At 72.2% G+C, this 113,086-nt stretch carries 101 protein-coding genes; 43 read left to right on the forward strand and 58 right to left on the reverse strand.

The genetic code is table 11. From position 1 onward, the window contains the following. A partial coding sequence (locus MB828_RS38655; protein ID WP_301652242.1) for a sigma-70 family RNA polymerase sigma factor occupies positions 1-503 on the reverse strand: 503 nt, incomplete at its 3' end. A gap of 236 nt (positions 504-739) precedes the next feature. Further along, a complete protein-coding gene (locus MB828_RS38660) occupies positions 740-1,162 on the reverse strand; it encodes an ATP-binding protein (RefSeq protein WP_301652243.1) in 423 nt (140 codons plus the stop codon). A 397-nt stretch (positions 1,163-1,559) separates the two neighbouring features. Between MB828_RS38660 and MB828_RS38665 the strand changes: the two genes are divergently transcribed. Then, entirely contained in the window at positions 1,560-2,009 is a 450-nt protein-coding gene (locus tag MB828_RS38665; protein ID WP_133028993.1) for a cyclic nucleotide-binding domain-containing protein, read from the forward strand. A gap of 4 nt (positions 2,010-2,013) precedes the next feature. Here MB828_RS38665 and MB828_RS38670 read toward each other — a convergent pair whose 3' ends face one another. Both MB828_RS38670 and MB828_RS38675 read right to left on the reverse strand, forming a co-directional pair. Further along, positions 2,014-3,327: an MFS transporter gene (locus MB828_RS38670; protein WP_301652244.1), complete on the reverse strand. Its 1,314-nt coding sequence runs from the start codon at positions 3,325-3,327 to the stop codon at positions 2,014-2,016. Positions 3,328-3,464: 137 nt separating this feature from the next. After that, positions 3,465-4,082 (reverse strand): LysE/ArgO family amino acid transporter, encoded by a 618-nt coding sequence (locus MB828_RS38675; RefSeq protein WP_046727477.1) that lies wholly within the window; start codon positions 4,080-4,082, stop codon positions 3,465-3,467. An 85-nt stretch (positions 4,083-4,167) separates the two neighbouring features. On the opposite strand from MB828_RS38675, the gene MB828_RS38680 reads away from it, so the two are divergent. After that, entirely contained in the window at positions 4,168-5,061 is an 894-nt protein-coding gene (locus MB828_RS38680) for a LysR family transcriptional regulator ArgP (protein WP_301652245.1), read from the forward strand. 52 nt (positions 5,062-5,113) lie between these two features. On the opposite strand, the gene MB828_RS38685 is transcribed toward MB828_RS38680, so the two are convergent. Next, complete coding sequence (locus tag MB828_RS38685) at positions 5,114-5,806, reverse strand: TetR/AcrR family transcriptional regulator (RefSeq protein ID WP_301652246.1); 693 nt, start codon at positions 5,804-5,806, stop codon at positions 5,114-5,116. A 122-nt stretch (positions 5,807-5,928) separates the two neighbouring features. On the opposite strand from MB828_RS38685, the gene MB828_RS38690 reads away from it, so the two are divergent. Both MB828_RS38690 and MB828_RS38695 read left to right on the forward strand, forming a co-directional pair. Further along, positions 5,929-7,143, forward strand: a complete 1,215-nt coding sequence (locus tag MB828_RS38690; protein ID WP_301652247.1) for a saccharopine dehydrogenase family protein — start codon at positions 5,929-5,931, stop codon at positions 7,141-7,143. Between the two features lie 112 nt (positions 7,144-7,255). After that, positions 7,256-7,510, forward strand: coding sequence for a WhiB family transcriptional regulator (locus MB828_RS38695; RefSeq protein WP_133028987.1), 255 nt, complete (start codon positions 7,256-7,258; stop codon positions 7,508-7,510). Here the strand turns inward: MB828_RS38695 and MB828_RS38700 are convergent. The 4 genes from MB828_RS38700 to MB828_RS38715 form a co-directional block, all read right to left on the reverse strand. Next, entirely contained in the window at positions 7,503-9,362 is a 1,860-nt protein-coding gene (locus tag MB828_RS38700) for a sensor histidine kinase (RefSeq protein ID WP_301652248.1), read from the reverse strand. The two genes, MB828_RS38695 and MB828_RS38700, sit on opposite strands and share 8 nt — an antisense overlap. Continuing rightward, a complete protein-coding gene (locus tag MB828_RS38705) occupies positions 9,359-10,057 on the reverse strand; it encodes a response regulator transcription factor (protein ID WP_133028985.1) in 699 nt (232 codons plus the stop codon). The genes MB828_RS38700 and MB828_RS38705 overlap by 4 nt, the downstream gene beginning before the upstream one ends. Positions 10,058-10,076: 19 nt before the next feature. Then, on the reverse strand, positions 10,077-10,814 hold the full coding sequence (locus tag MB828_RS38710; protein WP_301652249.1) for a L,D-transpeptidase family protein: 738 nt from the start codon (positions 10,812-10,814) through the stop codon (positions 10,077-10,079). Between the two features lie 152 nt (positions 10,815-10,966). Then, on the reverse strand, positions 10,967-12,370 hold the full coding sequence (locus tag MB828_RS38715; RefSeq protein ID WP_301652250.1) for a M1 family metallopeptidase: 1,404 nt from the start codon (positions 12,368-12,370) through the stop codon (positions 10,967-10,969). Between the two features lie 167 nt (positions 12,371-12,537). On the opposite strand from MB828_RS38715, the gene MB828_RS38720 reads away from it, so the two are divergent. Continuing rightward, positions 12,538-12,885 (forward strand): DUF488 domain-containing protein, encoded by a 348-nt coding sequence (locus MB828_RS38720; protein ID WP_301652251.1) that lies wholly within the window; start codon positions 12,538-12,540, stop codon positions 12,883-12,885. A 93-nt stretch (positions 12,886-12,978) separates the two neighbouring features. Here MB828_RS38720 and MB828_RS38725 read toward each other — a convergent pair whose 3' ends face one another. Together MB828_RS38725 and MB828_RS38730 are read right to left on the reverse strand one after the other, a co-directional pair. Next, positions 12,979-14,652: an FAD-binding dehydrogenase gene (locus MB828_RS38725; RefSeq protein ID WP_133029012.1), complete on the reverse strand. Its 1,674-nt coding sequence runs from the start codon at positions 14,650-14,652 to the stop codon at positions 12,979-12,981. 17 nt (positions 14,653-14,669) lie between these two features. Further along, entirely contained in the window at positions 14,670-15,305 is a 636-nt protein-coding gene (locus MB828_RS38730; protein WP_301652252.1) for a TetR/AcrR family transcriptional regulator, read from the reverse strand. A 129-nt stretch (positions 15,306-15,434) separates the two neighbouring features. On the opposite strand from MB828_RS38730, the gene MB828_RS38735 reads away from it, so the two are divergent. The 3 genes from MB828_RS38735 (at position 15,435) to MB828_RS38745 (ending at position 18,171) form a co-directional block, all read left to right on the forward strand. Beyond that, positions 15,435-16,061: an alpha-ketoglutarate-dependent dioxygenase AlkB gene (locus MB828_RS38735; RefSeq protein WP_133028981.1), complete on the forward strand. Its 627-nt coding sequence runs from the start codon at positions 15,435-15,437 to the stop codon at positions 16,059-16,061. 111 nt (positions 16,062-16,172) lie between these two features. Next, the gene (locus tag MB828_RS38740) at positions 16,173-16,925 is read left to right on the forward strand and encodes an MBL fold metallo-hydrolase (RefSeq protein ID WP_301652253.1); all 753 of its coding nucleotides are present in this window, start codon (positions 16,173-16,175) and stop codon (positions 16,923-16,925) included. Positions 16,926-16,935: 10 nt separating this feature from the next. After that, on the forward strand, positions 16,936-18,171 hold the full coding sequence (locus tag MB828_RS38745) for a DUF4032 domain-containing protein (RefSeq protein ID WP_133028979.1): 1,236 nt from the start codon (positions 16,936-16,938) through the stop codon (positions 18,169-18,171). 44 nt (positions 18,172-18,215) lie between these two features. Here the strand turns inward: MB828_RS38745 and MB828_RS38750 are convergent, their stop codons facing one another. Then, positions 18,216-19,085: a universal stress protein gene (locus MB828_RS38750; RefSeq protein ID WP_301652254.1), complete on the reverse strand. Its 870-nt coding sequence runs from the start codon at positions 19,083-19,085 to the stop codon at positions 18,216-18,218. A gap of 190 nt (positions 19,086-19,275) precedes the next feature. Between MB828_RS38750 and MB828_RS38755 the strand changes: the two genes are divergently transcribed. The 3 genes from MB828_RS38755 to MB828_RS38765 are packed head-to-tail and all read left to right on the forward strand — an operon-like array spanning position 19,276 to position 22,762. Beyond that, positions 19,276-20,952: an FAD-dependent oxidoreductase gene (locus MB828_RS38755; protein ID WP_133028977.1), complete on the forward strand. Its 1,677-nt coding sequence runs from the start codon at positions 19,276-19,278 to the stop codon at positions 20,950-20,952. Further along, a complete protein-coding gene (locus MB828_RS38760; protein WP_301652255.1) occupies positions 20,949-22,412 on the forward strand; it encodes an ATP-binding protein in 1,464 nt (487 codons plus the stop codon). The genes MB828_RS38755 and MB828_RS38760 overlap by 4 nt, the downstream gene beginning before the upstream one ends. Further along, entirely contained in the window at positions 22,409-22,762 is a 354-nt protein-coding gene (locus tag MB828_RS38765) for a UBP-type zinc finger domain-containing protein (RefSeq protein WP_301652256.1), read from the forward strand. Before MB828_RS38760 ends, MB828_RS38765 begins: the two co-directional genes overlap by 4 nt. 90 nt (positions 22,763-22,852) lie before the next feature. On the opposite strand, the gene MB828_RS38770 is transcribed toward MB828_RS38765, so the two are convergent. From MB828_RS38770 to MB828_RS38790, 5 genes are all read right to left on the reverse strand, one after another. After that, a complete protein-coding gene (locus tag MB828_RS38770) occupies positions 22,853-24,082 on the reverse strand; it encodes an SGNH/GDSL hydrolase family protein (protein ID WP_301652257.1) in 1,230 nt (409 codons plus the stop codon). Further along, positions 24,079-26,424 carry a glycosyl hydrolase family 95 catalytic domain-containing protein gene (locus tag MB828_RS38775; RefSeq protein ID WP_301652258.1) on the reverse strand — a complete coding sequence of 782 codons (2,346 nt, stop codon included), beginning with the start codon at positions 26,422-26,424 and terminating at the stop codon, positions 24,079-24,081. Before MB828_RS38775 ends, MB828_RS38770 begins: the two co-directional genes overlap by 4 nt. 110 nt (positions 26,425-26,534) lie before the next feature. Further along, on the reverse strand, positions 26,535-28,355 hold the full coding sequence (locus MB828_RS38780) for an alpha-galactosidase D (protein WP_301652259.1): 1,821 nt from the start codon (positions 28,353-28,355) through the stop codon (positions 26,535-26,537). Positions 28,356-28,391: 36 nt separating this feature from the next. Beyond that, positions 28,392-29,570 carry an ROK family transcriptional regulator gene (locus MB828_RS38785; RefSeq protein WP_301652260.1) on the reverse strand — a complete coding sequence of 393 codons (1,179 nt, stop codon included), beginning with the start codon at positions 29,568-29,570 and terminating at the stop codon, positions 28,392-28,394. A gap of 203 nt (positions 29,571-29,773) precedes the next feature. Beyond that, the gene (locus MB828_RS38790) at positions 29,774-31,549 is read right to left on the reverse strand and encodes a M4 family metallopeptidase (protein ID WP_301652261.1); all 1,776 of its coding nucleotides are present in this window, start codon (positions 31,547-31,549) and stop codon (positions 29,774-29,776) included. Between the two features lie 309 nt (positions 31,550-31,858). Between MB828_RS38790 and MB828_RS38795 the strand changes: the two genes are divergently transcribed. The 10 genes from MB828_RS38795 (at position 31,859) to MB828_RS38840 (ending at position 42,970) form a co-directional block, all read left to right on the forward strand. After that, the gene (locus tag MB828_RS38795; protein ID WP_301652262.1) at positions 31,859-33,085 is read left to right on the forward strand and encodes a serine hydrolase domain-containing protein; all 1,227 of its coding nucleotides are present in this window, start codon (positions 31,859-31,861) and stop codon (positions 33,083-33,085) included. A gap of 113 nt (positions 33,086-33,198) precedes the next feature. Beyond that, positions 33,199-34,548 (forward strand): CAP domain-containing protein, encoded by a 1,350-nt coding sequence (locus MB828_RS38800; protein ID WP_301652263.1) that lies wholly within the window; start codon positions 33,199-33,201, stop codon positions 34,546-34,548. A 56-nt stretch (positions 34,549-34,604) separates the two neighbouring features. Continuing rightward, on the forward strand, positions 34,605-35,282 hold the full coding sequence (locus tag MB828_RS38805; RefSeq protein ID WP_301652264.1) for an AIM24 family protein: 678 nt from the start codon (positions 34,605-34,607) through the stop codon (positions 35,280-35,282). A 190-nt stretch (positions 35,283-35,472) separates the two neighbouring features. Then, positions 35,473-36,513 (forward strand): tetratricopeptide repeat protein, encoded by a 1,041-nt coding sequence (locus tag MB828_RS38810; RefSeq protein WP_301652265.1) that lies wholly within the window; start codon positions 35,473-35,475, stop codon positions 36,511-36,513. After that, positions 36,510-37,502 (forward strand): polyprenyl synthetase family protein, encoded by a 993-nt coding sequence (locus MB828_RS38815; RefSeq protein WP_301652266.1) that lies wholly within the window; start codon positions 36,510-36,512, stop codon positions 37,500-37,502. The genes MB828_RS38810 and MB828_RS38815 overlap by 4 nt, the downstream gene beginning before the upstream one ends. Positions 37,503-37,585: 83 nt before the next feature. Further along, positions 37,586-38,545: a threonine/serine dehydratase gene (locus MB828_RS38820; RefSeq protein WP_301652267.1), complete on the forward strand. Its 960-nt coding sequence runs from the start codon at positions 37,586-37,588 to the stop codon at positions 38,543-38,545. Positions 38,546-38,744: 199 nt separating this feature from the next. Further along, the gene (locus MB828_RS38825) at positions 38,745-40,367 is read left to right on the forward strand and encodes a serine/threonine protein kinase (RefSeq protein WP_301652268.1); all 1,623 of its coding nucleotides are present in this window, start codon (positions 38,745-38,747) and stop codon (positions 40,365-40,367) included. 336 nt (positions 40,368-40,703) lie between these two features. Continuing rightward, positions 40,704-41,744 (forward strand): hypothetical protein, encoded by a 1,041-nt coding sequence (locus MB828_RS38830; protein WP_301652269.1) that lies wholly within the window; start codon positions 40,704-40,706, stop codon positions 41,742-41,744. Positions 41,745-41,808: 64 nt separating this feature from the next. Beyond that, entirely contained in the window at positions 41,809-42,234 is a 426-nt protein-coding gene (locus MB828_RS38835; RefSeq protein WP_133028961.1) for an SsgA family sporulation/cell division regulator, read from the forward strand. A gap of 67 nt (positions 42,235-42,301) precedes the next feature. Next, complete coding sequence (locus tag MB828_RS38840) at positions 42,302-42,970, forward strand: DUF2238 domain-containing protein (protein WP_301652270.1); 669 nt, start codon at positions 42,302-42,304, stop codon at positions 42,968-42,970. On the opposite strand, the gene MB828_RS38845 is transcribed toward MB828_RS38840, so the two are convergent. Together MB828_RS38845 and MB828_RS38850 are read right to left on the reverse strand one after the other, a co-directional pair. Next, positions 42,955-43,440: a DUF6328 family protein gene (locus MB828_RS38845; protein ID WP_133028960.1), complete on the reverse strand. Its 486-nt coding sequence runs from the start codon at positions 43,438-43,440 to the stop codon at positions 42,955-42,957. The two genes, MB828_RS38840 and MB828_RS38845, sit on opposite strands and share 16 nt — an antisense overlap. An 88-nt stretch (positions 43,441-43,528) precedes the next feature. After that, positions 43,529-44,512: an aldo/keto reductase gene (locus tag MB828_RS38850; RefSeq protein ID WP_133028959.1), complete on the reverse strand. Its 984-nt coding sequence runs from the start codon at positions 44,510-44,512 to the stop codon at positions 43,529-43,531. 139 nt (positions 44,513-44,651) lie between these two features. Between MB828_RS38850 and MB828_RS38855 the strand changes: the two genes are divergently transcribed. After that, positions 44,652-46,376: a cholesterol oxidase substrate-binding domain-containing protein gene (locus tag MB828_RS38855; protein ID WP_301652271.1), complete on the forward strand. Its 1,725-nt coding sequence runs from the start codon at positions 44,652-44,654 to the stop codon at positions 46,374-46,376. Here MB828_RS38855 and MB828_RS38860 read toward each other — a convergent pair. The 3 genes from MB828_RS38860 to MB828_RS38870 all read right to left on the reverse strand — a co-directional run bounded on the left by MB828_RS38860 (position 46,373) and on the right by MB828_RS38870 (position 49,822). Then, positions 46,373-46,960, reverse strand: a complete 588-nt coding sequence (locus MB828_RS38860; RefSeq protein WP_301652272.1) for a TetR family transcriptional regulator — start codon at positions 46,958-46,960, stop codon at positions 46,373-46,375. The two genes, MB828_RS38855 and MB828_RS38860, sit on opposite strands and share 4 nt — an antisense overlap. Beyond that, positions 46,957-48,525, reverse strand: coding sequence for an MFS transporter (locus MB828_RS38865; protein ID WP_301652273.1), 1,569 nt, complete (start codon positions 48,523-48,525; stop codon positions 46,957-46,959). The genes MB828_RS38860 and MB828_RS38865 overlap by 4 nt, the downstream gene beginning before the upstream one ends. Positions 48,526-48,625: 100 nt before the next feature. Then, a complete protein-coding gene (locus MB828_RS38870) occupies positions 48,626-49,822 on the reverse strand; it encodes an FAD-dependent monooxygenase (protein ID WP_301652337.1) in 1,197 nt (398 codons plus the stop codon). A 344-nt stretch (positions 49,823-50,166) separates the two neighbouring features. Between MB828_RS38870 and melC1 the strand changes: the two genes are divergently transcribed. Both melC1 and melC2 read left to right on the forward strand, forming a co-directional pair. Continuing rightward, positions 50,167-50,556: an apotyrosinase chaperone MelC1 gene (gene melC1, locus MB828_RS38875; protein WP_301652274.1), complete on the forward strand. Its 390-nt coding sequence runs from the start codon at positions 50,167-50,169 to the stop codon at positions 50,554-50,556. A 35-nt stretch (positions 50,557-50,591) separates the two neighbouring features. Continuing rightward, a complete protein-coding gene (gene melC2 / locus MB828_RS38880; RefSeq protein ID WP_301652275.1) occupies positions 50,592-51,422 on the forward strand; it encodes a tyrosinase MelC2 in 831 nt (276 codons plus the stop codon). Here the strand turns inward: melC2 and MB828_RS38885 are convergent, their stop codons facing one another. Both MB828_RS38885 and MB828_RS38890 read right to left on the reverse strand, forming a co-directional pair. Then, positions 51,423-52,124 carry a ribonuclease H family protein gene (locus tag MB828_RS38885; RefSeq protein ID WP_301652276.1) on the reverse strand — a complete coding sequence of 234 codons (702 nt, stop codon included), beginning with the start codon at positions 52,122-52,124 and terminating at the stop codon, positions 51,423-51,425. A gap of 47 nt (positions 52,125-52,171) precedes the next feature. Further along, entirely contained in the window at positions 52,172-52,966 is a 795-nt protein-coding gene (locus MB828_RS38890) for a VOC family protein (RefSeq protein WP_301652277.1), read from the reverse strand. Between the two features lie 145 nt (positions 52,967-53,111). On the opposite strand from MB828_RS38890, the gene MB828_RS38895 reads away from it, so the two are divergent. The 4 genes from MB828_RS38895 (at position 53,112) to MB828_RS38910 (ending at position 57,794) form a co-directional block, all read left to right on the forward strand. Continuing rightward, positions 53,112-54,119, forward strand: a complete 1,008-nt coding sequence (locus MB828_RS38895) for a zinc-binding alcohol dehydrogenase family protein (protein ID WP_301652338.1) — start codon at positions 53,112-53,114, stop codon at positions 54,117-54,119. Positions 54,120-54,347: 228 nt separating this feature from the next. Next, positions 54,348-55,790 carry a family 2B encapsulin nanocompartment shell protein gene (locus MB828_RS38900; protein WP_301652278.1) on the forward strand — a complete coding sequence of 481 codons (1,443 nt, stop codon included), beginning with the start codon at positions 54,348-54,350 and terminating at the stop codon, positions 55,788-55,790. Positions 55,791-55,807: 17 nt separating this feature from the next. After that, on the forward strand, positions 55,808-56,860 hold the full coding sequence (locus MB828_RS38905; protein WP_133028950.1) for a family 2 encapsulin nanocompartment cargo protein terpene cyclase: 1,053 nt from the start codon (positions 55,808-55,810) through the stop codon (positions 56,858-56,860). 49 nt (positions 56,861-56,909) lie between these two features. Then, positions 56,910-57,794 (forward strand): geranyl diphosphate 2-C-methyltransferase, encoded by an 885-nt coding sequence (locus tag MB828_RS38910; RefSeq protein ID WP_301652279.1) that lies wholly within the window; start codon positions 56,910-56,912, stop codon positions 57,792-57,794. 55 nt (positions 57,795-57,849) lie between these two features. On the opposite strand, the gene MB828_RS38915 is transcribed toward MB828_RS38910, so the two are convergent. Then, positions 57,850-58,332: a VOC family protein gene (locus MB828_RS38915; RefSeq protein WP_133028948.1), complete on the reverse strand. Its 483-nt coding sequence runs from the start codon at positions 58,330-58,332 to the stop codon at positions 57,850-57,852. 66 nt (positions 58,333-58,398) lie between these two features. Beyond that, positions 58,399-58,746, reverse strand: coding sequence for a helix-turn-helix domain-containing protein (locus MB828_RS38920; protein WP_301652280.1), 348 nt, complete (start codon positions 58,744-58,746; stop codon positions 58,399-58,401). A gap of 56 nt (positions 58,747-58,802) precedes the next feature. On the opposite strand from MB828_RS38920, the gene MB828_RS38925 reads away from it, so the two are divergent. Both MB828_RS38925 and MB828_RS38930 read left to right on the forward strand, forming a co-directional pair. Beyond that, on the forward strand, positions 58,803-59,615 hold the full coding sequence (locus MB828_RS38925; RefSeq protein ID WP_301652281.1) for a class I SAM-dependent methyltransferase: 813 nt from the start codon (positions 58,803-58,805) through the stop codon (positions 59,613-59,615). 205 nt (positions 59,616-59,820) lie between these two features. Then, on the forward strand, positions 59,821-60,708 hold the full coding sequence (locus MB828_RS38930) for an RNA polymerase sigma factor SigF (RefSeq protein WP_301652339.1): 888 nt from the start codon (positions 59,821-59,823) through the stop codon (positions 60,706-60,708). Between the two features lie 123 nt (positions 60,709-60,831). Here MB828_RS38930 and MB828_RS38935 read toward each other — a convergent pair whose 3' ends face one another. Together MB828_RS38935 and MB828_RS38940 are read right to left on the reverse strand one after the other, a co-directional pair. After that, positions 60,832-61,284, reverse strand: a complete 453-nt coding sequence (locus MB828_RS38935; RefSeq protein WP_301652282.1) for an ATP-binding protein — start codon at positions 61,282-61,284, stop codon at positions 60,832-60,834. Positions 61,285-61,403: 119 nt separating this feature from the next. Then, complete coding sequence (locus tag MB828_RS38940; RefSeq protein ID WP_301652283.1) at positions 61,404-62,729, reverse strand: DUF6777 domain-containing protein; 1,326 nt, start codon at positions 62,727-62,729, stop codon at positions 61,404-61,406. Between the two features lie 294 nt (positions 62,730-63,023). Here MB828_RS38940 and MB828_RS38945 point away from each other — a divergent pair, with 294 nt between their 5' ends. Continuing rightward, the gene (locus tag MB828_RS38945) at positions 63,024-64,211 is read left to right on the forward strand and encodes a streptophobe family protein (RefSeq protein ID WP_430381495.1); all 1,188 of its coding nucleotides are present in this window, start codon (positions 63,024-63,026) and stop codon (positions 64,209-64,211) included. Between the two features lie 16 nt (positions 64,212-64,227). Here MB828_RS38945 and MB828_RS38950 read toward each other — a convergent pair whose 3' ends face one another. From MB828_RS38950 to mgrA, 4 genes are all read right to left on the reverse strand, one after another. Beyond that, on the reverse strand, positions 64,228-64,776 hold the full coding sequence (locus tag MB828_RS38950) for a hypothetical protein (protein WP_301652285.1): 549 nt from the start codon (positions 64,774-64,776) through the stop codon (positions 64,228-64,230). Between the two features lie 80 nt (positions 64,777-64,856). Then, positions 64,857-67,196 carry an FHA domain-containing protein gene (locus MB828_RS38955; protein ID WP_301652286.1) on the reverse strand — a complete coding sequence of 780 codons (2,340 nt, stop codon included), beginning with the start codon at positions 67,194-67,196 and terminating at the stop codon, positions 64,857-64,859. 68 nt (positions 67,197-67,264) lie between these two features. Further along, a complete protein-coding gene (locus tag MB828_RS38960) occupies positions 67,265-67,675 on the reverse strand; it encodes a hypothetical protein (RefSeq protein ID WP_133029005.1) in 411 nt (136 codons plus the stop codon). A 319-nt stretch (positions 67,676-67,994) separates the two neighbouring features. Continuing rightward, on the reverse strand, positions 67,995-68,987 hold the full coding sequence (gene mgrA, locus MB828_RS38965; RefSeq protein WP_301652287.1) for an L-glyceraldehyde 3-phosphate reductase: 993 nt from the start codon (positions 68,985-68,987) through the stop codon (positions 67,995-67,997). 110 nt (positions 68,988-69,097) lie between these two features. On the opposite strand from mgrA, the gene MB828_RS38970 reads away from it, so the two are divergent. Together MB828_RS38970 and MB828_RS38975 are read left to right on the forward strand one after the other, a co-directional pair. Then, the gene (locus tag MB828_RS38970) at positions 69,098-70,012 is read left to right on the forward strand and encodes a LysR substrate-binding domain-containing protein (RefSeq protein ID WP_301652288.1); all 915 of its coding nucleotides are present in this window, start codon (positions 69,098-69,100) and stop codon (positions 70,010-70,012) included. A 63-nt stretch (positions 70,013-70,075) separates the two neighbouring features. Continuing rightward, positions 70,076-70,591, forward strand: a complete 516-nt coding sequence (locus tag MB828_RS38975; RefSeq protein ID WP_301652289.1) for a mycothiol transferase — start codon at positions 70,076-70,078, stop codon at positions 70,589-70,591. Here MB828_RS38975 and MB828_RS38980 read toward each other — a convergent pair. From MB828_RS38980 to MB828_RS39015, 8 genes are all read right to left on the reverse strand, one after another. Next, positions 70,573-71,652, reverse strand: coding sequence for an adenosine deaminase (locus tag MB828_RS38980; RefSeq protein ID WP_301652290.1), 1,080 nt, complete (start codon positions 71,650-71,652; stop codon positions 70,573-70,575). The genes MB828_RS38975 and MB828_RS38980 overlap by 19 nt on opposite strands. A 38-nt stretch (positions 71,653-71,690) precedes the next feature. Next, complete coding sequence (locus MB828_RS38985; protein WP_301652291.1) at positions 71,691-72,083, reverse strand: VOC family protein; 393 nt, start codon at positions 72,081-72,083, stop codon at positions 71,691-71,693. A gap of 168 nt (positions 72,084-72,251) precedes the next feature. Next, entirely contained in the window at positions 72,252-73,178 is a 927-nt protein-coding gene (locus MB828_RS38990) for a M56 family metallopeptidase (RefSeq protein ID WP_301652340.1), read from the reverse strand. Beyond that, entirely contained in the window at positions 73,178-73,558 is a 381-nt protein-coding gene (locus MB828_RS38995) for a BlaI/MecI/CopY family transcriptional regulator (RefSeq protein ID WP_133028937.1), read from the reverse strand. The genes MB828_RS38990 and MB828_RS38995 overlap by 1 nt, the downstream gene beginning before the upstream one ends. 267 nt (positions 73,559-73,825) lie before the next feature. Next, entirely contained in the window at positions 73,826-74,536 is a 711-nt protein-coding gene (locus MB828_RS39000) for a chitinase (RefSeq protein WP_133028936.1), read from the reverse strand. A gap of 281 nt (positions 74,537-74,817) precedes the next feature. Continuing rightward, entirely contained in the window at positions 74,818-76,227 is a 1,410-nt protein-coding gene (locus MB828_RS39005) for an aldehyde dehydrogenase family protein (RefSeq protein ID WP_343236234.1), read from the reverse strand. 58 nt (positions 76,228-76,285) lie between these two features. Further along, positions 76,286-77,479, reverse strand: a complete 1,194-nt coding sequence (locus MB828_RS39010) for an RNA polymerase sigma factor (RefSeq protein WP_301652292.1) — start codon at positions 77,477-77,479, stop codon at positions 76,286-76,288. Beyond that, on the reverse strand, positions 77,479-77,829 hold the full coding sequence (locus MB828_RS39015) for a YciI family protein (RefSeq protein ID WP_301652293.1): 351 nt from the start codon (positions 77,827-77,829) through the stop codon (positions 77,479-77,481). Before MB828_RS39015 ends, MB828_RS39010 begins: the two co-directional genes overlap by 1 nt. 131 nt (positions 77,830-77,960) lie before the next feature. On the opposite strand from MB828_RS39015, the gene MB828_RS39020 reads away from it, so the two are divergent. From MB828_RS39020 to MB828_RS39030, 3 genes are all read left to right on the forward strand, one after another. Then, a complete protein-coding gene (locus tag MB828_RS39020) occupies positions 77,961-78,557 on the forward strand; it encodes an HD domain-containing protein (protein WP_301652294.1) in 597 nt (198 codons plus the stop codon). A gap of 23 nt (positions 78,558-78,580) precedes the next feature. Continuing rightward, positions 78,581-78,991, forward strand: coding sequence for a DUF6193 family natural product biosynthesis protein (locus tag MB828_RS39025; protein WP_301652342.1), 411 nt, complete (start codon positions 78,581-78,583; stop codon positions 78,989-78,991). A gap of 117 nt (positions 78,992-79,108) precedes the next feature. Further along, positions 79,109-80,149 carry an acyl-CoA dehydrogenase family protein gene (locus tag MB828_RS39030; RefSeq protein WP_301652295.1) on the forward strand — a complete coding sequence of 347 codons (1,041 nt, stop codon included), beginning with the start codon at positions 79,109-79,111 and terminating at the stop codon, positions 80,147-80,149. Between the two features lie 125 nt (positions 80,150-80,274). On the opposite strand, the gene MB828_RS39035 is transcribed toward MB828_RS39030, so the two are convergent. The 6 genes from MB828_RS39035 to betA all read right to left on the reverse strand — a co-directional run bounded on the left by MB828_RS39035 (position 80,275) and on the right by betA (position 90,312). Beyond that, on the reverse strand, positions 80,275-82,713 hold the full coding sequence (locus MB828_RS39035) for a GcvT family protein (RefSeq protein ID WP_301652296.1): 2,439 nt from the start codon (positions 82,711-82,713) through the stop codon (positions 80,275-80,277). Between the two features lie 221 nt (positions 82,714-82,934). Continuing rightward, positions 82,935-83,900 (reverse strand): ABC transporter substrate-binding protein, encoded by a 966-nt coding sequence (locus MB828_RS39040; protein WP_301652297.1) that lies wholly within the window; start codon positions 83,898-83,900, stop codon positions 82,935-82,937. Positions 83,901-83,913: 13 nt separating this feature from the next. Beyond that, positions 83,914-85,890 carry an ABC transporter permease gene (locus tag MB828_RS39045; RefSeq protein ID WP_301652298.1) on the reverse strand — a complete coding sequence of 659 codons (1,977 nt, stop codon included), beginning with the start codon at positions 85,888-85,890 and terminating at the stop codon, positions 83,914-83,916. Beyond that, the gene (locus tag MB828_RS39050; protein WP_133028926.1) at positions 85,890-86,993 is read right to left on the reverse strand and encodes a quaternary amine ABC transporter ATP-binding protein; all 1,104 of its coding nucleotides are present in this window, start codon (positions 86,991-86,993) and stop codon (positions 85,890-85,892) included. Before MB828_RS39050 ends, MB828_RS39045 begins: the two co-directional genes overlap by 1 nt. Positions 86,994-87,014: 21 nt before the next feature. Beyond that, entirely contained in the window at positions 87,015-88,484 is a 1,470-nt protein-coding gene (locus MB828_RS39055; RefSeq protein ID WP_301652299.1) for an aldehyde dehydrogenase family protein, read from the reverse strand. Positions 88,485-88,641: 157 nt separating this feature from the next. After that, positions 88,642-90,312: a choline dehydrogenase gene (gene betA, locus MB828_RS39060; RefSeq protein WP_301652300.1), complete on the reverse strand. Its 1,671-nt coding sequence runs from the start codon at positions 90,310-90,312 to the stop codon at positions 88,642-88,644. 150 nt (positions 90,313-90,462) lie between these two features. On the opposite strand from betA, the gene MB828_RS39065 reads away from it, so the two are divergent. Then, positions 90,463-91,260: an IclR family transcriptional regulator gene (locus MB828_RS39065; protein WP_301652301.1), complete on the forward strand. Its 798-nt coding sequence runs from the start codon at positions 90,463-90,465 to the stop codon at positions 91,258-91,260. 59 nt (positions 91,261-91,319) lie between these two features. Here the strand turns inward: MB828_RS39065 and MB828_RS39070 are convergent, their stop codons facing one another. The 5 genes from MB828_RS39070 to MB828_RS39090 all read right to left on the reverse strand — a co-directional run bounded on the left by MB828_RS39070 (position 91,320) and on the right by MB828_RS39090 (position 95,720). After that, complete coding sequence (locus MB828_RS39070; RefSeq protein ID WP_301652302.1) at positions 91,320-92,453, reverse strand: aromatic ring-hydroxylating oxygenase subunit alpha; 1,134 nt, start codon at positions 92,451-92,453, stop codon at positions 91,320-91,322. Between the two features lie 52 nt (positions 92,454-92,505). After that, positions 92,506-93,669, reverse strand: coding sequence for an NAD(P)/FAD-dependent oxidoreductase (locus MB828_RS39075; protein ID WP_301652303.1), 1,164 nt, complete (start codon positions 93,667-93,669; stop codon positions 92,506-92,508). Continuing rightward, complete coding sequence (locus MB828_RS39080) at positions 93,666-94,028, reverse strand: bifunctional 3-phenylpropionate/cinnamic acid dioxygenase ferredoxin subunit (RefSeq protein WP_133028920.1); 363 nt, start codon at positions 94,026-94,028, stop codon at positions 93,666-93,668. The genes MB828_RS39075 and MB828_RS39080 overlap by 4 nt, the downstream gene beginning before the upstream one ends. Positions 94,029-94,335: 307 nt before the next feature. Beyond that, a complete protein-coding gene (locus MB828_RS39085; RefSeq protein WP_301652304.1) occupies positions 94,336-95,424 on the reverse strand; it encodes an S-(hydroxymethyl)mycothiol dehydrogenase in 1,089 nt (362 codons plus the stop codon). A 128-nt stretch (positions 95,425-95,552) separates the two neighbouring features. Beyond that, entirely contained in the window at positions 95,553-95,720 is a 168-nt protein-coding gene (locus MB828_RS39090) for a hypothetical protein (protein ID WP_301652305.1), read from the reverse strand. A gap of 216 nt (positions 95,721-95,936) precedes the next feature. On the opposite strand from MB828_RS39090, the gene MB828_RS39095 reads away from it, so the two are divergent. After that, on the forward strand, positions 95,937-96,377 hold the full coding sequence (locus tag MB828_RS39095; RefSeq protein ID WP_133028918.1) for an SPW repeat protein: 441 nt from the start codon (positions 95,937-95,939) through the stop codon (positions 96,375-96,377). Positions 96,378-96,452: 75 nt separating this feature from the next. Here MB828_RS39095 and MB828_RS39100 read toward each other — a convergent pair whose 3' ends face one another. Then, positions 96,453-97,934, reverse strand: coding sequence for an APC family permease (locus MB828_RS39100; RefSeq protein WP_301652306.1), 1,482 nt, complete (start codon positions 97,932-97,934; stop codon positions 96,453-96,455). Positions 97,935-98,052: 118 nt separating this feature from the next. Between MB828_RS39100 and MB828_RS39105 the strand changes: the two genes are divergently transcribed. Beyond that, positions 98,053-99,237, forward strand: a complete 1,185-nt coding sequence (locus MB828_RS39105; protein ID WP_301652307.1) for an ROK family protein — start codon at positions 98,053-98,055, stop codon at positions 99,235-99,237. 112 nt (positions 99,238-99,349) lie between these two features. Continuing rightward, positions 99,350-102,121, forward strand: coding sequence for a glycoside hydrolase family 2 protein (locus MB828_RS39110; protein WP_301652308.1), 2,772 nt, complete (start codon positions 99,350-99,352; stop codon positions 102,119-102,121). On the opposite strand, the gene MB828_RS39115 is transcribed toward MB828_RS39110, so the two are convergent. After that, positions 102,108-103,538 carry a hydrolase gene (locus tag MB828_RS39115; RefSeq protein ID WP_301652309.1) on the reverse strand — a complete coding sequence of 477 codons (1,431 nt, stop codon included), beginning with the start codon at positions 103,536-103,538 and terminating at the stop codon, positions 102,108-102,110. The two genes, MB828_RS39110 and MB828_RS39115, sit on opposite strands and share 14 nt — an antisense overlap. Before the next feature lie 217 nt (positions 103,539-103,755). On the opposite strand from MB828_RS39115, the gene MB828_RS39120 reads away from it, so the two are divergent. Beyond that, a complete protein-coding gene (locus MB828_RS39120; RefSeq protein ID WP_133025177.1) occupies positions 103,756-104,019 on the forward strand; it encodes a GlsB/YeaQ/YmgE family stress response membrane protein in 264 nt (87 codons plus the stop codon). A 134-nt stretch (positions 104,020-104,153) separates the two neighbouring features. Here the strand turns inward: MB828_RS39120 and MB828_RS39125 are convergent, their stop codons facing one another. The 3 genes from MB828_RS39125 to MB828_RS39135 form a co-directional block, all read right to left on the reverse strand. Further along, on the reverse strand, positions 104,154-104,927 hold the full coding sequence (locus MB828_RS39125) for a GNAT family N-acetyltransferase (RefSeq protein WP_301652310.1): 774 nt from the start codon (positions 104,925-104,927) through the stop codon (positions 104,154-104,156). A 50-nt stretch (positions 104,928-104,977) separates the two neighbouring features. After that, entirely contained in the window at positions 104,978-105,832 is an 855-nt protein-coding gene (locus tag MB828_RS39130; protein ID WP_301652311.1) for a GNAT family N-acetyltransferase, read from the reverse strand. A 331-nt stretch (positions 105,833-106,163) separates the two neighbouring features. Next, positions 106,164-106,853 carry a chaplin gene (locus MB828_RS39135; RefSeq protein WP_301652312.1) on the reverse strand — a complete coding sequence of 230 codons (690 nt, stop codon included), beginning with the start codon at positions 106,851-106,853 and terminating at the stop codon, positions 106,164-106,166. A gap of 278 nt (positions 106,854-107,131) precedes the next feature. Here MB828_RS39135 and MB828_RS39140 point away from each other — a divergent pair, with 278 nt between their 5' ends. Then, on the forward strand, positions 107,132-108,766 hold the full coding sequence (locus MB828_RS39140) for an alpha/beta hydrolase (RefSeq protein WP_301652313.1): 1,635 nt from the start codon (positions 107,132-107,134) through the stop codon (positions 108,764-108,766). A gap of 74 nt (positions 108,767-108,840) precedes the next feature. Here MB828_RS39140 and asnB read toward each other — a convergent pair whose 3' ends face one another. Together asnB and MB828_RS39150 are read right to left on the reverse strand one after the other, a co-directional pair. Next, positions 108,841-110,679 (reverse strand): asparagine synthase (glutamine-hydrolyzing), encoded by a 1,839-nt coding sequence (gene asnB / locus MB828_RS39145; RefSeq protein WP_301652314.1) that lies wholly within the window; start codon positions 110,677-110,679, stop codon positions 108,841-108,843. 334 nt (positions 110,680-111,013) lie between these two features. Next, complete coding sequence (locus tag MB828_RS39150; RefSeq protein ID WP_301652315.1) at positions 111,014-111,793, reverse strand: alpha/beta fold hydrolase; 780 nt, start codon at positions 111,791-111,793, stop codon at positions 111,014-111,016. 187 nt (positions 111,794-111,980) lie between these two features. Between MB828_RS39150 and MB828_RS39155 the strand changes: the two genes are divergently transcribed. Beyond that, positions 111,981-113,075 carry a chemotaxis protein gene (locus tag MB828_RS39155; protein WP_301652316.1) on the forward strand — a complete coding sequence of 365 codons (1,095 nt, stop codon included), beginning with the start codon at positions 111,981-111,983 and terminating at the stop codon, positions 113,073-113,075. Positions 113,076-113,086: the final 11 nt, after the last annotated feature.

Genomic DNA, 113,086 nt, shown 5'->3' on the forward strand with positions numbered 1-113,086 from the left:
TCGGTCAGGCCGGTGTGGGCGGCCAGGTCGGCGACGCTGGGTTCGGGGGCGCCGGGGTTCTCGGTCAGGACGCGGCGGGCCACCCGGACGCGGTTGCGCAGTTCCTGGACGCGGCGGGGCACCCGCAGGGCCCACATGCGGTCCCGGAAGTGGCGCTTGACCTCGCCGGTGATGGTGGGCACGGCGTAGCTCTCGAAGGCGCCGCGGGAGGGGTCGTAGCGGTCGACGGCCTTGACCAGGCCGAGGGCGGCGACCTGGCGCAGGTCCTCGACGGCTTCGCCGCGGTCGCGGAAGCGGCCGGCGATGCGGTGGGCCATGGGCAGCCAGGCGGCGACCAGTTCGTCGCGCAGGGCGTCCCGCTCGGGCCCGTCCTCCAGGGCGGCGAGACGGGCGAACAGGGCCGCGGTGTCAGGGGCGTCATCGTGCGTTCGCCGGGACGTGCCCGGAGCGGTGCGGTCGGTGGCGGGCGTGCCGGGACGGCTGTTCGACAAGTCGGTGAGCATGCGGAAACGCTCCTGAACTGTGGATTTCAGGGCATCACCGGAACGTGGTTCCGGGATTCGACCCGAACTGGGGTGTCAGGGTCGCCGCGGGAGCACCGTCCGGACCGCTTGTCGGGCCCGGGGGCTGTGAAGCCACTGCTCCCACCGGCGCGCGCCTCCGGTCCGAAGCACGACTCTCCGCCTGCCCCGTCGCACCCGGCACAAACACCACCGGGAGAAAGTTCATGTCCGTGCGGTCATGCGAGCGGCACGACCGCGGTGATCCGCTTGCCCCCGCAGGGCAGTCCGGCGACCTCCACGTCACGTGCCAGGCGGCACACGATGGGCCAGCCCCGGCCGCCCGCCCGCCAGCGGTGCCGGTCGTCCACGGGCCGCTCGGCCACCGGTACCTCGTCGCTGCGGTCGCTGATCGACACCCGCACCGCGCATCCCTCGACGTCGACGTCGAAACCGGTGATGCCGCCGCCGTGCAGGATCGCGTTGGTGGCCAGCTCGGAGGTGACGAGCAACGCGTCGTCGAGACCCGCGGCGGCGTACGCCGTGGCCCGCCTCGCGACCGCGCCCCGCACGGCGCTGCGGGCGTCGGCCGGCTGGAGGGGCGGTGGCCCGTGTGTCTCGGGTGCTGCCACCGCCGTGTCGGTCAGGTACTGTTCGCGCATCCTTTCGCTCCCTGGGTGGTGGACCGTCAGGTCTGCTGGGCCCGGTCCGTACGGGCCTCTTACTCTCGGCTCACCGGTCGTGGCGCGGCCAAACCCTTCCGATACCGCCAAGGGCTCCCCAAAGTGAAACGGGTCACGTAGCCTGTTCCCGAGTACACGGAACCGCCCCGGATGGTTTACCGTTCACTCATAAGTGGTCGTGGAGTCGACATCGGGTCCTCCGCGCACCACCAGTGACGGCCCTGGCTGGCCTCCCCCGTCCAGCCAGGGCTTTTTTCATGCCCGGGCGCCGTCCGGACGGCGATCGCCCCGTCCTTCGAGGTGCCCGGCGCGGCGGCAGCGGCTGAAATGGGCGTAGGGAAAGCCCCCGTACCCTCGCCGGCGAGGAGCCCCGCCCATGACCAAAGCCATCAAACTGCTGACCGCCCTCCCCCAGGCGCAGCGCGAACGCCTCATGGAACTGGCGCACGAGGTCTCCTTCGCGGAGGACAGCAGGATCTTCGAGGCCGGCGGCACCGCGGACCGCTTCTGGGTGATCCGGTCCGGAGCGGTCAACCTGGACCAGGAGGTGACGCCCCGCAAGCGGGTCACCGTCGCCAGCCTGGGCGCCGGCGACCTGCTCGGCTGGTCGTGGCTGTTCCCCCCGTACACCTGGGACTTCGGCGCGGTGGCGTTCAGCCGGGTGCGGGCCTACGAGTACGACGCGGCGGCCGTGCTCGCGCTGTGCGTGGAGGACCCGTTGCTGGGTCTGTCGCTGGTGCGGACCGTCGCCGAGATCCTGGCCAGCCGGCTGGAGATCACCCGGGGCAAGCTCCTCGACGCCTACGTCGGCCGACGGCCGGTGTAGGCGGTCAGACCCGGTAGCGGCGCAGTGCGGGGACGGCGGCGGCCAGGGCCAGCATCACGACCACCACCAGCAGTCCGCCGCCCGCGACGGCCGCGCGCGGCCCGAAGACCGAGCCGGCGGTGCCGTGCAGCACGTCGGCCAGCCGCGGTCCACCGGCGACCACCACCGTGAACACGCCCTGCATGCGGCCGCGCATCTCGTCGGTCGCGGCGGACAGCAGGATCGCGCCCCGGAAGACCATCGAGACCATGTCGGCGACCCCGGCCGCGGCCAGGAAGGCGACGGCGACCCAGAGGTTCGCGCTCAGCCCGAACCCGGCGACGGCCGCGCCCCAGCCCACGACCGCTCCGATCACCATCAGGCCGTGCCGGCGCGCCCGCGAGAACGTGCCCGAGAAGAGGCCGCCGAGGACCGCGCCGACGGGGATCGCCGCGAACAGCAGACCGAGCGCGAGGCCTTCGCCGTACGAGCCGTAGGTCTGGGCCGCCAGCTGCGGGAACAGGGCGCGGGGCATGCCGAGGACCATCGCGATGATGTCCGCCAGGAACGACAGCAGCAGCACCTTGTGCATGGAGATGTAGCGGAACCCCTCCGCGATCTCGCGCACCCCGGCCCGCCGGGTCGCCCGGCCGGCGAGCGGCGGCAGCGCGGGCAGCCGGTAGACCGCCCACACCGTCACGCACAGCGCCAGCGCGTCGATCAGGTACAGCTCGGGCAGCCCGATGACGGGGATGAGGGCACCGGCGAGCAGCGGCCCCACCACCTGCCCGGTCTGCATGACCGTGGAGCCCAGGGCGTTCGCGGCGGGCAACTGGGCCTCGGGCACCAGCCGGGCTATGGAAGCCGTACGGGCGGGCGCGTTCAGCCCCCAGAAGGCCTGCTGCACCGCGAGCAGCACCATCAGCGCGGCCACCGACTCCATGCCGGTGGCGGCCTGGAGCCAGAACAGCAGCGAGGTGACGCCGATCCCGATGTTGGTGATCAGCAGCAGCTTGCGGCGGTCCATGCTGTCGGCCACCGCGCCGCCCCAGAGCGCGAACACGATCAGCGGCAGCAGCCCGGCGAGGCTCGCGGCGCCGACCCAGGCCGAGGAGCCGGTGATGTCGAAGATCTGCTTGGGCACGGCCACCGCGGTGAGCTGGCTGCCGACCGAGGTGACGATGGTCGACGACCACAGCCTGCGGTAGGCCGGGATGCGCAGCGGGCGGGTGTCCATCGCCCAGCGGCGCCAGCCGCGCCGGGGCGGAGGTGCCGCGGACCCGGCGGAATCGTCGGAAGGATCGGTGCCGGATCGGGTGCTGCTCTCGCTGGTGTCCACGGACGTCCTGGTCTTCTTGAATGCTCGCTACATCTTTCGATTCGGGGTTCACTATCGCAGCAACTTCCGCAGCCGCCGAACCGGTTGTCTCAGGATGCGGCTCCGCGAGGATCCGGGCAGCTCAGGATCCGGGCAGCTCAGGCTCCGGTCACGAGCATCAGGCCGAGGCCGATCATGGTCAGCGCCACCAGTCCGTCCAGCACCCGCCAGGCGGCCGGTCTTCCGAGGTACCGGCCGAGCAGCCGGGCGCCGAACCCGAGGGCGGTGAACCAGCAGAGGCTGGCCAGGGCGGCGCCGAGACCGAAGGTCCAGCGCAGGTCGCCCCGGTCGGCGGCGAGGGAGCCCAGCAGGAACACGGTGTCCAGGTAGACGTGCGGGTTCAGCCAGGTCAGGGCCAGGCAGGTGAGGACCGCCCGGCGCCGGGAACCGGCCGCCTCGCCCTCGGTGCGCAGTCCGGCGGTGCCGGGGCGCAGGACCCGGCGGGCGGCCAGGGCGCCGTAGCAGAGCAGGAAGGCACCGCCGATCAGCCCGACCGCCCGCACCGCGCCGGGCCACGCCACCACGACCGCGCCCACCCCGCCCACGCCGAGGGAGATGAGGACGGCGTCGGAGAGGGCGCAGATGCCGACGACGGCGAGGACCGCGTCCCGGCGGACGCCCTGGCGCAGGACGAAGGCGTTCTGGGCGCCGATCGCGACGATCAGTGAGAGGCCGCTGCCGAAGCCCGCGGCAGCGGCGGCGAGAGAGCTGGACATGCCCTCGACGCTACGGAAGCGATCACCTTACGTACAGCTAAGGATTTTTACGTACCCTTAGAGAATCTGATGACGGGAGGGGACGATGGAGCCGAGGGAGCTTCCCCTCGACCAGGTACGGACCCTGCTGGCGGTGGTCGACGAGGGCACGTTCGACGCGGCGGCCGCGGCCCTGCATGTGACGCCGTCCGCGGTCAGCCAGCGGGTGAAGGCGCTGGAGCAGCGCACCGGCCGGGTGCTGCTCCAGCGCACCAAGCCGGTGCGGCCCACGGAGTCGGGCGAGGTGCTGGTCCGGTTCGCCCGGCAGGTGGCGCGGCTGGAACGGGACGCGCGCGGTGAGCTGGGCATGAGCGGCGCCGGGGAGCCGACCCGGGTGTCGGTCGCGGTCAACGCGGACTCGCTGGCGACCTGGTTCCTGGGGGCGCTCACCGGTCTGCCGGAGGTCTTCGTGGAACTGCGGCGGGAGGACGAGGACCACACGGCGGCGCTGCTGCGGGAGGGGCTGGTGATGGCGGCGGTGACCTCGGCGCCGGATCCGGTGCCGGGGTGCTCGGTGCGGGCGCTCGGGCGGATGCGGTACCTGCCGGTGGCGGCGCCGGGGTTCGCGGCGGCGCACGTGACCGGGCCGCTGGTGGCGGCGCTCGCCCGGGCGCCGGTGATGGTGTTCGACCGGGTGGACGACTTCCAGGACGGGTTCGTGCGGCGGCTGGGGGGAGCGGGTGCGAGTGCGCTGCGGCACTACGTGCCGACGTCCGAGGGGTTCGTGGACGCGGTGACGGCCGGGCTGGGGTGGGGGATGGTGCCGGAGGCGCAGGCGGAGCCGCGGTTGCGGGACGGGAGGCTGGTGCGGCTCGGGGGGCGGGAGTCGTGGGTGGACGTGCCCCTGTACTGGCAGCAGTGGAAGCTGGATTCGCCTGCGTTGGTGGCGGTCGCGGAGGCGGTGGCGCGTACGGCGGGGGGTGCGTTGCGCCTGCCGTAGGGGGCCGCTTGTCGTCGGGCGGGTGCGGGTGCGTGGGTACAGCCGGACCCCTCTACAAGGACCGTTCTGCGCTGTCCAGGAGCATGTCCAGCGCTGTCGGGTAGGCGCTGGTCACCATGCGTTTCGCCAGTAGTGGGGCTGCTTCCGCGATGCGGGGGTGGGTGGTGGGGGGCAGGGCGGCGTAGGTCTCGCTCCACTTGGCCTCGTCCGCCCGCTGGGAGTCCTTCGGCAGGGCCAGGGACGCCGCGTCCAGGGCCGCGAAGGCCAGGGTCTGGTCGATGAAGGCGTGGTAGACGCGGACGGTCTCGGCGAGCGGGAAGCCCGCCGTGCGCAGGACGTCCAGGATCGCCTCGTCGGCCGCCAGTTCCTGGGGCCGGCCGGTCACCCGGTTCGCCGTCAGCAGGGCCGCCTGCGGATGGGACACGTACTGCGCGTGGATGCGCAGGCCGATCGCGCGCAGGTCCGCGCGCCACGCACCGGTCGGCGCCCAGCCGGCCAGCGCCCGGCCGATGAGGGCGTCGCCGATCGCCAGGGTCAGGTCGTCCATGCCCCGGAAGTAGCGGTACAGCGTGCTGGGGTCGCAGTCGAGGGCGAGCCCCAGCCGGCGGGCGGTGAGACCCGTGCTGCCGTGCTCGCGCAGCAGCCGCAGGGCGGTGTCGACGATCAGCCGCTCCGACAGCACGGTGCCGCCGCGCGTCGGGCGGCGCCGGCGCCTCCGGTCCTCGGGGACGACCTGTTTGGGCATGACGTGCTCCCCTGCCGTTCTTATGCCAACGCCATTGACCTTATGCGAAGGACCGGCGTTTGATTCCGGCCAAGGCGCCCCCGTACCCGACCTCGCACTCTGTCCGAGAAGGAGACTTCGCCATGCGTGTACTGCTCGTGGGAGCCGGTGGTGTGGGCACCGCCGTCACCCGGATCGCGGCCCGCCGTCCGTTCTTCGACGCGATGGTGGTCGCGGACCACGACCCGGCCCGCGCCGAGGCGGCCGTCGCGGCGGTCGGCGACGACCGGTTCCGGGCCGAGCGCGTCGACGCAGGCGACGAGTCGGCCGTGGCCGCGCTGCTGGCCCGGCACGGCTGCGACGTGCTGCTCAACGCCACCGACCCGCGCTTCGTCATGCCCCTGTTCCGGGCCGCCCGCGCGGCCGGCGCGAACTATCTCGACATGGCGATGTCGCTGTCCCGGCCGCATGCCGAACGGCCGTACCAGGAGTGCGGGGTGAAGCTCGGCGACGAGCAGTTCGCGGCGGACGGGGAGTGGCGGGAGGCGGGTGCGCTGGCACTGGTCGGCATGGGCGTGGAGCCGGGCCTCTCGGACGTGTTCGCGCGGTACGCGGCCGACGAACTCTTCGACGAGATCGAGGAGATCGGCATCCGCGACGGCGCGAACCTGACGGTGGACGGCTACGGCTTCGCGCCCTCCTTCAACATCTGGACCACGATCGAGGAGTGCCTCAACCCGCCCGTGGTGTACGAGAAGGAACGCGGCTGGTTCACGACCGCCCCCTTCAGCGAGCCGGAGGTGTTCGACTTCCCGGACGGGATCGGGCCGGTCGAGTGCGTCAACGTCGAGCACGAGGAAGTGCTGCTCGTGCCCCGCTGGGTGGACGCGCGGCGGGTCACCTTCAAGTACGGGCTCGGCGGTGAGTTCATCGAGACGCTGAAGACCCTGCACCTGCTGGGTCTGGACAGCACCGTCCCGGTGACCGTGCCCGGCCCCGGCGGGCCGGTGGCGGTCTCGCCCCGGGACGTGGTCGCCGCCGCGCTGCCCGACCCGGCGACCCTGGGCGAGCGCATGCGCGGCAAGACCTGTGCGGGCACCTGGGTGCGCGGCACCAGCGACGGACGGCCGCGCGAGGTGTATCTCCACCACGTCGTCGACAACCAGTGGTCCATGGCGGAGTACGGTTGTCAGGCCGTGGTCTGGCAGACGGCCCTCAACCCGGTCGTCGCCCTCGAACTCCTGGCAACCGGTGCGTGGTCGGGCTCGGGCGTCCTCGGTCCGGAGGCGTTCCCGGCCCGCCCGTTCCTCGACCTGCTGACCGAGTACGGCTCGCCCTGGGGCCTGCGGGAGCAGTGACGTCCGCGAATCTCAGGCGACTTGTCCGTTTCAGCAGTGCCCGCTCCGGTGACCCGGAGTGGAGCAATCCGCACAGGAAACGGCAGAGTCGATTGGATCGCAGGTGACATCGATGGACAACTGGCGAGACCACGCCGAGTGCCGCGACGAGGATCCCGACCTCTTCTTCCCGATCGGCACCACCGGGCCCTCGCTGCACCAGACACGGCGGGCGAAGGCGGTCTGCGAGCGCTGCCCGGTTCAGGAGCAGTGTCTGCGCTGGGCCATGGACACGGGGCAGGCCGTCGGCATCTGGGGTGGTACGACCGAGGCGGAGCGCCGGCTGCTGACCCGGCGCAGGAAGGCCGCCGCACGCCGGATCAGCTGAGGTCGGCCGGCGTCGCCGCGCCCGGCAGCCGCAGCGTGAACCGGGCTCCCTTGCCCGGCTCGCTCTCCGCCTCGGCGGTGCCGTCGTGGGCGGCGACCAGGTGCCGGACGATCGGCAGTCCGAGGCCGCTGCCCCCGGTGCGGCGGCTGCGGGACTTCTCCGCGCGCCAGAACCGTTCGAAGACGTGCGGCAGGTCCGCCGCCGCGATGCCCGGCCCGGTGTCGGTGACGGTGAGGACGACGTCCTCGCCGTCGTGACGGGCGGTCAGCGTGACGGTCCCCTCGGCGGGGGTGTGCCGGATCGCGTTGGAGACCAGGTTGCCGAGCGCCTGCCGCATCCGCACCGGGTCGGCGTCGAGCCAGGCGGTGCCGTCGGCGTCGGTCAGCAGGACGACCCCGCCCGCGTCGGCGGCGACCCGGTGGGCGGCGGCGACCTGCTCGATCAGGTCGGCGGCGCGGACCGGTTCGCGGTGCACCCGCAGGGTGCCGGCGTCGGCGGCGGCCAGGTCCTGGAGGTCGTCGATGATCCGCTGGAGGACCAGGGCCTCCTCGTGCAGGGAACCCAGCAGCGCCGGGTCGGGGTCGACGACACCGTCCCGGGTGACCTCCAGCCAGCCGCGGATGTTGGTGAGCGGGCTGCGCAGTTCGTGGGCGATGTCGCTGACCATGGCCCGGCGCTGCGCCTCCAGCCGTTCCCGGCGTTCGGTCAGGTCGTTGAACGCCTCCGCGAGCAGCCCGGTCTCGTCGCGGGTGCGTACCGGTGCCCGGGCGTGCAGTTCGGGCGGCTGCTGGGCGGCGAGGGTCAGCGCGCGCAGCGGCCGTACCAGGCGGGTGGCGACCACGGCGGTGACGGCGACCGTGACGGCGAGTACCAGTCCGGCCGCGCCGACGATCCTGGCCTTGTTGGCCGGGGACATGTCGAAGCGGGGAGCGGTCTGGTCGCCGATACCGAGGAACAGTTCCGCGGCGGGGGCGACATAGGGTTCGAGCTGGGTGCGGCGGGCGCCCAGGACGCAGTTCTTCGCCGTCTGGTCCGTTCCCTGTCCGGCCCCCTTCCTGGTGACGAGGTATCCGCCGGCGACCGGGTTCCGTCCCGTCGTGTCGTAGGTGAGGGACAGCGAGCCGCCGAGATCCATGTCCTTGGCCCGGAGGCAGGGGCGGGCCAGGTCCGTGAGGGCGGCGAGGGCCTTGGTCTCGGTGGCGGTCGGGGCGCCGAGCGCGTCGCTCAGCAGCCCGGTCGACTCGCTGTAGACGTTGCCGCACCCGAACTTGAACTCCAGGGGCGCGTCCCGCGCGTCGTCGAGGACGACGTGCGGCCGGCCGCTCGGGGTGTGCTGGACGGTGGTCGCGACGCCCACCCGGTCGAAGCACGCCTGCTCCTTCTCGGCGACCGCGTCCAGCTTCTCGCGCTCCGGCGCCGTGAGCCGGAAGGGGCCCACCGCGCGTGGGTCGATGCCGCTGAGCTGGGCGCCGAACTCGGTGTAGGTGTCGGTGTGCAGGGGGTCGACGGCGGCGGCCGGCCGGGGCGGCAGCGGGGTGTCGTGCGGGGCGGAGTCGGCGATCAGGGTGCGGTCGGTGGTGGTCAGCGCGATGCGGCGGCCGGTCCTGGCGGCGAGTGTCCGCACGGTGGGGCCGACCCCGGCCCAGTCGGGGTGGTCCGAGGCGTAGCCGCTGAGCTGGGCGAGGATCTTGTTGTCGGCGGCGAGGTCCTGGCCCTGCTCCTCCTCCAGCGCGCTGGTGGTGGTCGTCACGGCGAGCCAGGCGGTGGCGGCCACGGAGCAGACGGCGATCAGCACCGAGGCGAACAGCAGCCGGACCAGCAGCCGTTTGCGCCACGGTATCCGCGGCGTCACGGCCGGCCGCCGCTCAGTTTGTAGCCGACGCCGAACACGGTCACCAGCCGTACCGGCCGGCGCGGGTCGGCCTCGATCTTCCGGCGCAGGTTCATCACATGGACGTCGACGGCGCGTTCGGTGGAGGACCGGTCGAAGCCCCGGGTGCACTGGAGCAACTGCCGCCGGGTGAACACCCGGTCGGGTTCCCCGGCCATGGCGAGCAGGATCTGGAACTCGGCGGGGGTCACCTCCACCGGCTCGCCGTCGCAGCGTACCTCGTGCCGTACCGGGTCGACGCTGATCCCGGCGGCGGTCACGGCGGGCTCCTCCCGGACGGTGGCGGTCCGCCCGCTGCGCCGCAGGATCGTCCGGATCCGGGCCATCAGCTCGCGTGGACTGTACGGCTTGGTCATGTAGTCGTCGGCGCCCAGCTCCAGGCCGAGCAGCACGTCGTCCTCGTCGGACCGGGCCGTGAGCATCAGCACCGGGATCTCGGGGTCCCCGCCGCGCAGCACCCGGCACACGCCGAAGCCGTCGATCACCGGGAGCATCAGGTCGAGGACGACCAGGTCGGGGCCGAGCCGCCGGGCCGCGTCCAGCGCCGCGGCCCCGTCGTGGACCACGGTCGCGGTGTGGCCGTCGGCCAGCAGGGACCGCCGGATCAGCTCGGCCTGCATCTCGTCGTCCTCGGCGACCAGCACATGTGCGCACACGGGTTCGGATCCTAGGTGCTTATCGCGCCAGCCAGTCGGCGTACCCCATCACGATCACCGGATGCCGGTGCGGGTCGAGGGCGCGCAGCAGTTCCCTCATGTGTGCCTTGGCGACACTGACGCAGGCGTGCGTGGGGCCGCCGTGGTCGACGTGCAGCCAGACGCCACCTCCGCGCGCGGCACCCATCGGCCGGGTCCAGTCGAGCGGCGAGGTGCCCGCCTCGCGGTTGTAGTTGATGGCGACGACGTAGTCGAAGGATCCCTCCAGCGGCTCGCCCTCGAAGCCGGTCCCCGGCGAGTAGAAGCCGTTCGAGTGGTGGTACGGCAGCCTGCTCCCGGGGTCGGGCAGCAGGCCGCCGGCGTCGGTCAGGCCGTACACCCCGACGGGCGAGCGCAGGTCCCCGGCCATGTGGTGCTCGCTCCAGCCGTCCTTGCCGTTGTGCGCCGGCCAACTGGCGCCGCGCTGCCAGGTGCTGTCGTCGCGTTCGTAGAGGGTGACGGAGGACACCGGCGAGTCCTTGCCCCGCCCGGAGGCGACGACGACCTGTTCCGCCCGCTCCGGTATCGCGGCCCGCGTCTTCGGTCCGAGCCCCGGTATGCCCTGGTCCTGCGGGCTGCTCCGGGGGGTGGGGGAAGCCGCCGCCGGCGCCGCCCGGCCGTCGTCCGACCGGCTCTGCGCGGCCTCGGCGCCTCCCCCGCAACCGGACAGCAGAAGGGGGGAGGCGAGGAGGGCGACAGCAGTTCTGCGTTGGATCATGAGATCGACTCTGGCCGAGAAATGTAAGGAACTGGTCAGCTTCAAAACCCCGTTTACTGGAGCGTCCCTTCGGGGGGCGCTGGGGGTCCCCCCGGCCGAAGGCTGGGGGGAACTGCGCGACAAGCCCTCACCGGCCCGCACCCGAACCGCCGCTACGGCTTGCCCTTCTTGTACAACCACGTCTGGAACAAAGACCCGAGGTCGACCCCCGACTGCCCCTCGGCCAGCTTCACAAACTCCGCGGTCGTCCCGTGCCCGTACCGGTGTTGCCCCGCCCACGCCCGCAGGATCCGGAAGAACACCGCGTCCCCCACGGCCTTGCGCAGCTCGTGCAGCGTCATCGCACCGCGCGCGTACACCGGTTCACCGAAGATGTTCTTCCCGCTCCCCGGATCCCCCGGCGGGTACTCCCACAACGCGTCGCCCGCCGGCTTGGCGTACAGCTCGTCGAAGGTCTTCTGCGCGCTGTCTCCCCCGTGCTGCTCGCTGTAGAGCCACTCGGCATACGTGGCGAAGCCCTCGTTGAGCCAGATGTCCTTCCAGGCGGTGAGCGAGACGGAGTCGCCGAACCACTGGTGGGCGTTCTCGTGCACGAGGGTGCCGAGGTCCGGCGCGGAGTCGTAGATCGGCCGTCCCTGCGTCTCCAGCGCGTATCCGACGCTCGGCGCGTGGTCGACGATCGACCCGGCGGAGCGGAACGGGTACGGCCCGAACAGCTTGCTCTCCCACTCCAGGACCGACGGCAGCTTCTTCAGCACGGCCGCCGAGCCGCTCGCCTCGCGCGGGTCGACCGCGTTGTACACCCTGATCCCGTCCCGGGTGGTGTACTGCTCGACCTTGAACTTGCCGACCGTGGCGGTGGCGAGGTACGCGGCCATCGGCTCGCTCTGCCGCCACCGGAAGGTGGTGCGCCCACCGGACGTGTGCTGTCCGAGCAGGACGCCGTTGGCGACGGCGGTGCGGCCCTTGGGGACGGTGATCGTGAAGTCGTACGACGACTTGTCCTTGGGGTGGCTGTTCGCCGGGAACCAGGTCATCGCGCCCTGCGGCTCGCCCGCGACGAACGCGCCGTCGTCGGTGCGGATCCAGCCGTCGGCCGAACCGTCGGGGTCGGTGACCTGCTTGGGGATGCCGTTGTAGCTGACGGCGACCCGGAACTCCCGGCCCTTCGCCAGCGCCCGCGCCGGTGTGACGACGAGTTCCTGTCCGCTGCGGCCGAAGTGGGCCGTGCGCCCGTCGACCGTCACGCGGGTGACGGTCAGTCCCTTGAGGTCGAGGTCGAAGCGGGTGAGCCGCTGGGTGGCCCGGGCGGTCAGCACGGCCCTGCCGTCGAGGTGGTGGGAGGAGGTGTCGTAGCGGAGTGTCAGGTCGTAGTGACCCACGTGGTAACCGCCGTTGCCGCTGAGCGGGAAGTAGGGGTCGCCCGCTCCCGAGGCGCCGAGCGTGCTCGCCGAGGCCGGTCCGGCGGCGGCGAGCAGGGCCGCCACGGCGACCGGGACGGTGGCGAGGACGGCCTCGCGGCGGAGGACTGCGGTACGTCTGCGTGCATCCTGCACATGCGCTCCTCTGTAGGGGGTGGCCGATGATCAATGGCCCACCCTAGGCGCGGCGGTGTCCGCGCTTCCCCCTCATTCAGGTCAAGTCGTGCCGCGTCGAAGGCCGGTGGGACGGGGTTCGCCGCGTACGCTCGCGGGACCGTCACCGAGCCGAGAGGTGCCCGATCGTGAGCGTGCGTGTCCGCAGGGTCTACGAATCGCCCGAACCGGAGGACGGGTTGCGGGTCCTGGTGGACCGGCTGTGGCCGCGCGGGGTGTCCAAGGAGGACGCGCACGTGGACGAGTGGCCGAAGGGGCTGACGCCGTCCACCGAACTGCGCCACTGGTTCCACGAGGGCGGTTCGTACGAGGAGTTCACCCGCCGTTACGAGGCGGAGCTGGACGCTCCCGAGGCCGCCGGGCTCCTGGACGGCCTGCGGAAGACCGCCCGGCGGCGGAAGGTCACGCTGCTCACCGCGTCGAAGACACCGGAGGAGAGCCACGCCACCGTGCTGGCGCGGCTCCTCTCCGAATGATCGACGCCGGCTACTGATCAGGCCGTCGGCTGCTGATCAGGCCGCCGGCTACGGATCGGGCTGCCTGCTACTGACCGGGCTGCCCGCTACTGATCAGGCCGTCTGCTGGGCCGCCGCGCGTCCCGCCGCCCGCCCCGAGAACAGGCAGCCGCCGAGGAAGGTGCCTTCCAGCGCGTTGTAGCCGTGCACACCGCCGCCGCCGAACCCGGCCACCTCGCCGGCCGCGTACAGACCGCCGATCGGCTCGCCGTCCGCGCCGAGGGCACGGGAGTCCAGGTCGGTCTGGATGCCTCCGAGCGTCTTGCGGGTGAGCACGTGCAGCTTGACGCCGATCAGCGGGCCCGCGGCCGGGTCGAGGATGCGGTGCGGGGTGGCGACCCGGCCCAGCCGGTCGCCGATGTAGCGGCGGGCGTTGTGGATTCCCTGGACCTGCGAGTCCTTGCTGTAGGAGTTGTGGATCTGGAGGTCGCGGGCGACGATCTGGCGGCGCACCGCGGCCGCGTCGAGCAGCGCCTTGTCGGTGAGCCCGTTCATCTTCTCGACCAGCTGGTCGAGGGAGCCGGCGGTCACGAAGTCCGCGCCGTGGTCGAGGAAGGCCTGGACCGGGCCGGGCGCGCCCTTGCCGAGCAGCCGGTCGCGGAGCACGGCCTTGCGGTCCTTGGCGGTGATGTCGGGGTTCTGCTCGGAGCCGGAGAGCGCGAACTCCTTCTCGACGATCTTCCGGGTGAGGACGAACCAGGAGTGGTCGTACCCGGCGATGTCCTCGGTGGTGCGCAGGTACTTGAGGGTGCTGAGGGTGTCGTAGCCGGGCAGGCAGGGGTCGGGCAGCCGGCGGCCGAGGGCGTCGAGCCAGATCGAGGACGGGCCGGGCAGGATGCGGATGCCGTGGCCGGGCCAGACGGGGTTCCAGTTCTGGATGCCCTCGGTGTAGTGCCACATGCGGTCGCGGTTGACCAGGCGGACCCCGGCCCCGGCGCTGATGTCGAGCATCCGGCCGTCCACGTAGGCGGGCACGCCGGTGACCATCTCGGCCGGGGGTGTGCCGAGCCGTTCGGGCCAGTAGCGGCGCACGATGTCGTGGTTGGCGCCGATGCCCCCGGTGGTGACGACGACGGCCTGGGCGGTGAGTTCGAAGTCACCGGCGCGGTCGCGGTTGGAGGCGGCTCCGCGCGGTGCGTCGTCGGCGGCGAGGACCGTGCCGCGCACGCCGCGTGCCTCGCCGTCCTCGATGACGAGTTCGTCCACCTGGTGGCGGTGGTAGAAGGTGAGCAGTCCGTCACGGGCGGCCTGCTTGGCGTACCGGACGAAGGGTTCGACCACGCCGGTGCCGGTGCCCCAGGCGACGTGGAAGCGGGGTACGGAGTTGCCGTGCCCGTCGGCGCGCAGGTCGCCGCGTTCCGCCCAGCCGACGGTCGGCAGCAGGCTGATGCCGTGGCTCTGCAGCCAGGGCCGCTTCTCCCCGGCCGCGAACTCGACGTAGGCACGGGCCCAGCGCACCGCCCAGGAGTCCTCGTCGTCCTCGCGGTCGAACTGCGCGCTGCCCCGCCAGTCGCTCCAGGCCAGGTCGAGGCTGTCCTTGATGCCGAGGCGGCGCTGCTCGGGCGAGTCGACGAGGAAGAGCCCGCCGAAGGACCAGAAGGCCTGGCCGCCGAGGTTGGCGGCGTTCTCCTGGTCGACGAGGGCGACGCGCCTGCCCCTGCTGGTGAGTTCGTGCGCCGCGACCAGGCCGGCGAGGCCCGCTCCGACGACGATGACGTCCGCGTCCATGGCGTCCGTTGCCTTTCTCATTGAGGGGCCGGCCCGGTGGATCCGGTCGGGGCGCCGCCGTCGGTCAGCAGCGCGGTGAGCAGTTGCCCCAGCCAGGCGCGGGCCCCGGCCACGTCCCTGTCGAGGAGCAGTTGGGTGGTGACGCCGTCGTAGGCGGCGACCACGGCGTGGGCGGCGGCGTCCGCGTCGCCCAGCACCGCGGGGAGCGGGGCCCGGGAGAGCCGGTCGGCGATGGCGCGGCGCAGCCGGGCGCGGTGGTCGAGAAGGGCCTCGGCGACGGCCGCGTCCCGGGCCGCGTGCACCAGGAAGTCGGTCTTCACCAGCAGCCAGTCGACGTCGAGGAGCAGTACCTCGGTCACCCGGTCGACGGAGGCGGGCACGTCCAGGCCCGGTCCGTCGAGGGCGAGGGCGTCCGCGACCTGCTGGGCGATGAGGTCGGCGCGGTCCCGGTAGAGGGCGAAGAACAGTTCGTCGAGGGTGGCGAAGTTGGAGTAGAAGGCGCCCCGGCTGAACCCGGCGGCCTCGCAGACCTCCTCGATGGAGACCCGTCCGAATCCCTTGGCGGCGAACACGGTGAACGCGGCGTCGAGCAGCCGGGCCCGGGTCCGTACCCGCCGCCTGGTCACCCGCTGGGGCGCGCCGTCCACCGCCATGTCCCGACCCCCGTTCGATACACGAATGTATCGGATACACGAATGTATCGAAAGAGGCTCGCGCGCCGGCCCCTGCGACCCGGGCCGAGAAATCAGAACAGATTTTCGATTAAGGAGTACGCTGGCTGTATGGCCACGCACCTCCAGGGCTCCCTGTTCGACCAGACCGACGAGCTACGGCTCGGCCCCCTCGACGACGTCCGCCGGACCGAGCTGGGCTCCGGCGCCTGGATCGACGTGCTGCCCGGCTGGCTGAGCGGCGCCGACGAGCTGTTCGAACGGCTCGCCGCGGAGGTCCCCTGGCACGCCGAGCGCCGGAAGATGTACGACAACGTGGTGGACGTACCGCGGCTGCTCGCCTTCTACGGCGAGGGCGACCCGCTCCCCCACCCGGTCCTCGCCGAGGCCCGCGACGCGCTCAGCCGGCACTACGCCGACGAGCTGGGCGAACCGTTCACCACGGCCGGGCTCTGCCACTACCGCGACGGCCGGGACAGCGTCGCCTGGCACGGCGACCGGATCGGGCGGGGCGCGCGGGCGGACACCATGGTCGCGATCCTCTCCGTCGGCGCCCCCAGGGACCTGCTGCTGCGGCCGCTGCGCGGCGGCCCCTCGGTGCGGCGCCCGCTGGGTCACGGCGACCTGATCGTGATGGGCGGCTCCTGCCAGCGGACCTGGGAGCACTGCGTACCGAAGACGGCACGGGCCGCCGGGCCGCGGATCAGCGTGCAGTTCCGGCCGCACGGGGTGCGCTGAGACCGCCCGCACGGGGTGCGCTGAGACCGCTCCCCGCCAACCGCCGGACAGCGGCATGTGGTTGGCTGTCCTCCGTTTCGATCTGCACGTACGGGCGAGACCGGAGAGATCATGCGGGCTGAGGTACACGAAGTCGCCGGGGGCACCTACCTGGTGCACGGCAGCCACACCAACTGGGTGATCCTCAAGGACGGGGACGCCGTCACACTGGTGGACACCGGCTACCCCGGGGACCGGGAGGGGCTGCTCGGCTCCCTCGCGGAGGTGGGCGGTTCACCGGAGGCGGTGACAGCCGTACTGATCACCCACGCGCACAACGACCACCTCGGCTCGGCCGAGTACCTGCGCGACACCCACGGCGTGCCGGTCTACCTGCACGAGGCCGAAGTGCCGCACGCCCGGCGGGACTACCTCCAGCAGGTCGCCGTCGGTGACGTGCTGCGGAACGCCTGGCGCCCGGGTGTGGTGCCCTGGCTGGCACACGTGCTGCGGGTCGGCGGCACCGAGCAGCACCCGGTCACCGCGCCCGAGGCGTTCCCGGCCGCCGCGGGCGCCCCGCTCGACCTGCCGGGCCGGCCGGTCCCGGTGCACACCCCCGGCCACACCGACGGGCACACCGTCTTCCACCTGCCCGAGGCCGGGATCGTGATCTCCGGGGACGCGCTGGTCAGCGGCCACCGCACCTCGCGCGTCCAGGGCCCGCAACTGCTGCCCGACATGTTCCACCACGAGCGCGCCCGCGCGGTGGCCTCCCTCGACGTCATCGGCGCGCTCGACGCCGACGCGCTGCTGCCCGGCCACGGTCCGCTGCACCGGGGGTCCGTGAAGGCGGCCGCCCAGCAGGCCCGCGACCGCGCCGTCTAAGGTTTCGGCCATGGCCTTGCAGATCAGCGCCACCAATCCGGAGCACCCCGCGCTCCTGCTGGAACTCCCCTGGGACGTCCCGCTGGAGGAGTGGCCCGAGGAGTACCTCGTGCCGCTCCCCCGCGGCATCTCCCGGCACGTGGTGCGCTACGCCCGCGCGGGCGACGAGGTCATCGCGGTGAAGGAGCTGGCGGAGCGCCCGGCGCTGCGCGAGTACGAGCTGCTGCGCGACCTGGACCGGCTCACGATCCCCGCGGTCGACCCGCTCGCGGTGATCACGGGCCGCACCGACCCGGCGGGCGAGCCGCTGGAGTCGGTGCTGGTCACCCGGCACCTGGGCGGCTCGATGCCGTACCGCTCGATGTTCGAGACGACCATGCGCCCGGCCACCATGCACCGCCTCATGGACGCCCTCGCCGTGCTGCTGGTCCGCCTGCACCTGGCCGGGTTCGCCTGGGGCGACTGCTCGCTGTCCAACACCCTGTTCCGGCGTGACGCGGGGGCGTACGCGGCGTACCTGGTGGACGCCGAGACCGGCGACCTGCACCCGCAGCTCAGCAACGGCCAGCGCGAGTACGACCTCGACCTGGCCCGGGTCAACATCAGCGGCGAGCTGCTCGACCTGGAGGCGTCGGGGGCGCTGCACCCGTCGCTGGACCCGATCGAGTTCGGCTTCGAGATCTGCACCCGGTACGGCGAGCTGTGGGAGGAGCTGACCCGGACGTCGGTGTACCCGGCGGGCAAATACCAGTACATCGAGCGCCGGATCAGACGGCTCAACGATCTCGGGTTCGACGTCGCCGAGATGCAGATCGAGCACTCGTCCAACGGCGACAGCGTCACCTTCGTGCCGAAGGTCGTCGACGCCGGGCACCACCAGCGCCAGCTGCTGCGGCTGACCGGCCTGGACGCCGAGGAGAACCAGGCGCGGCGGCTGCTCAACGACCTGGAGAGCTGGATGGCCACCCAGGACGACTACGCCCCGGGCGACCCCCTCGCCGCCCGTCCCGAGGTGCTGGCCCACCGGTGGGTGCGGGACGTCTTCCGCCCCACCGTGCGGGCCGTGCCACGGGAGCTGCGCGGTTCCATGGACCCGGCGGAGATCTACCACGAGCTGCTGGAGCACCGCTGGTACCTGTCCGAGCAGGCGCAGCACGACATAGGCCTGGACAACGCCGTCGAGGACTACATCGAGAACGTGCTGCCCAAGGCCCGCGAGACCCTGGAGCCGGTCACCCCGGAGTGAACCCCGGGGTGAGCTCCGGAGTGAGCCGCCGCGGGGTCAGTCGTTCAGTCGTGCGGCACCACGGCCACCGGGCAGTCGGCGTGGTGCAGCACCCCGTGCGCGACCGAGCCGATGCGGGCGCCGACCGCCGTCCGGTGGGCGCGTCGGCCCACGACCATCAGCTGGGCCCGGGCGGCCACCGACAGCAGCACCTGTCCGGCGCTGCCCATCTCCACGTGCTCGGCCACCGGCACCGCCGGGAACCGCTCCCGCAGCGGCCGCACCGCTTCGGACAGCGCCTTCTTCTCGTACGGCTCCAGGCCGCCGGCCTCGTCCAGCAGCTTCATCGAACCCGGGCTGTAGGCGAAGACGGGCGGCAGCGTCCACGCCCGGACGACGCGGACCGACGCCCCCCGGGCCGCCGCCGCAGCGAAGGCGAACTCCAGCACCGCCGCGCTGTCCTCGGGCCCGCCCTGCTGGCCCACGACCACCTCACGGCCGGCTGCCTCCGCGGTGGGCCGGTCCCCGGCGCGCACCAGGACGACCGGACCGGCGGCCCCGGCGATCACCTGCTGGCCGACGGAGCCCAGCAGGAACCCGACGACCGGCCCGTGCCCGCGCGAGCCCAGCGTTAGCAGTTCGGCTCCGGCGGCCGCGTCCACGAGCACCTCGACCGGGCCGCCCTCCACGACGTCGACGCTCACCGAGAGGTCCGGATACCGGCCGGTGACGGCCCGCACCGACTCGGCCGCGCCGTCGGACACCCACCCGCGCTGGGCCTCCCGGTCACCGCTCAGCGCCTCGTGCTCCTCGTACCGCCACGCGTGCACCACGCGCAGCGGCAGCCCCCGGCGGACCGCCTCCCGGGCGGCCCAGTCCAGAGCCGCGAGGCTCTCCTCCGTACCGTCGACCCCTGCCGTGATCGGGCGTGTCATGCACCGGCCTCCTCGTCGGTTCCATGTGTGCGTGATCAGTCTTCCGCACGGACGGATGCCCGCTGTGCGCAGGCGTACAAGAGCGGAGCCCGCCGATCGAACATACGATGGGCGGGAACCGGTGCGGTGGCCGCGCTCCTCCTGGAGGGGCCGCCGTCCCGTGGAACCAACGGCTCGGGGTGGGAGACGTATGGCACAGGCTGCCGACGCGGCACGGACCGTCATCATGACCGTGGACGACGACCCGGGGGTCTCCCGTGCCGTCGCCCGGGACCTGCGGCGCCGCTACGGCGCGTCGTACCGGATCGTGCGCGCGGAGTCCGGCGACTCGGCGCTCGAGGCGCTGCGGGAGCTGAAGCTCCGCGGTGACCTGGTGGCGGTGATCCTGGCCGACTACCGGATGCCGCAGATGAACGGCATCGAGTTCCTCGAACAGGCGCTGGACGTGTACCCGGGCGCCCGGCGGGTGCTGCTGACCGCGTACGCCGACACCAACGCGGCCATCGACGCGATCAACGTGGTCGACCTCGACCACTACCTGCTCAAGCCCTGGGACCCGCCCGAGGAGAAGCTCTACCCGGTCCTGGACGACCTGCTGGACGCCTGGCGGGCCAGCGACTACAAGCCGGTGCCGGCCACCAAGGTCGTCGGGCACCGCTGGTCGGCTCGGTCGTCGGACGTACGGGAGTTCCTGGCCCGCAACCAGGTGCCGTACCGCTGGTACTCGGTCGAGGAGCCGGAGGGACAGCGCCTGCTGGCGGCCGCCGGGGCCGACGGGCAGCGGCTGCCGCTGGTGATCACGCCGGACGGCACCCCCCTGATCGAACCCGAGGCGCCCGAGCTGGCCGCCAGGGTGGGACTGGCGACCACGCCCACGGCGGACTTCTACGACCTGGTGGTGATCGGCGGCGGCCCGGCCGGGCTGGGCTCGGCGGTCTACGGGGCGTCGGAGGGACTGCGGACGGTGCTCGTGGAGCGCGCGGCGACCGGCGGGCAGGCCGGGCAGAGTTCCCGGATCGAGAACTACCTCGGCTTCCCGGACGGGGTGTCGGGGGCCCAGCTCACCGACCGGGCCCGGCGGCAGGCCGCCAAGTTCGGCGCGGAGGTGCTGACCGCCCGCGAGGTGACCGCGCTGGAGGTCAACGGGGCCGCGCGGGTGGTGCGGTTCGCGGACGGCTCGGCGATCGCGGCGCACAGTGTGATCCTGGCGACCGGAGTGCAGTACCGGCAGCTGGAGGCGGAGGGCTGCGTCGGCCTGACCGGCTGCGGGGTGTTCTACGGCTCCGCGCTCACCGAGGCCGCCTCCTGCCAGGGGCACGACGTGTACATCGTGGGCGGCGCCAACTCGGCCGGCCAGGCGGCGATGTACCTGGCCAGGTTCGCCAAGTCGGTGACGCTGCTGGTGCGCGGTGCGGACCTGTCGGCCTCGATGTCGTACTACCTGATCCAGCAGATCAACGAGTCCCCGAACATCTCGGTCCGCAGTCACACGGTGGTCGAGGCCGCGCACGGCGCGGAGCGGCTGGAGCAGCTCACCCTGCGCCATGTGCACACCGGCGACCGGGAACAGGTGGACGCCCAGTGGATGTTCGTGTTCATCGGGGCGGCGCCGCTGACCGACTGGCTCGGCGACACGGTGCTGCGCGACGGGCGCGGGTTCATCCTGGCCGGACCGGACCTGACCGTCGACGGGACGCCGCCGGCCGGCTGGGAGCTGAACCGGCCGCCGTATCACCTGGAGACCAGCATTCCCGGCGTGTTCGTGGCGGGCGACGCACGCGCCGAGTCCGCCAAGCGTGTCGCGTCCGCCGTCGGAGAGGGAGCCATGGCAGTGATGCTCGTCCACCGGTATCTGGAGCAGTCATGAGCGGCCGGTTGATGCCGTGCAGCCCGAAGGAGATCGGGGCGCTGTTCCTGTTCGAGAAGCTGGAGCCGGAGCAGCTCGGGCGGCTGTGCGCGGCCGGCCGGGTGGAGCTGTTCCAGCCGGGTCCCGTCTACACCGAGGGTGAACCCGCGACCTGCTTCTACGTGATGGTCGAGGGCACGGTGGTGCTCTCCCGGCGGGTCGCCGGGGACGACATCGAGGTCACCAGGACCTCGCAGCCCGGGGTGTACGCGGGCGCCATGCAGGCGTACCTCGGGGACCGGGTGCGGCAGGCGTACAACAACTCGATGCGGGTGACCGAGCCGACGCGGTTCTTCGTGCTGCCGGCGGACACCTTCGCGGAGATCATGCAGGACTGGTTCCCGATGGCCGTGCACCTGCTGGAGGGCCTGTTCTTCGGTTCGAAGAACACCCAGGCGGCGATCGGCCAGCGGGAACGGCTGCTGGCGCTGGGCTCGTTGTCGGCGGGGCTCACCCATGAGCTCAACAACCCGGCCGCGGCGGCCGTTCGGGCCACGTCCACGCTGCGCGAGCGGGTGGCGAAGATGCGGCACAAGCTCGCGGTGATCGCCGGGGGGCCTTTCTCCCGGGAGCAGTTGGCCGGCCTGATCGAGCTCCAAGAACGCACCGCCGAACGGGTCGCCAAGGCTCCCTCGCTCAGCCCGCTGGAGGCCTCCGACCGCGAGGACGTCCTCTCCGACTGGCTCGACGACCACGGCATGGACAACGGCTGGCAGCTCGCGCCGATCTTCGTGCAGGCGGGTCTCGACGTCGACTGGCTGGAGCAGGTGGCCGCGGCCGTGGACGACGAGATCTTCCCCAACGCGGTCGGCTGGCTCAACTACACCATCGAGACCGAGCTGTTGATGAACGAGATCGACGACTCCACGACCCGGATCTCGCATCTCGTCGACGCCGCCAAGCAGTACAGCCAGCTGGACCGGGCGCCGTACCGGGAGGTGGACGTGCACGAACTCCTCGACAGCACGCTGCTGATGCTGTCCGGGAAGATCGGGCAGGACATCCGGGTGGTCAAGGAGTACGACCGTACGCTCCCGCCCGTCCCCGCCTACCCCGCCGAGCTCAACCAGGTGTGGACCAACCTCATCGACAACGCGGTCTGCGCGATGCGGGACGGCGACGGCGGCCCGGGCGGCACGCTGACCGTGCGGACCGCGCTCGCCCACGAGCAGCTGCTGGTGGAGTTCGGGGACACCGGGAGCGGGATCGCCCCGGAGATCAAGGACCGGATCTTCGATCCGTTCTTCACGACGAAACCGGTGGGCCAGGGCACCGGCCTCGGCCTGGACATCTCCTGGCGGATCGTCGTGAACAAGCATCACGGCAGCCTGCGGGTGGAGTCGGTGCCCGGGGACACCCGCTTCCAGGTGCTGCTTCCCCTGACCGCCGAAGCACCCGAGTCATCTGAGGAGACGGTATGAGCGGCGACACGGCGATCGACCCGGAGGTCCCGCCGAGCGGTGCCGGGTGCGTGGAGTGCGACAAGGCGGGCGGCTGGTGGTTCCATCTGCGGCGGTGCACGCAGTGCGGGCACATCGGCTGCTGCGACGACTCGCCCTCGAAGCACGCGACCGCGCACTTCCAGGAGACCGGACACCCGTTGATCCGCAGCTACGAGCCGGGCGAGAGCTGGTTCTGGAACTTCGAGTCCGGTGAACTGTACGAGTCCGGACCGGACCTGGCGCCGCCGACGAGTCACCCCGCGGACCAGTCCGTGCCGGGTCCGGCGGACCGGGTACCGGAGGACTGGGCCCGGACGCTGCGGGGCTGAACACCCGGGGCTGAACACAGAGGGCCCGGGGCAGCCGCCCGTCCGCGCACCCCGGAACCGGCGGTTCCGGGGTGCGCGGGTGTGGGGGGATCACCGGTCGCAGTGGAGGCTCGTCAGGTCGACCGCGTCGGCCATGGCCTGCATTCCCTTGTCGTTGGGGTGGATGTGGTCGCCGCTGTCGAGGAACGGCAGCATCCGCGCCTGGTCGTAGGGGCTGCGCAGGATCCGGTCGAAGTCGGTGACCGCGTCGACCTCCCCGCTGGTCCGGATGTACCGGTTGACCTCCTGGCGGACGGCCTCCCCGGCCTGGTCCCACTCCGGCCAGCCCTCGAAGGGTCCGACGGTCGAGGCGACCACGCACTTGCCGGCCGCGTGCGCCCGCCGGACGATCTCGCGGTACCCGGCGATCAGGTCGGCCGCGGTGACCCCGGTGTGCGCCTTGATGTCGTTGACCCCCTCGAAGAGGAAGACGGTACGCACCCCGGGCTGGCTCAGCACGTCGCGGTCCAGCCGGTGCAGGGCGGCCTGCCCGGCGCCGTCCGCGAGGACCTGGTTCCCGGAGATGCCCTCGTCGGCGACGCCCTTGACGTCGGTGTGCGCCTTCTGGAGCCGGCGGGCGAGGTAGTCGGGCCAGCGTCGGTTGAGGTCGGTGGTGGAGGCCCAGCCGTCGGTGATGGAGTCACCGAGCGCCACCACGGCCCCGGTGGCCGGGTTCGACGGCCGTACCGAGACCGAGTCCAGGTACCACCAGGAACCGGTGGTCTCGGTCCAGCCGGCGGCGCTCTCCTCGGCCGTGTGGTCGCCCTGGGTGGCGTAGGAGGTCTGCATGGCCATGCCGTGGCCGGTGGCCGGACCGGCCGCGTCCGGACTGTGCAGGCTGACGACCAGGTTGCTGCCGGCGGGCAGGCTGCCGGGCAGCGGGTCGCTCCAGGCGATGGCGCCCGCCGGCACGGTGACCGTGCGGGCGCCGTCGAAGGTGAGCCGCTTGTTGCTGCCCGGTACGAGGGCGGCACCCTGGCGTTGCAGACCGGCGTAGACGCTGTCCAGGGTCAGCGGCCGGTCGCCGAAGGCGTTCGACAGCCGTACCCGGAGACCGCTGCCGGCGGCACTGGTGTGCACGACCAGCCGGTAGCCGCGGTCGGCGGTGCCCTGGCCCATCCGGTCGGCACTGGCCCCCCAGGTGACGACGTCGTGCCGGGCCGAAGCGGCCTGGGCCGGAGGCTTCGATGCGGGGGTCGCCCGGGCGGGCCCGGTCTGGCAGGCGACGGACGTGAGCAGGACGGCGGTGAGGGCGACGGCCCGCGCGAACCGGCCGGTCACCGTGCGAAGTCCCGCAACGTGACGGACTGGCCGGGGCGCAGCGTGACCGTCCGTGCGGTGTTTCCGTGGACGACCGTGGTGGTACGTCCGCCGACGCTGCGGATCCGGGCCTCGGTGGGCTTGCCGTCGCGCCAGCTCAGGTCGACGACGAAGCCGCCGCGGGCACCCGCGCCGGTGACCTTGCCGGAGGCGGCCCAGGCGTCGGGGAGGGCCGGCAGCAGCTCCAGGTGGCCGGGCCGGGAGTACAGCAGCATCTCCACGACGGCGGTCGGGGTGCCGAAGTTGGCGTCGATCTGGAAGATGCCCCGGCCCCCTCCCATGTCCATGATGTCGAAGAGGTTCGACGCGCTGCCGTTGCTGCCGTTCGCGGACGGCTTCAGGTTGTTGACGACGAGCTGGTAGGCCTTCGCCCCGTTCTTCAGCCGGGCCCAGCACAGGCTGCGCCAGGCGTTGGACCAGCCGTAGCTGTCCATGCCGCGGGCGGTCAGGAGGGCCGTCGCGCCGTCGAGGATGTCCTTGGGCGTGGAGCCGTCCGGGCGGATCCGGTCGCCGGGGAAGAGGTTGATCAGCGGTGAGAGGTGGCGGTGGGTGGTCTCGCCGAGGTTGTCCGGGGACATCCACTCCTCCAGCCAGCCGGTCTTGGGGCTCACCACCGGCAGGTAGAGGCGTTCGCGCAGGCCGCCGATGGTGGCGGCGTATCCAGCATCTCTCTTCAGCTCGGCCGCTGCAGTGCGGAAGTTCCCGAACAGGATCCAGACCTGTTCCTGGGAGTAGGTGTTGCCCTTGCCGTCCTGCGGCCCGTGCTCCGGCGACCAGTCGTGGTCCGCGACCAGCACCTCCTTCCCGTTGTCGAGGGTGGTGGTGACCAGCCGCGCCTCCCAGAACTCGACGGCGCCCTTGAGGAGGGGGTAGATCTTCTCCAGGTGGGCGCGGGAGCGCGTGAACTCGTAGTGCTCCCAGAGGCTCTGGCACAGCCAGGCGTTGCCCGTCGGGTGCCACCACCAGCCGAGTCCGCCGTAGGGGTTGGTGGAGTAGGCGACGGTCCAGCCGGCCACCTTCCCGGAGGAGTTGCGGAAGCGGTTGCGGGAGTCCTGGAACAGCCGGTGGGTGACGTCCGTCCAGGCCGGGAGCTGGCTGACGCAGTAGTCGGTGAAGGCGTCGAAGCACTGTGACAGGCCCAGCCGATCGGCCATCCAGTAGTTCATCTGGATGTTGATGTCGGTGTGGTAGTCGCCCATCCAGTCCGGGTCGTTGCCGTCCAGCCAGTTTCCCTGCAGGCCCATCGGCAGGCTGTCGCGGGAGCCGGCGATCATCAGGTACCGGCCGAACTGGGCGTAGGCGGCCTCGAGTTCGGGGTCCGGGTTGCCGGTGTCGGCACGGGCCTGGAGACGCGCCCAGGTGTCGAGCCCGCGCTGGTCCGCGGTCGAGGTGCCGAGCGAGAGGTCGAACTGCCCGAACAGCGCCCGGTGGTCGGCCGCGTGGGTGCGCAGCAGGGAGTCCGCCGAGTTCCGGACGGCCGCCTTGACCTTGGTGCGGGCCAGTGCCAGCGGGTCGAGGGACGGGTTGCGGAAGTGGGCGTCGGCGTCCGGCGCGTAGTCGGTGCCGCCGCTGAGGACGACGGTCAGCTCCCGGCAGTCGGTGAAGCTGATGTGCGACCCGCTCACCCGGACGCTGCCGCCGGTGCCGTACGCCTTGACGGCGGCACCGTACTTGAGCCCGTTGGCGAAGGCCCCGGCGAACGACTCGGCGGTGCCTCCGGTCTCCCCGTGGGTGCCTTCGAGGGTGACGGTGCCGGTGTAGCGCCCGCCGCCGTCCTGGCCGAAGTGCAGAACGATCACGTCGTCGGGGCGGCTGGCGAAGATCTGCCGCCGGTAGGTCACGCCGGAGCGGACGTACGACGCCGTCACCACGCCGTTGTCGAGGTCGAGGGCGCGCTGGTAGCCGGAGACGGCGCCCAGGTCGTGGTCGGGTATCTCGACGGTGAGCCGGGCGAGCAGCGTGAGGGAACCGAAGTCGGCGCGGCCATAGGGGAACTGGCCGTCGGAGTCGAGGGTGTCGTTGAGCCCGCCGGTCCACAGGGTGGCGTCGGAGATCAGGAGGAGCTCACGCCCCGAGTCGTTGCTCGCGAGGGCGCCGAGCCGGCCGTTGCCGACGGGCAGGCCCTGCGTGATCATCGACCCGTCGTCGGCGGGCGCCTGCCACCAGAGCCGGTGCCGGGGCGTGGCGAGCGGTTCGGTGGAGCGCTGCGGGGCGGCGGAGGCGGTGAAGGCGGGAAGCGAGGCCAGGGCCCCGGTGGCGGCGGCCAGCGCCAGGAAGCTGCGTCTGCTGGGGTGGTTGTCCATGGGGTTCCAATCCAACGTCCGGGGGGAGAGCGCCCCTTGAGGGGCGCGGGGAACTGCGCGACCAGCCCCCACCGGCCGGCAGTTCCCGAACTACGCACTCACCGGGGTCATCACCGTGACGACTTCGGCACGTCGATCCGGTCGACGTCCGGCGCGTACCCCGACCCGCTGTCGAAGCTGATCGTGTTGGCACCGGCCTTCAGGGTCACCGGGACGCTCACGGTCGAAACCGTCCCCCAGTCCCCGGTCGAGGGGAACTTGTGACCGGTCCCGCTCCCGGAGTTGGCCGAGACGGTGGCCGACCGGGAGTCACCGCTGATGTACGCCACCTTGACCAGGTACGTGCCGGCCTTGTCGACGACGACGTCGTTGAAGGTGAGCTTGCCGCCCTGGTAGAGGTTGCCGACCTTCTTCTGCCCGGAGCAGGCGTCGCACCCGGCGACGGAGGCGTTGCCGCTGAGGGTGTTGCCGCTCGCCTCGGCCTCGTAGCCGGTCGACGCCAGCGCGCTGCCCTTCGGCGTCACGGTGAACAGCCGCGAGCCGTGGGCCGGCAGCGCCTCGGTGATCTTGTTCTGGAAGCTGCCCAGGTTCTCGTGGTTCCACAGGTCGCGCACCGAGGCCTTGCCGGTGAAGCCCAGCGCCGTCCAGTCGGCCGTGACCGCCGAGGGCGAGCCGGCGAGGTTGAACAGGGCGACCGTGTACGTGCCGTCGGCGTTCTTCGCGGCCCAGACCTGCTGCGGGTCGGACGGGGTGACCGGCCGGGCCGGCGGGTTGTCGCTCTGGTCGATGCCGATGACCTCGCGGTTGGTGAGCAGCGAGAGACCGTAGTCGTCGAGCTTGGTCATGTCGTCGCCGGTGAACAGCGGCGACTTGGCGATGGCCCACAGGGTGGCGTAGCTCTGCCGTTCGGCCTTGGTGAGACCGTCCATCGCGCCGTTGCCGACGTCGAGGGAGTCGAGGTCGTTCCAGCCGCCGGGGCCCGCCTTGCCGGTCCAGGCCGGGGTGTCGTCCCAGCGGTCGTCGACCGAGTTCTCCCAGCTGACCAGGGTGTTGCAGTAGCACTCGACGTCGGTGTCGATGCGCCAGCCGTTGGTGTACTTCTGCCAGTCGGCGGCGTGTCCGTAGTCCAGGGACCAGGAGGCTTCCAGGTGGATCGGGCGGCCGGTGCCGGCGATCGCCTTGTGCCAGGCGGCGACGTCGGCGACGTTGTCGTACTGGTCGCCGCTCTTGCCCGAGCCGGGGCCGACGCCGTCGAGCTTGAGGAAGTCATAGCCCCAGCCGGCTATCAACTGGGCCTGGGAGTCTATGTACTTCTGCGCGCACGGCCGGTCGAAGTCGATCTTGTAGGAGCTGTCCCAGCCGTTGGTGGTGCGCAGGTCCGGGTAGACGATGTCGGCGGTGGTGCACCCCTCGGCGTTCCAGATCGGGGTCTTCCCGTCGCCGTAGGCGCCCTTCTCCAGGCCGGCCGGCAGGTAGATGCCGGCCTTGAGGCCCTTGGCGTGGATGCGGTCGGCGACGGCCTTCATGCCGCTGGGGAAGCGGGCCGGGTCGGCCTTCTGGCGGCCGTACTGGTCGTAGCCCTGCTTCCAGTTCCAGTCCATCCACCAGCCGGCGTCGATGTTGACGTGGTCGTAGCCGTACTGCTTCAGCTTGCTCGCCATGGCGTCGGTCTGCTTGAGGACGTTCGCCTCGGACAGGTAGCTGTAGTCGCCCTTGTCGTTGAGACCGGGGTACTTGGAGGACTGCATGCTCCAACTGGACCAGCCCATGTAGGGCTTGGCGGCGATCGGGGCGGAGGCCTGGGCGGGGGCCTGGGCCGGGCTCTGGGCCTCGGCGGCGGGCACCGCGGACGCGAAGGCCGCGGTCAGCGCCAGTACGAGGACGGTTCTCAGCCCGCGTGCGGGCAGGACGGAGTGTGCAGGTGACCGCATGGGCCCTCCTGGTTCAGGGTCTTGGGCGGCTCAGCCCTAGAGGGTGGGAGAGGACGTGATGAAGGACTGGATCGCGGCGGCCGCGGCCCCGCGGGCCCACTCCTCGAAGGCGAGTGGGCGGGTCTGTACGTCGCACTGCGCGGCGGAGCCGAAGGCCGCCGCGGTGAACGAGTCGAGGATGTGCTCGGCGAAGAGGTCGTAGGCGGCGAGCCCCTCGCCCGAGATGATCACGCGTTCGGGGCCGAAGAGGTTGGCCACGGTCGCGATGCCCCGGCCGATGGCGTCACCGGCCCCGGCGTACACCTCGCGGGCTCCGGCGACGCCTTCGTGGGCGAGGGCGGCCGCCTCGGCGGAGTCGGCGACCGGGCGGCCCGTCACCTCCCGCATGCGGGAGACGATCGCGGCGTCCCCGGCGATCGCCTCCACGCAGCCGCGGTTGCCGCAGTGGCAGAGCGGTCCGGCCGGGTCGATGGCCACGTGCCCGATCTCCCCCGCCACCCCGTGTGCGCCCGCGACCACCCGGCCGTGGACGACCAGCCCGCAGCCGATGCCCGCGCCGACGGTGACCACGGCGAAGTCGGAGAGCCCGACCCCGGCGCCGAACCACTGCTCGGCGACGGTCAGGGCGCGCACGTCGTTGTCGACGACGACCGGCAGTCCGGTGGTCATCGCGGCGAGTTCGGCGAGGGCCACGTCGCGCCAGTCGAGGAAGGGCGAGTAGCGGACGACCCCTTCGGCACGGTCCACGTCACCGGAGACGGCGATGCCGAGGCCGAGCACGGGGGCGCCGAAGTCCTCGGCCTCGGCGCGCAGTTCGTGGGTGAGTTCGGCGACGGAGGTCAGGACGGCCTTGGCGGCGCGGTCGGTGACGGGGAGCCGGCGGGCCAGCCTGATCCGGCAGCAGAGGTCGGTGAGGACCGCTATGACCTCGTCGCCGGTGACCTTGACGCCGATGAACAGCGCGCGTCCACCGTCGACCCGCACCAGGTTGGCGGGGCGCCCGAGGGTGGGCCGGGCCTCGCCGTCGGCGTCCTCGGCCAGGTACCCGGCCGCCAGCAGCGGACGGACGGCCTTGGTCACGGCGGCCGGCGACAGGCCGGCCCGGCGGGCCGCCGCCAGCCGGGTGAGGGGGCCGTGGGACAGCACCGTGGTGAAGATCTGCGAGACGGCCGGCGTATGGGCCGGAAACGTCTCGGCACTGGTGGTGGAGCGCATGGCCGGGAACTTAGGTGGCTTATTTTCCGCTGTCAATAAAAGAAACAGGAATCACCTGAAGGTTGACTGTGAGGCTCCAGTGGCCTTCAAATGGCGGGTGTGCTGGGGGCGTTGGCCCGTGTTCCACCAGCCGTCCCGGTCCGCCCGATCCGGGTACCCGGCCCCCCGACAGGGCACCCGGACCAGCGGTTCCGGCGCGTCCGTCAGTGCCGGGCGGCCGGGTCGTCGGCGGCGGTCACGTTGACCGCGGCCCAGGCCTGGTCGACCGTGCGGTACTCGACGCTGCTCGCGCCGTAGAGGTCCTTGGCCGCCTTCAGCGTCGCCGTGCGGGCGTCGTGGAAGTCGGTCGAGGAGACCATGTACCGGGTCAGGGCCCGGTAGAAGACCGCCGTGGCCTTGGTGCGGCCGATGCCCGTGACCGTGGAGCCGTCGTAGGTGGGCGAGTCGTAGGTGGTGGCGCCGATGGTCTTGCGGCCGCTGCCCTCGGCGAGCAGGTAGAAGGCGTGCGAGGAGACGCCGGAGCCGGCGTGCACCTCGGCGTTCGCCACCTGGGGCGACCAGTAGTCGACAGTACCTTCGAGGCGGTCGAGCGAGGGGTGGTCGAGGCGGCGCAGGAACTTCTGCGCCAGGCCCAGCTTCTCGCCGAGGAGGTAGTTCGGCGGGTTCTTCGGGTTGTTGGCGAAGAACTCCACATTCGAGCCGAAGATGTCGGCCAGCGACTCGTTGAGCGAGCCCGCCTCGCCGTACTGGTTGCCGTCCGAGTCGATCCGGGTCGGCTCCAGCTTCGCGGTGGCGTCCACCACGCCGTGGGTCAGTTCGTGGCCGGTGACGTCGAGGACGACCAGCGGCTTCTTTATCTGGTCGCCGTCCCCGTCGCCGTAGAGCATGCAGCCGCAGGTGGAGTCCCAGAAGGCGTTGCCGACCTTGTCGCCCCAGTGGACCATGGCGCGGGCGGGCTTGGAGTTGTTCGCTATGCCCTTGCGGCCGAAGGCCTTCTTGTAGAAGTCCAGGGTCTCGGTGATGCCGTACTGCGCGTCGGCGGCGGCGCTGCCCCGGCTGGTGGTGGTGCCGTTGCCCCAGCTGTCGGTGGTGCTGGTGAACTTGACGCCCTGGCCGAAGCTCTCGGTCTCCCTGCCCTTGGCGTCCCGGGTCTCGGTGCCGTACCGGGTCGGGTCCTTGAGCAGGAAGCTCCGGCGGGCGGTCTGTGTGGTGGTGAGCGCGACCTTGCCGACGAAGAGGGACTTCCCGGTGCCGTGCGCGGTCGCCGGGTAGTGGGCCGCCGCGGCTGCGGACAGGCCGGTGAGGGCCTGCGGTCGGGCGCCGGTGGCGGTGGCCGGGTCGAGGGTCTCGCCGCGCCGGCGGAGGGTCTCCAGCACCTTGGGCGAGAGGAACTCGTCACTGTCGGGGGTGTTGCTGCGCACCTTGCCGGTGAGGGCGTCGACGACGACCGTGCTGCCGCCGCCCGCGCCGTCGACCGGTACCTGGTAGGCGAGGGCCGCGGCGCCGTCGCGGGCGTCCACCACGAGTGCGGCGGTGCCGGCCTCGCCGCCGGCGGCGGAGGCGGCCTTCTCCTCGGCCTGGCGGGCGGTCAGTCGCGCCGTGGTGGTGGCGGGTGCCACGGGGTGTTCGGCCGCGCGGGTGACACCCGTGTAGGCCAATAGACGGGAAAGATGGACGACGAGGTCGCCGCCGAGCACCGGCATGCCCCGGTGGGTCCGTTCGAAGCGGACGTGACGCGCGCCTTCGGGGTCGATCATCACGTCCTGGGCCCGGAGTTCGTCGCCGGCGCCGACACCGGTCGCCGCCGGGTGGGCGAAGGCCGCGGCGCGGGCCGCGGCCGCCACCTGCGCGGTCGTCGTGCCGGCGGCCGCCCGGTGCACCCCCGTGCCGGGACCGGCGAAGGCCGTACCGGCCAGGCCCGTGGCGGCCGTCGTCACGGCGACGGCGACCGCCACGCTGCGTATGTGCGCACTACGCACTGGTCAGGGTTCCTTTGTTCTGACGGCGACCGGCGTCACCGGCCGCCGCGCGGCATGGCGTCGTGGGACGCCAAAGGGGCTGGTCGGGCCCCGGGCCGCAACCCTTCCGGACGAGTCATGTCCATGTAAAGCACGGTTCGTCGCTTTTCTTGCGTTTCGTGGCAATACTTTGCGAATCCGCCTCGCACAGTGATCGCTGGGCGACCAACTGTGCGTCGGCTGTGGAGATGTGACGGGATGCGAGAAGGTTCCCCGAACCGGATGTGACCCATCTCGCATCGGAAGCAGCACTGAGAGGAGCAGGGTCGGATGGTCTCGGCAATGGTCAGCAGAAGCGCGGTGCTCGGAGCGGTGGCCCTGTCACTGCTCGCGGTCCCGGCCCAGGCGGCGCCCATGAGGGCGGGAGCACAGCCGCGGACGGCGGCCGCGCCGCCGGCGCCGGACACCGCGGCGATGGCCGCGGTGCTCCGCTCGGTCGTGGCGAAGGGGGCACCCGGCGCGATGGCCCGTATCGACGACGGCACGAAGGTCTACCGGACGACGCAGGGCGTCGCCGACCGCATGAGCCGACGGGCCATCACCACCACCGACCGCTTCCGCGTCGGCAGCGTCACCAAGACCTTCTCGGCGGTCGTCCTGCTCCAGTTGGCGGACGAGCACAAGCTCGACCTGGACGCGCCGGTCAACCGCTACCTGCCGGGCCTCCTCCCGGACGACCGCATCACCGTGCGGCACGTGCTGAGCCACCGCAGCGGACTGTACGACTACACGAACGACATGTTCGCCAGCAGCGTGTCGGGCTTCGAGGCGGTCCGCAACAAGGTCTTCACCTACCGCCAGCTGGTGGGCCTCTCCCTGCAGAAGCCGCGCACCAACGCGCCGGGCGCCGCCTACTCGTACTCCAACACCAACTTCGTGGTCGCCGGCCTGCTCATCGAGAAGATCACCGGGCACAGCGTGCGGACCGAGTACGAGAACCGCGTCTTCAAGCCGCTGGGGCTGACCGACACCTTCTACGTCCACCCCGGTACGACGATCCCCGGACAGCACGCCAACGGCTACCTCACCGCGGACCGGGCGGGCGCGAAGCCGATCGACGCGACGGAGCAGACCGTGTCCTGGGCGCAGAGCGCGGGCGCCATCATCTCCTCCACCCGCGACCTGAACACCTTCTACTCCGCGCTGGCCGGCGGGAGGCTCACCTCGGCCGCCGGGCTCGCGGAGATGGAGCGCTTCACCCGCGTCAACTCCACCACCTCCTACGGCCTGGGGCTGCGCCGCCGCGACCTGTCCTGCGGGATCTCGGTGTACGGCCACACGGGCGCGGTCCAGGGGTACTACACGTACGCCTTCACCACGAAGGACGGCGGGCGCAGCCTCACCGCGGTCGCCAACGCCTCCAACAGCTCCGCCGTGCTCAACCGGCTCGCCGACACGCTGGAGCCGGCGTTCTGCGGCAAGCAGCGGTCCGTGCGGAGCGTCGCCACGCCGCCGGAGCGGGAGGACGTGGCACCGGCCGCGCCGCGGGAGCAGTAGGCCCTGTCTGACGCCGGCACCCGGCGGGAACCTCGCGTCCGGGCCGGACGTTCAACCGGCGACTCCCCCACCGGGCCCGGTGTTCGGCCCCTGACCTCAGCAGAGGCGGCGAGATGAGCGAGCTGGTCCCCGGGGGCAACCTGCCCCTCCCGGGCGGCGCGCTGACGCTCCGGGTGCCCGGCCCCTTCGACGTCTCCGCCCTGATCACCGACGAGAGCGGGAAGGTCGGCGGCGACGCCGACTTCGTCTTCTACAACCAGCCGGACGCACCCGGCGTCCGGCTGCGCGGCGACACCCTGACCGTCGAGACGGCCCTGCTGCGCTCCGGCGCCGCGCGGGTCACCCTCACGGTCACCGCCGCCGAACCCGGCACGGCGCTCGGCGCCCTGCCCGTCTCCATCCTGCACGTCACCGACCGGCTCGGCCGCACGGTGGCCCGGTTCGCCCCGCCACGCCCGCGCACGGAGACCCTGCTGCTGCTCGCCGAGATATACCGCAGGGGCACCGACTGGAAGCTGCGCGCGGTGGGGCAGGGATACGCCGACGGACTGGCCGGGCTGGCCAGGGATTTCGGGGTGGACGTCGTCGAGGACCGGCAGCCGCGGCGCCCGGCCGGCTTCCGTGCCGCCATCCCCTCGCAGCGCACGGCGGCCGCGCCGGCCCGCCCCTCGGTCGCCGCCCTGCCCGATCCGGACGGCCTGCTCGGCCTGGTCAACTCCGCCCGGGCCCGGGCCGGCCGGCCGCCGGTGGCCCCCGACACCCGGCTGCTCTCGGCGGCCCGCGCGCACGCCGGCGCGATGGCCGAAGCCGGCGAACTGGCCACGGAGAGCCGCGACGGCGTCTCCGTGCACCAGCGGATCAGCCGCACCGGCTTCGCCTACGTCACGGTCGGCGAACACCTGGTGTCCGGTCCCCGCACCCCGGCCGAGTTCGTCGACCACTGCCTGGCCACCGGGGACGCCCGGCGCACCCTGCTCGACCCCGCCTTCACCCACGCCGGCCTGGCCCACGCCCGCGACCCGCGCGGCGGGGACACCTACTGGACCGCGCTGTGGGCCAGACCCCTGACCGGGGCCGAACTGGCCCGCACCCGCGCCGAGGTCGTGGAGCTCACCAACCGGGAGCGCACCCGGGCCGGGCTCCGGCCGCTCGCGGAGGATCCGCTGCTGGCGGCCGCCGCGCAGGCGTACAGCACCGACATGGCGACCCGCGACTTCTACTCGCACACCTCCCCGGAGGGCACTCAGCCCTGGGACCGAGCGGCCGCCGCGGGCTCCCGGCGGCGCACCATCGGCGAGAACATCGCGTGCGGCCAGCGCTCCGCGGCCGAGGTGGTGGAGGGCTGGATGAACAGCCCCGGCCACCGGGCCAACATCCTGAAACCGGACTTCACCCACCTGGGGACCGGCTTCGCCGGCGGCGGCCGGGCGGCCACCTACTGGACCCAGTTGTTCGGTGCCTGAACCGGTACGTTCCGTGATCTTGGCGGAACGCATCCCTCCGGGACACCATGCCCCGCATGAAGGGTGATCTCTTTTCCGATGAGCACATGGTCGCACCGGCCGTCGAGGCCGGTATGTCGATCGAGAACGCGAAGTGTGTCAAGTACGCGGTGAACGGCGAGATGTACGCCCGCCAGGGGGCGATGATCGCGCACCGCGGCAGTCTGCGGTTCGAGCGCAAGGGCCAGGGCGTGGGCGGCATGCTCAAGCGCGCCGTCACGGGCGAGGGGCTGCCGCTGATGTCCGTGCAGGGGCAGGGTGAGGCCTGGTTCGCGCACGAGGCGCAGAACTGTTTCATCATCGAGGTCGAGCCCGGTGACCAGTTCACGGTCAACGGCCGCAACGTCCTGTGTTTCGACGCGTCCCTGTCGTACGAGATCAAGACGGTGAAGGGGTCCGGCATCGCCGGCGGCGGTCTGTTCAACAGCGTGTTCTCGGGATACGGCAAGCTCGGGCTGATCTGCGACGGCAACCCGCTGGTGATCCCCGTCTCCCCGCAGGCCCCGGTCTACGTCGACACGGACGCGGTGGTGGGCTGGACCGCGCGCCTGGAGACCTCGCTGCACCGCTCGCAGTCCATCGGTTCGATGCTGCGCGGGGGTTCGGGCGAGGCGGTCCAGCTGATGCTCCAGGGCGAGGGACATGTCGTGGTGAGGCCGAGCGAGGTGACCCCGCAGAAGGCGCAGCAGCACTGACGCCCCGTCCGGTGATCCCCGCCACACAGGCAACCCCGGCGGTTCCCTCGACGTCCTGATGCACGAGAGCGAAGCCCTGGCCCCCGCGGCCAGGGCATAATTCGGGCGCACTATACACACCATGTATACATGCCGTGTAGAGACGGCGGACATACCCGGTGTGCATACGCGTCGGCGTAGAGAGGCACGCATGTACGGCAAGGCATTCGCCCCGGAGTACCAGGGCGCGTTGACCTCCCTGTCCGTGAACTCGTCGCTGGTCGACGTGCTGGCGGCGGGCATCGAGCAGCTGCGGGCGGCCGAGCGGTCCGGACGGCGCGACGAGCAGGCGCGCTGCCAGCTGGCCGTCGCGGAGGCGCACCGGCGGCTCGGCCGGGTGGCGGACGCCGACCGGGCCTGGAAGGCGAGCTACCGCACCGCCCGGGCGGCCGGGGAGACGGCGGCGATGGCGTGGGCGCTGTGGAGCGGCGGCACCCTGGCCCGGCAGCGCGGAGCGTTCCCGCTGGCCCGGCGGCTGCTGGCACTGGCGGCCGAACTCGCCGAGCGGGGCGGGGACGTCGTCGCACGCGGCTACTCCCTCGCCGGGCTCGCCGAGACCGGCCGGATCCAGGGCGACTACGAGGCCGTGGGGCGGCTGCACGAGCAGTTGCTGGCCGAGGCCCGGCGGCGCGGCGAGGCACGGCACACGGTGTGGGCGCTGGAGGGCATCGCGCAGATGCACCGCAACACCGGGTCGTACGACACGGCGTACGCGTTGTTCGAGGAGGCGGCGGAGACCGCCCGGCGGGCCGAGGACCGGCGCGGGCACGCCTGGGCGCTGCGCGGACTCGCGGACATCGTGTCGGTGCGCGACGGCGACACCGAGCGGGCGCTGGCACTGCTGTCCGAGGCCGAGGTGTCCTGCCGGGCGATGGACCTGTCGAGCGCGCTGGCCTACAACCACAAGATGCGCGGCAACGTCCTGTACCGGGCCGGGCGTCACACCGAGGCCAGGGCGATGTACGAACTGGCGCTGTCCGAGTTCCGGGCGATGGGCGAGCCGCGCGGCGAGGCGCTGTCCCGGCTCGGGCTCGCCAAGGCACTGGCCCGGCTGGGCCGCGACCGGACCGAGACGGCGGCCGAACTCGCCGACCTCGCGGGACTGCTGGAGCGTGCCGGACTGCGGCACACCCGGGAGATGGTGCTCCGGGCCCAGGCGGAGTTCGGTGTCGGCGCGGAGGCCGTGCGATGACCGCGCCCGCGCCGGTCAGCACTCCCCCGCAGGTCCTCGCCCGCTGCCGGGACCTGGTGCGGCCCGCGCTCCGGGCCGCGGTGGGACGGCTGCACCCCTGGGTCGGCGAGATGGCCGCGTACTCCTTCGGCTGGTGCGAGGTCGGCGGGGCCCCCGTCGACGCTCCCGGCGGCAAGGGGGTCCGGCAGGCACTCGCGGTGCTCGGCGCCGAGGCGGCCGGCGCACCCGCGCGGCGCGGGGTTCCGGCGGCGGTGGCGGTGGAGCTGGTGCACGCCTTCTCGCTGCTGCACGACGACATCATGGACGGCGACCTCACCCGCCGGTCCCGGCCCGCGGTGTGGCGGGCCTACGGCACCGGGCCCGCGGTGCTGGCGGGTGACGCCCTGTTCGCGCTGGCCGTGCGGACCCTGGCCGACTCCCCCGGTGCCGTGCGGCTGCTGTCGGAGGCGCTGGCGGACCTGATGCGGGGGCAGGCCGACGACCTGCTGTTCGCGACGCGGCCGTGGGCCGGGGTGTCGGCGCGGGAGTACCGGGTGATGGCCGAGCACAAGACCGGCGCGCTGCTGGGGTGCGCCGTCGCGCTGGGCGCCGGCCTCGGCGGGGCGCCCGAGCCGACGGTGCGAGCGCTGGACCGGGCCGGCCGGCATCTGGGGGTGGCGTTCCAGCTGGTCGACGACGTCCTGGGGATCTGGGGCGACCCGGCCGTCACCGGCAAACCCGTGCACGGCGATCTGCGGGAGCGGAAGAAGACGTATCCCGTCCTGGCCGCGCTCGCCACCCCGGCCGGTCCCCGGCTGACCGGCCTCCTCGACACGCCCGGGTGCGCCGAGGAGGCGGCGGCGCTGATCGAGGAGGCGGGCGGGCGCACGGCCGCGGTCACCGAGGCGCGCCGGCACACCGCGCGGGCCGAGGCCCTGCTCGCCGGGCTGCCGCTCGCCTCCGCGGACCTGCGTGACCTGCTGGACTTCCTGGTGCGCCGGGACCTGTGAATCCGAGTTGACCCGGGACGCCCGGCCGGGTCAGGGTGCGGACGGCGCGGACCTCCGCCCCCGCGCCGGAAGGGTGAACCGCCTTGATCGGCATCTCGGACATCGAAGCCGCCGCACAGCAGATCGCCGGGCACGTCGTCCGCACGCCCACCGTGCCCAGTCCCGGTCTGTCGGAGCTGCTCGGCGCCCCCGTCACCGCCAAGCTCGAACTCCTCCAGCGCACCGGCTCGTTCAAGGCGCGCGGCGCCACCGCGAAACTGCTGTCGCTGAGCGGGGCCGAGCGGGCGGCCGGCGTGGTCGCCGTCAGCGGCGGCAACCACGGCATCGCGCTCGCGGTGATGGCGGCGGCCCTCCATGTGAAGGCGACGGTGGTCATGCCCCGTACCGCGCCCGCCCGCTCGATCGCACTGGTCGAGGCGGCCGGGGCGTCGGTGCGGCTGACCGACGGCATGACCTCGGCGTTCGAGCTGGTGACCGTGTTGCGGGACGAGGGGCTCACCCTGGTGCACCCGTTCGACGACCCGGTGGTGATCGCCGGGCAGGGCACGCTGGGCCTCGAGTTCGACGAGGACGCGGACGACCTCACCGACGTGGTGGTCAGCATCGGCGGCGGGGGCCTGATCGCGGGCGTCGCGGCGGCACTGCGCGCCCGGCGCCCGGACGTGCGGGTGTGGGGCGTGGAGACGGAGGGGGCGCAGGCGATGTCCGAGGCGCTGGCGGCGGGCGGACCGGTGCCGGTGACGGGGTCGTCGATCGTGACGACGCTGAGCGCGCCGACCGTGTCCCGGCTGACGTACGACCACACGGCGGCGCTGGTGCGGGAGGTCCTGGTGGTGCCGGACCGGGAGGCGGTACGCGGCAGTCTGGAGTTCGCCGAGCACGCCAAGGTGTGGACCGAACCGGCCGCCGGGTGCCTGCTGCCGGCCGCCCGGCAGGTGCTGGAGCGGGTCGGGGACGGGGCGCGGATCGGCCTCGTGGTGTGTGGGGGCAATGTGACGCACCGGGAGATCGCCGAGTGGACGGACCGTTTCGGACTGGGCTGAGGAGCGGATCGCAGCCGGGCTTTTACCGTCGGTTACCCGCAGGTCGAGGCCCGGCCATTCACTGTTTTCCCCAAGTTCTCCGCGGGTGCCGCCGTTTGAATAAAAGGCAAGAACGGCCCCGGAGTTGCAGATCCTTTGAACAAACCGGGGCGCGTCCCCCGTACCTCTGGGCAAGACGAGGCAGGGGTTCCAGCGAGGGATGACGATGGTCAAGGCGCATGTCTCCGCACAAGAGTTGGTCGCGGGTAGGTACCGGCTCATCGAGGTCGCCGACCGCGAGCCGAACCGCATCAGCTGGTACGCGGAGGACATACAGGCCGAGCGACCGCGGCTGGTGACCCAGGTCGAGCTGCCCGAGCCGCCGACCGCTGACACCGTGCGCCGGACCACGGCCCGCATCCTGCGCTCCTCCGAGGTCATGAGCGCGCTGCGGCCCGGCCGGGTCGCCATGGTGATCGACGCCTTCGTGGAGACCGGCACGCTGTGGACGGTGACGGAGCTGATCGACGGCACGCCGCTCAGCGCGCTCCTCGTCCAGCAGTCCGCGTTCGACCACGTCCAGGCCGCCCGGATCGGCCTGGAGGTGCTCGACGTGCTGGAGGCCGCGCACAGCGACGGCTACACGCACGGCGAACTCAGCCCCGGCCAGATCTTCGTCCGTGACAAGGGCCCAGTGGTGATCACCGGCTTCGGCCTGGCGGGCGCGACGCTGGCCCCGCGGGTCACCGCCCCGGCGTACGCCTCCCCGGAGCAGGCCCGCGACGAGCGCATCGGACCGGCCGCCGACCTGTGGGCGCTCGGCGCGATCCTCTACACGATGGTCGAGGGGCGGCCGCCGTTCCGGGACCGCGGCCGCGCCGACGCCACCCTGAAGGGCGTGGACCGGCTGCCGCTGCGCACCCCGCTGCGGGCCGGGCCGCTCACCCAGGTCGTCCAGGGTCTGCTGCGGAAGAACTCACGGGAGCGGCTGAGCCGTCCGGTGGTCCGCGACGCGCTGACACGTGTCCTGGACGAGGACCCCGAGGCGGTCGGGCAGCCCGCCCCGGTCCCGCGGCTGCGCGGCGCCTACGTGGCCGCCCGGGCCTCGGGCTGGAGCAGGACCACCATGATCGGCGGGACCGCGCTGGCCGTGGTGACCGTGTCGGTGGCGGTGCTGGCCGCGACCCAGGGCCTGCCGGGCACCTCCTCGGCGGGCTCGGCGCCCAGCGCCTCGGCCACGGCCGCAGGCCCCGGCAACCGCACCGACGGCAACGCGTCGAGCGCGTCCCCCTCCCCGCCGGGCACGTCCCCCTCCCCGCCGAGGACGTCGGCGTCGGCCCGCCCCAGCCCGTCGTCCTCCGCCTCGGCGACCGCCGGCGGGCTTCCTGCGGGTTTCCACCGGTACACCGCCCCGGAGGGCTTCTCCGTGGCGCTGCCCACGGGCTGGAAGCGGCTGGAGACCGCGCGGGCGCAGGACCAGGCCTACCGGGTCACCTTCGGACCGGGTGGCGACGACCCGCGGACCCTGGCGGTCACCTACAGCACCCAGGCCGGCCCCGACCCGGTCGCCGTCTGGCGGCAGGACGTGGAGCCGCAGCTGGAGCGGTTGGACGGCTACCAGCGGATCGGCGAGATCACCGCGACCACCTACCAGGGGTACCGGGCGGCGGACATGGAGTGGCTGTCCGGCACCGGCGCCGACCGGCTGCACACCTTCGGCCGCGGCTTCCTGCTGGGCGGCGGCCGCAGCTACTCCCTGCGGATCACGGCACCCGCCGCCGACTGGAACGACACCGCGGACCAATTGGCGACGAAGACGTTCCTGACCACGTTCCGCGCGTAGCGCAACGGCCGGCGAGCCGGCCCCCTCCCCACGCGGTGCGGCACCCGCACAAGGCACCCAACACCCGGCACCCGACACCTGCCCACGGTGTCCGGCACCCGACACCCAGCACCCGCCCACGGTGTCCTGCATCGGACACCCAGCACCCGCCCACGGTTTCCGGCACCCGCCACGTGTCCGGCGCGCCCGCAGTTCCCGGCGGCCCGGCCACCGGGCCCTTCCCGACGCGCCCCGCCCGCCCAGCCCGCGCCGGCCGGCGCACCTGGCCACGGGCGGTGGGTCGATAGGGTGGCGGACCGTACCCGTGCAGTCCGGCAGCCTTCAGGAGCGTTCCCCGTGAGCCTGGCGATCGACCCGTCCGAGACGTCCAGCGCGTCCCCGGCCCCCCTCTCCGACCTCGTCGCGCGGGACGCGCGGGAGTTCGGCGCCTACGTGCGCACCGGTGGATGGACGTTCGGGCTGATGGTGGCCCGCAGCGTGCGGCCGGGCGGGCAGGGCGCGGAGGAGACGCCGAAGGTGTCGGCGAAGGAGTTCGCCGAGCTGGCCGGCTGCTCCCCGGAGCGGGTCATGCGCTACTACAAGGCCTGGGACCGGGCCGCCGACGACGGCCTGGTCCCGCACTTCGAGGCGCTCGCGCCCGGCCAGGAGGTCGAGCTTCCCGACTCCGACGTGTGGTTGAACTACTACGTCGCCCGCAGCAGCGCCGGTTCCGAGCGCGGCGCCGCCATCGCCGAGGCCGCCGAGGCCGAGGGCATCCGGCCCACCAAGGCCCTGGAGGTCGCCGAGAACCCCACCGCGCTGCGCGCCGCGATCCTCGCCGACCCCTCCACCGCGCGTGCCGCCCGCTCGGCGCTGCTGGACCGCATCAAGGAGGACCCGGACCTACAGACCGTGCTGGCCCGGGACGTGGTCCGCACCGCCGACCTGAAGAAGGCCGTGGCCACCGAGAGCCGTTCCGCCGACCGCATCGGCTACGTCCGGCAGATCGCCGAGTCCGGCCAGATCAAGACCCCGGCCGGACAGACCGTCGACGCCCCGGCCGAGCTGCGCCAGGAGGCCGAGCGCCATCTGTCCCTCCTCGACGAACTGGACGACGACGAGGACACCGGCGAGTGGGCGACCGAGGCCTACGACACCCTGAAGAACCTCGTCGTGGAGGCGGTGGAGGCCGACCCTGACCTGCGCGTCCAGGAGAAGCGCACCAAGTTCTACAGCAGCCTGCAGAAGGCGACCAGGGCGTTCGAGGAGCTGACCTTCGACGACGCCCAGGACTTCTACGAGGACGACATGCTCCAGCGGCTGGAGGAGCTCCAGCAGGCCATCGGGTCCTGCCTGGCCGCGCTGCGCGGCGCGACGGGTAATTCCGCTCGGGATTGAGCGTTTTTCCCGTGAGAGGGGTACTAGAGGGCACCAAGCCCGATCGTTCTCGGAGGCCACTCGCGTGAACCCCATCGTGCACAGGACCCTGGTGGTACAGCTGCGGACGGACGGGACGGGCCGCTGTCCCGTCCTCGCCCACCTCTCCTACGACGCGGACGACCCGTTCGCCGTGACCGCGGTGTTCACCCTGGACGGCCGGGTGCTCGCCCGGTGGCGGCTGGACCGCGAGATGCTGAACGACGGCCTGAGAGAACCGGTCGGCATCGGCGACATCCGGCTGCGGCCCGAACGGCAGGGGCGCTGGAGGGAAGTGCGGATGGACTTCCTCGGCGACCCGCTGCCCGGCGGTGAGCGCCACCACGCGGTGGTGTTCGTGTGGGCGCCCGCCCTGGCCGCGTTCCTGAGCGACACGTACATGTCGGTGCCGCCCGGCCGGGAAGTGGTCCGGGTGGACGACGTACTCGCGGAGATCCTCGCCACCGGCTGAGTAGCCGTACTCATGTGGCGTCCGGGCGCCACGGACACGATGGGGCTCCCACGACAAGGAGTCCGTCATGACCGCTGTGCACCCCGACCCGCGCCCCGTTCCGCACCGCGTGCCCCGCCGGGTGCCGCCCGCCCTGCTCGCCGGGGTCGTGGTGGCGGGCATGGCCGTCTCTGCCTGGGGCGCGCGGGACCGCACGACCTGGTTCCTGGAGACCGTGTGGGTGCTCGTCGGCCTTCCGCTGGTGGTGCTGACCTGGCGGCGCTTCCCGCTGACGGGCCTGCTGGCCGGGCTGCTCACGGCGCACGCGCTGGTGCTCGCCGTCGGCGGTCACTACACCTACGCCGAGGTCCCGGCGGGCGACTGGGTGCGCGACACCTTCGGCCTGGACCGCAATCCGTACGACCGCTTCGGCCACCTCACGCAGGGTTTCGTACCCGCCGTCCTGGTACGGGAGCTGCTCAGCCGTACCTCCCCGCTGCGCGGCAGCCGCTGGCTGGCCCCGCTCACGGTCTGCGCGTGCCTCGCGTTCAGCGCCTTCTTCGAGCTGCTGGAGTGGCTGGCGGCCGAGATCGGCGGACACGGCGCGGACGCCTTCCTGGCCACCCAGGGCGATGTCTGGGACACCCAGTGGGACATGTTCTGCGCGCTGGTCGGGGCGACCCTGTCGGTGCTGCTGCTCAGCAGGGTGCACGACCGGCAGCTGCGGGCCCTGGAGGCGGCTCAGCGGGTCGTGTGACGGCGCCTGGCCCACAGCGGCAGGGCGTACCAGCACAGCAGGTACCAGGCCACGACCATCCCGACCACCCAGGTGATGCCGCTGCCGCCGGTGGCCACTCGCAGGATCAGCACCAGGGAGGCGGTCATGGTCGCCAGCAGCAGGAAGAGGCCGATCGAGGTCAGCCGGGACGCCAGCCGCACGGCCTGCGGCTTGACCTTGCGGCCGGCCACCAGACGGTGCAGGGAGACCGGGCCGATGAGGGCGCCGGTGGCCGCGGCGCCCAGGACGACCGTGACGACGTAGATGGTCTTGTCGACGTCGGCCAGCTGGGCGTACTTCTGCTGGAAGACCACGGTGAGCAGGAAACCGAAGAGGATCTGCACACCGGTCTGGGCGACGCGCACCTCCTGGATGAGTTCTCCCCACATCCGGTCGGCGCGCTCCTCCTGGGTCTCGTCGCGGCCGGTGCGCGTCTCCTGCGTGGTCATGGCTTGCGGGTAACCGTGCGGGTGAATCCTCAAACAGCCCGGACCGGGAGCGGGGCGCCGCCGCTCCCGGTGCCGGTGCCGGCGGCCGCTACCAGCGGCTCTCCACCTGGTCCTTGATCCGGCGGTCGTACAGCTCGCGGATCGCGGTGACGGTGTCGGCGGGCAGCTGCGGGAGCTTGGCGGCGGCCGCGTTGGCGCGGGCCTGCTCGGGGTTGCGGGCGCCGGGGATCACCGTGGTGACGCCGGGCTGCTCGATGATCCAGCGCAGGGCGAGCTGGGCCGGGGTGTACCCCTCGGGGGCGAGGGCGGCGAACTCGGCGGCGGCCTCCACGCCCGTGGCGTAGTCGACGCCGGAGAAGGTCTCGCCCTGGTCGAAGGCCTCGCCGTGCCGGTTGTAGGTGCGGTGGTCGTCCGCCGCGAAGACGGTGTCCTTGGTGTACTTGCCGGACAGCAGACCGGAGGCGAGCGGCACCCGCGCGATGATGCCGACGCCGGCCTCCCGGGCGGCCGGCAGCACCTCGCGCAGGGGCTTCATGCGGAACGGGTTGAGGATGATCTGCACGCTGGCCACGCCCGGGCGGGCGATCGCGGTGAGGGCCTCGGCGCAGGTCTCGACGCTGACGCCGTAGGCCGCGATGCGCTCCTCCTCGACCAGGGTGTCGAGGGCGTCGAACACCTCGTCGGTGGAGTACACCGGGGTGGGCGGGCAGTGCAGCTGGACGAGGTCGAGCCGGTCGACGCCCAGGTTGCGGCGGGACCGGTCGTTCCACGCGCGGAAGTTGTCCAGGACGTAGTTCTCCGGGATCTGGTCGACCCGGCGGCCCATCTTGGTGGCCACCAGGACGTGCAGGTCCTGCCGGCTGCGCAGGAAGGTCGCGATGGTCTGCTCGCTGCGCCCGTCGCCGTACACGTCCGCGGTGTCGAAGAAGGTCACCCCCGACTCGGCCGCCGCCTCCAGGACGGCCAGTGCCTCCTTGTCGTCCACCTCACCCCAGTCGGCCCCCAGCTGCCATGTGCCGAGGCCGACGACCGATGCCCACTGTCCCGACCTGTCGATTGCGCGTTCGTCCATGGCGCCAGTCTGTCACCCACCACCGACAACGGTGTCAGGGGCCGGTCCGGGCCCGCCCACCTGTGAATCCTTCACTCACACGGGTGATTGTGTTCGACGGAAATCGAGAAGCCGTCAAGCCGGCCCCTAGCTTGTCGGCGTGACCGATCGTTCAGTGAGCAACTTCCCTGTCCCGGACGGCTGGAGCCGTCGCGCCCTCCTGAGGTCCGCCGCCGCGCTGGTCGCGCTGCCGGCGGCGCCGGTCCTGGCGGCCGCCGATCCGGCCGTGGCCGCCGCCGAACTGCCCGGTTTCCCCGCGGAGGTGGCGCTCTACCGCTCGGCGTACCGCAACTGGGCCGGTGAGATCACCGCGGACGGACTGTGGGCGTGCGCCCCGGCCGACGCCGGCCAGGTGCTCGCGGTCGTCGACTGGGCCTGGCGCAACGGCCGGCGGGTCCGCGCCCGCGGCTCCTCGCACGGCTGGTCGCCGCTGACCGTCACGGAGGGCACGACCGCCGCCGACGAGGTGCTGCTCGTCGACACCTCGGCCCACCTCACCGGCCTCTCGCTGGAGTCCGGGGCGCGGGTACGTGCCGGGACCGGTGTCACCCTGGAGGCGCTGCTCACCTTCCTGGAGGGCCACGGCCTCGGGCTCACCGCGACCCCCGCGCCCGGCGACCTCACGCTCGGCGGCGCGCTGGCCGTCGACGCGCACGGCACCGCCGTACCGGCCGCCGGCGAGGAGCCGTCGCCCGGGCACACCTACGGCTCGCTGAGCAACCTGGTGCTGTCGCTGACGGCCGTGGTGTGGGACGAGTCCGCCGGCGCGTACGTCCTGCGGACGTTCGGGCGCGAGGAGGCGGACTGTGCCGCGCTCCTCGCCCACCTGGGGCGTGCCCTGGTGACCGAGGTGGTGCTCCGGGCCGGGGCGAACAGCAGTCTGCGGTGCCTGAGCCGAACCGACATCCCGGCCGCCGAACTGTTCGCGGCGCCCGGTTCGGGCGGCCGGACCCTGGACGGCTTCCTGACGCGGTCCGGGCGCGTCGAGGCCATCTGGTTCGCCTTCACCGAGTACCCGTGGCTGAAGGAGTGGAGCGTCGCCCCCACGAAGCCGCTCACCGCACGGCACGTCACCTCGCCGTACAACTATCCCTTCTCCGACAACGTGCCGACGGTGGTCGCCGACCTGGCGGGGCGGATGGTGTCCGACGCGGCCTGGTATCTGGCGCCGGTGCTGGGCAACGCGCAACTGGACGTGGCGACGGCCGGGTTGGCGGCGACCCTGTCCGCGGACCTGTGGGGACCGGCGAAGAACACGCAGCTGTACATCAGACCGACCACCCTGCGGGTCGACGCGAACGGGTACGCGGTGCCGACCCGGCGGTCCGAGGTGCAGCGCGTGGTGCACGAGTTCACGGCGTTCTACCGGGAACGGCTCGACGCGTACGCCGCGTCGGGGCGGTTCCCCGTCAACGGGTCGGTGGAGATCCGCGTGACCGGTCTGGACGAGCCGGCCGACGCGGGGGTGGACGGTGCCCGGACGGTGTCGCTGTCCGCGCTGCGGCCGGTGCCGGGCGCGGACACGGCGGTGTGGCTGGACGTGCTGACGCTGCCGGGGACGCCGTACGCGCACGCGTTCCTGCGGGAGCTGGAGAGGTTCCTGTTCGACAGGTTCGAGGGGACCCGGGTGGAGTGGTCGAAGGGGTGGGCCTACACCGAATCCGCCGCGTGGAGCGACCCGGAGGTGCTGGACGGGAGGATTCCGGCGTCGTTCGGTGACGAGGCGTGGGACGCGGCGGTGACGGCCCTGGACCGGCTGGACCCGCACCGGGTGTTCGGTAACGCGTTCCTGGACCGGCTGCTCGTCGCGCGGGCGGTCGGCTAGGGCGTCAGCTGGGTCTGGACGGCCGGCCCGTAGCGGTCGGCGATGTCGGTGATCGTGGCGTCGCGCAGGCGGGGGCCGCGGGCGATGCCGTACATGACGCCCAGGCCGATGAGCTGGGCGACGGCGAGTTCGGCGCGCAGGCCGGGGTCGGGGCCGGTCAGCCGGGCGGCGAGGGCGTCGACGACGTGCGCGCGGAAGTTGGCGCGCAGCACGTCGCCGTGGTCGCCGTGCAGGGGCGCGAACACGATCCGCAGCAGTGGGTCGGCGCCGCGGTCGCGCTGGCTCTCCAGGACGTGCCGGACCATGTGCCGGCCGAGTTCGTCCAGGGGTGCGGCGAGGAGGTCGGCCGCGTCCGTGTCGAAGGACATCACGCGGGCGAAGAGGCTCTCCTTGTTCCCGAAGTACTTCAGGACCAGCGGTGCGCTGACCCCGGCACGCTCGGCGACGTCCTTGAGGGTGATGTCGGCGTGCGCGTGCCGGGCGAGGAGGTGGCGGGCGGCCTTCAGGATGGCCGCCTTGGTGGCCTCCGCGTCCCGGCGGGCGGGCGCGGAGGGGGTGCCGGGTGGGGTGCTCACGGCACTCATGCTCCCTCCAGCGCGTCGTCGCGGGTGCCCTCGGCACGGCGTGCGGCGCGCGGGGATTCGCGCGGTGCCCCGTCGGGGTGGGCCCTGTCCACGGGCGTGCGGTCGCCGGGGGCCTTGTCGCCGGGCGTGCGGTCGCCGGGGGCCTTGTCGCCGGGTATGGACAGGGCTGCGGCGCTGGCCGCGAGTGCGACGGCGCAGGCCATGGCGAAGGCCAGCAGGTAGCCGTGCAGGGTGGGGACCGGGACACCGCCGACGAGGCCGGTGTGATGGGTGAGGACGGCGGCCACGGCGGCGCTGGAGGTGGCCTGGCCGATGGTGCGCATGAGGACGTTGACGCCGTTGGCGGAGGCGGTCTGGCTCGCCGGGACGGCCCGCAGGATGAGGGTGGGCAGCGCGGAGTAGGCCAGGGTGGTGCCGGTCGCGACGACGGTGGCGCCCAGGATGATCATCCAGAGGTCGCGGCTGTCGGCGATGCGCACCACGTATCCGCAGGCGATGACCGCGGCGCCGAGGGCGAGGGTGACGCGCGGGCCGCGGGCGGCGGAGATCCGGGCCGACAGCGGGGAGAACAGCAGCATGGTGACGCCACCGGGCAGCAGGCACAGGCCGGTGGCCACGATGGACAGGCCCAGACCGTATCCGGTGGCCTTCGGCGCCTGCACCAGCTGGGCGGTGACGAGGGAGTTGGCGTAGAAGGCGAACCCGGTGAGCAGGGCGGCGACGTGGGACAGGCCGACCCGGGGCCTGGTCACCAGGTGCAGGTCGACCAGCGGCTGGGCGGTGCGCAGCTGCTGCCACCACCACAGGGCGAGCACCAGTGCGGCGGCGGCGAACAGGCCCAGCACGCTCGGGCTGCCCCAGCCCCACTGACCGCCCTGGGAGACGCCGAGCAGCAGACAGGTGAGGGCGACGGCGAGCCCGAGCGCGCCGAGCACGTCGAACCGGCCGGCCTCACGTACCGGGGACTCCCGGACCGCCCACCACACGGCGGCCACCCCGAGCGCGCCGAGCAGGCTGGTCAGCCAGAACATGGTGTGCCAGTCGTAGTACTGCACCACCAGCGCGGCCAGCGGCAGGCCCAGCGCGGCGCCGATGCCCACGGTGGAGCTCATCAGCGCGACCGCCGATCCCCGGCGCTCGGGCGGCAGTTCGTCCCGCAGGATGCTGATCGACAGCGGTACGACGGAGGCGGCGGCGCCCTGCAGGGCGCGGGCGGCGATGAGCACGGCGATGTCCGACGACAGGGCGCACAGCACGGAGCCCACCGTCATCAGGGCGAGGGCGCCGGTGAGCACCCGGCGCTTGCCGTACATGTCGCCGGCCCGGCCGAGCACGGGGGTGAGGACCGCGCCGGAGAGCAGGGTCGCGGTGACCGTCCAGGAGACGGCGCCGGCCGAGGAGTGGGTGAGCCGGGGCAGGTCCGGCAGGAGCGGGACGACCACCGTCTGCATGACGGCCATGAGGATCCCGCCGAAGGCCAGGACCGGGATCGTCAGCCGCTCCCGGAGTCCGGGCGGTGCGGCGGACGGCTCCGGAGAGCCGGCGGTCGGGGCGGGGTGGTCCATCGGCACTCCTGCGGGCGACGCGTGGAAGAAGGTGAATATGAATTCACCCTATCGGGTGAATGGCCTTTCACCAACGCGGGGCCGGGGAGCGTCCGGGTGACTATGACCGGACGTGCAGGGCGCGCGCCGCCCGCGGTCCGAGCCACCGCTTGAACCGGCGCAGCGTCTCCAGCCGGCCGGCCGCCTTGTCGAGGCCGTAGTAGAGCTGGGGCGGCACGTAGGGCAGCAGCGGCGAGTGGCGCTGGCCCAGCAGGGCGAACATGCGGTGCGCGGGCAGGTCGATGTAACGGGGCAGGTTCTCGTACCACTGGGCGCTCAGCCGGGCGGCGCTCTGGGCGGAGACCAGTTCGGCGCGGCGCCGGCCCTCGTAGGCGGCGAGGGCCCCCGGTACGGCGCCGGCGCCGTGCTCGCGCAGGGCGTCGGCGAGGCACATCGCGTCCTCCAGGGCGAGGGTGGTGCCGGCGCCGATGGAGTAGTGGGTGGTGTGGGCGGCGTCGCCGAGCAGGACCAGGTTGCCGTGGTGCCAGCTGCGGTTGGTGAGGGTGCGGAAGGCGGGCCAGGCCGCCGAGGAGCCGCCGATCAGCGGCTGTCCGTCGAGGACACCGGCGAACAGCTTCTCCAGCACGACGAGTTGCCCGGCCTCGTCCATCGCGTCCAGGCCGAGGCCGGTGAGCGTCTCGGGGGCGCACTCGATGACGCAGGTGCTGTGCCCGCCGTCGTACGGGTAGCCGTAGCACCAGACCCAGCCGTGTCCGGTCTCGGCGAAGGCGAAGGTGAAGGAGTCGAAGACCTGGGTGGTGCCGAGCCAGACGTAGTGGTTGCGGCCCTCGGTGACCCGGGTGCCGAAGTGGTCCGCGTGCCGGGTGCGCAGGGCGCTGTGGATGCCGTCGGCGGCGACGACGAGGTCGGCCTCGGGAAGGTTCTCGGGTGCGATCTCCTTCTCGAACTCCAGCCGCACACCGAGGGACCGGGCGCGGCCGGCGAGGATCTCCAGGAGGCGGTGGCGGCCGATGCCGTGGCCCGGGTCGCCGGGCCGGCAGGTGATCTGGTCGCGGACGTGGGCGACCCCCTGGGTCCAGCGCACCGAGCTCTCCTCGACGAGGCGGGCCGACTCGGGGTCGTACGTGTGGAGCCGGTCGAGCAGGGCGCGCCAGTAGGTGACGCCCCAGCCGTAGGTCGAGCCCTCGGGGTTGCGCTCGTGGACGGTGATCTCGTGGGACGGGTCTTGCCGCTTGAGCAGGATCGCGAGATACAGGCCGGCGGGCCCGCCTCCGACGCAGTCGACCTTCACGCACACACCCCTGGGTTTCACCGAACGTGGTCAATTGGCACCGCAGGGTAGCAGCGCGGGCGAGTCCGGCCGGGTTTTCGAATCGCGCCAGATTGACGCCGTGAGCCACGACACCCGGACGGCGGACCGGCGCCAAGGATCGACGGGAACCGCCCCGCCCGAGCAAGGAATTCCCCGTTCCGGTACCGCGCGAGCCCCCGCTCCAGCAAGATCATCTTTGTTCAATCTTGTATGACATGTAGTCAATTGTCCTGATCGCGGCCAACCCGATCCGGGCGATTTCACCCGCCGGGAAACCGCCGGATAGGCATACGGAGTCATCACCCGCACCCGCCACAGGAGGCATCCGTATGCCCGGACCCACCCGTCGTCGCGCGCTCACCGCAGGGGCCGCCCTGGCCGCCGCGGCCGGCGTCTCAGCGCTCCTCGCCCCCGGCGCCTCGGCCGCACCTCACTCGCACGGAGGATCCCTCGAACCCTTCGACGAGGTCTACAAGGGCCGCCGGATACAGGGCCGTCCGGCCGCCATGGAGCACGGCGCGGGCGGTCACGGGCACGACCACGGCGGCGGATACGCGGTGTTCGTGGACGGCGTGCGGCTGCACGTGATGCGGAACGCCGACGGCAGCTGGATCAGCGTGGTCAGCCACTACGACCCGGTCGCCGGCCCGCGCGCCGCCGCCCGCGCGGCGGTCGACGAACTGCAGGGCGCCGCGCTGCTGCCGTTCCCCGCCAACTGACCGCCCCCGCAAGGACCTACGGAGCCCCGATCCACATGACCGTACGCAAGAACCAGGCCGCCCTCACCGCCGACGAGAAGCGGCGGTTCGTGGCCGCCGTCATCGAGCTGAAGCGCAGCGGCCGTTACGACGACTTCGTGCGCACGCACAACGCCTTCATCATGTCCGACACGGACGACTCCGAGCGCACGGGCCACCGTTCGCCGTCGTTCCTGCCCTGGCACCGCAGATTCCTGCTCGACTTCGAGCGGGCCCTCCAGTCCGTGGACCCGTCGGTGGCACTCCCCTACTGGGACTGGAGCGCCGACCGGACCGTCCGCGCCGCCCTGTGGGCGCCGGACTTCCTGGGCGGCACCGGACGCGCCTCCGACGGGCGGGTGACAGACGGCCCGTTCGCCGCGTCCGCCGGCAACTGGCCGGTCAACGTCCGTGTGGACGGCCGTACTTATCTGCGCAGGTCGCTGGGGACCGGCGTGCGCGAGCTGCCCACCCGGGCAGAGGTCGACTCGGTGCTGGCCATCGCGACGTACGACATGGCGCCCTGGAACAGCGCTTCGGACGGCTTCCGGAACCATCTGGAGGGCTGGCGCGGGGTCAATCTCCACAACCGGGTCCACGTCTGGGTCGGCGGCCAGATGGCCACCGGCGTCTCGCCCAACGACCCGGTGTTCTGGCTGCACCACGCCTTCGTCGACAAGCTGTGGGCCGAGTGGCAGCGCCGGCATCCGCAGGCGGTCTACCTGCCGGGGGGCGGCACCCCGGACGTGGTGGACCTGAACGAGACGATGAAGCCGTGGAACGACGTGCGGCCGGCCGATCTGCTCGACCACACGCGGTTCTACACGTTCGACACCCAGGCGGCCTGATCAGGCTTCCGCGGTACGGCACTCCGGGTGACCCCAGCCCTGCGCGTTCTTGGCGATGGACTCGCCGGCCGCGTAGGAGCGGCCGCACAGGCAGCGGCCGGGGAACTTCGCCTTGATCGTGCGGGCGGTGCCGGCGGACCCGGCCGTCTTCCTGGCCGCGGCCTTGCGGCGCGGGGCCGTGGCGGGGGCGGCGGACGTCGGGGACGGCGGCGGCACCGGGGAGCCGAGCGCGCTCCCGGCGGCCTCCTGGACCGTGGCCGCCTGGCTGGCCGCGCGGTCGGCGAAGTCGTTCAGCGGGTCGCCGTCCACCTGGTGGGCGGGGACGTAGCGGAAGTCCACCGTGCGGCCGTCGAGGAGTTCGTCGATGCGGACGACCAGGTCCTGGTTGGCGACCGGCTTCCCGGCGGAGGTCTTCCAGCCGTTGCGCTTCCAGCCGGGCAGCCAGGTGGTGACCGCCTTCATCGCGTACTGCGAGTCCATCCGGACCTCGAGCGGCACGTCCGGGTCGACGGCCGCGAGCAGCCGTTCCAGGGCGGTCAGTTCGGCGACGTTGTTGGTGGCCCTGCCGAGCGGGCCGGCCTCCCAGCGGGCCGGGGTCGCCGCGTCGTCGGACACCACCCAGGCCCAGCCCGCCGGTCCCGGGTTTCCCTTAGAAGCCCCGTCGCACGCGGCCACCACTCGTTCACGCATGGGCCCGATCATGCCACGGCCGGGCGCACCGCCCGGCCGTGGCCCGGTGTCCGTGCTGCTCAGACGTCCTTGACCGACGGCAGCTCGCCCTCGGTGGTGGTGAGGTCGATCACCGAGAAGCCGGCGCCCTGCGGGTCGCTGAGCGCCGCGAACCGCCCGAAGGGCATGGTCAGCGGGCCGAAGCGGAGCACTCCGCCGAGTTCGGTGGCCCTGGCGACAGCCTCGTCGCAGTCCGCGACCGTGAAGTACACGTTCACGTACGACGGCACCTCGGGCGGGAAGTCGTCGCTCATCCGCATCCGGCCCAGCACGGTGTTCCCGCCCACGTCGAACATCCGGAAGTCGACGTTGTCGTCCACCATCTGCTTCGCCGTGTAGGGGAAGACCGCGGTGAGGAACGGGTCCGTCTTCTCCGGTTCGCGGGTGAAGACCTCCGCCCAGCAGTAGGCGCCGGGCACGGCCGTGGCCTCGAAGCCCTCGTGGACCCCGCCCTGCCAGATGCCGAACACGGCTCCGCCGGGCTCCCTCGCCAGGCACATCGTGCCGAGGTCGCCGACCCGCATCGGCTCCATCAGCACCTCGCCGCCCTGTTCCCGGACGCGGGCCGCGGTGGCCGCCGCGTCCGGCGAGGCGAAGTACAGGCACCACTGCGACTGCCCCTCCTGGCCGGGCATCGGCGGCACGACGGCGGCGACGGCCCTGCCGTCCGCGTAGGCCTGGGTGTAATGGCCGTACTCCGACGACGACTCGCCGAACGTCCAGCCGAGGACCGCGCCGTAGAACTCCTTGGCCCCCTCCAGGTCGCCGAACATCGCGTCGGCCCAACAGGGGGTCCCTTCTGGTTGTACCGCCATGGCCGCGGCCCTTCCGGTCGAGCGGATTCTCCCGGTTCCTCACGCTAGCCATCCGGCGCACCGCCCGCGCGCCGAACGACGGCCTCCGGCGGACACTGGAGGTGACGGCGGCCTTCGGCGGACGGGGCGCGGTATGGCGGACGTGATGCGGGCGTGGTCGGTGGCGCGGCCGGGGCCAGTCGAGGGTGATCCGCTCCGGCTCGTCGAGCGGCCCGTGCCGGTGCCCGGCACTGACGAACTGCTGGTGCGGGTGCTGGCCTGCGGGGTGTGCCGCACCGATCTGCATGTCACGGAGGGTGATCTCCCGGTGCGCCGGCCCGGGGTGACACCGGGACACGAGGTGGTCGGCGAAGTGGCGGGCACGGGTGCCGCGGTGGCGGACTTCGCACTCGGCGAGCGGGTCGGCGTGGCCTGGCTGCGGCGCACGGACCAGGAGTGCGCGTACTGCCTGCGGGGCGCCGAGAACCTGTGCCCGGACTCGCGGTACACCGGCTGGGACGCCGACGGCGGATACGCGCAGTACACGACCGTGCCGGCGGCCTTCGCCCACCGGCTGCCCGGGGCCCTGGACGACGTGGCGCTCGCGCCGCTGCTGTGCGCCGGGATCATCGGCTACCGCGCGCTGCGCCGGGCGTCGCTCCCGCCGGGTGGCCGGCTCGGCCTCTACGGTTTCGGCGGCAGCGCCCACCTGTGCGCGCAGCTGGCACTGGCGCAGGGCGCCAGGGTGCACGTGCTCACCCGAGGTGCCGAGGCCCGGCGGCTGGCACTGGCGCTGGGCGCGGCCTCGGCACGGGACGCCCGCGAGGCGCCGCCCGAGCCGCTGGACAGCGCGATCCTGTTCGCCCCGGCCGGCGATCTGGTGCCGGTGGCGCTGCGCGCCCTGGACCGGGGTGGGGTGCTGGCGGTCGCGGGCATCCACCTCAGCGACGTGCCGCCGCTGAACTACGAGCGTGAGCTGTTCTACGAGCGGGAGTTGCGCAGCGTCACCTCCAACACCCGAAGCGACGCACGGGAGTTCCTGGCGCTCGCCGAGCAGCACCGGATCCGCCCGACCACCCACATGTATCCGCTGTCCGAGGCTCCGCGGGCGCTTCGGGACCTGAAGGCCGGGCGCTTCGACGGGGCCGCGGTGCTGGTGAACGACCTTTCCTGAGCCCAATCCTCGGCGGCACCGGGCACAAGAGCGGATGACCGGCGCACGACGGGCGAACGCAACCTTTTCCGCCTCGACCACCATGTTTGCGCAACCAAGGCGTGTTGTCGCCCCTTTCACGCCGTATCCGTAGATCACCAAGACTGTTTGGCTAGTCGGTGCGCATCACCACCTCGCACCCCACCGACCCTTCGGGTCACCGTCGTTCAGCTCTCTGCTGGAGGGAATGTGTCCACACCGGACAGCGTCATCGGTTCCGCCGTCGACGAGCCCGAGCCGGATCCGACCACCGACGGGCAGCTCACCAGTCTGAGCACCCGGGCGGCACGCCAGCTCGCCACGACCACCAAGTCGGAACCGCAGATGCAGGCCATCACCTCGCGATGGCTGCTGAAGACGCTGCCGTGGGTGGACGTCAAGGGCGGCACCTACCGGGTCAACCGCCGCCTCCAGCTGCGCACCGGGCGCGGCCGGGTGAGCTTCGAGCAGAACGGCGGGGACGACATCCGGGTCATCCCGGAGACCCTCACCGAGCTGCCGATCCTGCGGGGCTACGACGACCCCGGCGTGCTGGCCGAGCTCGCCGCCCGTTTCCAGCCCCGCGAAGTGCGCGCCGGACAGCTGCTGTTCGAAGCCGGTCAGCCGGTCACCGAGACCTATCTCGTGGTGCACGGGCGGTTCACCCGGTACGCGGCCGGCAAGTACGGCGACGAGGAGGTCGTCGGGGTCGTCACCGACGGCGACCAGATGGGCGACGAAGCCGTCGGCCAGACCGACCCGCTCTGGCTCACCTCGGTCCGGGCGGAGACGGCGGGAGTGGTGCTGGCGCTGCCGTGGGCGGTCGCCGAGGAGATCATGGACCGGGAGCCCTCGCTGGGCGCCCACCTCCAGGCCTTCGTCGACCGGCAGCGGCTGCCGATGAACCGCAAGGGCGAGGCCGAGGTGCCGGTGCAGGCCGGCCATGTCGGCGAGGAGACCCTGCGCGGCGGTTTCGTCGACTACGACCTGGCCCCGCGCGAGTACGAACTGTCGCTGACCCAGACCGTGCTGCGGGTGCACTCCCGGGTCGCCGACCTCTACAACCACCCGATGGACCAGACCCAGCAGCAGCTGCGCCTCACGGTCGAGGAGATCCGCGAGCGCCAGGAGTGGGAGCTGGTCAACAACCGCGAGTTCGGGCTGCTGCACAACATCGACTACGGACAGCGGATCAGCTCCTTCACCGGCCCGCCGACCCCGGACGACATGGACGAGCTGATCTCCATGCGCCGCAAGACCAAGGTGATCCTGGCCCACCCCAAGGCGATCGCGGCCTTCTTCCGGCAGTGCAACCGGCGTGGTCTGGTGCCGCCCAGCGTGAACGTCGACGGACACGAGATCCCGGCCTGGCGCGGGGTGCCGATCTACCCGTGCAGCAAGATCCCGATCAGCGACGACCACACCAGCAGCATCATCGCGCTGCGCACCGGCGAGGCCGACCAGGGGGTCATCGGCCTCTACCAGACCGGTATCCCCGAGGAGTTCCAGCCCGGCCTGAACGTCCGCTTCATGGGCGTCAACGAGCAGGCCGTCATCAACTACCTGGTCACCGCCTACTACTCGATGGCCATCCTCGTCCCCGACGCGGCCGGGATCCTGGAGAACGTCCAACTCGGCCGCACCGCCGACTGACGGCCCGGAGCACAGCCATGAGCACTGCCACCACGTCCTACGTCCTGCCCGGCCCGCCGGACATCGCGCGGAGCCTGCGCCCTGGCAGGCGCACCGGGGCGGTTCCCGGACTCCACTACCGGCCCGCCGTGCCCGCCGACCCGGAGAAGGCCGCCGAGCTCGACCGCCGCCTGGAGACCTGGGCCCGGGAGCTCGACCTGTTCCCCGAGGCCTGGAAGGGCGACTTCGCCGGCTTCCAGTTCGGCCGGGCGGTCGTACTCCAGCACCCGGGCGGTCTCGACCTGGACCGGCTCACCGCCGCCGGCAAGCTGCTGCTCGCCGAGAACATCGTGGACTCCTGCTACTGCGAGGAGGACGAGGGGCGCGGCGGATCACGGCGCGGGCTCGGCGGCCCGCTGATCATCGCCCAGTCCGCCCTCGACCCCTACCACGGCATCCCGGAGCTGGAGGAGGAGTGGCGCGAGGGCATCGCGGCCGACGGTCCGCTGCGGTCCTACCACTTCGCCCTCGCCGACTTCGCGGCCTTCGCCACGCCGAGCCAGACCGACCGGTTCGTCCACGACATCGCGCGGCTGCACCTCGGGTACCTGGGCGAGGCCGCCTGGATGGAGACCGGGTACACGCCTCGGGTCTGGGAGTACCTGGTGATGCGCCAGTTCAACAACTTCCGCCCCTGTCTGTCGATCGTCGACGCGGTGGACGGCTACGAGCTGCCCGAGCCGCTCTACGCCCGTCCGGAGATCCAGCGGATCACGGCGCTGGCCTGCAACGCCACCACGATCGTCAACGACCTGTACTCCTTCACGAAGGAGCTGGCGAGCGACCCGGACCACCTCAACCTGCCGCAGGTGGTGGCGGCCAACGACCGGCGCGGGCTGAAGGCGGCCTATCTGAAGTCCGTCGGCATCCACAACCGGATCATGGAGGCCTTCGAGGCGGAGTCGGCCGCCCTGTCCGCGGGTTCACCACTGGTCGCGCGCTACGCCGAGGGACTCGCCGCCTGGGTCTCCGGCAACCACGAGTGGCACGCCACCAACTCCAGCCGCTACCACCTGCCCGACTACTGGTAGCCCACAGCCACATCCGAAACATCGTCAGCAACACGTCGAGGAGAACCTGTTGACCACCGCCCCTGTCGCTCGGAAGACCACCACGTCAGCCCCGGTGCCGACCCAGTCCAGGTACCAGAACAGCGTCGCGGAGTACTGGAACGCCGAGGAGAACCCGGTCAACCTCGAACTCGGAAAGATCGACGACCTGTACCACCACCACTACGGCATCGGTGAGGCCGACTGGTCGGTGCTGGACGAGCCCGATCCCGGGCTGCGCAAGGAGCGCGTCACCGGCGAGCTGCACCGCCTGGAGCATGCCCAGGCCGAGCTGCTGGCCGGCCATCTCGGCGCGCTCACCCCGGCCGACCGGGTCTTCGACGCCGGCTGCGGCCGCGGTGGCGGCAGCATCGTGGCGAACCTCCGCTACGGCTGCCACGCCGACGGCGTCACCATCTCCGCCAAGCAGGCCGACTTCGCCAACGAGATGGCCCGCAAGCGCGAGGTCGGCGACAAGGTCCGCTACCACCACCGCAACATGCTGGACACCGGGTTCGAGACGGGCGCCTACGCGGCCTCGTGGAACAACGAGTCCACCATGTACGTCGAGCTGGAGCTGCTGTTCGCCGAGCACGCCCGGCTGCTGCGCCGCGGCGGGCGCTACGTCACCATCACCGGCTGCTACAACGACACCTACGGCCGGGCGTCCCGCGAGGTCTCCCAGATCAACGCGCACTACATCTGCGACATCCACCCGCGTTCGGAGTACTTCCGGGCGATGGCCGGTAACCGGCTGGTCCCGGTGCACGTGGAGGACCTCACCCAGGCGACGATCCCGTACTGGGAACTGCGCAAGCAGGCCGATCACCTGGTGACGGGGATCGAGGACGCGTTCCTCACCGCGTACAAGAACGGCAGCTTCCAGTACCTGCTGATCGTGGCCGACCGGGTCTGACCGGCGCGCGGCAGGGGGCGGTGTCCGCGGACACCGCCCCCCGTCCGCGTGCGGGTCACTCGCCCTCGTACGCCTTCCTCAGTGCGGCGATGTCGAGCTTGCCCATCGCGTACATCGCCCGCGTGGTGCGCGCCGCCTTCTCGGGGTCGGCGTCGCCGATCATCTCGATCAGCCCCTCGGGGACGACCTGCCAGGACACGCCGTACCGGTCCTTGAGCCAGCCGCAGGGGCCGCCCTCACCGCCGTTCTCGGTGAGCTTCGCCCAGTAGTGGTCGACCTCCTCCTGGCCGTCGCAGTAGATCTGGAAGGAGATCGCCTCGTTGAACGTGAACTGCGGGCCGCCGTTGAGCGCGACGAACCTGTGCCCGTTGGCCGTGAAGTCGACGGCGATCACCGAGCCGGCGGGCCCGGGCCCGGCCTCGGTGTAGCGGCCGATCCGCCCGATGGCGGAGTTCTTGAAGATCGACACGTAGTAGTGGGCGGCTTCCTCGGCCTGGCCGTCGAACCAGAGACACGTGGTGAATCCGTCGGTGGTCATGGGCACCTCCTGGAGCGTGGAACGCGGTCATGTGTACCGACCGCCGCGCGCCGGGAAACTCATCGGTCAGGCGGCCAGGCACAGGCCGCGGTGACGGCTCGGCGTGCTCTGCCGGCGGGTGAACTCCGTCTGCACCAGGGTGAGCAGACCGCCCAGGTCGAGGCCGAGGGCGTGGGCGGCGGCCCCGAGCACCTCCGAGGAGGCCTCCTTGCGGCCACGCTCGATCTCGGACAGGTACGGCAGGGAGATCCGGGCCGTCTCGGCCACCTCCTTCAGGGTGCGCTCCTGGGCCAGGCGCTCCTGGCGCAGCACGTCTCCGAGGAGGTCGCGCCAGAGTGGCTGCCTGGGCTCGGGGGCCGGCTCCTGCGGGCGGAGCGGGACGACACGGGTCTGGTTCGGCGGTTGACTGGTCACCCGCTCAGCCTAAAAGCAGTGGCTTGGCGAGGGCAGGGATCGGCATTCTGCCCTGAGTGGACGCACTGGAGTTCAGGGCAGCGAACCCGCGGTTGCGGGACATCTTCGACGAGGACGCCGAGCGGTACGAGCGGGCGCGGCCCCGCTATCCCGCCCCGCTGATCGAGGAGTTGGTGCGGGTCACGGGGGCCGCGCCGGGGGCACGGGTGCTGGAGATCGCGCCCGGCACCGGCAAGCTCACCGTCGATCTGGCCGGGTCCGGGTGCGCGATCACCGCCGTGGAGATCGGCCCGAGCATGGCCGCGGTGGCCCGCAGACGACTGGCCGCCTTCACCGACGTGGAGGTGGTGGTCTCGGCCTTCGAGCAGTGGCGGCCCCCGCCGGAGCCGTTCGACGCGGTGGTCTGCGCGACCGCGCTCCACTGGCTCGACCCGGCGGTCCGGGTACCGAAGGCGGCCCGGGTGCTGCGCCCCGGCGGTCTGCTCGGCATCATCGCCACCCATCATGTGGCGGGCGGCACCGAGGAATTCTTCGCCGAGGTCCAGGAGTGCTACGAGCGCTGGGATCCGGCCACCCCGCCCGGGCTGCGGCAGACCCGCGAGTCGGACCTCGCGACCGACACCGGTGAGTTCACCCGCTCCCCGTACCTCACCGACGTCACCGTGCGCGGCCATGCCCAGGAGATCACGTACACCGCGGACCAGTACGTCGACGTGCTGCTCACCTACTCCAACCACCGGGCGCTTCCCGGGCCCGCCCGCAGCGGCCTGCTGGCAGACGTCCGGGAGCTCATCGAGTCGCGGTACGACGGGGCCGTGACCAAGCGGTACTGGCATGCACTGGTCACCGCTGTCCGCACCGACCGGTAGGCATCCCGCCACGGAACGTCACAGTCTGTTTTCCGCCAGCCGTGGAGACAGGGTGCATGCGTCGCGTCACCCCGGGTACCCGAAGGTCGAGGCACGCATGGGACGTCCGATTCCGGGTAACCGGGCGAGGACACAACCAGGTCAGGGCCGGTACGACCCAGGTCGCACCGCCACCCGTCGCACCTTGACTCACGTGGGAGAGGGAATGAACGCCGCCGGGATCCGGTCGGAAGCAGTGGACACCGCTCAGCCCGTGGGGGCAGGGACGGCGGAAGAGGCCCTGCCGGGAATCGAGGACCCGAAGAGTGTCGCGCCCCGCGACGCACGCGAGCTGTCCCGCCAGTTCTTCCAACGGCTCTGTGAGCTGGAGGAGGGCACACCCGAACACCAGTACGCCCGCAACACGCTCATCGAGATGAACATGTCGCTGGTCAGGTTCGCGGCCGGGCGGTTCCGCAACCGGGGCGACGACATGGAGGACATCGTCCAGACCGGGATGATCGGCCTGATCAAGGCCATCGACCGGTTCGAGCTGTCGCGCGAGGTCGAGTTCACCTCCTTCGCGCTGCCGTACATCGTGGGCGAGATCAAGCGGTTCTTCCGGGACACCACCTGGGCGGTGCACGTACCGCGCCGGCTCCAGGAACTGCGCGTGGAGCTGGCCAAGGCACGTGAGGAGCTGTCCAGCCGGCTGGACCGGGACCCGACGGTCGCCGAGCTGGCCACGCTGATGAACCTGTCCGAGGACGAGGTGGTCGAGGGGCAGCTGGCCTCCAACGGCTACAACTCCTCGTCGCTGGACGCCGCGCTCACCGGGGACGGCCCGGAGGACGGCGAGGCGGTGCTGGCCGACTTCATCGGCGTCGAGGAGGAGGGGCTGCGGCTCGTCGAGGACTTCCAGTCGCTGGCTCCGCTCATGGCCGAGCTGAGCGAACGGGACCGGGAGATCATCCATCTCCGGTTCGTGGAGGAGGCCACCCAGGCGGAGATCGGCGAACGGCTCGGCTGCTCCCAGATGCATGTCTCCCGCCTGATCAAGCGGATCATCGCGCGGCTGCGGCAGGGGATGCTGGGCGAACTCGGCTGCGCCTGAGCGCGGACTCCCGGGCGCTGCCCCTCACCGGCGCGTGGGGCGGCGCCCGCGGTGTTTTCTCGACACGGGCGACGACGTGCTCCGCGTGCGGGCAGCGTGCTCCGCGTGCGGGCAGCGGGATTCTCAGTGCGGGAAACGCACCAGGGCGCGCACCCGCTTGCCGACCGGTACCAGCTCGGCGGTGACCTCGCTGGCCACGGCGTGCACGATCTCCAGACCGTGCCGGCCGACCCGCTCGGGGTCCTTCGGGAAGCGCCGGGGCAGGGCGTCGCTGCTGTCGTACACCGAGACCAGGACCGCGCTGTCCGTGCCCTCCAGTTCGAGGATGTACGGGCCGTTGCTGTGCCGGTCGGCGTTGGTGATCAGCTCGCTCACCACGAGGAGCAGTTCGCCGTCGGACCGCGGGTCGATGGTGGCGCACCACTCGGTCCTGAGCTGCTCCAGGAAGCGGGCGGCGAAGTCCCGCGCCTCGGCGATGCAGCCGGGCTCACCGGTGTAGTGCGCGGCCCGCCGCAGCGGTTCCACGGGTACGTCGAAGCCAGTCGATATCACTGCCCCGCCCAGGTGTTCGATCATGCGTTTCTCTCTCGGAGGCCGGCCCGGCCGGTCGCTGTTGCCTCCATGCTCGTACCCCGAGTGTGCCCCGGCAGTCCCCGGGGACGTTCGCCGAACGCGCACAAAGGGCGTCACGCTGGTCACATCGCCGGGGAACCTGGGCTCTCCGGCTCCGGCGGGGACGCCGGGGAGGCCGGGGACACCGCGGACCGGGAGCCCGGTGAAAGCGGGGACGGCGGGGAGGACGGTGGCTCGGAGACCGGCGGCTCGGGGGACTGCGGCGACGCCGGTCCGGACCCCGGCGACTGCGGCTTCGGCGCCGGTGACGACGGCGGTTCCGACTTGGGCGACTCCGGCTTCGAGGCGGGCGAGGAGGGCGGTTCGGAGGAGGTGGATTCGGACGCGGGCGGCTTCGAGGAGGACGTGCTCGACGAGTTCGAGGACGGCGGGCTGGCGGGCGGGGGCTTCGAGCCGTTGCCCGGGCTGGCGGGGGCCGAGGGACCGGTGGAGGCCGGCGGGTTCATCGGGTCCGGGTCCGCCGGGGGTCTCGCCGGGCGGTCCTGGTGCCCGGTGTGGTCGCCGCGGTGGCGGCCGAACCAGTCGTCGTGCCGCGGGTCGAAGATCACGAAGACGTTGACCACCTGCGCGGCGGGAGCCACGACGACCACGTTCCCGGGCCGGTACGCGGGCCACGCCGCGCCCGTGGTCCGGGGCGTGCTCCGCTGGGCGACCGGCGGGGTGAGCGGATTGCCGCAGGCGCAGCGCACCCGGGGCACGCCGTGCCCGTCGACGAGGACGGCGGTGCCCGCCTGGAGGACGGACTGGTAGGTGGTCGCGCCGCCGTCGCGGTAGCCGTGGGCGGTGACCCGGGTGTCCGCGCGCAGCTGTACGGGGGTCAGGGAGCGCAGGTAGGCCGGGACACCGGACGGCTGGACGCCGACCTGCGCGGCGAACGCCTTGTTGCGCGGAGGCGCGGCCTGGAAGTACCTGATCTGCTGCTCGACGTCGCAGCTGCCGGAGTTCCTGGTGCCGCTGTAGAGGCCGGGTGCGCCGCCGTCCACCCCGCGCAGCTGGTTCGACGCCGGGGCCGACGCCACCGGGGTGGCGGAGACCGGCGCGGCGACGCTCTTCCTGGTGCTGGACGCGGTGAAGGGGTCCTGACCGGTGCTGTCGGCGGCTTGCAGGAAGACCTCGCCGCGCCGGCCGGCACCGTCACCCGGACGGGTGAGGACCACGGCCACGACCGCGGCGACCACGACAGCGGTGATGAGCATCGCCATCCGGGGCGCGGACCGCCACCACGGCCCGCGCGGCCCTCGGTCCCCACTACTCCCACCGCTCCCGCCGCTCCCGCCGCCCTGGCTGCCTCCGCCTCCCGGCGGGTGCGAGGGTGGCCCGGAGGGCCCGGACAACGGGCCGGAGGGGGGTCCTGTGGGACGGCCGGACGACGGCGGTTCGACGCTCACGCGCTCATCTCCCCGTTGCGGGAAACGGCATCAATCAAGGTACGGCATTAAACGTCATTAACGATGAAATGCCTCAATTGATGCATAACGAGCCCAATGTGCGCGCGTCCCGTACCGCCCGCAAGCCGACGCGGACGGCCCGCCCGGCGGGCGCCGTGTCCGCGGGTTGCCTACGGTGACAGCGTGAGCCGCCGAATCGCCTCCGAGCGGCCGGTGGCCGCGCCGGCCGGCCGTTCCCTGGCCCGGCACGGCTGGGGGCGGGCCCTGGCCGTGGTGCTGGGCTCCCTGGTCACCATGGTCGTGGTGGCCGCCCTGGGACTGTGGGCGGCGGGCGCCACGGACCTGCCGGGGGGCGCGTTCGCGCCGGTGGTGCTCGCGACCGTGGCGGCGGCCGTCGGCGGCGCCGTGGACCTGTCCGGGAACGCGGGCGACCTGGCCCGGACGAACGCCGGGCTGACCGCCGTACCGCTGTCGGTGACGCTGGCCGGGGCGCTCGTCGTCGCCGGGGGTTTCCTGCGGCCGCTGCGGCACCGCGCGGTGGCCGGGACCGGGGAACTGGCCGGGTGGGCGGCCCGGATCGCGGTGCTGTGGCTGCTGGGGCTCGTCGGGCTGGCTCTCGGCGCCCGGCACACCTTCGCGGTCGACGTGGGCAGCGGCACCCTCAGTGATCTCACCGGTCTGCTCGACGCGGCACCGAAGGTCGGCTTCACGACGGACGTGCCGCTGACGGCCGCCCGCGGACTGCTGTGGCTCGCGGGGATCATGGTGCTGGCCCTGCTGGTGTCGCGCGGGGCCCCGCTGCCGGGACGGCTGCTGCGCTTCCAGGTGTCGGTGCGCCCGGCAGCGTACGCGATGGTGGTCCTGGTGCTGGCGTACGTCGCGCTGGCGCTGGTGGCCGCCCTGGTCGCGATGGTCAGCCGCGGGCACGTACGGGGGACCCTCGCGCTGATCCTGCTGGGGCTGCCCAACCTCGCCTGGCCGGCCCTCACCCTCGGTCTCGGCGTGACCTGGGACGGCAGGGTCGGCGGCCCGTTCGGACTGCCGGTGCCGCGGGTGCTGGCCGAGGTGCTGCGCACGCCGGACGTCTCGACTCTGAACCTGCGCACGATCGCCGCCCACGACGGCCGCTGGTGGTGGCTTGCCGGGGTGGCCGCGGTACTGCTGCTCGCGGTCGCGTTCCTGATGGCGGCGCGCTCCCCCGCCCGGATCCGCCCCTGGCAGCACGCCCTGCACCTGGCGGTCGCCCTCGCGCTGACGCTGCTGACGCTCTGTCTGGCCGGACGGGTCTCCGCCCACTACGGGCTCTCCCTGCTCGGCATCGGCGACGTGGGCGGCAACCTGTCGGGGGAGCTGCTGCTGCGGCCCAGGCTGTGGTCGGCGGTGGGCCTCGGCGCGCTGTGGGGTCTGCTCGCCGGTCTCGTGGGGGCGTCGGCGGCCCGCTCGGTGCCCCGGCGGGGCGAGGTGGCGGCCCGGCGCCCCTGAGGTGACGCGGACGCGGTCAGCGGTCGCCGTCGGGGGTGACCACCCGGGTCGGTTCGTGCCGGGGCAGGTCGCCGCCGGGCACGGACCGGTCGGTGACGTACGTGGCGAGCCGCCGCCCGTCGCCGTACAGCCAGCGCCCCTCCCCCGGGTCGTACAGCCACATGGCCTCCCCGTCGACGACCAGGCCGATCCGCAGCCCGTGGGTGCGGCCCCGGAAGGACTCCCCGTCGAGGCCGCCCTCGGCCAGTTCCTCGACGGCGGCGCGGTACTCGGCGAGGCTCCGCGCCACGCGGTCCAGCAGGGGGCGCGGGTCGGTGGCCTCGTCGGCCGGGCCGCCCGGCAGGGGCGGGTCGTGGGGTACGGCGACGAGGTAGCGGCCGTCGACCCAGGCGGCCCAGCCGTTGGCACAGCTGATGTGGGCCCAGTCGCCGCGCCGTTCCACGAGCTGCACCGGCAGCAGCGGGTCCAGCGGGACGGTCGGCCGGCCCGGGTCGGGGGCCTCCCAGGCGGGCATGCCGTCGGCCGGGACGACATGGGTGGGCCGGAAGCCCGGTGCGCTGGTCATCGCGTCTCCTCCGTCCGCTTCTTCCCCCTCCTTCCGCTGCCCCACTGCTTCCGCTGCCTCCCCTGTTTCCGCTGCCTCCGCTATTTGCGCATCACCGCGGGTTCGTGGCGGCGCAGCAGCCGGGACAGGACACAGCCGAAGACGACCGACAGCACCACCAGCATCAGCATGTCGCGCAGCCACACGCCCGCCGAGTGCCGGAAGACCGGGTCGGCGGTGGCGGCGCCCGGCACGAGCCGGTGCAGTTCGACGGTGCCGGCCATGGCACCCAGCGCCCACCGCGCGGGCACCAGCCAGGCGATCTGTTCGAGACCCGGCACGCCGTTCAGTTTCAGCAGCGCCCCGCAGAACACGACCTGGACGATGGTGAGCAGCACCAGCAGCGGCATGGTCACCTCCTCCTTGCGGACCAGCGCGGAGATCAGCAGGCCGAGCATCATCGAGGTGAAGGCCAGCAGCGCCACGGCCAGGGTGATCTCCAGCAGGGGCGGCATCAGCACCCCCCGGCCGCCGGGCGCGTCGAGGTCGACGCCGGCCAGGCCGACCAGGGTGAGCACGACCGCCTGGAGCACGGTGACGGCGCCGAGGACGACGACCTTCGACATCACGTACGCCGATCTGGGCAGGCCGACCGCTCTCTCGCGCTGGTGGACGACGCGTTCCTTGACCAGCTCGCGCACGGCGTTGGCGGCGCCCGTCAGCACGCCGCCCGCGCACAGGATGAGCAGCGCGTTGGTCACCGTCTCCGAGGTGAGCCGGCTGCCGGCGACGGCCCGGGTCATCGCGCCCATGACGAACGGCAGCCCGATCATGATGGCGAGGAAGGTGCGGTCGGCGACCAGGACGGCCGTGTAGCGGCGGACCAGGGTGGCGAACTGCGCGACCCAGCTGCGCGGCCGCGGCGGCGGGGCCTCGGCCACCGGCCCGGAACGCGGCAGCAGCGGCTGCGCACTGGAGTTCACGACGTACTTCCGGTGGTACGACGAGGCGCGGTACTCCCCCGCCCAGTCCCGGCCGGTGTCCCGTTCGAACGCCTCGAAGGCCTCCGGCCACTCGTCGAACCCGAAGAAGCCGAGGGCGTCGCCGGGCGGTCCGAAGTAGGCGGTCCGCCCGCCCGGTGCCAGCACCAGCAGCCGGTCGCAGACGTCCAGGCTGAGCACGCTGTGGGTGACGACGATGACGGTCCGGCCGTCGTCGGCGAGGCCGCGCAGCATGTTCATCACCGAGCGGTCCATGCCGGGGTCGAGTCCGGAGGTCGGTTCGTCGAGGAAGAGCAGGGAGGGTTTCGTGAGCAGTTCCAGGGCGACGCTGACCCGCTTGCGCTGCCCGCCGGAGAGGCTGTGCACGGGCTGCCCGGCACGCTGTTCGAGGCCGAGTTCCCGGATCACCTCGTCGACCCGGCGGCGGCGCTCGGCCTTCTCGGTGTCCTCGGGGAAACGCAGTTCGGCGGCGTAGCCGAGGGCGCCGCGCACGGTCAGCTGGACGTGCAGGATGTCGTCCTGCGGGACCAGGCCGATGCGCTGGCGCAGTTCCGCGTAGTCGCGGTAGAGGTCGCGGCCGTCGTAGAGGACGGTGCCGTGGTCGGCGGGGCGCTGGCCGGTGAGGGCGCCGAGCAGGGTGGACTTGCCGGCGCCGCTCGGTCCGACCACGGCGAGCAGGCACTTCTCCCCCACCGGGAAGGAGACGTGGTCCAGCAGGATCCTGCGGCCCCGGTCGACGGCGACGGTGAGTTCCTGGACGTCGAGGGAGACCTCGCCAGTGTCGACGTACTCCTGGAGCTGCCCGTCGACCAGGCAGAACGCCGAGTGGCCGATGCCGACGACGTCCCGGGGGCCGAGCGGTGCGCGGGTGACCGGGCGGCCGTTGAGGTAGGTGCCGTTGTGGCTGTCGAGGTCGACGATCTCGTGGCCGCCGTCGGGGCCGGTGCGCAGTTCCGCGTGGTGGCGGGAGACCACGAGGTCGTCGAGGACGATGTCGTTGTCGCAGGCGCGGCCGATGCGGACCGTGCGGGCGTCCAGCGGCCGTACCGAGGAGGGCTGCCGGAAGGTGCCGGTCCGGCTGGGCACCGAGACGGCGGAGGGACGGTCCGGCGCGGGCGGGGCGCGGCCCACCAGGACGCCGCTCGGGCCGTCGGCGGGGCAGCCGAAGCCGATGACGGTGCCGGGGCCGACCTCCCATTCCCGGACGCGGCGGCCGTCGGCGTAGGTGCCGTTGGTGCTGCCCTCGTCCTCCAGCGTCCAGTGGCCGTCCTCGGGCCGCAGCACCGCGTGGTGCCAGGAGACCCGGGTGTCGTCGAGGCAGATGTCGCTCAACGGGTCGCGTCCGACGTGGTAGTCACGGCCCGGGCTCAGCACCGTGGAGCCCGTGGCGGTCTCCAGGACGAGTTCGGGTGCCGGGGAGGCGGCCGGCCACTCAGCCATGGCCAGAATTCTACCGATCTGACCACTTGTGCGCCCGGTCATGGCCGCCGGGTGGGCGCCGTTCCGTGTCAGGCGACGGGAACGACGAGCGCCGGGACGGTGCGCTGCATACGGAGGGCGTCGACGGACTCGGCGAGCAGTTCGTACTCGGTGGTGTCGTCCTGGACGGCGATCCGCACCAGGCGGCCGTCGGCCAGTTCGTCGGCGACGAGTTCCTGCCGCACGACGTCGGCGCACCAGGCGCGGAGCAGGCCGGGCACGTCCACGACGGTGTCGGCGACCGGGACGAGTGCGCCGTGCGGATATCTCGGGTTCTCGGGTAAGGGATCCAGCCGCTCCGCGATCCAGGACGCGCGGTCCCGTAACCACCACAGCGCCAGGGCCAGGGTCGGCGCACGGTAGGTGCCGAGGGGAACGCCGATGCGCTGCCCGCCGCAGACGCCGTATGCCGTGACATGGCACAGGAATTCGTCGTGCACGATCACTCCCCCGTAGCTCGCCGGTGTGCCGTCGCGGGCCGGTTTTCCGTGCGGCTCCTGTGCGGTGAAGTGCTCCTGACATTCGAGTATGTTCACTTTCGAAACACTGTCACCACACCTTTTTGGCCAGTCTCTTGGCATATTCGCCCTGCGAATTGGCCGAAATGCGCGTGCTCCACCACGCGAGAGGGCAGAGCCACCCTGAGGGGAAAGGTTTCTCCGCGGTGGCCAGTTTTGACGCGCCCCGAGTCAAAGAGTGAGGGGGGACGCGGTCGCGTCCCCCCTCGGCGCACGGCTCACGGGCCGGCATGCCCGTCCGTCACGGGTTGACGATCGCGTCGATCCGGGTCAGTTCCTCGCTGTCGAAGTCCAGGTTCCCGATGGCTCCGACACTGTCCTCGACCTGCTGCGGGCTGCTCGCGCCGATCAGCGCCGAGGTGACCCGGCCGCCGCGCAGCACCCAGGACAGGGCGAGCTGCGCCAGCGTCTGGCCACGCTCCTTGGCGATCCCGTCGAGGGCGCGCAGCCTGCCCACCAGGTCCTCGGTGACCGCGTCCGAGTTCAGGAACGGGCTGTCGCTCGCGGCCCGGGAGCCCTCGGGGATGCCGTCCAGGTAGCGGCCGGTGAGCAGACCCTGCTCCAGCGGGGAGAAGACGATGGAACCGACCTGGAGCTCGTCGAGGGCGTCCAGCAGGCCCTCCGTCTCCGGGCGGCGGTCCAGCATCGAGTACCGCGGCTGGTGGATGAGGAGCGGGGTGCCCAGCTCGCCGAGGATCCGGGCCGCCTCGCGGGTCTGCTCCGCCGAGTAGTTGGAGATGCCGACGTACAGCGCCTTGCCCTGCTGGACCGCGGAGTGCAGGGCGCCCATCGTCTCCTCCAGCGGAGTCTCCGGGTCGGGGCGGTGCGAGTAGAAGATGTCGACGTAGTCCAGGCCCATCCGGGTCAGCGACTGGTCGAGGGACGAGAGCACGTACTTGCGCGAGCCCCACTCGCCGTACGGGCCGGGCCACATCAGGTAGCCGGCCTTGGTGGAGATGACCAGCTCGTCGCGGTACCCCGCGAAGTCCGCCCGAAGGGCCTCGCCGAACGCGGACTCGGCGGCGCCGGGCGGCGGGCCGTAGTTGTTGGCCAGGTCGAAGTGGGTGACACCGAGGTCGAAGGCGCGGCGCAGGATGGCGCGCTGGGTCGTCACCGGCCGGTCGGGCCCGAAGTTGTGCCAGAGGCCGAGCGACAGCGCGGGGAGCTTGAGGCCGCTGCGGCCGCTGCGGCGGTACGGCATGTCGGCGTAGCGGTCGGGGTGTGCGGTGTACAACGCGACTCCAGAGGGTTGGCACACGAACTACCGATCCCACTCTTTCCCGCACCCCGGGCAGTGGTCCAACAGAAGAATGCGATGGAATTGTGCGGCTACGCTTCTCAATCATGGAACTGCGCCACCTCCAGCACTTCGTCGCCGTCGCCGAGGACCAGCACTTCACCCGGGCCGCGGAGCGGCTGATGGTGTCCCAGTCCGGTCTGTCGGCGTCCATCCGGGCTCTGGAGCGGGAGCTGCGGGCGCCGCTGTTCGTGCGGACGACCCGCCGGGTGACGCTGACCGAGGCCGGCCGGGCGCTGCTCGGCGAGGCGGAACGCGTCCTCGCCCAGGTGCGGTCGGCGCACGAGGCGGTGGCCGCGGTGCAGGGCGTGCTGCGCGGGACGCTGGCGCTCGGCACCGAGCAGTGCATCGCCGGGGTGCACGTGGCGGGGCTGCTCGCCGCGTTCCGGCGCCGCCACCCGGACGTGGAGATCCGGCTGCGGCAGGCGGGCTCCGGCGCGCTGGCCGAGGAGGTGGCGGCCGGCCGGCTCGACCTGGCCTTCGCCTACCGCACCCAGGAGGACACCGACCAGCTGCGCTCGGTGTCGCTCACCGGCGAGCCGATGACCGTGCTGTGCCATCCCAGCCACCGGCTGGCCACCGCGGGCGTGGCGGTGACGCCCCGGGACCTCGACGGCGAGGTGTTCGTGGACTTCCACCCGGACTGGGGGCCGCGGCGCACCACCGACGCGGCCTTCGCCTCGGCGGGCGTACGGCGCACGGTCGCCCTGGAGGTGAACGACGTGCACAGCCTCCTCGACCTGGTGGACGAGAACCTGGGGATCGCGGTCGTACCCCGGCACTTCCGGCACAAGCGGCCCTCGCTCACCGCCCTCGCCCTCAAGGACACCGACGAGACGGCGTACCAGACGGTCGCACTGCTGCCGCCGCGGACGGCCACCAGTCCGGCGGCCCGCGCCTTGGTCACCCTGCTGGAGACGGGCGGCCTGACGACCCCTTCGGACGGGGCCTGCGCCGTCTGACCCGCCGCGGGCGGCTGCCCGATTCCGGACGCATCACGACCGGCGATGCGCGATCGTGTTCGTATGCATGCAAGGGACATTCTCATCGACGGCTTCGGCCGCATCCAGGAAGAAGTCCACGCCGCCCTGGACGGCCTCGGCACCGACCTGCTCAACAGGCGTCCCGCGCCGGACGCCAACTCCGTCACCTGGCTGGTCTGGCACCTGACCCGGATCCAGGACGACCATGTGGTCGACGCCTTCGGCCTCGACCAGGTGTGGCTGGCCGAGGGCTGGGAGAAGCGCTTCGGCCTCGGCCTGCCACCCCACGACCACGGCTACGGGCACACGTCCGAGCAGGTCGCCAAGGTCACCGTGGACTCCGCCGACCTGCTGAGCGGCTACTACGACGCGGTGCACGAGCAGACCCTCAAAGCACTGCGCGGCCTGGCCGCCGCGGACCTCGAACGGGTCGTGGACGTGCGCTGGGACCCGCCGGTCACGCTGGGCGTACGGCTGGTGAGCGTCCTGTCCGACGATCTCCAGCACGTCGGACAGGCCGCCTATCTGCGGGGGCTGCTTCAGAGCGCGGACGCGTAGCCCGGCAGCACGACGTCCTCGATGAGGGCCGTGCGCTCGTCGAACGGGATGAACGCGCTCTTCAGGGCGTTCACGGTGACGGTGCGCAGGTCCTCGACGGTCCAGCCGGCCTCCGCCACGAGAAGGGACATCTCCCGGGTCATCGTCGTCCCCGAGACCAGCCGGTTGTCGGTGTTGAGGGTGACCCGGAAGCCCAGCTCCTTCAGCGCGGTGATCGGGTGCTCGGCGATCGAGGTGGCGCAGCCGGTCTGGAGGTTGGAGGTGGGGCACATCTCCAGGGCGATCCGGCGGTCGCGCACCCAGCTCGCGAGGCGGCCGAGCTTGCCGCCCGCGAGGTCGGGGATGTCCTCGGTGATCCGCACCCCGTGCCCGATGCGCTGGGCTCCGCAGACCTGGACCGCCTGGTGGATGCTGGGCAGGCCGTGGGCCTCACCGGCGTGGATGGTGAACGGCATGCTCTCGCCGCGCAGCAGCTCGAAGGCGTCCAGGTGGTCGGCCGCGGGGAAGCCGTCCTCCGCGCCGGCGATGTCGAAGCCGACGACTCCGGCGTCCCGGTAGGCCACGGCCAGCTCCGCGGCCTCGCGGACCCGGTCGAACATCCGCATGCCGCACAGCAGGGTGCCGACCCGCACGGGCGTGCCGGCGGCGGCGGCCTTGGCCATGCCCGCGGCGAGGCCCTCCTGCACGGCCTCGACGACCTCGCCCAGGGTGAGTCCGCCCTTGACGTTCAGCTCGGGCGCGTAGCGGACCTCCCCGTAGACCACACCGTCGGCGGCCAGGTCGAGGACGTACTCCTCGGCGACGCGCCGCAGCCCCTCCTTGGTCTGCAGCACGGCGAGGGTGTGCTCGAAGGTCGCTATGTAGCGGACCAGGTCACCGGAGTTGGCGGCCTCGAAGTACCAGGCGGCCAGTTCCTCGGGGTCCGTGGCGGGCAGGGTGTGGCCGATCTCGGCGGCGAGTTCCACGAGGGTGGCGGGACGCAGGCCGCCGTCCAGGTGGTCGTGCAGGACGGCCTTGGGGAGGCGGCGGATCACGGCGGCGTCTACGCGCGTAGCGGTCATGGTGGGGCGTTCCTCGGCAGCTGGTTCGGAGCGTTCGGTCAGGCGGCGGGCTGGAGCAGGTCCCAGCGGTTCCCGTAGAGGTCCTGGAAGACGGCGACGGTGCCGTACGGCTCGTGCCGGGGCTCCTCCAGGAAGGTCACGCCGGCGGCGGCCATCCGGGCGTGGTCCCGGGCGAAGTCGTCGGTGTGCAGGAAGAACCCGACGCGCCCGCCGGTCTGGTCGCCGACGCGGGCACGCTGGGCGTCGTCCTTGGCGCGGGCGAGCAGCAGTCCGGTGCCCGTCCCCTCGGTACCGGGCTCCACGACGACCCAGCGGGAGCCGTCCGGGCGGGGCGCGTCCTCGACGAGCCGGAAGCCGAGGGCCTCGGTGTAGAAGCGGATCGCCTCGTCGTAGTCGCCGACGACGAGGGTGACCAGGGCGACGCGTCGCATGGTGACCTTTCGGGTGGAGCGGTTAGCGGGAGAGGTTATACGTAAAACCCCAGGGACGCCAGCCGTCGCTTCCGGGGCTTCCGAAGGCTGGGCGTACCCCCTCCGGGCTGGGCGTGGGAACCGGGCGGCCGGCCGCCACGGGCCCGCGCCTCCTAGACGGCGCCGGAGCTACCGCTCCGCCTCCCCCTGGGCCACCTCCACCCGGTGGTGGAAGTCGGCCATCCCGGTCGCCGAGGCGACGCACGACACCCCGGTGCAGGCCACGAGCAGCGCCACGACCCACCCCCCGGCCCGCCGCCCGCCCGGCGCCAGCAGCGCCTCGACCCGGCGCGGCACCGGCCCCGACACCGCCCCCGGCACGAACGCGGGCCGCTCGGCAGCGCCCGCGCCCTGTCCCGCCAGCGCGGCCCTGGCGATCGCGCGGGCCGTCAGCCGCCGGTCCCCCACCACACGCGCCGCCGCCTCGTCGGCCACCCGTTCCACGGCCAGCCGGACGACGTCCCGGACCCGCCGCAGCGCCGGATGGCAGTGCGCCGCGAGTTCGGCCGCGGCGAGGAAGTAGTGGTGGCCCCCCGCGTTGTGCGCCCGCTCGTGCGCGAACAGCGCCTCCCGCTCGCCTCCGTCGAGGTTGCGCAGCATCGCCGTGGTGACGACGATCCGGTGCGGCCGCCCGGGCAGCGCGTACGCGTCCGGACGCGGTGAGTCGACGACGCACAGGTCACCCGCGGCGGGTCCGCGCCCCGCCGCCGAGCGGGCCGCGCGGAAGGCGCGGACCTGCCGGGACACGGACCGCACGAGGGTCCACCCGGTCACGGCGAGGCCGCCGACCGAGAGTGCGGCCAACGGCAGGACGAAACGGTCCGAGGCGGTGTGCAGCGGCCTGATCAGCTCACCGAGCGAGGCGAAGAACGGCAGCTTGAGCAGGCCGGTGAGGACGAAGGCGCCGAGCGCGGCGAGCGAGCACAGCGCGAGGGCGACGGCCGAGGCGGTCACCGTCCAGAGCGCGGCGCCGGGCGCCAGCCGGTCGAGGGCCCGCCGGGCCAGTGCCGGGAGGGCGAACGGCACCAGGAGGGGCAGGATCAGCAGCGCGGTCATCATCCACCGGACTGCTCGTCGGCTTCGAGCAGCGTGCGCAGGACGCGCTCGTCGTCGGGGCTGAGCTGGGCGACGAAGCGGGCGAGCACGGTCTCCCGGTCGCCGTCCCGGTCGAGTTCGCTGTGCATGCGTTTCGCGGTCAGGCCCTGGGCGTCCTGGACGGGCACGTAGGCGTAGCCGCGGCCCTGGCGGTGCCGGTCGACCACGCCCTTGTCGTGCAGCCGGGTGAGGATCGTCGTCACGGTCGTGCGGGCCAGTTCCGTGCCGAGACTGCGCTGCACCTCGCCGGGCGTCTGGGGCACACCCGCGGCCCACAGGGCCGCCATGACGCTCGCCTCGAGTTCGCCGGCGGGCCGGCGTTCGTCCTTCCCGTCGGCCATGGAAGGTCCCTCACCCCTTCTTCGTCCTCGGTCCGGCTCCTCGGCCTCGCTCCGCCGGACCGTCTACGCCAGTGTAGTCATCCGGGCGGCCGCCGCCGCCCGTGTGGCCCATTATGCGAGGAGCCGCCGTCGCCGACGGGCGTCCCGGGCGTTCACCCTGGCCGGGGTGCGGTCGCCCGGGGTGCCGTGGCGGGAGGCGGTACCGCCCGTCGGCCGCGTCGCGCCGGAGCCGAGGCGGCCGACGGGCGGGTCACCGGGTGCCGGGGGTCAGCAGTAGAGGTTGGCGCCGGTCGGCACGCCCAGGATCTGGGTGAACTTCTGGTAGGCGCTCACCCGGCTCTGCACCTGCGCCGGGTTCTTGCCGTCGCACTCCAGGGAGCCGTTGATGCTGCGGATGGTCTGGCCGAAGCCGGCCTGGTTGACCATGGCGTTGTGACCGGTCATGGTGCCGGGGCCGGTCTGGGTGTTCCAGTACCACAGGCCCGTCTTCCAGGCCACGGAGGAGTTGTTCTCCACCTGCCAGGGGTTGTTGAGGAGGTCGATGCCGAGCGCGTCGCCCGCGGCCTTGTAGTTGAAGTTCCAGCTGAGCTGGATGGGGCCGCGCCCGTAGTAGGCGGACTGTCCGGCGGGACAGCCGTACCACTGGCTCCAGTCGCAGTAGTGCGGGTAGTTGGCGGTGTTCTGCTCGACGACGTAGACCAGCCCGCCGGTCTCGTGGCTGACGTTGGCGAGGAAGGCGGCGGCCTCCTGCTTCTTGACGGTGTCGCTGCCGGTGTTGGCGAAGCCCGGGTAGGCGCCGAGCGCCGCGGTGAGGCCGCTGTAGCTGTAGAAGGAGTTCCGGTTCGGGAACATCTGGTTGAACTGCGCCTCGCTGACGACGAACCCGGCGGCGGAGGCCGAGGGGGCCGCCTGGAGCACCAGGACGGAGCTACCTATGGCGAGCGAGGTGAGAAGGGCGGCGATTCGGTGCCTCAACACGGATCAACTCCTTTGCGGAGCACGGCCGCACCCCTGGAAGGGGGAGCGGCCGCGGTGGGGGGTGTGGGGCACACTCAACTGCTTTGGTCTGTACCAGTCAAGGGTGTAGACCAGTCAACCGGGGAATTCGTCTTCACCCACTGGTTCCCGCAATTGCGGTCGAAAACAAGGGAGTCGGGCATTCGGCACCCCGGACGGGACCGGGCGACGGCGGTACGCGCGCGGGCCCGGCCGCGTCGGTACGCGGCCGGGCCCGGCAGGGGGATGCGGAAGAAAGGGGTTCAGCCGAGCGGCTTCTGGAGGACCGCCTTGCGGTGGCTGAAGGTCTCGATGGAGTAGCGGCCGTGGTAACTGCCCATACCGCTCTCGCCCACCCCACCGAACGGCAGGTCGGAGACGGTGAGATGGGCCAGCGGCAGGCCGTGGCCGAGGGCGCCGGAGGAGGTCTCGGCGGCGAACCGCGCCCGGGTCTCGTCGGACTCGCTGAAGACGTAGAGCGCGAGGGGCTTGTCGCGGTCGTTGACGAAGTCGATCGCGCCGTCCAGGTCCGGGACGGTGACGATGGGCAGGATCGGGCCGAAGATCTCCTCCCGCATCACCGGGGAGTCGGGGTCGACGTCGGCGAGCACGGTGGGCGCGATGTACCTGACGGCGCGGTCGGTGTCACCGCCGAAGACGACCCGGCCCGAGCCGAGCAGTCCGCCGAGCCGGTCGAAGTGGCGCTCGTTGACGATCCGGCCGTACTCGCCGGACTCCTTGGGCTCGCTGCCGAACAGCTTCTCGACGGCCTTGGCCAGCGCGGGTTCGAGGGCGGCGGCCGTACCGGGGTCGGTGAGGACGTAGTCGGGGGCCACGCAGGTCTGTCCCGCGTTGAGGAACTTGCCGCGCGCGAGCCGGTCCGCGACCACCGTGAGGTCGGTGTCGCGGTCGACGAACGCCGGGGACTTGCCGCCGAGTTCGAGGGCGACGGGGGTGAGGTGCTCGGCGGCGGCGCGCATCACGACGCGGCCGACCACGCCGTTGCCGGTGTAGAAGATGTGGTCGAAGCGCTCGGCGAGCAGAGCCGTCGTCTCCGGGACGCCCCCCTCGACCACGGCGACCGCGTCGGTGTCCAGGTAGGCCGGGAGCAGCCGGGCGAGCGCCGCGGAGGTCGCGGGAGCCAGCTCGCTGGGCTTGGCGACCACCGCGTTGCCGGCAGCCAGGGCGCCGGCGACGGGGGCGAGCAGCAGCTGGGCCGGGTAGTTCCAGGGCGCGATGACGAGGACGACGCCGAGGGGGTCGTACTGGGTCCAGGCGGTCGCGTCGGCGCCCACGTGCGCCGGGACCGGGGCCGGCTCGGGGCGCAGCCACTGCGCCAGGTGGCCGAGGGTGTGGTCGATCTCCCGGACAGTGAAGTCGATCTCCGAGCCGTAGGCCTCGCGGGCGCTCTTGCCCAGGTCGGCGTGGAGGGCGGCGGCCAGTTCCGCGCCGCGTTCCGTGAGCATGGCGCGCAGCCGCCGCAGCTGGCCGGTGCGCCATTCGACGGGTTTGGTGCGGCCGGTGCGGAAGGTGGCGCGCAGCCGGGCGACGATGTCGGCGGGCTGCTCGGGGGTGGGCTGGTTCACGGGTGCCTCGCTGGTGGTGCGCGCGGGCCGGGCGGCCCGACGGGGATCTCGACGGTCAGATGTCAGATGTACTTTGCAACCATTCAGAGTCCGAAGTAAATTCCGGTGCTCCGGAAGCTACTGGCTCGCGGAGGATCACACCTGGTCAGCCGGTGAGTTCGCGCCTCCGCCGGTCGAGGTGTGCCCGTTCGGGCAGGCTCCCGGCGAGGGCGATGGCCGCGTCGTACTCCGCCACCGCCTCGGCGTCCCGGCCGAGCCGGCGCAGCAGGTCGGCGCGGACGGCGTGCAGCACGTGGTAGCCGTCCAGGGCGAGCGCGTCGACCAGCCGCAGGGCCTCGCCCGGCCCCTCCGTCTCGGCCACCGCGACCGCCCGGTTCAGCGCCACGACCGGGCTCGGGGCGACGGTCATGAGCTGGTCGTACAGCCGGCGGATCTGGGCCCAGTCGGTGGCGTCGGCGGTCGGCGCGTCGCTGTGCACGGCGTTGATCGCGGCCTGGATCTGGTAGGCCCCGGGCCGGTTGCGCCGCAGGCACCGCCGGACCAGCTGCTGTCCCTCACCGACCAGTTCCCGGTCCCACAGCGCCCGGTCCTGCTCGGGCAGCGGCACCAGTTCGCCCGCCCCGGTCAGCCGGGCCGGCCGGCGGGCCTCGACCAGCAGCATCAGCGCGAGCAGCCCGGCGACCTCGGGTTCGTCCGGCATCAGCCCGTACAGCAGCCGCCCGAGCCGTACCGCCTCCGCGCACAGTTCGGGATCGCCGCCGTAGCCCTCGTTGAAGATCAGGTAGACGACGGCCAGCACACCGCCGAGCCGGTCGGGCAGATCGGCGTCCGCGGGCACCCGGTACGGGATGCCCGCGTCCCGGATCTTGGCCTTGGCGCGCACCAGCCGCTGGGCCAGGGTGGGCTCCGGGACCAGGAAGGCGCGGGCGATCTGTGCCGTGCCGAGTCCGCCCAGCAGGCGCAGGGTCAGGGCGACCCGGGACCGCGGGGCGAGCGCGGGGTGGCAGCAGGTGAAGATCAGCCGGAGCCGTTCGTCGTGCACGGGACCCTCCTTGCGGGGTGGCTCGGGGGCGTGCAGCCGGGCGGCCTCGGCGTGCCGGGCGTCCCGGGAGGACTCGCGGCGCAGCCGGTCGACGGCCCGATTGCGGGCGGTGGTGATGATCCAGCCGGCCGGGCTCGGCGGCAGCCCGTGCTCCGGCCACCTGTCGAGTGCCGTCGTGAAGGCGTCCTGGACCGCTTCCTCGGCGAGGTCGATGTCGCCGAGGTAGCGGACGAGGACCGAGACCGCGCGACCGTACTCGGCACGGAAGACGGCCTCGACGTCGACGGCGTCCGCCATCAGTGCTGCCCCATGAAGGGGCGCACCTCGATCGGCAGCGTGGTGGCGAGCGCGCACTTGCGGCCCCACTCCAGGGCGGCGTCCAGGTCCTCCGCGCGGATCAGGCAGATCCCGCCCAGGTACTCCTTGCCCTCGGCGTACGGCCCGTCGGTGATCAGGACCTCGCCGCCCTCGGGCCGCAGCACGGTGGCCGTCTCCGGGCCGTGCAGGCCGTCCGCGAAGACCCAGGCGCCGGCCGCGCGCAGTTCGTCGTTGAACGCCTCGACGTCGCGCGTGATCGCGGCGAGTTCGTCGGGCGGGGGCGGGGTGCCGTCGGCGGGCTGGACCACGCTGAGCAGGTAGTGCTTCATGGGGTACTCCTCGGTCGTCGTGCGGTGTCGTCGGGGTGTTTCGCCTTCTACACGAATTGAAGGCCGCCGGATCGACACCTCGCCCGGAGAAATCAGGCCGGCACGGAAACCCCGGTCGGTACCCTGACGCGATGACGACCGACACCGCCTTGTCGCGGGCCATGCGGGGCGTCGTCGACCCGCCTCTGCTCCCGCTGCCGGACCGTGTGGCCCGGCTGCTGTCCGGGCTGGAGTGCCCGCCGCGGCTGGCGGCCCATCTGCGGGCCGTCCACGACGTCGCCCACCAGCTGGCCGACTGGGCCGGGCGGCACCGGCCCGCCCTGTCCTTCGACCGGGAGGCCGTGCTCTTCGGGGCTGCGACCCATGACATCGGCAAGACGGTCCACGTCCGCGAGCTCTCCGGGCCCGGCGCGGCACACGAGGAGGCGGGCCGGGCCCTGCTGCTCGGCCTCGGCGTCGGTGCGGGGCTCGCCCGGTTCGCCGCCACGCACGCGTCGTGGACGGAGCCGGGTGTCGGTCCCGAGGACCTGCTGGTGAGCCTCGCCGACAAGATCTGGAAGAACAAGCGCGTGCCGGACCTGGAGGACCTCGTGGTGGCCCGGCTGGCCGAGGCCACCGGCCGGCCCGCGTGGGAGGAGTTCATCGCGCTCGACGACGTCCTCTCCCGCATCGGCGACGGCGCCGACGAACGCCTGGCGTTCCAGGCCTCGTTCCCGGTTCACGGCTGAGGAGGCCGGCGCACACGGTGACCATGGGACCCGAACTCGATCCGGCACAGGCCGTGGAGGCGTGCTGGCAGCGGCTGCCGGTCGCCTGGCGACGGCGGCAGCGGCTGCACGAGGCCCGGTACCCGGGCCGCCCCTACCCGGAGATCGTGGCCCTGATCGAGGCGGCGGGAGCGGACCCGGCACTGCGGCAGCTGTACCCCTTCACCAGCCATTTCACCCTGAACCTGAGCAGCGTCACGAGCTATCCGTGGTCGGTCCGGGCGCCCGCGGTCGACCCCCTCGACGACGGACGGTTCCGGGTCCGCCGCCCCGGCACTCCACGGGTCATCGGGTTCACCCGCACCGCGGAGGCCGCGGTGGGCCTGGTCGTCGGCCACCTGCCGGCCGGCCTCGGACCGGCCGTCGCCCACGACCGAGCCGACCGCCGACACTGAGCCCGAGCCCCCTCCGCGCCGTCGGCGCCGAGCCCGAGCCCCCTCCGCGCCGTCGGCGGGACCCGGTGGCGGGTTCCGCCGCGCCACGGTGCCTCGGGGTCGGAAAGAATCCTGTTCATGACCGCTGCCACCCATCCGCTCGTCACCCGCGCCCGGCACCTCGCCGACACCCTCCTCTCCCCCGCCGCGGAGCGGGTCGACCAGGAGGGCGTGCCCGCCGGCCACATCGAGGCGATCAAGCGCTCGGGGCTGCTCGGGGTGAGCGCCCCCGTCGCGTTCGGCGGCTCGGCGGCGCCCGCGGCCGTCGTCCGCGAGACGGCGGAGATCCTGGCCGGGGCCTGCTGCTCGACCTGGTTCGTGCAGACGCAGCACCACACTCCGGTGCAGACCCTGGCCGCGACCGAACTGCCGGTGCGGGAGCGGCTGCTGGGACCGCTGGCGCGCGGTGAACTGCTGTCCGGGGTGGCGTACGCGCATCTGCGGTCCTACCCGCGGCTCCCCGTGCGGGTACGACGGGAGGCGGGCGGCCGGCGCTTCGACGGCACCGTGCCCTGGTACACCGGCTGGGGTCTGAACGACGTGCTGCTGCTGGCCGGGGTGACCGAGGAGGACGAGGCGCTGTTCGCCTTCGTCGAGGCCCGGGAGCAGCCGGGGCTGCGGCCGTCGGACCCGATGCGGCTGGCGGCGCTGACCGCGTCCCGGACGGTGTCCCTGGACCTGGACGGCCTGTGGGTGCCGGAGGAGGCGGTCGCGCTGCGGGTGCCGTACGGGCAGTGGGCGGCGGCGGACCGCCCGAAACCCCGCAACGCGGGCCCGGCCGTCTTCGGTGTCGCGCGGGCGGCGCTGGCCCTGGTGGCGGCGGAGTACGCGGGCCCGCTGCGGGCGCGGCTCGACGAGGTCCGCCGCCGGGCCTACGCGCTCGCGGACCATCCGGTTCCGCACGAGCACACGGAGGAACGGCTGGCGGTACGGGCCGAGGCGTTCACGCTGCTGCGGACGGCGACGACGGCGGCCGTGGTGGCGGGCGGCGGCCGGGCGATGTCCCTGGACAACCGCGCCCAACGGCTCGCCAGGGAGGCCCTGTTCCTGCTGGTCCAGGGCCAGACCGGTGAGTCGCGGGCGGCGCACCTGGGGCAGCTGGCGCAGCGCTCGGGCTGAGCCCCGGCGCCACCGCGGCCCGCCTCAGCGCGGGTGCGTCACGGCTGGTCCCGCGGTTCTCCGCATCCCTGGGGGTGCCGCTCACCCCTGGAGCCGGGCCGTCGCCGCACCCCTGGAGGTGCAGCTCACCCCCGGAGCCGGGACATCGCCGGGTCGAACAACGGCTCCTCGGCCACCACCGCCGCCACGCGCTGGTCGAAGTACCCGATCCGCAGCGCCGTGCCGGGCACCGCCAGCTCCGCCGGCAGCCACGCGTAGGCGATGCCCTTGCCGATCGTGTAGCCGTACGCGGCGCTCGTTACGTAGCCGACGGCCCGCTCGCCGTCGTACACCGGTTCCTTGCCCATCACCACGGCCCGGGGGTCGTCGACGGTGAGGCAGGTCAGTTTCCGGCGGACGTCGGCCCGGCGCCGCTCCAGCGCGGCCCTGCCGACGAAGTCGCCCTTGTCGGGCCGCACCGCGAAACCGACGCCTGCCTCGTAGGGGTCGTGCTCGTAGGTCATGTCGGTGCCGAAGGAGCGGTAACCCTTCTCCAGGCGGAGGCTGTTGAAGGCGCCGCGCCCGGCGACGATGCCGCCGAGCGGCTCCACCGCCTGCCACAGTGTGTCCCAGAGTTTCGCGCCCTGGTCGGCGGTCGTGTACAGCTCCCAGCCGAGCTCACCGACGTACGACAGCCGCATCGCGGTGACCGGCACCGAGCCGATGTAGGCGCGCTTGGCGCGGAAGTACTTGAGGCCGTCGTTGGAGAAGTCCTCGTCGGTGAGCGGCTGGAGGACCTCGCGGGCGAGGGGGCCCCACAGGCCGACGCAGCAGGTGCCGGGGGTGATGTCACGGACCTGGACCGTGCCGTCGGCCGGCAGGCGCCGTGCCAACCAGTCGAGGTCGAGGTTGCCGTTGGCGCCGACCTGGAAGAGGTCGCGGGCGAGGCGGGCGACGGTGATGTCGCTGCGGATGCCGCCGTCGTGGTCCAACAGCAGCGTGTACGTCACCGAGCCGACGGACTTGGCGACCTTGCCGGTGACCAGGCCCTCCAGGAAGCCGGCGGCGCCGGGGCCGCTCACCTCCAGCCGCTTGAGGGCGGTCATGTCGTACATCGCGACGGTCTCGCGGGTGACCTGGGCCTCGGCGCCGACGATCGGCGACCAGTAGCGGGCGGCCCAGTCGTTCGGGGTGGGGATGTCGCGGCCCTCGACCAGGCCCGCGTTCGCCTCGTACCACTGGGGGCGCTCCCAGCCGTTCGCCTCCAGGAAGAACGCGCCGTGCTCCTGCTGGCGGGCGTGGAAGGGGCTGGTGCGGATCGGGCGCGGCTTCCCGCTCGGCTGGAGGGGGTGGAGGATGTCGTAGACCTCGACGAAGTTCTGGCAGTCGCGGGCGAGGACGTACTCCGGGGCCAGCTGGTGCGGTTCGAAGCGGTTGACGTCGCACTCGTGCAGGTCGAAGGACGAGCAGTGGCCGTCCACCAGCCATTCGGCGACGGCGCGGCCGACGCCCGCGGAGTGGGTGACCCAGACGGCCTCGGCGACCCAGAAGCCCTTGACGTCCGGGGACTCGCCGAGCAGCGGGTAGCCGTCGGTGGTGAAGGAGAAGAGGCCGTTGATGCCCTCCTCGACCTTGGCTTCGCGGGTCGCGGGCAGCAGGGACTGCGTCTCGGTCCAGGCGTCCTCGAAGTCCTCCTCGGTGAACTTCAGGACGGACGGCATCTGGTCGGCCTCGTCGACGGAGAGGATGTCGTCGGCGGAAATCGGCATGGGGCGGTGACCGTAGTAGCCGATGCCGATGCCGTCGAAGCGGTCGCGGTAGTAGAGGTCGGCGTCCTGGTGGCGCAGGATCGGGCGGACGGCCTCCTCGGTCTGGCCGGCGAGCGCGGGGACCGGGCCGGTCCAGGCGAGCTGGTGGGCGAGCGGGGTGAGCGGGAGGTTCATGCCGACCATGCGGGCGATCCTCGGGCCCCAGATGCCGGCGCAGCACACCACGACGTCGGCGGGCAGCTCGCCCTGGTCGGTCACCACGGCGGTGACCCGGCCGTCGTCCTGGCGGACGTCGAGGACCTCGTGGCGGGCGAGGAAGCGCACCCCGCGCGCGGTGGCCCGGCGGATCTGGGCCTCGACGGCGAGGACCGCCTTGGCGAGGCCGTCGGTGGGCACGAGGAGGCCGCCGAGCACCCGGTCGGGGTTGACCAGCGGGTGCCGCTCGACGCACTCCTCGGGGGTGAGGATCCGCGCCTCGATGCCCCAGGAGGTGATCCAGCCGTGCCTGCGGTGGAGTTCGGCGAGGCGTTCGGGGCTGGTGGCCACTTCGAGGCCGCCGACCTGGAGGAAGCACGGCTGGCCGTCGACGTCGAGGGAGCAGAGCTTCTCGACGGTGTAGCGGGCCAGTTCCGTCATGGTCTTCGAGGGGTTCGTCTGGAATACCAGGCCCGGGGCGTGCGAGGAGGAGCCCCCGGTGGCCGGGAGGGGGCCCTGGTCGACCACGGTCACCTCGGTCCAGCCGCGTGCGGAGATCTCGTCCGCGAGGGCGGCCCCCACGACGCCCGCTCCGATGATGACCACTCGGGGTCCCGCCATCGCCCAACCTCCGAACTTGAGACCGGTGCAGTTGCTTTGTGCGCAACATGATTCAGGCTGCGCAACTCAATGTGCCCGTCGCCGAGGAGGGGTGTCAAGGGGTGGGCGACGCCGGAGAACGGGCCGGGGAAGCGCCCGGAGAACGGCAACGCCCGGCGGACGGCGCGCACCACCGCGCACCGTCCGCCGGGCGTCCTGGACCGTCGCCTCCGCGGTCTCCGTTACTTGAGCCAGGCCTCGACCTTGTCGCGGTTGGCGTCGACCCACTTCTTGGCCGCCGCGTCGTCCGACATCTTGTCCACGGCGATGTACTTGGCCACCGTGTTCTGGTCGTCGTTGGTCCAGTTGAACTTCTTCACCAGGCCGTAGGCGGGGCTGCCCGACTTGGCGAAGCTCGCGCTGGCGATCTTGTCCAGGTCGTATACGGGGTAGTCGCAGGCCACCTTCGCCGCGTCCGCGTCACAACCCGTCGTGTACTTCGGCAGGTTCACCTTCACCAGGGGCACCTCGGAGAGGAACCACTGCGGTTCGTAGAAGTACCCGATCAGCCACTGCTTGTTCTTCTCGGCTGTCCTGAAGGCCTGGATGAGCGCGGTCTCGCTGCCCGCGTACACCACCTTGAAGTCCAGCTTCAGGTTCTTCACCAGGGCCGCGTCGTTGGTGACGTACGACGGGTCGCCGTCGAGCAGTTGTCCCTTGCCGCCCGACTCGGACGTCTTGAAGTTGGCCGCGTACTTGTTGAGGTTCTTCCAGTCGGTGATGTCCGGGTGCGCCTTGGCCAGCCACGGCGGGACGTACCAGCCGATGATGCCCTTGTTGCCGGTCGAACCGGCCTCGACGGCCGTCTTCTGGCCGGTGATGTACTTCTTCTTCAGATCGTCGTGGCCCCAGTTCTCCAGGACGGCGTCGACCTCGCCGGTCCCGAAGCCCTGCCAGGCGATCTCCTCCTTGAGGTCCTTCTTGTTCACCGTGCAGCCGAGGTCGTGCTGCGCGACGTACGCGACGACCGCCGCGTCCGCCTCGTAGCCCACCCATGGGTTGACGGCCAGGTTGAAGGTGCCGCACTTGCCGCCCGAGGACGTCGCGCCGGCCGAGCCGCTGTCGCCGACCTTCGCTCCGCCGCAGGCCGTGAGGGTGAGTCCGAGGACGGCCAGGCCGGCCGCGCCGGCTCGCCAGTGTTGTGCCATGGTGTTGCGCTCCTTATGCCCGGGTGCGTCGTGCCGCAGCCTGAGTGATCCGGTCGAACATGACTCCGAGCAGTACGATGGCGAGCCCCGCCGCCAGCCCCTTGCCGTACAGCTCACCCTGCGAGAAACCGGCCACGACGTCGTAGCCGAGGGCGCCCGCCCCCACCAGGCCGCCCACCACAACCATCGACAGCACGTAGATCAGGCCCTGGTTGGTCGCGAGGGTCAGGGCGCTGCGGGCCATCGGCAGCTGGACCTTGGTGATGATCTGCCAGGTGTTGCACCCGGCCGAGGTGGCCGCCTCCACGGTGGCCTCGGGGACGTTGCGCACCCCGTCCGCGATGATCTTGACGGCGACGGGTGCCGCGTAGACGACGGCCGCCACGATCGCCGTGAAGCGGGTGGCGCCGAACAGCGCCAGGAACGGCACCAGGTAGACGAACGGCGGCATGACCTGCGCGGCGTCCAGGGTGGGCCGGATCAGACGGTCGGCCAGGGCGCTGCGGCCCATCCACACGCCGACGACCGCGCCGAGCAGCATCACCAGGACGGTGGCCACGGCGGTCGAGGCGAGGGTGGTCATGCTGTCCGACCACAGGCCGGTGCCGACCAGCAGCCCCACGCAGACCGCGGCCGTGACCGCGGCCCACCGGCCGCCGAGGACGGCGCCGAGGCCGACCAGGACGGCACCCACCAGCCACCACGGGGAGTCGGTGAGCAGCGTCTGGAACGGGTTGAGCAGGCCGTTGGTGAGGGCGTCCCGCAGGGCGTTGGTCAGCCCGGAGACATGGTCCTGGAGCCAGCCGGTCGCGGTGTCGGCGGCGCTCGCGATGTGGCCCCCGACCGTGCCGTCACCGGGGAACTCCGCCGTCCAGACGTAGGTGTGGGAGAGGTAGACCAGGACGAGGGCGGCGACGGCGCCCGCGCCCAGCAGCGGCCGGCGCCACCTGGTGAACCGGCCGTCGCCGGAACGGCGGGTCTCGGTGCGGGCGGCGGCCGCCGTGGTGACCCGGTCGAGCACGATGGCCATCACGACGATGGCGAGGCCGGCGTTGAAGGCGGTGCCGACGTCGAGGGACTGGAGCGCCTGGACGACGGTCTTGCCGAGGCCGGGCGCGTCGATCAGGGCGGCGATGGTGACCATGGCCAGGGCGGCCATGATGGTCTGGTTGACGCCCATGACCACGGTGCGCTTCGACATCGGCAGCAGCACCTTCACCAGTTGCTGCGTGCGGGTGGTGCCGAGCGAGTCGGCCGCCTCGACGGTGGTCCGCGGCACCGAGCGGATGGCGTGCGCGGTGATGCGGATGGCGGGCGGCGCCGCGTAGATCACGGTGGTGATGACGGCGGAGGCGCCGCCGATCAGGAAGATCAGGGTCAGCGGGGCGAGGTAGACGAAGGTCGGCATCGTCTGCATGAAGTCCAGGAAGGGCGTCATGATCCGGTTGAACCGGTCGGAGAGCCCGGCCCAGACGCCCAGCGGGATGCCGATGAGCAGGGCGACGAGGACCGCGGACAGGGTCAGCGCCAGCGTGTCCATGCTCTCCTGCCACAGGCCCTGGAGCCCGAAGAAGGTGAACCCGGCCGCAGCCAGCAGCGCGACCCGCCAGTTGCCGACGGCCCAGGAGACGTAGCCGACGAGTCCGACGACGCCGAGCCAGCCGATCTGTGGGACCGGGCGGGCGCCGGTGGGCTGGGAGATCAGCGACTGGACGAAGGTGACCAGGTTGTCGATGGCCAGCCGGATCTCGTTGAAGAAGTAGAGGAAGAGCGGGTTGGAGTTGCGGTTGGCGCCGATGCTGTCGTTGACGTCGTTCAGCCAGCGGTGCAGACCGGTGAGGTCGGCGGCGGCCAGGGTCAGGGTCCCCCGGCCGCGGAACACCGCGAAGAGCAGCAGCCAGACGACCAGGATCGCCGCCACCACCACGGGACGGCCGACCCTGCCGCGGGTCGTCGCGACCGGGGCGGTCGCGTCGGCGACGGCGGCCATCAGGCGCCGCCCTCGCGCCCGGGGTCCTGCCCGGCGACGACCGAGAGGATCTCCTCGTCGCCGACGATGCCGAGCAGTTCGCCGTTCTCGACGACCTTGACCGGCTTCTCGGCGGCGAGCACCGCCCGGGTGGCCTCGCGCACCACGACGTCCGGTCCGAGCTCGGGCCCGTCCAGCGCGTCGTCGGGTTCGGCGGGCCGCATGATCCAGCGCAGGGTCAGGACGTCGCCGCGCGGCACGTCCTTGACGAAGTCCCGCACGTAGTCGTCGGCCGGGGCGCCCACCAGTTCGTCGCCGGTGCCGCACTGGACCATCTTGCCGTCCCGCATGATCAGGATGCGGTCGCCGAGCTTGAGTGCCTCGGAGAGGTCGTGGGTGATGAACACCATGGTCTTGCCGACCTCGTGGTGCAGGCGGATGACCTCGCTCTGCATGTCACGGCGGATCAGCGGGTCGAGCGCGGAGAACGGCTCGTCGAAGAAGAGGACGTCGGGGTCGCCGGCCAGGGCCCGGGCGAGGCCGACGCGCTGCTGCATGCCGCCGGAGAGCTGGTCGGGGTAGGAGTTCTCGTAGCCCGCGAGGCCGACGAGTTCGACCGTCTCCATGGCCCGTTTCATGCGTTCGGCCTTGCCCATGCCCCGGATCTCCAGGCCGAACGCCACGTTGTCCACGACCTTGCGGTGCGGCAGCAGACCGAAGTGCTGGAAGACCATGGAGAACTTGCTGCGCCGCAGTTCACGCAGGCGCCGGGCGTCGGCGCCCCGGATGTCCTCGCCCTCGAAGACGACCTCCCCGGCGGTGGGTTCGATCAGCCGGGTCAGACATCGCACCAGGGTGGACTTGCCGGACCCGGACAGACCCATCACGACGAAGACCTCGCCGTTGGAGACCTCGAAGTTCACGTCCCGCACGGCGGCGGTGCAGCCGGTGCGGTCCATCAGCTCCCGGCGGGTGAGCCCGCACAGTTCCTCGGAGCCCGGCACCTCGTCGGCCTTCGGCCCGAACACCTTCCACAGCCGGCGCACGGAGATGACCGGGGTGCGGTCCCGGGGATCCTCGGACGTGTCGCGGGGCCGCGACACCTCGGTCTGGGCTGGGGACATGATGGGGACCTCTCTTCGGCGTCAGCCGCGGAACCAGTGCTGCGGCCCGGGTTGGATGTTCTGCCAGATGTGCTTGGGCTCTCGGTACTCGTCCAGGCCGGTCGGTCCCAGCTCGCGGCCCACACCCGAGTGCCCGAAACCACCCCATTCGGCTTGCGGTACGTAGGGGTGGTAGTCGTTGATCCACACGGTGCCGTGGCGCAGCCTGCGCGCGACCCGCTGCGCCTTGCCCGCGTCCTGTGTCCAGACGGCGCCGGCGAGGCCGTACTCCGTGTCGTTGGCGATGCGGACGGCGTCGTCCTCGTCATGGAAGCGTTCGACGGTGAGAACGGGTCCGAAGGACTCCTCGTGCACCACGCTCATGTCCTGGCGGCACTCGTCGAGGACGGTGGGCGGGTAGTAGAAGCCGTTCGCGAGCGCGGGGTCGTCGGGGCGGGCGCCGCCGCAGCGCAGGACCGCGCCCTCGGCGATCCCGGCGGCCACGTACGCCTCGACCTTCTCGCGGTGCCGCGCGGAGATCAGCGCTCCGGTCTCGGCCTCCGGGTCGAACGGGCCGCCGAGGCGGATCAGCCGGGCGCGGCGGACCACCTCGTCCACGAAGGCGTCGTGGATCCGGTCCTCGACGATCAGCCGGGCGCCGGCCGAGCAGACCTGTCCCGAGTGCAGGAACACGGCGGTGAGGGCGAAGTCCACGGCGGTGGCGAAGTCGGCGTCGGCGAAGACCACGTTGGGGTTCTTGCCGCCGAGTTCGAGGGCGACCTTCTTCACCGTGGCGGCGGCGGTGGCCATGATGTGCCGGCCGGTGTCCAGCCCGCCGGTGAAGGACACCAGGTCGACGTCCGGGTGCTCGGCCAGCGGCGCGCCCGCCTCGGCTCCGGCGCCCAGTACGAGGTTGGCGGCGCCGGCCGGGAGGCCCGCCTCGGCGAGGGCCCTCATGAGGAGGATCGAGGTGGAGGGGGTGAGTTCGCTGGGCTTGAGGACGACGGTGTTGCCCGCGAGCAGGGCCGGTGCGACCTTCCAGGAGGCCTGGAGCAGCGGGTAGTTCCAGGGGGTGATCAGTCCGCAGACGCCGACGGGTTCGTAGGTGACCCGGCTGAGCGCGTCGTCCCGGCCGGTGTCGATCACCCGGCCCGCGTTCGTCCCGGCGATGCCGCCGTAGTAACGGAGACAGGAGACGACGTCGGCGATGTCGTACTCGCTCTCCACCAGGCGCTTGCCGGTGTCCAGGGACTCGGCGCGGGCGAACTCCTTGGCGTCGCGTTCGAGGATGCCGGCGGTGCGCAGCAGCAGGGCGCCGCGTTCCCGCTCGGGGGTGCCCGGCCAGGGTCCCTCGTCGAAGGCGCGCCGGGCGGCGGCGATCGCGGCCTCGGTGTCGGGGCGGGTCGCCTCCGAGACCGTGACGACGAGCGTGCCGTCCGCCGGACAGCGGATCTCCCGGTGGCCGCCGGCCACCGCATCGCGCCATTCACCGTCCACATACAGATCTGCCACGGCCGCGCCCTTCGAGCCCGAACTTCGCGTTGCGCATTGTGCATTGGATTGCTTGTGGTGGAACACCCTGGCCGAACAGGCTGACGAACGTCAAGGGGTCCGCTCATCCCGATCGGGCCGCGAAACAGCCACGCCGCCGCGCGGCCGCGCCCGGCGGCTACCCGGCCTGCTTCTGGGCGTCGCGGTGCCGGTAGTAGGCGGCCTTCGACGGCGCCAGGGGCTCCTTGCCGAGGATCAGGTCGGCCGCCTTCTCGGCGATCATCATCACCGGCGCGTAGATGTTGCCGTTGGTGACGTACGGCATCACCGAGGCGTCCACCACCCGCAGGCCTTCCACGCCGTGCACGCGCATGCTCGTCGGGTCGACGACGGACATCTCGTCGGTGCCCATCTTGCAGGTGCAGGACGGGTGCAGGGCGGTCTCGCCGTCCTTGGCGACCCAGGCGAGGATCTCCTCGTCGGTCGCCACCGACGGGCCGGGCGAGATCTCGCCGTCGTTGTAGGGGGCGAGCGCGGGCTGGTTGAGGAGGTCGCGGGCGACCCGCACCGCCTCGACCCACTCGCGCCGGTCCTGCTCGGTGGAGAGGTAGTTGAAGCGCAGTGCCGGGTGTTCGTGCGGGTCCCTGCTCCTGATCTTCACCGAGCCGAGGGCGTCGGAGTACATGGGTCCGACGTGGACCTGGTAGCCGTGGCCGCCGGCGGGCACGGAGCCGTCGTAGCGGACCGCGATCGGCAGGAAGTGGAACATCAGGTTGGGGTAGTCGACGTCCTCGTTGCTGCGGCAGAAGCCGCCCGCCTCGAAGTGGTTCGTCGCGGCCGGCCCCTTGCGGAACAGCCACTGCAGGCCGATGAAGGGCGCCCGCCACTTCGCCAGGTACGGCTGGACGGACACCGGCTGCTTGCAGCCGTACTGGATGTACACCTCCAGGTGGTCCTGGAGGTTCTCGCCGACGCCCGGCAGGTCGTGGACGACGTCGATGCCGAGGGCGCGCAGCTCCGCCGCGTTGCCGACGCCGGAGAGCTGGAGCAGCTGCGGGGAGTTGATCGCGCCGCCGCACAGGATGACCTCCTTGGCGCGGACCTGCCGGAGGGCGCCCCTGCCGCGCCGGTACTCGACGCCGACGGCCTTCTTGCCCTCGAACAGGACGCGGGTGACGAGGGCGCGGGTCCTCACGGTGAGGTTGGGGCGTCTGCGGGCGGGTTTGAGGTACGCCTTGGACGCCGACAGCCGCCGGCCGCGGTGGACGTTGCGGTCGAACTTGGCGAAGCCCTCCTGCCGGTAGCCGTTGACGTCGTCGGTGGGCGCGTACCCGGCTTCCTCGGTGGCCTTCAGGAAGGCGGTGAAGAGCGGGTTGGTGGCGGGGCCGCGCTCCAGCACCAGCGGTCCGTCGTGGCCGCGGAACTCGTCGTCCGGGTCGGCGGCCAGACAGTTCTCCATCCGGCGGAAGTACGGCAGGCAGTGGGCGTAGTCCCAGGTCTCCATGCCGGGGTCGGCCGCCCAGCGCTCGTAGTCCATGGGGTTCCCGCGCTGGAAGATCATGCCGTTGATGCTGCTGGAGCCGCCCAGCACCTTGCCGCGGGCGTGGTAGACACGACGGCCGCCCATGTGGGGCTCCGGCTCGGACTCGTACTTCCAGTCGTAGAAGCGGCTGCCGATGGGGTAGGTCAGCGCGGCGGGCATGTGGATGAACACGTCCCACGGGTAGTCGGGGCGGCCCGCCTCGAGCACGAGCACCCGGTTGCCGGGGTCGGCCGAGAGCCGGTTCGCCAGTGCGCTGCCGGCCGATCCGCCGCCGACGATGACGAAGTCGTACTGCAAGGGAGCCATGGTGCCTCGTCTCGCTCGCGCCGTCGATGTGCGCGGCATGCTAGTACGGGTAGCGCTATACGCACCAGGTTGCGAACAACGCAACTTGTAAGATCTTTGTTCACACCGCGTTACTTGGAGTGCGTTGTTTACTGCGCGTATAGTTTCGCTATGAGCAACTTCAGTCCGGATACCGAAACGAACGGCTCATCCTCCGGCGGCGTGCAGTCCGTCGACCGCGCCATCAGCGTCCTGGAGATCCTCGCCCAGCGCGGGGAGGCCGGGGTGAGCGAGGTGGCCGCGGAGATCGACGTGCACAAGTCGACCGCGTTCCGTCTGCTCGGCGCCCTGGAGGCGCGCGGCCTGGTGGAGCAGGCGGGCGAACGGGGCAAGTACGCGCTCGGCTTCGGGATCGTACGCCTCGCCGGGGCCGTCACGGGCCGTATCGACGTCACCCAGCAGGGCCGCCAGGTGTGCGAGCGGCTGGCCGACGAGATCGGCGAGACGGTCAACATCGCGGTGATGCAGGAGCACTACGCGATCAACCTCTACCAGGTGCGCGGCACGGCCGCCGTCAGCGCGCACAACTGGGTCGGCCAGCTCACCCCGCTGCACGCCACCTCCAGCGGCAAGATCATGCTGGCCCATCTGCCCGCCACCGAACGGGCCGCGCTGATCGCGGACTCCGGCCTGAAGAAGGTGACCCCGCACACCATCTCCTCGAAGGCGAAGCTGGAGAAGAACCTCAGCGAGGCCCGGGAGCGCGGTTACGCCTGGACGCTGGAGGAGCTGGAGATCGGGCTGCACGCCATGGCCGCGCCGATCCGCGACCGGGACGGCCAGGTCATCGCCTCGATCAGCGCTTCCGGACCGTCCTACCGGTTCACCGAGGAGCGGATGCACGAACTCGCCCCGGTGCTGGTCAAGGGCGCCGAGGAGATCAGCCACCGGATGGGCTACCTGGGCTGAGCACCCGCGGGACGACCGCCGTGGGGCCCGCGTTCAGCCGCTCGCGCGGGCCACGGGCGTCACCCCGGCCGCCCGGTGCCGAGCCGCTCCTGCACCCAGTCGTGGAAGGCGCCGATGTGGTGCTCGCTGGGCACCAGCACACCGCCCTTGGCGTACAGCCGTGAGCTCATCCCCGGCTGGGTCCGCTCGCAGGCGTCGAAGTCCTGGCGATTGACCCGGTCGAAGAGCTCCACGGACCGGCTGACGTCCTTGCCGCTCGCCACGACGTGCGGGAGATAGAGCCAGTCGCACTCGACCACCGTGCGGTCGACGGCCACCGGGTACATCCGGTGGAAGATCACGTGGTCGGGCACGAGGTTGATGAACACCTGCGGTTTGACGGTGATCGCGTAGTACCGCCGGTCCTGGTCGTCGGAGACGCCGGGGATGCGGTCGAGGCCCTCGGAGCCGTCCACCGTGAAGCCCCGCACGTCCGCGCCGAACTCCGCGCCGTGGCCCACGTAGTACTGGGCCGCGTAACCGTCGGCGAACTCGGGGAGCACCTCGGTGAGTTCGGGGTGGATGGTGGCGCAGTGGTAGCACTCCATGAAGTTCTCGATGATGAGCTTCCAGTTGGCCTTGACGTCGTAGACGATCCGCCGGCCGACGGAGAGGTCCTCGACTCCGTAGCGCTCGATCGACGCGACATCGCCCAGCCGCTCGACCACGGCCCCGATCACGTCCTCCTCGAAGGACGGCGGGTTCTCCGCCAGGCACACCCACACATAGCCGAGCCACTCGCGCACGGCCACACCCACCAGGCCGTACTCGGTGCGGCCCACGTCGGGCATCTTGGTGAGGTTGGGCGCCGCGACCAGCTTGCCGTCGAGTCCGTAGGTCCAGGCGTGGTACGGGCACTGGAAGGCCCGCGCGACCTCGCCGGCCTCCTCGGTGCGCAGCTTGGCCCCGCGGTGCCGGCACACGTTGAACCAGGCGCGGATCCCCCCGTCCCGGGCCCGGGTGACGAGGATGCTCTCGCGGCCCACGTCGACGGTGCGGAACGCGCCGGGCTTCGGCAGGTCGGCGGCACGGGCGACGCAGAACCACATCGTCTCGAAGATGCGCTCCTGTTCCTGCGCGAAGATCCCGGGATCCGTGTAGGCGGAGCCGGGGAGGGTGGCGATCAGGCTGTCCGGCAGGCTGGTCGAGGTCACGGTGCACTCCTCGGAGAACGTCGTGGATCGATGGGGTGGCGCGGTCGCCGGGTCAAGACGCGGCGGTGCCGAACTGCTTGCGGGCGCGGGTGAACAGCCGCGGCTGGTTCATGCCGAGCACCGCGACCGGCCGGCCGGCCCGCCGGTAGACGGCGAGGAAGCTGCGGTCGTCGGTGGAGCCCTCCTCGACGGTCACGCTGTCGGCCCCGGCGGCCTGCCCGACGAACTGGATCTTCACGCCGTACTGGTCGGACCAGAAGTACGGGGGCCGGGGGACACCCGGTGCCGTCGCGCCGTGGGCCAGCAGGGCGGCGACGGCGGCGGCCGGCCGTTCCAGCGCGCCGGTCCAGTGCTCGACCCTGCGGTGGGTGCCGGTGCCCGGGTCGTACCAGTTGGCGCAGTCGCCGACCGCGACCACGGCGGCCAGGCTGGTACGGCCGTCGGCGCCGCACTTCACGCCGTTGTCCAGCGCGACGCCGGAGCCTTCGAGCCAGTCGACGCAGGGACGGGCGCCCACTCCGACGACGACGGTGTCGGCGGGCACACTGCGCCCGTCCTCCAACAGAACGGCCTCCACCCGGTGTTCGCCGCCCAGCCCCTTGACGCCCACCCCGCACAGCAGCCGCACCCCGTGGTCGGCGTGCAGGGCGGAGACGACCGCGCCCATGGCCTGGCCGAGCGGCCCGGCCAGCGGAGTCGGTGCCGCCTCGATCACGGTGACGTCGAGCCCGAGGGCGTACGCGGTGGAGGCGACCTCGGCGCCGACGAACCCGCCGCCGATCACCACCAGCCGGCCGCCCCGGGCCAGGTCGTCCCGCAGGGCGCGGGCGTCGTCCAGGGTGCGCAGCACGTGGACCCCGGCGAGGCCGTCGGTGCCGGGCAGGGTGCGCGCGGCGGCACCGGTGGCGACGACCACGCCGTCGGCGCGGACCTCCCGGCCGTCGGCGAGCCGGATCGCCTGCCGGGTGCGGTCGAGACCGGCGGCCCGGGTGCCGAGCAGCCACTCGGCGTGGAGTTCCTCGCGGTCCCGCTCCAGTGCGAGGTCCGCCTCGCCGACGGTGCCGGCCAGGAACTCCTTGGACAACGGGGGCCGGTCGTAGGGGCGGTGGGCCTCGTCGCCGATGACGACCAGCCGGCCGTCGTACCCCCGCTGCCGCAGCGAGCGCGCGGCCGACAGACCGGCCAGCGAGGCGCCCACCACGGCCACGGTCCTCACGCGGCGCCGCCGGCGAGGCGGGCGCTGACGCAGGGCGGCAGATTGGGCGCGTCGGTGGAGAGCCGGACGTAGACCGTGCCGTCCTCGACCACGATCTGGTGGGTGCGGACCGGGTGTCTGGCCGGGGGCGCGTCCACGGCTCCGGTGCGCAGGTCGAACTTCGAGGCGTGCAGGGGGCATTCCACCTCGCAGCCTTCCAGCCAGCCGTCGGCGAGCGACGCGTCCTGGTGGGTGCAGGTGTCGTCGATGGCGAAGAGCTCGCCGTCGTCGGTGTGGAACACCGACACGGGCGGGTCGATGTCGAGCCGGTGGGCCTCGCCTCGCGGCAGATCCTCGAGACGGCACGCGGGAATCATCATGACACCTCGGTGCGTATAGCGAAACGGATTGCGGTAAGCGCAACGTCAGTTTGAGGGCGGCCCCGAAGCGTTGTCAAGGCGTTCACGCGCCGGTTTGCCGGGGCCGCCACGGCGTCCGCCCGGGCTCGCCCGAGCACCCGGAAAACCGGGTGTGAGCTGCGAAAACACCCGTCCCGTCCGATACGACGACGGCCCCGCCCGGGGTCGCCCGAGGGGGCCGTCACCGAGGCGGGGCCGTGCCGTGGCAGTAGCGGCCGGCGGTTGCCGTGGATCCGCTAGCGAGGCCGCGAGACGCCGGCGTCGCCCGTCACAGGAGCACCACCGAGCGCAGGACGTCACCGTGGTGCATGCGTTCGAAGGCCTTCTCCACCTCGTCGAGCTGGATGGTCTCGGTCACGAAGGCGTCCAGCGGCAGCCGGCCCTGCAGGTGCAGGTCGATGAGCATCGGGAAGTCCCGGGACGGCAGACAGTCGCCGTACCAGCTGGACTTGAGGGCCCCGCCGCGGCCGAAGACGTCCAGGAGCGGGAGTTCGAGCTTCATCTCGGGAGTGGGCACGCCGACGAGGACGACGGTGCCGGCGAGGTCGCGGGCGTAGAAGGCCTGCCGGTAGGTCTCCGGGCGGCCCACCGCCTCGATCACGACGTCGGCGCCGAAGCCGCCGGTCAGTTCGCGGATCGCCTCGATGGGGTCGCCCTCACGGGAGTTGACCGTGTGGGTGGCGCCCAGGGCGCGGGCCTTCGCCAGCTTCCGGTCGTCGATGTCGACCGCGATGACCCTCGCCGCGCCGGCCAGGTGCGAGCCGAGCACCGCGGCCGCGCCCACACCGCCGCAGCCGATCACCGCGACGCTGTCCCCGCGTCCGACGTCGCCGGTGTTGATCGCGGCGCCGATGCCCGCCATCACCCCGCAGCCGAGCAGCCCGGCGACGGCCGGGGAGACGGCCGCGTCGACCTTGGTGCACTGCCCGGCGGCGACCAGCGTCTTCTCGGCGAAGGCGCCGATCCCGAGGGCCGGGGAGAGTTCCTGCCCGGTCGAGGCGAGGGTCATCCGCTGCTTCGCGTTGTGGGTGTTGAAGCAGTACCAGGGGCGGCCGCGCAGACAGGCCCGGCAGTTCCCGCACACGGCACGCCAGTTGAGGATCACGAAGTCGCCCGGCGCGACATCGGTGACCCCGTCGCCCACGGCCTCGACCACGCCCGCCGCCTCATGGCCCAGCAGGAACGGGAAGTCGTCACTGATCCCGCCCTGACGGTAGTGCAGATCGGTGTGGCAGACCCCGCACGCCTCGACCCGGACCAGCGCCTCCCCCGGACCGGGATCGGGCACCACGATGGTCTCCAGACCGACCGGGGCACCCTTGCTCAGCGCGACGACTCCGCGGACCTGCTGGGACATGGCCACTCCTCGACTGACAGAGCCGGCGAGACGTTGCTCATTGCGCGGCACATCTCGCATTCCGCAACACAGCATCGCGGAGCCCTGAATCACCGGTCAAGGATTCGGCGAACCGCGCCCCTGCCGGGTCAGTCCTCGTCCGTGCGGACCACGACCAGGAACGCGTCCGTCTTCAGGTCCATCACCACCGTGGCCGGCTTGCCCTCGGCGCGGCACTCGGCCGCGTACTCCTCGGCCGGCCACGAACCCCGGGGGGACCCGGCAGGGAATCGCTCCAGAATCTTCGCACCCGTCATGACCTGCACCTCCTGGGTCGCCGTCCGCCGTAATGTTCGGCTGCCCCACATCGACGCGGACATGCCCGAAATGCCGAGCACCACTGACCGTCGGCCGGAGAGCCGCACATAAGACAGAGAGCTACACATAAAGAGGAAATAAGAGCAGAATGGAGCAAGCGGCGTAAATCGCACGCACCAGACGCGATCAGGCCTGCAAGTCAAAGGAGACGAGTCATGGCCAACGTCTCGCACGGCAGAAGTGACATAACCAGCCATCCCGATGTCTCCGAGATGCGGGAGCGCTACGCCCGCATGCTCGGCGGCCGCGACGTGGCGCTCGTGGACGGGCCGGTGTTCCTGCTCGGCCTGTACTGCGCGGCGTCCCCGTGGATCGTCCACTACGCGGCGAGCCAGCCCGCGCTCATGACCCACAACCTGATCATGGGCATAGCGATAGGGCTGCTGGCGCTGGGCTTCACCCGGGCCCCGGAGCGCATGTACGGCCTCAGCTGGGCCATGTGCGCGCTGGGCATCTGGATGATCATCGCGCCCTGGGTGGTCGGCACCAGCCCGGACACGGGGGTCGTCATCAACAACATCGTCATCGGCGCGCTGGCCCTCTGCCTCGGCCTGGTGTGCGCCGCCTCGTCGGCCAGGCGGACGCCCATGGCATAGCCGTCACGAGCACCTCCTGGAAGGGAGGACACGGGGCCGGCCCGGCGACGCGGACCGGCCCCGTCGGCCGCCCGGTCACACGACGGCCGGCTGCTCCGGCGCGGCGAGGTACTCCTCATTGATCTCTCTGGGGCCGAACGGCCACACCTTCTCGACGCGCGCCCACAGCACGAACGCCACGCAGCCGAGCGCGAGCCAGGCCAGGGACCACTCGATGGGGTGGCGGCCCGGGGAGTTCTTGTCGGCGTAGCCGTAGATCACGCACCAGCCGGCGAAGGCGACGATGCTGGGCAGGGGGTAGAGCCACATGCGGTACGGCCGCTTCAGGGCCGGCTGCCTGCGGCGCAGCACCGAGAGCGCGACGATCTGCGCCAGTGCCTGGACGATCACCATCACGGTGGTGAGCAGCTGGATCAGCGTGGCCAGGTCGGTGTGGCGGCCGATCAGGAACCCGATCGCGGTGATCACGCCCATGGTCGCGAGGCCCAGCATCGGGAAGCGGTGCTTGGGGTGCAGTTTCTCGTAGGGACGGAAGAAGACACGGTCGCGGGCGGCGTCGTAGGGCACCCGGGAGCCGCCGAGCAGGCCGGTGAAGACCGAGGCGAAGGCCGTGATCAGGATCAGCACGGTGACGGTGTCGGCGGCGCCCTTGCCCCAGGTCTTCTCCAGGACCGCCGAGGCCACGGAGGTCGACGCGATGTCGGAGGGGTCCGTCATGCGGTGCCAGTCGATGACTCCGAGGGTGCCGATCTGGAGCAGCAGGTAGATCGCCATGATGCCGAGGATCGAGAAGAGGATGGAGCGCGGCAGCACCCGGCCGGGCTCCTTGATCTCGGCGCCCATGTAGGCGGTCGTGTTGTAGCCGAGGTAGTCGTAGATGCCGATGGTCAGTCCCGCGGCGAAGCCGAGCCAGAAGTGGTCGCTCGTCAGGTCGAAGGCGTGCGCCGGGTAGGTGAAGGCCAGGTGGGGGCTGAAGTCGCTCGCCGCGGCGACGATCACCAGCAGCACCGAGGCGATCATGACCGCCCACATCACGGCGGTGATCCGGGCGATGTGCTCGATGCCGCGCCAGAGCAGCAGCACCACCAGGGCGATGACACCGAGTCCGATCAGGTCGCCGGAGGTCCGGCCGAGCCCGGGGGCGAGGTAGCCCAGGTACTGGACGAAGCCGACCACACCGGTGGACATGATCAGCGGGATGAAGAGCATCGCCGTCCACACGAACAGGAACGGCATCAGGCGTCCGGTGCGGTACTGGAAGGCCTGGCGGAGATAGACGTAGCTGCCGCCGGAGCCGGGCATCGCGGCGCCCAGTTCGGCCCAGACCAGGCCGTCGCAGAGCGCGAGCAGCGCGCCCGCGACGAAGCCGATGACGGCCTGCGGGCCGCCGAACGCGGCGACCATCAGCGGGATGGTCACGAAGGGGCCGATGCCGCACATCTGGCTCATGTTGATGGCGGTGGCCTGGAACAGGCCGACGCGGCGGACGAAGCCGCCGTCGGGCGGCGCGGCGCGGAGGTCGTCGGAACGGACGGGACGGCCGGGACTACCGGACATGGCGGGGCTCCTGACGCGAGGAGGAGGGACGTCGGCCGAGGAGGCGGGATGGCCGATAAAGTTAAGGAGCCTTACTAGATGCGTCAAGTATGCGCCGGGAATCGGTGAGAATGATGCGATGGCCGCCAGTGACGTCGTAGAGCAGCAGGACCAGCCCTGGAGCCGGCAGCGCCTGCGCAGCTCCAACGAGCGGCTGCTGCTGGCCCGGCTGCGGACGCTCGGCTCCGCCTCCCGTGCCCAACTCGCCCGCGAGACCGGCCTGTCGAAGCCGACCGTGTCCAGCGCGCTGGCCGCGCTGGCGGCGGCGGGCCTGGTCCGGGAGGCGGGTACGCACGCCCCGGAGCGGGGTCGTACCGCGGTGCTGTACGCGCCCGACCCGGCGGCGGGGTACGCCCTCGGCGTCGACGTGGGCCGCGGCTGGCTGCGGGTGGCGCTCGCCGACCTGGACGGCACCCTGGTCGCCCGCTCCGACGTGCGCAACCGGGCCCGCGGTGCGGACGCCATGGCCGGCCTGCTGGTCACCACCGCACGACAGGTCGTCGCCAACTCGGGGGTGGACCCGGCCGAGGTGGTGCACGGGGTGGTGGGCACCCCGGGCGTGTACGACGAGCGGCAGCGCCGGGTGCGGTACGCGATGCACCTGCCCGGCTGGGGCCGCGCGGGGCTCTTCGACCGGATGCGCGAGGACCTGGGCGTCCCGCTGGAGGTGCACAACGACGCCAACCTGGCGGCGCTCGGCGAGTACACGTACGGCATCGGGGCGGGCAGCCGGCTGTTCGCGTACATCATGATCGGCACCGGTCTGGGCATGGGCGTGGTCAGCGAGGGACGGCTGTTCACCGGGGCGCACGGGCTCGCCGGGGAGATAGGGTTCCTGCCCTGGCCCGGACAGCGCAGGCCGGAGCGGCTGGAGGACGCGGTGTCGGGGGTGGCCGTGGCCGAGACCGCGCGGCGGCTGGGGATGACGGGGCAGCTCACCGCGAAGTCCGTGTTCGACGCGGCACGCCAGGGCGACCCGGCCGCCGTCGAGGCGGTACGGCTGGAAGGCGAGCGGATCGCGCACACGGTGGCGGCGGCCGCGGCCGTGCTCGATCCCGACCTGGTGGTGCTGGGCGGCGGGGTCGGGCACAGCGTCGACCTGCTGCTGCGTCCGGTACGCGAGCATCTGCGCACCCTCACCCCGCTGCGTCCGAAGCTGGCGCCCAGCCGGCTCGGCGAGGACGCGGTACTGCTCGGCGCGGTGGCCACGGCCCTGGGAACCGCCCGTGACCTGGTCTTCGAGCGCCGGTCGGCCGCGTCCTGAAACCGGCGCCACCAACTCGCGCGGGGCCCACGGTGATTGACACACCCCTTTCGGGACCCTAGCTTGAGCCGAGTTAGTAAAGTTTCCTAACTTTACGAGCCTGGAGACCGCCGTGTTCCCTCGCCCCGCCCCCGGACACCGCCTCGCCACGGCCGCCGTGGCCCTGGGCCTGCTCTGCTCACTCAACACGAGCGCCTGGGCCGGCGCCAGGAACCCGGCCGGTGCCACCGCCCACTCCCCCTCGTTCGGCCACCCCAGGATCACCCGGGTGCCGTCCGCCGCCGGGTCCAGGACACCGCTGGCGGGCTACGCGATCCGCTCCACGGCCGAGGTGGGCGACTCCGCGTCGGCGGTCTCCTCCCCCGGCTATCCGGCGCGGGACTGGTATCCGGCGGGCCCCCGCTCCACGGTGCTGGCAGCGCTGCTCGCCGACGGCGTGTACGACGACCCGTTCGTCTCCACCAACCTCCAGAAGATCCCCAAGTCCCCCTTCCAGGTGCCCTGGTGGTACCGCAGCGACTTCCAGGTCGACGACCCCTCGCAGCGCAGCTACCTGGACTTCAGCGGGGTGATCTCGGCGGCCGACGTGTACGTCAACGGTCAGCGGGTCGCAACCGCCTCGGACGTCACCGGCGCCTACACGCACCACGAACTGGACATCACCTCGCTGGTCAGGTCCGGGACGAACACGGTCGCCTTCCGGATCCAGCCCAACGACCCGAACAAGAACCTCACCATGGGCTGGCTCGACTGGCTCCAGCCGCCGCCCGACCAGAACATGGGCATCGTCCGGGACGTGGTGGTGCGGCGCGGCGGCCCGGTCGCGCTGCGCGACGCGCACGTGGTGACGGAGCTGGCGGTGCCGTCCCTCGCGACGGCGGACCTGACGGTGCGGGCACAGGCCCGCAACGACTCCGACGCGCCGGTCACCGCCGAGGTCTCCGGCACCGTCGCCGGCGTGCCGCTCACCCGGTCGGTCGCCCTCGCCGCCCACGAGACCAGGACCGTGACCTTCACTCCGGACGACACCCCGGATCTGCGCCTCACCTCCCCGAAGGTGTGGTGGCCCGCGGGCATGGGCGGTCAGCCGCTCTACGGCCTCGATCTCACCGCCTCCGTCGCCGGCACGGCCTCGGACACCGCCCACGAGACCTTCGGCGTCCGGGACGTCAGGGCCCCGCTGAACTCCGACGGCGCCCGCCAGTACTCGGTCAACGGCCGCCGGCTGCTGATCAAGGGCGGCGGCTGGTCGCCGGACGAGTTCCTGCGCTGGGACCGCACCTACGCCGAGGACCGCCTGAAGTACGCCCTCGACCTGGGCCTGAACGCCATCCGGCTGGAAGGCCACATCGAGCCCGACGAGTTCTTCGACCTCGCCGACCGCCTCGGCGTCCTCACCCTGCCCGGCTGGGAGTGCTGCGACAAGTGGGAGGGACAGACCAACCCTGGCGAGAGCGGCGAGAAGTGGACCGCCGCCGACTACCAGGTCGCCCAGGCCTCGATGGCCGCCGAGGCCGCCCGGCTGCGTGACCACCCGAGCGTGGCCTCCTTCCTGATCGGCAGCGACGCCGCGCCCGACGCGAAGATCGAGAAGAACTACCTGGACGCCCTGGGCGCCGCCGACTGGACCGTCCCGGTGGTGCCCGCCGCCTCCGACAAGTCCGCTCCCCAGCTGGGCGGTTCGGGCATGAAGATGACCGGCCCCTACGACTGGGTCCCGCCGTCCTACTGGTACGCCAAGCGGGAGGGCGGCGCCACCGGCTTCAACTCCGAGACCAGCGCGGGCCCGGACATCCCGACCCTCGACACCCTGCGCCGCATGATGACCCCGGCCGAACTCGACACCCTCTGGAAGAACCCGGACGCCAAGCAGTACCACCGCTCGCCGTCCTCGACCTTCGGCACCCTGAAGGTCTACGACGCCGCGCTCACCGGCCGCTACGGCGCCCCGAAGAGCCTGACCGACTACGTCCGCAAGGCCCAGCTCGCCCAGTACGAGAACGTCCGCGCCCAGTACGAGGCCTACGAGCGCAACCAGACCGACGCCTCGAAGCCCTCGACCGGCGTCATCTACTGGATGTTCAACAGCGGCTGGACCTCCCTGCACTGGCAGTTGATGGACCGTCACCTCGACCAGGGCGGTGCCTACTTCGGCGCCAAGAAGGCCAACGAGCCCGTGCACGTGCAGTACTCCTACGACGACCGCTCGGTGGTCGTCGTGAACAACCGGCACGCGGCGGCGTCCGGGCTCACCGTCCGGGCGACCCTCTTCAATCCCGACGGCACCGAGAAGTACGACCGGACGGTCGGCGGGGTCACGGTCCAGGGCGACGGCGCGCACGGCACCGCGCTCACCCTGCCGGCCTCGGTGAGCGGTCTGTCCTCCGCCTACCTGGCGCGGCTCGTCCTCACGGACGCCGACGGCAAGGAGGTCAGCCGCAACGTCTACTGGCTCTCCACCAGGTCGGACACCCTCGACTGGGCGAAGACCGACTGGTGGCACACGCCGACGACGGGCTACGCCGACCTGACGGCACTGTCCTCTATGGCCCAGGTGCCGGTCACGGCGACGGCGTCCACGACCGGGGCGGACGGCACGTCCACCACCACGGTCACGGTCCGCAACACGGGCACGGGAAAGACACCGGCCCTGCTGACGGACGTCCACCTGGTCGACGCGAACGGCACACCGGTACTGCCCGTACGGTGGTCGGACAACGAGGTCAGCCTGTGGCCCGGCGAGTCGGTGACCCTGACGGCCACCTACCGGACCGCTGATCTGCACGGCTCGGCGCCCCAGGTGCGGGTGTCCGGCTGGAACGCGGTGGAGCGGACGGTTCCGGCGGGCGCGCCGGAACCGTCCGTCCCGCTCAGCTCACGTTGAGCGCGGTGTCGTCGACGACGAAGGACGTCTGGAGGGTCGAGCCCTCGACACCGGTGAACTTGATGGTGGCCGTGGTGCCGGCCAGGGAGGAGACGTCGAAGCTCTTGAGGACGTATCCGGAGGCCGCGTTGAGGTTGGAGTACGTGGCCAGGGTGGTGGATCCGGCGGTGACCGTCAGCTTGTCGTAGGCGGTGCTGGTGGTGGTCTCCGCGGTGTCCACGTGCAGATAGAAGCTGAGCGTCGCGGAGCAGCCGGACGGGATCGTCACCGACTGGGACAGCGTGTCGGTGTGGGCGGATCCGTAGCCGTCGAGCCAGGCCTTGTAGGAGCCGGTGCGGGCCGCCTCGCTGCTGGAGTTGGTGATGACCCCGCTGCTGGCGGTCCAGGTGGTGTTGCCGGACTCGAAGCCGGGGTTGCCGAGGAGCTGGGCCGCGGTGCAGGTGCCACCGCCGCCTCCTCCACCGCCGCCGCTGCCGCTGCTCGCGCCGGTCAGCCAGGCGGTGGCGTTGAGGGCGAGGGCCGCGTTGGTGGCGCCGGTGTCGTTCCAGCCGTCGTACAGCGTGTTGCCGGACTGGCCGGTCCCGTCGTCGATGGGGGAACTGTCGCCCCAGAAGGCGACCCGGCCGCTGCCGAAGGTGCTGGTGAGGAAGAACGCGCCGGTGTTGCCCGAGTAACCGCTGCGGTACACGAGCCCCTTGACGTTCGAGTTGTCGGCGGGCTTCAGGGTGGCGGTGGTGCCGTCGGCGATCAGGCTCTTGGTGACCGTGCCGTAGGAGCCGTTGAGCACCGGGTCGGTGCTGTCGCTGATCGCGGCCGGGTAGCCGGAGCTGATGTCGAGGGAGTCGATGGAGAAACCGAACGGGTCGGTCGAGTCGACGCTGTTGCTCGTCATCAGGTCGTTGAGGATCTCGACCGCGTCCTCACCGTCGTTGTTGCGGTCGGCCCCGGTGTGGTCGGAGATCATGAACAGCCCGCCGCCGGCCTTCACGAAGTTCATGATCGCGGTCTTCTCGGCGGTCGTGAACAGCGTGTTGGGCTCGGGGAGCACCAGGGCGTCGAAGTTGGAGAGGTCGGTGGTCGCGGAACCGCCGTACGTCAGCGCGCTGGTGGCGGTCTTCAGGCTGTAGCTGCCGGTCTTCTGGAGAGCCACGCCCCACGAGGAGAGCGCGCCGGTCCAGTCGGTCTCGGAGGACGGGGAGGAGTCCTCGGAGAGCGGGTCGGGCTTGCTGGTGGAGATGATCCAGTCCGCGTTGCCGGCCTCCTCGGCGTGGCCGTCGTCGAACAGGACGCGGTACGTGGTGGCCGCGTGGGCGGGCGCGGCCCCGGTGCCGAACTGGAGGGCGGCTCCGGTGACGAGCAGCCCGAGCCCGGCCAGGGCGGTGGTGAGTCTCTGGCGGGATCTGCTGGATCCAAGCATCCGGCGAACCTCCATGAGGGGTGGGGAAGAGGCGGTGCGGGGCGCCAACTCTGCGCGCGTAGAACCGGCTTGAGATTTCTACACGCGTCGACTCTTTGAAAGGTACATGGCATGTCCGGTCGGTGAACAGAAAACCGCCGTAACAACCGGAGGGGACTGGCCCCGTCTCCAGCGGGCAGATTGGAGTGCAGCGGAGTCCGGCAGGAGAGGGGCGGAAATGGAGATCTCGGGCATCATCAGCGCCATCGTCATCGGAATCATCATCGGTGTGCTGGGACGCCTGGTCGTCCCCGGCCGGCAGCACATCGGTTTCCTGTGGACCATCGTCGTCGGCATCGTGGCGGCACTGCTGGGTTCGGCGATCGCGGCGGGCTTCGGCGTGGCCGACACCAAGGGTCCCGACTGGATCGAGTGGTTCATCCAGATCGCCCTGGCGGCGGTGGGGGTGGCGGCACTGGACCGGGCCAAGGCACGCCGGTGACCTCCGGGCGCCCGGTCAGGGGCGCCGGACCGTGATCGCGATCCGCGTCCACGCCGGGTGGGGCGCCGCGGGCAGTCGAGGCTGCCCCGTGGCTGCTCACCCGGCTACGGGCAGTTGAGGCTGCGCGTAGCAGTTCACCCGGCGTGGACGTACGGCGTGGTCGTGCCCAGGGCGTGGAATCCGAGCCGTTCGAGGATCGGCCGGCTCATCGCGGACGCGTCCACCTGCAGATACCGGTAACCGTGGGCCGCGGCGACACGTGCGCGGTGGGCGACCAGGGCCCGGTACACCCCGCGCCCCCGCCACTCCGCCACCGTACCGCCGCCCCACAGGCCGGCGAACCGCGTCCCCGGCGGCAACTCCATGCGGGCGGCGCTCACGGGCTCCTCCCCGGCCAGCGCCACGACGGCGACCACCGTGTCGGGCCACTCGGCCAACTGCGCCAGCAAGCGGTGCCGCAGCCGGGCCCCGTCGGTGCCGAAGGCCTTCTCATGGACGTCCACCAGGAGATCCACCCCGGCCGCGTCCGTGACCTGCATGGTCCGCACGCCGTCCGGAAGCCCGGCGTCGACGCGCAGTCCGGCGGTCTCGGCCACCATCAGCGTCTCCGCCGGCTCCGGCCGGAACCCGGCCGCGACCAGCCGTGCGCCGAGATCGCACGGGAGGTCGTGGCCGTAGAGCTTCCACTCGAACTCCTGGCCCAGCGCACCGAAGAACTCGACCTGCTCGGCGATCGCCCCGTCCGCGGTCGTCTCGTCCAGCGCCGACCACAGGACGCCGTTCCACCCTTCGGCGTCCGCGAACTGGCGCACCACCGCGCCGACGCGTTCGACCCGCGTGCCGGGGCCGTCGGGACGCGCGCCCTCACGCATGTCACGGTCGTACAGAGCGAGCACTCGGAGATCCATCCGAGTACTCCAGCATCCGAGCCGTGCCGCGGCAACGCATTTGCCGGGGGTCAGCCGAGTTCCAGTGTCGTCACGCCGAACACCCGGTCGCGGGCGTGGTCCCGGACCGGGCCCGTGTACATGCGGGCGGTCTCGAACGACGGGGTGAAGCCCGCCGCTTCGGCGAGGGCGACGGCTGCCGTGCTGGTCTCGGGTACGTCGATGGCGACCTCGGCGCCGGCCGCCGCCGCGCTGAGGGCGGCGAACAGGGCGTGGGCGTCGGCGGCGGTGTCGGCGAACAGCGGGCCGATGCGCAGGCTGTCGCGGCCGGGGCGGAGCACGCCGTAACCGGTGACACGGTCGCCGTCGTGGCGGACGAGTGCGGTGTGGCCGGGGCCGGTCAGCCAGGCGGCGACGAAGCGCGGCCGGTCGGCGGGGTGACAGGCGCTGTCGTACGCCGTGACGGCCGCGAGGTCGGCCGGGCGGACGGCGCGGACGCCCTCGGGCACCTCGGCGGCCGGGGCGGTGCCGGTGAAGCGGATCGTGCGGTGGGCCGACTCGAAGCCGGACTGGCGGTAGTTGTCCTGCTGGGCCACCACGCCGTCCAGGCCGATGGTGCGGTTGCCGGCGTGGGCCAGCGCGGTCTTCCAGGTGGCGTAGCCGTGGCCCTGGCCGCGCAGGTCCGGGCGGACCAGGTAGCAGCCCAGGAAGGCGTAGTCGGGACCGTGGTTCACGACGGAGATGGCCGACACCGGTTCCCCGTCGATCCGGCCCAGGAAGAAGCCCTCGGGGTCCTGCGCGAAGAAGGCCGGCCCGTCCGACAGTCCGGGGTTCCAGCCCTCGTCGGCCGCCCAGCCGCTGATCACCGGCCAGTCGTCGAGCGTGGCCCGGGTGACGACGAGGTCCTGGGGGGCCGGAGAGGTCATCGATGCGCTCCCTTGCGTGACGGGGTCCGAGGGCACGGCGACCGGCACCGCGCCCGCAGCATCCTTCCCGATCACCGACCCCCACGCCACGCCGGGATCAAGCCGCCGTCACGCACAACTGGCGTGCCCGGAGAACCCGTTGGCCGTGGGCGCCCGCCAGCTCGTCGCCCGCGGACCCCGGCCCGCGGGCCCCGCCAGAGGGCTCCGCCAGAAGGGGACGACCCCCGCCGCACCAGGTGGGACGGCTCGGCCGCCGGGGCAGGCCCCGCCGGATGGGTTCGGTGGGGCCTGCCGCGTCGCTTCCCCTCGGCTGCGTGTCACACGGCGGCGGTCAGCGGGGCCGGCCCGGGCGGAAGCGACGGTGCAGCACGGTGCCCGTGAGCAGCAGCGCCGCGCCGACCCCGGCGGCGGGGCCGGTCAGGTCCGTCCCGGTGTGGGCGAGGGTGGCGTCCGTGACCGGCGGCGCGACGGGGTGCGACCTGGGGGCCGGCCGCTTCTTCGGCGGCGCCGTGACGGGCGGCTCCGGAGCGGGCGCGGTGGGCTTCGGGGTCGTCTTCGGCGGGCTCGGGTGGTCGCCGGAGGTGTTCACCGAGGTGTTGCCGATGGCCGGGTTGAGGACGCCGACCACGTCGACGCTGTTGCCGCTGACGTTCACCGGGAGGTCGACCGGCAGCTGGACACCGTTGCCGGAGATCACCCCGGGCGAGTCCTGTTCGGTGCCCCGCGCGGACGCGCCACCGGTCGTGGCCGAACCGCCGGACGTGCCGGCTCCGGCGCCGCCGCCCTCGTTCGCGCAGGCGTTGCCGGCCGCCGGATTCAGCAGCCCCACCACGTTCACGGTGTTCCCGCACACGTTCACCGGAACGTGCACCGGCAGCTGGATGCCGTTGCCGGAGATCACCCCGGGCGAACCGGCCGCGGTCGCGTCCGCACCGGAGTCGGCCCAGGCGGGGACCGCCACGGCCATCGCCCCGGAGGCGGCGGCGACGGCGATCACACCGTTTCGGGTAACCCGTTTCATAGGTTCCCTGCCTTCCAGACATGATTACGGGCGCTCGCCCGCAACGGTTAAAACGCGTACGGCACATACGGGTTATGGCTTATGCGCGTTTCACCCCATCGAGCTACATCGCCCTCGAACCGCAGGCAAAACGCGTACGGGGGCCGAAGCCGGCGAAGCGGCGGAGGGTACGGCACCCCGGCGCGGTCCGCTCGCCGGGAGGCGGGGCCCGCGTGGCGTGCTTATGGTGGGCGAAAGCCCTGTACCCGGTCCGTCACGGAGTGTTCCTGGAGGCCCCGATGCCTGCCGTGCCCCGTACCCGGCCCGCCCTGCGGCGCTGCGTCGGCGCCGGAGCCGTCACGCTGGCCCTGCTCGGCGCGGGACTGCCCACCCTCCCGGCGACGGCCTCGGTCGCGGACGGCGGACAGCCGGACCTGACCCGGTTCTACCGGCAGAAGGCCCGGTGGACGGCGTGCCAGGACGAGGAACTACCCAAGGACATGCAGTGCGCCAAGGTGACCGTCCCGCTCGACTACGCGCGGCCGGACCGGGGCACCCTCGATCTGGCCCTGTCCCGCTACCGGGCGACGGGCAGGTCGCGGGGCTCCGTCCTGCTGAACTTCGGCGGCCCGGGCGGCTCGGGCGTCAGCGAGCTCGGGCTCTCCGGCAAGGAGTTCATGGGCCTCACCAACGGCTACGACGTGGTCGGCTTCGACCCCCGCGGCGTCGGCCGCTCCTCCCCCGTCAGCTGCGGCGACGGCACCGGCGGGCCCTCCGACGACCGCGGCTCGGCCGAGCCTCCCGACGTCACCCGGCCACAGGCCCTGATGAAGCGGCTCAAGCAGCTGGTCGTGCGGTGCACCGAGCACTCCGGTCCCGTGCTGGCCCACATAGGCACCGTGAACGCCTCCCGGGACCTGGACGTCATCCGCCAGGCGCTCGGCGACCGGAAGCTGAACTATCTGGGCTTCTCCTACGGCACCAAGCTCGGCGCGGTGTACGCGGCGCAGTTCCCGCACAACGTGGGCCGGATGGCGCTGGACGGCGTGGACACGCTGACCGAGTCGCTGGCCCAGCAGGGTGTGGCCGGTGCCCAGGGGCAGCAGACCGCGCTGGACGACTTCCTCGACTGGTGCGTCACCGACCTCGCCTGTCCCTTCGGGCAGGACCGGCGCAAGGCCGGGGACGCGGTCGTCCAGCTGGTGCGCTCGCTCGACAAGGACCCGTTGCCGTCCGACTTCGGGGATCCCTTCACCGGCCAGGACCTGGTGGGCGCCATCGGTGAGGGGCTGTACAGCAAGGACCTGTGGCCGCTGCTCGCGCGGGCGCTGGCCTCGCTGACGGAGGACGGGGACACCCGGGGGGTGCAGAACTTCGCCTCCGGCGGCTACGCCGTGCCGCTCGTGCGGAAGTCGCCGAAGGCGGGGAGCGGCGGGCTGGTGGCCGGCCAGGACGTGCCCGTGGACAACCTGTCCGCGGCGCTGATGGCGATCAACTGCGCCGACGACCCGGACCGGCCGAGCGCCGGGAGGCTCTCCCAGGACGTCGCCCGGCTGAACCGGGAGTACCAGCACGCGTCCCCGGTGTTCGGCCGGTTCCGGCTGACCCAGGTGCTGCTGTGCTACGGCCGGCCGCGCGGCACGGACTTCATCCGGGACCAGGTGAAGGACGTGCCCTCGGCGCGGATGCTTCTGGTGGGGACGCGCGGTGACCCGGCGACGCCGTACCGCTGGACGATCGAGACCGCGAAGCGGCTGGGGCCGTCGGCCGTGGTGCTGGACAACAGGGGCGACGGCCACACCGGTTACACGTCCTCCAGGTGCGTGCACGGCAAGGTCGACGACTTCCTGCTGTACGGCACGCTGCCGGCCGACGGCAGCTCCTGCCCGGCGGACACCGCCGCCGGGCACGCCGGCGGCGGCTCGTCGGACTGAGACTTCCTGGCCCCGGGAGCCTCAGAGGTCTCAGGGCCTCAGGGGCCTCAGGGGCCTCAGGGGCCTCAGGGGCCTCAGGAGAGGGTGAGTTCCGGGTCGTACAGGTCGAGCCAGTGGGCCAGGTCGAGGGTGCGCTCCAGGCCGCGCCTGGCCGCCTGGCCGGCGAGCCGGGGCAGGTGGGCCGCCCGGTCCGCCTTCTCGCGGTCGACGAGTTCGAAGACCCGGTGGTCGGGACGCGCGACCAGGTCCTTGACCTGGTCCTGGAGGGCCCGGCCGTACTCCGGGTCCTGGGTGGAGGGGTAGGGGCTCTTGACCCGGTCGTACACGGACCGCGGCAGGACGTCCCGGGTGGCCTCGCGCAGCAGGGTCTTCTCCCGGCCGTCGAAGGATTTCAGCGCCCAGGGCGCGTTGTAGACGTACTCGACGAGGCGGTGGTCGCAGAACGGCACCCGTACCTCGAGGCCGACGGCCATGCTCATCCTGTCCTTGCGGTCGAGCAGGACGCGGACGAAGCGGGTGAGGTGCAGGTGGCTCATCCGGCGCATGCGGTACTCGAAGTCGCTCTCGCCGTCGAGGCGCTGGATGGCGGAGGCGGCGGAGTGGTAGGAGTCGGCGATGTAGGACTCCAGGTCGAGCGCCTTGGCCAGGTCCGTGCGCAGCACGCCGGAGTCGTCGCCGAAGTGCCGGGCGAACTGGAACAGCCAGGGGAAGGTGTCGGCGTTGCGGGCCCCTTCGTCGAAGAACTGAAGGTAGCCGCCGAACACCTCGTCGGCGGACTCCCCGGACAGCGCGACCGTGGACTGGTCGCGGACGGCCCGGAACAGCAGCAGGAGCGAGGCGTCCATGTCGCCGAACCCGGCCGGCAGGTCGCGGGCCCGGATCACCCGCTCGCGGACGGCGGGGTCGGCGAGGCTGCTCGCGTCGAGGACGATGTCCTGGTGGTCGGTGCGGGCGAGGCGGGCCACGTCGTGCACGAAGGGCGTGTCGGGGGTGCCGCGCAGTTCGTCGGCGACGAAGTTCTCGGTCTGGCCGACGAAGTCCACGGCGAAGCTGCGGACCTTCTCGCCCCGCGCGGCGAGCTGCCGGGCGGCGAGCGCGGTCATCGCGGAGGAGTCGAGGCCGCCGGAGAGCAGGGTGCAGCGGGGTACGTCGGCGACCAGCTGGCGGCGCACGATGTCGTCGAGGAGTTCGCGGACGGTGGCCACGGTGGTGTCGCGGTCGTCGAGGTGCGGGCGGGTCTCCAGACGCCAGTAGGCGCGGCTGCGCGGGCCGCGGCGGTCGACGGTGACGACGGTGCCCGGCTCGACCTCCCGCATGCCCTCCCAGACGGCCTGTCCGGGGGTCTTGACCATGGTGAACAGCTCGCGCAGACCGCTCAGGGCGACCCGGGGGCGGACCAGCGGGTTGGCGAGGATCGCCTTGGGCTCGGAGCCGAACAGGACGCCGTCCGGGGTGGGATACATGTAGAAGGGCTTGATGCCCATGCGGTCGCGGATCATGACGAGCTTGTCGTGGCGGCCGTCCCAGACGGCGAAGGCGTACATGCCGTTCAGCCGTTCGGCGATGGTGTCGCCCCACTCCACATAGCCGCGCAGGACGACCTCGGTGTCGGAGTCGGTGGTGAACTCGTGGCCGCGGCCGACGAGTTCGCGGCGCAGTTCGGTGAAGTTGTAGGCCTCGCCGGAGTAGACCATCGCGACCGTGCCCTCCGGGGTGCGGACGGTCATGGGCTGGCGGCCGCCGGGCAGATCGATGATGGCGAGCCGGCGGTGGCCCAGGGCGGCGGGGCCCTCGCTCCAGGTGCCCCGGTCGTCGGGACCGCGGCAGGCCATGGTCTCCGTCATCGCATCCAATGCGTGCGTCTCGGTGGTGAGGTCACGGTCGAAGGAGACCCAGCCGGTGATGCCACACATGCGCTACCTCCTGCTGCCGGTCCGCCGGACAACCCGCGCCACCTGCGGTTCCACGCCAGGGGCGATTGCCCGAGCGAACCACTTGTATTCAGCACCTATATGACGAGCGTGCGCCCGGGTCTCCGGCCGGTCAACCTGGGCGTAACACGGCGGGGCTCTCGCGGCCTCCCCCTTCGCCCGCTTTCGGCCGCGCTTTGCCCGCGCGAGGACCGCCAACCCGCCTCCTGACGGGCCCCGCCCGCCTCGAACCGGCCAAGCGCAAAAAGTTCCCCAAACGGAACCGGCGCCTCGGCTCTCGCCGGGCGCCGGTCACCTGGTGCTGTCGGGTCCCGCGCTACGCGGCCGGGGTCAGGAACCGGTCCAGCGCCGCCGTCAGCTCGGCGGGCCGCTCCACCGGGAGCTCATGGCCCGCGTCGATGATCCGCACCTCCGCGTCGGGGTAGGCCTTGGCCATCCGCAGCATCTGCCCGGCCGGCAGCTGGACGTCGTGGTAGCCGTGCACCATCAGGGTGGGCGCGGTGATCTCGCCGGCCCGGTCCAGGACGTCGAAGGCCCGCATGGCGCCGTACAGCGTCATCACGACCTCCCGCGGGGTGCCGGCGGAGGAGCGGACGTACTCGCGGATCCGCTCGCGGGGGTACCCCGGGGCGAAGGCACGCTGGATGTTGGCGGCGACGAAGAGCTTGAACGGCACCAGGGTCGAGGCCGCCATGAGCAGCCCGCGGCCCCGGCTGTACGTCATCCGCCCGATGGAGTTGACCAGGACCATCCGCTCGACGCGGGCCGGGTGGGCGAGGGCGAGGGTCTGGGAGATCATGCCGCCCATGGAGTGGCCGACGGGGACGAAACGGTCCACCTCCAGGTGGTCGAGGAGCGCGGTGACGTCCTGCGCCAGTTCGCCGATGGTCCGCACCCCCGCCCCGGTGCTCTCGCCGTGCCCGCGCAGGTCGAGTCTGACCACCCGCCGCCGTTCGGCGAAGTGCGCGGTCTGGTGGTCCCAGCGGTGCCGGTCGGCGGTCCAGCCGTGGATGAACACCAGGGGCGCGGCGGTGCCGTCCCGGGGGCCCTCGTCGTCGTACGCCAGCACCGCTCCGTCGACTTCGAGCTGCGGCATGGGGGCCTCCTGGGGCGCGATCCGGTTACTGCCGGGTACGGTAATGGGCCGCGCGGCCCCGCGTCACCGGTGGCCAGGCCTCAACAGGGTTACGGAGCCGCGTCCTGACGCCCGTACGGCACCGAGCCCCGACCGGTGCCGGATTACCCCAAATGCCGCACCGGCGATTCGGCCCTATGGTGCTGATATGGAGCACGCACTCAGTCCATCGACCCTCGCCGAGCTGCGCCGCCCGCGCCTCTATCCCGCCGTCTCCGTGCTGACGCCGACGCACCGCCGCGAGCCCGACAACGCCCAGGACTCCGTCCGGCTGCGCAATGTCGTGGCCGAGGCGAAGAAGCAGCTGGAGGCCGATCCCGCGATCACCCGGGAACGGCGGTCCGACGTCATCAGGGAACTCGACCGGGCCCTGGCCGAGGTCGATCTCACGTACACCGAGGACGGTCTGGTGATCTTCGCCGCGCCCGGTGAGCACCAGGTGTGGTCCCTGGCCCGCAGTGTCCCCGAGCGTGTGGTGCTCTCGGACACCTTCCTCACCCGCAACCTGGTCTCGGCGCACGCCGCCGAGCGGCCGTTCTGGGTGCTCTCGCTCTCGGCCGACCGCGTCACGCTCTGGAACGGCGGGATCGACCGGGTCACCGAGAGCCGGGACGGCGGTTTCCCGCTGGTCCGCCGCCAGGTGAACTTCGACGCCGAGCGCCTGCAGCGCATCGGCGACATGCCCAGCACCTTCCGCGACGAGGACACCAAGCACTTCCTGCGGGACGCGGACACCGCGATGGCCGCGGTGCTGCGCGACGAGCCGCGGCAGCTCTACGTCACCGGCGAGCAGGCCGCCCTCTCCCTGTGGGAGGAGCTGGGCAACGTCGCCAGGCACAGCATCCCCGTGCAGCACGGCGGTCTTTCGCACGCCGGTCCGGAGGCGGTCTGGCAGGCGATCCGGCCGCTGCTGGAGGCCGAGTCCCGCCGGAGTACGGCGGCGGTCACCCGGGAGCTGGAATCCGCGCGCGGTCACCGGACGTTCGCGGCCGGTGTCGACGAGGTCTGGCAGAGCGCGCGCGAGGGCCGCGTGCGGCTGCTGGCCGTCGAGGAGAACTACCGCGCCACGGTCCGCGACGACGGCGACCACCTGATCCCGGCCGTCAGCGGCGACCTCGACGCCCGTGACGACATCGTGGACGAGATCGTCGAGCAGTGCCTGGAGACCGGCGCCGACGTCAGGTTCGTCCCGGACGGCGCCCTGGGCGACGAGAACGGCATCGCCGGGGTGCTGCGCTACTGACCGACCCCTTC

Origin of the sequence: Streptomyces arenae, assembly GCF_022343545.1 — a bacterium.
GTDB lineage: Bacteria > Actinomycetota > Actinomycetes > Streptomycetales > Streptomycetaceae > Streptomyces > Streptomyces humi.

Excerpts from the sequence above, each read along its gene's own strand:
- MB828_RS38660 (WP_301652243.1), bottom strand. The coding sequence starts at position 1,162 with ATGCGCGAACAGTACCTGACCGACACGGCGGTGGCAGCACCCGAGACA.
- MB828_RS38665 (WP_133028993.1), top strand. The coding sequence starts at position 1,560 with ATGACCAAAGCCATCAAACTGCTGACCGCCCTCCCCCAGGCGCAGCGC.
- MB828_RS38675 (WP_046727477.1), bottom strand. The coding sequence starts at position 4,082 with ATGTCCAGCTCTCTCGCCGCCGCTGCCGCGGGCTTCGGCAGCGGCCTC.
- MB828_RS38680 (WP_301652245.1), top strand. The coding sequence starts at position 4,168 with ATGGAGCCGAGGGAGCTTCCCCTCGACCAGGTACGGACCCTGCTGGCG.
- MB828_RS38685 (WP_301652246.1), bottom strand. The coding sequence starts at position 5,806 with ATGCCCAAACAGGTCGTCCCCGAGGACCGGAGGCGCCGGCGCCGCCCG.
- MB828_RS38690 (WP_301652247.1), top strand. The coding sequence starts at position 5,929 with ATGCGTGTACTGCTCGTGGGAGCCGGTGGTGTGGGCACCGCCGTCACC.
- MB828_RS38695 (WP_133028987.1), top strand. The coding sequence starts at position 7,256 with ATGGACAACTGGCGAGACCACGCCGAGTGCCGCGACGAGGATCCCGAC.
- MB828_RS38710 (WP_301652249.1), bottom strand. The coding sequence starts at position 10,814 with ATGATCCAACGCAGAACTGCTGTCGCCCTCCTCGCCTCCCCCCTTCTG.
- MB828_RS38725 (WP_133029012.1), bottom strand. The coding sequence starts at position 14,652 with ATGGACGCGGACGTCATCGTCGTCGGAGCGGGCCTCGCCGGCCTGGTC.
- MB828_RS38730 (WP_301652252.1), bottom strand. The coding sequence starts at position 15,305 with ATGGCGGTGGACGGCGCGCCCCAGCGGGTGACCAGGCGGCGGGTACGG.
- MB828_RS38735 (WP_133028981.1), top strand. The coding sequence starts at position 15,435 with ATGGCCACGCACCTCCAGGGCTCCCTGTTCGACCAGACCGACGAGCTA.
- MB828_RS38740 (WP_301652253.1), top strand. The coding sequence starts at position 16,173 with ATGCGGGCTGAGGTACACGAAGTCGCCGGGGGCACCTACCTGGTGCAC.
- MB828_RS38745 (WP_133028979.1), top strand. The coding sequence starts at position 16,936 with ATGGCCTTGCAGATCAGCGCCACCAATCCGGAGCACCCCGCGCTCCTG.
- MB828_RS38750 (WP_301652254.1), bottom strand. The coding sequence starts at position 19,085 with ATGACACGCCCGATCACGGCAGGGGTCGACGGTACGGAGGAGAGCCTC.
- MB828_RS38755 (WP_133028977.1), top strand. The coding sequence starts at position 19,276 with ATGGCACAGGCTGCCGACGCGGCACGGACCGTCATCATGACCGTGGAC.
- MB828_RS38760 (WP_301652255.1), top strand. The coding sequence starts at position 20,949 with ATGAGCGGCCGGTTGATGCCGTGCAGCCCGAAGGAGATCGGGGCGCTG.
- MB828_RS38765 (WP_301652256.1), top strand. The coding sequence starts at position 22,409 with ATGAGCGGCGACACGGCGATCGACCCGGAGGTCCCGCCGAGCGGTGCC.
- MB828_RS38775 (WP_301652258.1), bottom strand. The coding sequence starts at position 26,424 with ATGGACAACCACCCCAGCAGACGCAGCTTCCTGGCGCTGGCCGCCGCC.
- MB828_RS38780 (WP_301652259.1), bottom strand. The coding sequence starts at position 28,355 with ATGCGGTCACCTGCACACTCCGTCCTGCCCGCACGCGGGCTGAGAACC.
- MB828_RS38785 (WP_301652260.1), bottom strand. The coding sequence starts at position 29,570 with ATGCGCTCCACCACCAGTGCCGAGACGTTTCCGGCCCATACGCCGGCC.
- MB828_RS38795 (WP_301652262.1), top strand. The coding sequence starts at position 31,859 with ATGGTCTCGGCAATGGTCAGCAGAAGCGCGGTGCTCGGAGCGGTGGCC.
- MB828_RS38800 (WP_301652263.1), top strand. The coding sequence starts at position 33,199 with ATGAGCGAGCTGGTCCCCGGGGGCAACCTGCCCCTCCCGGGCGGCGCG.
- MB828_RS38805 (WP_301652264.1), top strand. The coding sequence starts at position 34,605 with ATGAAGGGTGATCTCTTTTCCGATGAGCACATGGTCGCACCGGCCGTC.
- MB828_RS38810 (WP_301652265.1), top strand. The coding sequence starts at position 35,473 with ATGTACGGCAAGGCATTCGCCCCGGAGTACCAGGGCGCGTTGACCTCC.
- MB828_RS38815 (WP_301652266.1), top strand. The coding sequence starts at position 36,510 with ATGACCGCGCCCGCGCCGGTCAGCACTCCCCCGCAGGTCCTCGCCCGC.
- MB828_RS38825 (WP_301652268.1), top strand. The coding sequence starts at position 38,745 with ATGACGATGGTCAAGGCGCATGTCTCCGCACAAGAGTTGGTCGCGGGT.
- MB828_RS38840 (WP_301652270.1), top strand. The coding sequence starts at position 42,302 with ATGACCGCTGTGCACCCCGACCCGCGCCCCGTTCCGCACCGCGTGCCC.
- MB828_RS38845 (WP_133028960.1), bottom strand. The coding sequence starts at position 43,440 with ATGACCACGCAGGAGACGCGCACCGGCCGCGACGAGACCCAGGAGGAG.
- MB828_RS38850 (WP_133028959.1), bottom strand. The coding sequence starts at position 44,512 with ATGGACGAACGCGCAATCGACAGGTCGGGACAGTGGGCATCGGTCGTC.
- MB828_RS38860 (WP_301652272.1), bottom strand. The coding sequence starts at position 46,960 with ATGAGTGCCGTGAGCACCCCACCCGGCACCCCCTCCGCGCCCGCCCGC.
- MB828_RS38865 (WP_301652273.1), bottom strand. The coding sequence starts at position 48,525 with ATGGACCACCCCGCCCCGACCGCCGGCTCTCCGGAGCCGTCCGCCGCA.
- melC1 (WP_301652274.1), top strand. The coding sequence starts at position 50,167 with ATGCCCGGACCCACCCGTCGTCGCGCGCTCACCGCAGGGGCCGCCCTG.
- melC2 (WP_301652275.1), top strand. The coding sequence starts at position 50,592 with ATGACCGTACGCAAGAACCAGGCCGCCCTCACCGCCGACGAGAAGCGG.
- MB828_RS38885 (WP_301652276.1), bottom strand. The coding sequence starts at position 52,124 with ATGATCGGGCCCATGCGTGAACGAGTGGTGGCCGCGTGCGACGGGGCT.
- MB828_RS38890 (WP_301652277.1), bottom strand. The coding sequence starts at position 52,966 with ATGGCGGTACAACCAGAAGGGACCCCCTGTTGGGCCGACGCGATGTTC.
- MB828_RS38895 (WP_301652338.1), top strand. The coding sequence starts at position 53,112 with ATGCGGGCGTGGTCGGTGGCGCGGCCGGGGCCAGTCGAGGGTGATCCG.
- MB828_RS38905 (WP_133028950.1), top strand. The coding sequence starts at position 55,808 with ATGAGCACTGCCACCACGTCCTACGTCCTGCCCGGCCCGCCGGACATC.
- MB828_RS38915 (WP_133028948.1), bottom strand. The coding sequence starts at position 58,332 with ATGACCACCGACGGATTCACCACGTGTCTCTGGTTCGACGGCCAGGCC.
- MB828_RS38930 (WP_301652339.1), top strand. The coding sequence starts at position 59,821 with ATGAACGCCGCCGGGATCCGGTCGGAAGCAGTGGACACCGCTCAGCCC.
- MB828_RS38935 (WP_301652282.1), bottom strand. The coding sequence starts at position 61,284 with ATGATCGAACACCTGGGCGGGGCAGTGATATCGACTGGCTTCGACGTA.
- MB828_RS38945 (WP_430381495.1), top strand. The coding sequence starts at position 63,024 with ATGGTCGTGGTGGCCGCCCTGGGACTGTGGGCGGCGGGCGCCACGGAC.
- MB828_RS38950 (WP_301652285.1), bottom strand. The coding sequence starts at position 64,776 with ATGACCAGCGCACCGGGCTTCCGGCCCACCCATGTCGTCCCGGCCGAC.
- MB828_RS38955 (WP_301652286.1), bottom strand. The coding sequence starts at position 67,196 with ATGGCTGAGTGGCCGGCCGCCTCCCCGGCACCCGAACTCGTCCTGGAG.
- MB828_RS38970 (WP_301652288.1), top strand. The coding sequence starts at position 69,098 with ATGGAACTGCGCCACCTCCAGCACTTCGTCGCCGTCGCCGAGGACCAG.
- MB828_RS38975 (WP_301652289.1), top strand. The coding sequence starts at position 70,076 with ATGCATGCAAGGGACATTCTCATCGACGGCTTCGGCCGCATCCAGGAA.
- MB828_RS38980 (WP_301652290.1), bottom strand. The coding sequence starts at position 71,652 with ATGACCGCTACGCGCGTAGACGCCGCCGTGATCCGCCGCCTCCCCAAG.
- MB828_RS38985 (WP_301652291.1), bottom strand. The coding sequence starts at position 72,083 with ATGCGACGCGTCGCCCTGGTCACCCTCGTCGTCGGCGACTACGACGAG.
- MB828_RS38990 (WP_301652340.1), bottom strand. The coding sequence starts at position 73,178 with ATGACCGCGCTGCTGATCCTGCCCCTCCTGGTGCCGTTCGCCCTCCCG.
- MB828_RS38995 (WP_133028937.1), bottom strand. The coding sequence starts at position 73,558 with ATGGCCGACGGGAAGGACGAACGCCGGCCCGCCGGCGAACTCGAGGCG.
- MB828_RS39010 (WP_301652292.1), bottom strand. The coding sequence starts at position 77,479 with ATGGCGGACGCCGTCGACGTCGAGGCCGTCTTCCGTGCCGAGTACGGT.
- MB828_RS39015 (WP_301652293.1), bottom strand. The coding sequence starts at position 77,829 with ATGAAGCACTACCTGCTCAGCGTGGTCCAGCCCGCCGACGGCACCCCG.
- MB828_RS39020 (WP_301652294.1), top strand. The coding sequence starts at position 77,961 with ATGACGACCGACACCGCCTTGTCGCGGGCCATGCGGGGCGTCGTCGAC.
- MB828_RS39025 (WP_301652342.1), top strand. The coding sequence starts at position 78,581 with ATGGGACCCGAACTCGATCCGGCACAGGCCGTGGAGGCGTGCTGGCAG.
- MB828_RS39030 (WP_301652295.1), top strand. The coding sequence starts at position 79,109 with ATGACCGCTGCCACCCATCCGCTCGTCACCCGCGCCCGGCACCTCGCC.
- MB828_RS39035 (WP_301652296.1), bottom strand. The coding sequence starts at position 82,713 with ATGGCGGGACCCCGAGTGGTCATCATCGGAGCGGGCGTCGTGGGGGCC.
- MB828_RS39040 (WP_301652297.1), bottom strand. The coding sequence starts at position 83,900 with ATGGCACAACACTGGCGAGCCGGCGCGGCCGGCCTGGCCGTCCTCGGA.
- MB828_RS39045 (WP_301652298.1), bottom strand. The coding sequence starts at position 85,890 with ATGGCCGCCGTCGCCGACGCGACCGCCCCGGTCGCGACGACCCGCGGC.
- MB828_RS39050 (WP_133028926.1), bottom strand. The coding sequence starts at position 86,993 with ATGTCCCCAGCCCAGACCGAGGTGTCGCGGCCCCGCGACACGTCCGAG.
- betA (WP_301652300.1), bottom strand. The coding sequence starts at position 90,312 with ATGGCTCCCTTGCAGTACGACTTCGTCATCGTCGGCGGCGGATCGGCC.
- MB828_RS39065 (WP_301652301.1), top strand. The coding sequence starts at position 90,463 with ATGAGCAACTTCAGTCCGGATACCGAAACGAACGGCTCATCCTCCGGC.
- MB828_RS39080 (WP_133028920.1), bottom strand. The coding sequence starts at position 94,028 with ATGATGATTCCCGCGTGCCGTCTCGAGGATCTGCCGCGAGGCGAGGCC.
- MB828_RS39085 (WP_301652304.1), bottom strand. The coding sequence starts at position 95,424 with ATGTCCCAGCAGGTCCGCGGAGTCGTCGCGCTGAGCAAGGGTGCCCCG.
- MB828_RS39090 (WP_301652305.1), bottom strand. The coding sequence starts at position 95,720 with ATGACGGGTGCGAAGATTCTGGAGCGATTCCCTGCCGGGTCCCCCCGG.
- MB828_RS39095 (WP_133028918.1), top strand. The coding sequence starts at position 95,937 with ATGGCCAACGTCTCGCACGGCAGAAGTGACATAACCAGCCATCCCGAT.
- MB828_RS39100 (WP_301652306.1), bottom strand. The coding sequence starts at position 97,934 with ATGTCCGGTAGTCCCGGCCGTCCCGTCCGTTCCGACGACCTCCGCGCC.
- MB828_RS39105 (WP_301652307.1), top strand. The coding sequence starts at position 98,053 with ATGGCCGCCAGTGACGTCGTAGAGCAGCAGGACCAGCCCTGGAGCCGG.
- MB828_RS39115 (WP_301652309.1), bottom strand. The coding sequence starts at position 103,538 with ATGCTTGGATCCAGCAGATCCCGCCAGAGACTCACCACCGCCCTGGCC.
- MB828_RS39120 (WP_133025177.1), top strand. The coding sequence starts at position 103,756 with ATGGAGATCTCGGGCATCATCAGCGCCATCGTCATCGGAATCATCATC.
- MB828_RS39125 (WP_301652310.1), bottom strand. The coding sequence starts at position 104,927 with ATGGATCTCCGAGTGCTCGCTCTGTACGACCGTGACATGCGTGAGGGC.
- MB828_RS39130 (WP_301652311.1), bottom strand. The coding sequence starts at position 105,832 with ATGACCTCTCCGGCCCCCCAGGACCTCGTCGTCACCCGGGCCACGCTC.
- MB828_RS39135 (WP_301652312.1), bottom strand. The coding sequence starts at position 106,853 with ATGAAACGGGTTACCCGAAACGGTGTGATCGCCGTCGCCGCCGCCTCC.
- MB828_RS39140 (WP_301652313.1), top strand. The coding sequence starts at position 107,132 with ATGCCTGCCGTGCCCCGTACCCGGCCCGCCCTGCGGCGCTGCGTCGGC.
- asnB (WP_301652314.1), bottom strand. The coding sequence starts at position 110,679 with ATGTGTGGCATCACCGGCTGGGTCTCCTTCGACCGTGACCTCACCACC.
- MB828_RS39150 (WP_301652315.1), bottom strand. The coding sequence starts at position 111,793 with ATGCCGCAGCTCGAAGTCGACGGAGCGGTGCTGGCGTACGACGACGAG.
- MB828_RS39155 (WP_301652316.1), top strand. The coding sequence starts at position 111,981 with ATGGAGCACGCACTCAGTCCATCGACCCTCGCCGAGCTGCGCCGCCCG.